At 50.3% G+C, this 115,343-nt stretch carries 82 protein-coding genes (2 of these 82 cut by a window edge); 17 read left to right on the top strand and 65 right to left on the bottom strand.

Annotation, left to right across the window (positions count from 1 at the left end):
• The 3 genes from VIS48_15620 to VIS48_15610 form a co-directional block, all read right to left on the bottom strand.
• On the bottom strand, positions 1-299 hold the 5' end (the start) of the coding sequence (locus VIS48_15620) for an alpha-L-fucosidase (GenBank protein ID HEY9167582.1). Its footprint begins 1,147 nt before the window's first position; only the first 299 of its 1,446 coding nucleotides appear in the window; it begins with the start codon at positions 297-299; its stop codon lies beyond the left edge, outside the window.
• 159 nt (positions 300-458) lie between these two features.
• Positions 459-2,705, bottom strand: a complete 2,247-nt coding sequence (locus tag VIS48_15615) for a family 20 glycosylhydrolase (GenBank protein HEY9167581.1) — start codon at positions 2,703-2,705, stop codon at positions 459-461.
• 61 nt (positions 2,706-2,766) lie between these two features.
• Positions 2,767-4,329 (bottom strand): alpha-L-fucosidase, encoded by a 1,563-nt coding sequence (locus VIS48_15610; protein ID HEY9167580.1) that lies wholly within the window; start codon positions 4,327-4,329, stop codon positions 2,767-2,769.
• A gap of 481 nt (positions 4,330-4,810) precedes the next feature.
• On the opposite strand from VIS48_15610, the gene VIS48_15605 reads away from it, so the two are divergent.
• From VIS48_15605 to uxuA, 10 genes are all read left to right on the top strand, one after another.
• Positions 4,811-5,848 carry a LacI family DNA-binding transcriptional regulator gene (locus VIS48_15605; protein HEY9167579.1) on the top strand — a complete coding sequence of 346 codons (1,038 nt, stop codon included), beginning with the start codon at positions 4,811-4,813 and terminating at the stop codon, positions 5,846-5,848.
• A 200-nt stretch (positions 5,849-6,048) separates the two neighbouring features.
• A complete protein-coding gene (locus VIS48_15600; protein HEY9167578.1) occupies positions 6,049-7,032 on the top strand; it encodes an AAA family ATPase in 984 nt (327 codons plus the stop codon).
• Positions 7,033-7,117: 85 nt separating this feature from the next.
• Positions 7,118-7,993, top strand: a complete 876-nt coding sequence (locus VIS48_15595; protein ID HEY9167577.1) for a DUF58 domain-containing protein — start codon at positions 7,118-7,120, stop codon at positions 7,991-7,993.
• Positions 7,987-8,940 (top strand): hypothetical protein, encoded by a 954-nt coding sequence (locus VIS48_15590; GenBank protein HEY9167576.1) that lies wholly within the window; start codon positions 7,987-7,989, stop codon positions 8,938-8,940. The genes VIS48_15595 and VIS48_15590 overlap by 7 nt, the downstream gene beginning before the upstream one ends.
• Position 8,941: 1 nt before the next feature.
• Positions 8,942-9,925 (top strand): VWA domain-containing protein, encoded by a 984-nt coding sequence (locus tag VIS48_15585; protein ID HEY9167575.1) that lies wholly within the window; start codon positions 8,942-8,944, stop codon positions 9,923-9,925.
• Positions 9,926-9,999: 74 nt separating this feature from the next.
• A complete protein-coding gene (locus tag VIS48_15580; GenBank protein HEY9167574.1) occupies positions 10,000-11,061 on the top strand; it encodes a VWA domain-containing protein in 1,062 nt (353 codons plus the stop codon).
• 3 nt (positions 11,062-11,064) lie between these two features.
• Positions 11,065-11,760 (top strand): tetratricopeptide repeat protein, encoded by a 696-nt coding sequence (locus tag VIS48_15575; GenBank protein HEY9167573.1) that lies wholly within the window; start codon positions 11,065-11,067, stop codon positions 11,758-11,760.
• Positions 11,761-11,867: 107 nt separating this feature from the next.
• Positions 11,868-13,715: a BatD family protein gene (locus tag VIS48_15570; GenBank protein ID HEY9167572.1), complete on the top strand. Its 1,848-nt coding sequence runs from the start codon at positions 11,868-11,870 to the stop codon at positions 13,713-13,715.
• Complete coding sequence (locus VIS48_15565) at positions 13,708-14,496, top strand: tetratricopeptide repeat protein (GenBank protein HEY9167571.1); 789 nt, start codon at positions 13,708-13,710, stop codon at positions 14,494-14,496. The genes VIS48_15570 and VIS48_15565 overlap by 8 nt, the downstream gene beginning before the upstream one ends.
• Before the next feature lie 35 nt (positions 14,497-14,531).
• A complete protein-coding gene (gene uxuA, locus VIS48_15560; GenBank protein HEY9167570.1) occupies positions 14,532-15,728 on the top strand; it encodes a mannonate dehydratase in 1,197 nt (398 codons plus the stop codon).
• 86 nt (positions 15,729-15,814) lie between these two features.
• Here the strand turns inward: uxuA and VIS48_15555 are convergent, their stop codons facing one another.
• The 34 genes from VIS48_15555 to VIS48_15390 form a co-directional block, all read right to left on the bottom strand.
• Entirely contained in the window at positions 15,815-17,098 is a 1,284-nt protein-coding gene (locus tag VIS48_15555; GenBank protein ID HEY9167569.1) for an MFS transporter, read from the bottom strand.
• Between the two features lie 64 nt (positions 17,099-17,162).
• Positions 17,163-18,437, bottom strand: coding sequence for a glycoside hydrolase family 88 protein (locus VIS48_15550; GenBank protein HEY9167568.1), 1,275 nt, complete (start codon positions 18,435-18,437; stop codon positions 17,163-17,165).
• Between the two features lie 133 nt (positions 18,438-18,570).
• Positions 18,571-19,692, bottom strand: a complete 1,122-nt coding sequence (locus tag VIS48_15545; protein HEY9167567.1) for an alpha/beta hydrolase-fold protein — start codon at positions 19,690-19,692, stop codon at positions 18,571-18,573.
• A gap of 117 nt (positions 19,693-19,809) precedes the next feature.
• Positions 19,810-20,679 carry an aldo/keto reductase gene (locus tag VIS48_15540; GenBank protein ID HEY9167566.1) on the bottom strand — a complete coding sequence of 290 codons (870 nt, stop codon included), beginning with the start codon at positions 20,677-20,679 and terminating at the stop codon, positions 19,810-19,812.
• A gap of 162 nt (positions 20,680-20,841) precedes the next feature.
• Positions 20,842-21,873: a uroporphyrinogen decarboxylase family protein gene (locus VIS48_15535; protein HEY9167565.1), complete on the bottom strand. Its 1,032-nt coding sequence runs from the start codon at positions 21,871-21,873 to the stop codon at positions 20,842-20,844.
• Positions 21,874-21,919: 46 nt separating this feature from the next.
• The gene (locus VIS48_15530; GenBank protein ID HEY9167564.1) at positions 21,920-23,779 is read right to left on the bottom strand and encodes a right-handed parallel beta-helix repeat-containing protein; all 1,860 of its coding nucleotides are present in this window, start codon (positions 23,777-23,779) and stop codon (positions 21,920-21,922) included.
• A 61-nt stretch (positions 23,780-23,840) separates the two neighbouring features.
• Positions 23,841-25,121 (bottom strand): endo-1,4-beta-xylanase, encoded by a 1,281-nt coding sequence (locus tag VIS48_15525; protein HEY9167563.1) that lies wholly within the window; start codon positions 25,119-25,121, stop codon positions 23,841-23,843.
• Positions 25,122-25,141: 20 nt separating this feature from the next.
• Positions 25,142-27,001 (bottom strand): FlgD immunoglobulin-like domain containing protein, encoded by a 1,860-nt coding sequence (locus VIS48_15520; protein ID HEY9167562.1) that lies wholly within the window; start codon positions 26,999-27,001, stop codon positions 25,142-25,144.
• A 23-nt stretch (positions 27,002-27,024) separates the two neighbouring features.
• Positions 27,025-28,632, bottom strand: coding sequence for an endo-1,4-beta-xylanase (locus VIS48_15515; protein ID HEY9167561.1), 1,608 nt, complete (start codon positions 28,630-28,632; stop codon positions 27,025-27,027).
• 36 nt (positions 28,633-28,668) lie between these two features.
• Entirely contained in the window at positions 28,669-29,448 is a 780-nt protein-coding gene (locus VIS48_15510) for an SDR family NAD(P)-dependent oxidoreductase (GenBank protein HEY9167560.1), read from the bottom strand.
• Complete coding sequence (locus VIS48_15505) at positions 29,438-31,240, bottom strand: glycoside hydrolase family 43 protein (protein HEY9167559.1); 1,803 nt, start codon at positions 31,238-31,240, stop codon at positions 29,438-29,440. The genes VIS48_15510 and VIS48_15505 overlap by 11 nt, the downstream gene beginning before the upstream one ends.
• A gap of 6 nt (positions 31,241-31,246) precedes the next feature.
• The gene (locus tag VIS48_15500) at positions 31,247-33,184 is read right to left on the bottom strand and encodes a sialate O-acetylesterase (GenBank protein ID HEY9167558.1); all 1,938 of its coding nucleotides are present in this window, start codon (positions 33,182-33,184) and stop codon (positions 31,247-31,249) included.
• Positions 33,185-33,242: 58 nt separating this feature from the next.
• A complete protein-coding gene (locus tag VIS48_15495) occupies positions 33,243-34,970 on the bottom strand; it encodes a DUF5597 domain-containing protein (GenBank protein HEY9167557.1) in 1,728 nt (575 codons plus the stop codon).
• A 72-nt stretch (positions 34,971-35,042) separates the two neighbouring features.
• The gene (locus VIS48_15490; protein HEY9167556.1) at positions 35,043-36,614 is read right to left on the bottom strand and encodes an acetylxylan esterase; all 1,572 of its coding nucleotides are present in this window, start codon (positions 36,612-36,614) and stop codon (positions 35,043-35,045) included.
• Positions 36,604-39,606 carry a glycosyl hydrolase 115 family protein gene (locus VIS48_15485; GenBank protein ID HEY9167555.1) on the bottom strand — a complete coding sequence of 1,001 codons (3,003 nt, stop codon included), beginning with the start codon at positions 39,604-39,606 and terminating at the stop codon, positions 36,604-36,606. Before VIS48_15485 ends, VIS48_15490 begins: the two co-directional genes overlap by 11 nt.
• 190 nt (positions 39,607-39,796) lie before the next feature.
• Positions 39,797-41,059 carry a glycosyl hydrolase family 8 gene (locus VIS48_15480; protein ID HEY9167554.1) on the bottom strand — a complete coding sequence of 421 codons (1,263 nt, stop codon included), beginning with the start codon at positions 41,057-41,059 and terminating at the stop codon, positions 39,797-39,799.
• A 362-nt stretch (positions 41,060-41,421) separates the two neighbouring features.
• A complete protein-coding gene (locus tag VIS48_15475) occupies positions 41,422-44,562 on the bottom strand; it encodes an FG-GAP-like repeat-containing protein (GenBank protein ID HEY9167553.1) in 3,141 nt (1,046 codons plus the stop codon).
• 239 nt (positions 44,563-44,801) lie between these two features.
• A complete protein-coding gene (locus tag VIS48_15470) occupies positions 44,802-46,655 on the bottom strand; it encodes a T9SS type A sorting domain-containing protein (GenBank protein HEY9167552.1) in 1,854 nt (617 codons plus the stop codon).
• 43 nt (positions 46,656-46,698) lie between these two features.
• Positions 46,699-49,764: a TonB-dependent receptor gene (locus VIS48_15465; protein ID HEY9167551.1), complete on the bottom strand. Its 3,066-nt coding sequence runs from the start codon at positions 49,762-49,764 to the stop codon at positions 46,699-46,701.
• Between the two features lie 95 nt (positions 49,765-49,859).
• Entirely contained in the window at positions 49,860-51,347 is a 1,488-nt protein-coding gene (locus tag VIS48_15460; GenBank protein ID HEY9167550.1) for an MFS transporter, read from the bottom strand.
• A gap of 117 nt (positions 51,348-51,464) precedes the next feature.
• Complete coding sequence (locus VIS48_15455; GenBank protein ID HEY9167549.1) at positions 51,465-53,999, bottom strand: GH116 family glycosyl hydrolase; 2,535 nt, start codon at positions 53,997-53,999, stop codon at positions 51,465-51,467.
• Between the two features lie 7 nt (positions 54,000-54,006).
• Complete coding sequence (locus VIS48_15450) at positions 54,007-55,824, bottom strand: glycoside hydrolase family 3 N-terminal domain-containing protein (protein ID HEY9167548.1); 1,818 nt, start codon at positions 55,822-55,824, stop codon at positions 54,007-54,009.
• Positions 55,825-55,848: 24 nt separating this feature from the next.
• Positions 55,849-57,105, bottom strand: a complete 1,257-nt coding sequence (locus VIS48_15445; protein HEY9167547.1) for a carbohydrate kinase family protein — start codon at positions 57,103-57,105, stop codon at positions 55,849-55,851.
• A gap of 17 nt (positions 57,106-57,122) precedes the next feature.
• A complete protein-coding gene (locus VIS48_15440; protein HEY9167546.1) occupies positions 57,123-58,217 on the bottom strand; it encodes an endo-1,4-beta-xylanase in 1,095 nt (364 codons plus the stop codon).
• A 47-nt stretch (positions 58,218-58,264) separates the two neighbouring features.
• Positions 58,265-59,584 (bottom strand): xylose isomerase, encoded by a 1,320-nt coding sequence (xylA, locus tag VIS48_15435; protein HEY9167545.1) that lies wholly within the window; start codon positions 59,582-59,584, stop codon positions 58,265-58,267.
• 1,024 nt (positions 59,585-60,608) lie between these two features.
• Positions 60,609-61,256 carry a hypothetical protein gene (locus VIS48_15430; protein ID HEY9167544.1) on the bottom strand — a complete coding sequence of 216 codons (648 nt, stop codon included), beginning with the start codon at positions 61,254-61,256 and terminating at the stop codon, positions 60,609-60,611.
• A 198-nt stretch (positions 61,257-61,454) separates the two neighbouring features.
• Positions 61,455-63,698 (bottom strand): glycoside hydrolase family 3 C-terminal domain-containing protein, encoded by a 2,244-nt coding sequence (locus tag VIS48_15425; GenBank protein HEY9167543.1) that lies wholly within the window; start codon positions 63,696-63,698, stop codon positions 61,455-61,457.
• A 213-nt stretch (positions 63,699-63,911) separates the two neighbouring features.
• On the bottom strand, positions 63,912-65,033 hold the full coding sequence (locus tag VIS48_15420) for a PP2C family protein-serine/threonine phosphatase (GenBank protein ID HEY9167542.1): 1,122 nt from the start codon (positions 65,031-65,033) through the stop codon (positions 63,912-63,914).
• A 142-nt stretch (positions 65,034-65,175) separates the two neighbouring features.
• Positions 65,176-65,844, bottom strand: coding sequence for a hypothetical protein (locus tag VIS48_15415; protein ID HEY9167541.1), 669 nt, complete (start codon positions 65,842-65,844; stop codon positions 65,176-65,178).
• 1 nt (position 65,845) lies between these two features.
• Positions 65,846-66,418 carry a hypothetical protein gene (locus VIS48_15410; GenBank protein ID HEY9167540.1) on the bottom strand — a complete coding sequence of 191 codons (573 nt, stop codon included), beginning with the start codon at positions 66,416-66,418 and terminating at the stop codon, positions 65,846-65,848.
• Between the two features lie 52 nt (positions 66,419-66,470).
• The gene (locus VIS48_15405) at positions 66,471-67,613 is read right to left on the bottom strand and encodes an MFS transporter (protein HEY9167539.1); all 1,143 of its coding nucleotides are present in this window, start codon (positions 67,611-67,613) and stop codon (positions 66,471-66,473) included.
• Positions 67,614-67,654: 41 nt separating this feature from the next.
• The gene (locus tag VIS48_15400; GenBank protein ID HEY9167538.1) at positions 67,655-68,083 is read right to left on the bottom strand and encodes a DUF3052 family protein; all 429 of its coding nucleotides are present in this window, start codon (positions 68,081-68,083) and stop codon (positions 67,655-67,657) included.
• A 23-nt stretch (positions 68,084-68,106) separates the two neighbouring features.
• Entirely contained in the window at positions 68,107-68,469 is a 363-nt protein-coding gene (locus tag VIS48_15395) for a cupin domain-containing protein (GenBank protein HEY9167537.1), read from the bottom strand.
• 231 nt (positions 68,470-68,700) lie between these two features.
• Positions 68,701-68,850 (bottom strand): hypothetical protein, encoded by a 150-nt coding sequence (locus VIS48_15390; protein ID HEY9167536.1) that lies wholly within the window; start codon positions 68,848-68,850, stop codon positions 68,701-68,703.
• A gap of 261 nt (positions 68,851-69,111) precedes the next feature.
• Between VIS48_15390 and VIS48_15385 the strand changes: the two genes are divergently transcribed.
• Positions 69,112-70,092: an acyl-ACP desaturase gene (locus VIS48_15385; protein HEY9167535.1), complete on the top strand. Its 981-nt coding sequence runs from the start codon at positions 69,112-69,114 to the stop codon at positions 70,090-70,092.
• Between the two features lie 2 nt (positions 70,093-70,094).
• On the opposite strand, the gene VIS48_15380 is transcribed toward VIS48_15385, so the two are convergent.
• From VIS48_15380 to VIS48_15365, 4 genes are all read right to left on the bottom strand, one after another.
• The gene (locus VIS48_15380) at positions 70,095-70,700 is read right to left on the bottom strand and encodes a DJ-1/PfpI family protein (GenBank protein ID HEY9167534.1); all 606 of its coding nucleotides are present in this window, start codon (positions 70,698-70,700) and stop codon (positions 70,095-70,097) included.
• Positions 70,701-70,865: 165 nt separating this feature from the next.
• Positions 70,866-71,597, bottom strand: coding sequence for an MBL fold metallo-hydrolase (locus VIS48_15375; protein HEY9167533.1), 732 nt, complete (start codon positions 71,595-71,597; stop codon positions 70,866-70,868).
• 73 nt (positions 71,598-71,670) lie between these two features.
• Positions 71,671-73,023 (bottom strand): aminotransferase class I/II-fold pyridoxal phosphate-dependent enzyme, encoded by a 1,353-nt coding sequence (locus VIS48_15370; protein ID HEY9167532.1) that lies wholly within the window; start codon positions 73,021-73,023, stop codon positions 71,671-71,673.
• A gap of 498 nt (positions 73,024-73,521) precedes the next feature.
• Positions 73,522-74,553, bottom strand: a complete 1,032-nt coding sequence (locus VIS48_15365; GenBank protein ID HEY9167531.1) for a CapA family protein — start codon at positions 74,551-74,553, stop codon at positions 73,522-73,524.
• Positions 74,554-74,859: 306 nt separating this feature from the next.
• Between VIS48_15365 and VIS48_15360 the strand changes: the two genes are divergently transcribed.
• Positions 74,860-75,195 carry a hypothetical protein gene (locus VIS48_15360; GenBank protein ID HEY9167530.1) on the top strand — a complete coding sequence of 112 codons (336 nt, stop codon included), beginning with the start codon at positions 74,860-74,862 and terminating at the stop codon, positions 75,193-75,195.
• 67 nt (positions 75,196-75,262) lie between these two features.
• On the opposite strand, the gene VIS48_15355 is transcribed toward VIS48_15360, so the two are convergent.
• The 10 genes from VIS48_15355 to VIS48_15310 form a co-directional block, all read right to left on the bottom strand.
• The gene (locus tag VIS48_15355; GenBank protein ID HEY9167529.1) at positions 75,263-77,470 is read right to left on the bottom strand and encodes a M3 family metallopeptidase; all 2,208 of its coding nucleotides are present in this window, start codon (positions 77,468-77,470) and stop codon (positions 75,263-75,265) included.
• 294 nt (positions 77,471-77,764) lie between these two features.
• Positions 77,765-79,570, bottom strand: coding sequence for a hypothetical protein (locus VIS48_15350; GenBank protein HEY9167528.1), 1,806 nt, complete (start codon positions 79,568-79,570; stop codon positions 77,765-77,767).
• A gap of 100 nt (positions 79,571-79,670) precedes the next feature.
• The gene (locus tag VIS48_15345; GenBank protein ID HEY9167527.1) at positions 79,671-79,922 is read right to left on the bottom strand and encodes a pyrimidine dimer DNA glycosylase/endonuclease V; all 252 of its coding nucleotides are present in this window, start codon (positions 79,920-79,922) and stop codon (positions 79,671-79,673) included.
• Between the two features lie 58 nt (positions 79,923-79,980).
• Positions 79,981-81,027 (bottom strand): hypothetical protein, encoded by a 1,047-nt coding sequence (locus VIS48_15340; protein ID HEY9167526.1) that lies wholly within the window; start codon positions 81,025-81,027, stop codon positions 79,981-79,983.
• Positions 81,028-81,060: 33 nt separating this feature from the next.
• Entirely contained in the window at positions 81,061-81,660 is a 600-nt protein-coding gene (locus VIS48_15335) for a porin family protein (protein ID HEY9167525.1), read from the bottom strand.
• Positions 81,661-81,842: 182 nt separating this feature from the next.
• Positions 81,843-83,477 (bottom strand): L-glutamate gamma-semialdehyde dehydrogenase, encoded by a 1,635-nt coding sequence (pruA, locus tag VIS48_15330; GenBank protein ID HEY9167524.1) that lies wholly within the window; start codon positions 83,475-83,477, stop codon positions 81,843-81,845.
• A 138-nt stretch (positions 83,478-83,615) separates the two neighbouring features.
• The gene (locus tag VIS48_15325) at positions 83,616-84,734 is read right to left on the bottom strand and encodes an alanine--glyoxylate aminotransferase family protein (GenBank protein ID HEY9167523.1); all 1,119 of its coding nucleotides are present in this window, start codon (positions 84,732-84,734) and stop codon (positions 83,616-83,618) included.
• A 175-nt stretch (positions 84,735-84,909) separates the two neighbouring features.
• The gene (locus tag VIS48_15320) at positions 84,910-85,791 is read right to left on the bottom strand and encodes a dihydrodipicolinate synthase family protein (GenBank protein ID HEY9167522.1); all 882 of its coding nucleotides are present in this window, start codon (positions 85,789-85,791) and stop codon (positions 84,910-84,912) included.
• Between the two features lie 80 nt (positions 85,792-85,871).
• The gene (locus VIS48_15315) at positions 85,872-86,699 is read right to left on the bottom strand and encodes a proline dehydrogenase family protein (GenBank protein HEY9167521.1); all 828 of its coding nucleotides are present in this window, start codon (positions 86,697-86,699) and stop codon (positions 85,872-85,874) included.
• A gap of 400 nt (positions 86,700-87,099) precedes the next feature.
• Positions 87,100-88,428: a radical SAM protein gene (locus VIS48_15310; GenBank protein HEY9167520.1), complete on the bottom strand. Its 1,329-nt coding sequence runs from the start codon at positions 88,426-88,428 to the stop codon at positions 87,100-87,102.
• A 212-nt stretch (positions 88,429-88,640) separates the two neighbouring features.
• On the opposite strand from VIS48_15310, the gene VIS48_15305 reads away from it, so the two are divergent.
• A complete protein-coding gene (locus VIS48_15305; GenBank protein ID HEY9167519.1) occupies positions 88,641-89,489 on the top strand; it encodes a methylated-DNA--[protein]-cysteine S-methyltransferase in 849 nt (282 codons plus the stop codon).
• A 129-nt stretch (positions 89,490-89,618) separates the two neighbouring features.
• The gene (locus VIS48_15300; protein ID HEY9167518.1) at positions 89,619-90,242 is read left to right on the top strand and encodes an FMN-binding negative transcriptional regulator; all 624 of its coding nucleotides are present in this window, start codon (positions 89,619-89,621) and stop codon (positions 90,240-90,242) included.
• A gap of 104 nt (positions 90,243-90,346) precedes the next feature.
• On the opposite strand, the gene VIS48_15295 is transcribed toward VIS48_15300, so the two are convergent.
• The 4 genes from VIS48_15295 to VIS48_15280 all read right to left on the bottom strand — a co-directional run bounded on the left by VIS48_15295 (position 90,347) and on the right by VIS48_15280 (position 98,178).
• Positions 90,347-91,816, bottom strand: coding sequence for a T9SS type A sorting domain-containing protein (locus VIS48_15295; GenBank protein ID HEY9167517.1), 1,470 nt, complete (start codon positions 91,814-91,816; stop codon positions 90,347-90,349).
• 81 nt (positions 91,817-91,897) lie between these two features.
• A complete protein-coding gene (locus VIS48_15290) occupies positions 91,898-93,463 on the bottom strand; it encodes a T9SS type A sorting domain-containing protein (protein HEY9167516.1) in 1,566 nt (521 codons plus the stop codon).
• A gap of 69 nt (positions 93,464-93,532) precedes the next feature.
• Complete coding sequence (locus VIS48_15285; GenBank protein ID HEY9167515.1) at positions 93,533-95,566, bottom strand: T9SS type A sorting domain-containing protein; 2,034 nt, start codon at positions 95,564-95,566, stop codon at positions 93,533-93,535.
• A 92-nt stretch (positions 95,567-95,658) separates the two neighbouring features.
• A complete protein-coding gene (locus VIS48_15280) occupies positions 95,659-98,178 on the bottom strand; it encodes a DUF3160 domain-containing protein (protein ID HEY9167514.1) in 2,520 nt (839 codons plus the stop codon).
• 494 nt (positions 98,179-98,672) lie between these two features.
• Here VIS48_15280 and VIS48_15275 point away from each other — a divergent pair, with 494 nt between their 5' ends.
• Positions 98,673-98,921, top strand: a complete 249-nt coding sequence (locus tag VIS48_15275) for a SemiSWEET transporter (GenBank protein ID HEY9167513.1) — start codon at positions 98,673-98,675, stop codon at positions 98,919-98,921.
• Positions 98,922-98,975: 54 nt separating this feature from the next.
• On the opposite strand, the gene VIS48_15270 is transcribed toward VIS48_15275, so the two are convergent.
• From VIS48_15270 to VIS48_15260, 3 genes are all read right to left on the bottom strand, one after another.
• Positions 98,976-101,339, bottom strand: coding sequence for a YCF48-related protein (locus VIS48_15270; protein ID HEY9167512.1), 2,364 nt, complete (start codon positions 101,337-101,339; stop codon positions 98,976-98,978).
• 289 nt (positions 101,340-101,628) lie between these two features.
• Positions 101,629-103,710: a T9SS type A sorting domain-containing protein gene (locus VIS48_15265; protein HEY9167511.1), complete on the bottom strand. Its 2,082-nt coding sequence runs from the start codon at positions 103,708-103,710 to the stop codon at positions 101,629-101,631.
• A 120-nt stretch (positions 103,711-103,830) separates the two neighbouring features.
• Positions 103,831-105,171: a T9SS type A sorting domain-containing protein gene (locus VIS48_15260; GenBank protein HEY9167510.1), complete on the bottom strand. Its 1,341-nt coding sequence runs from the start codon at positions 105,169-105,171 to the stop codon at positions 103,831-103,833.
• A gap of 155 nt (positions 105,172-105,326) precedes the next feature.
• On the opposite strand from VIS48_15260, the gene VIS48_15255 reads away from it, so the two are divergent.
• Positions 105,327-106,808 carry a pyridoxal-dependent decarboxylase gene (locus VIS48_15255; protein HEY9167509.1) on the top strand — a complete coding sequence of 494 codons (1,482 nt, stop codon included), beginning with the start codon at positions 105,327-105,329 and terminating at the stop codon, positions 106,806-106,808.
• Here VIS48_15255 and VIS48_15250 read toward each other — a convergent pair.
• The 3 genes from VIS48_15250 to VIS48_15240 form a co-directional block, all read right to left on the bottom strand.
• Positions 106,797-107,159: a DUF3795 domain-containing protein gene (locus tag VIS48_15250; protein HEY9167508.1), complete on the bottom strand. Its 363-nt coding sequence runs from the start codon at positions 107,157-107,159 to the stop codon at positions 106,797-106,799. The genes VIS48_15255 and VIS48_15250 overlap by 12 nt on opposite strands.
• Positions 107,160-107,360: 201 nt before the next feature.
• The gene (locus VIS48_15245) at positions 107,361-107,525 is read right to left on the bottom strand and encodes a hypothetical protein (protein HEY9167507.1); all 165 of its coding nucleotides are present in this window, start codon (positions 107,523-107,525) and stop codon (positions 107,361-107,363) included.
• A gap of 151 nt (positions 107,526-107,676) precedes the next feature.
• Positions 107,677-108,390, bottom strand: a complete 714-nt coding sequence (locus tag VIS48_15240; GenBank protein HEY9167506.1) for an HAD family hydrolase — start codon at positions 108,388-108,390, stop codon at positions 107,677-107,679.
• 225 nt (positions 108,391-108,615) lie between these two features.
• On the opposite strand from VIS48_15240, the gene VIS48_15235 reads away from it, so the two are divergent.
• A complete protein-coding gene (locus tag VIS48_15235) occupies positions 108,616-110,592 on the top strand; it encodes a mucoidy inhibitor MuiA family protein (protein HEY9167505.1) in 1,977 nt (658 codons plus the stop codon).
• Between the two features lie 71 nt (positions 110,593-110,663).
• On the opposite strand, the gene VIS48_15230 is transcribed toward VIS48_15235, so the two are convergent.
• The 4 genes from VIS48_15230 to VIS48_15215 all read right to left on the bottom strand — a co-directional run.
• On the bottom strand, positions 110,664-111,437 hold the full coding sequence (locus VIS48_15230) for a hypothetical protein (protein HEY9167504.1): 774 nt from the start codon (positions 111,435-111,437) through the stop codon (positions 110,664-110,666).
• Positions 111,438-111,523: 86 nt separating this feature from the next.
• Positions 111,524-112,216, bottom strand: a complete 693-nt coding sequence (locus tag VIS48_15225; protein HEY9167503.1) for an aspartate/glutamate racemase family protein — start codon at positions 112,214-112,216, stop codon at positions 111,524-111,526.
• Between the two features lie 137 nt (positions 112,217-112,353).
• Complete coding sequence (locus tag VIS48_15220) at positions 112,354-114,168, bottom strand: hypothetical protein (protein ID HEY9167502.1); 1,815 nt, start codon at positions 114,166-114,168, stop codon at positions 112,354-112,356.
• Positions 114,169-114,844: 676 nt separating this feature from the next.
• Positions 114,845-115,343, bottom strand: the 3' portion of a protein-coding gene (locus VIS48_15215; GenBank protein ID HEY9167501.1) for a hypothetical protein. 29 nt of this gene lie beyond the right edge of the window; the window shows 499 of its 528 coding nt (coding positions 30-528); its start codon lies off the right edge, out of view; its stop codon occupies positions 114,845-114,847.

Below are 115,343 nucleotides of genomic sequence, written 5' to 3'. Positions count from 1 at the left end.
TTCACCGGATTGAAAGTCTTTATCAGGTCCTGGTACCGTGTTTTGTATTCCGTATAATTCGAGTCTCGTCTCTTTTCCCATCCTTCGTCTTCCGAACAGATCGACCACGATTCAACAACGCCCCATTGACTGTACGTGCCCCAATGCATGAGGAGACCGAACTTGTTTCCTTGCCACTTATGGAGATTCCCCAGTACCAGCGTGTCGGTCTCAGGGTAATACTTTTGCAAATAGTCCTGGCCGAACGACAACCCGCTAGCCAGCATTAAGAACAAAACTACCAAGGCGGTCCTTTTCATCTGTACACTTCTCCCATTGGACATTTCACAACAGACAGCCCTTTAACTTCATACACACCACTTACACCAGCCGATGATCCGGTACATCCAGCAGGGCGTATGTCTTGCGAGATCGGTATTAAGTTATGCATCCTTGTTTGACTCACGGATCTGATCGTCTCAATTGGCATATACCTCATCGATGAAAAGCCAGGCCTTTCCTCCAGCTCCCTCGTGCCATGGAGGGCAGACGCCTATATTCTTCGCCTGAACTCTCAGGAATCGTATATTCTGTTTGCCGAATTCCAGAGTAAAATCTTTTTTCACAGGATCGGGGTCCTTCTGGGGGACATCATTCCTTGCAACTCCCAATTGATTGTACTTCACGCCGTCAGTCGAGACCGAGAACACCACGCTGTCGGGCATGAAGATCCACGAGCTTGTATTCTGATAGAAGCCGGCACCAATTTGGGAAATCTCGGTTTGTCTGCCGAGGTCAATCACTGCGTCAATATCCACTCCTTCGTAACCCTGCCACAGTCCGTCCCGGAAGTCCATCGTTCCCCGCACTCCGTCGACAAGAGAGCCGGCTCCACTTGCAGGATATTTTCGCCAGAACGGGATGTTTAATGAGACACTCGCATTTAGGGTTTTAGAAATCATGAATGCAAGATCGATTGGATTTCCAACGAGTTTTCCGTTCATCACCGATTGTGCAATGAGCTGGGAAGTCCCCTTAACGGTTAAAGGCGATTCGTACAGCGGCGAAGAGAGAGAAGGTATGCCTCCGTCGAGCGTGTAACGGATTTTCGTTCCCGCCTGCAGCGACTCAAGTTCAATCGTGAAGTCCTTTTTCACTTCATCGAAGTACGTCTTATATCCGATCGCTTTTCTTTCAAGGCCGTAATCGACGCCAAGGCACGAGAGGCGTTCGTACTGACCCTCCAGCCTGTTATGAAATTCTTTATAGTCTTTCTTACGGAGTTCAGTCCAGCCGACTTCCGAAAGTGCAAGAATGCGCGGGAAGAGTTTGCTGTCGACCGTTTCCTGCGGCGCCCTTTCGCTCCACATGTTTGCCTCCGTGCCCAGGACATACTTCGATTCGTCGGGAGAAAGACCGGCAGGGACCGGGTTGAATGAGTACACGGTATCCAGATCCAGCTCATCCACACTCCTATCGAAATACGCGTAGTCGCCGGGAGACACAATCGTGTTGTGTTTGCTCTGTGCCGCCTGAATCGCTCCATCGACACCCCGCCACGATTGCACCGTCGCGCCAGGAGCCAGACCGCCCTCAAGTATTTCGTCCCAGCCGATTATCTCTCCTCCCTTCGATTCGACATATTTCTCAATCCTCTTGATGAAGTAACTCTGCAATTCTTCTTCGTCCTTGAGATTGTTGTCCTTGATGCGCCTCTGGCAACGTGGGCACGCTTTCCAGCGGTCCTTCGGCACTTCGTCACCTCCGATGTGAATGTAGTGAGACGGGAAAAGCTGCATCACTTCATCGAGGATATTCTCAAGGAAAATGAATGTCGAATCCCTTCCTGCACAGTAAACATCTTTGTATACGCCCCACTGTATGCCCACATCGAACGGGCCTCCGGTACAGGAATTCTCGGGATATGCCGCGAGGGATGCCATACAATGTCCCGGCATCTCTATCTCGGGGACTACATTTATGTATCTGCTCTCGGCGTAAGCCACAATTTCTCTGATGTCCTCCTGAGTGTAGAATCCTCCATATACCGAACCGTCCGGTTCCTTTCGCCATGCGCCTACCTGAGTAAGTCTCGGATATTTCTTGATCTCGATCCGCCAGCCCTGATCATCAGTGAGATGCCAGTGAAGTATGTTGAACTTGTAATAAGCAAGGAGGTCGATATATCTCTTGATGAAGTCCTTCGTCATGAAGTGTCTGCAACAATCGAGGTTGAGTCCGCGCCAGGAGAACCTGGGATGATCGATGATCGTGCAGCATGGAATCAGATATACTTCTTGCGGTGCCAACGAGTCCGCCGGCGGAAATATCTGCAGGAGTGTCTGGATGCCCCTGAAGAGTCCTGCCTCAGTTCTCGCCGTCAACGCTATTTTCTCCCGTGATATGTCGAGCTTATAAGATTCAGGATTCGCGGGTGCTGAAGTGGAATCAATATCTAAAGTGATCAGCCCAGATCCGTCGGTGCTTTTTCCTCCGACCAGCGCGGGAGAGATTTTTGTAAACAGCGCCAATTGTTCCGACAGATACTCTGCAAGTTTCCCCAGGTTATCATCAGAAGAGATCACGGACGCGGCCGAATATCGGAACGCACCATTTATATACACGACTGAATCGGGTTTCGGGATGACGTTTATCGACGACTGCGCAACAGTTGTCGCAGAACCGAACACAACCATTAACAAGATCACGACGGCAATTTCTCTCATTTTATTTTTCCCGACAGATAGATTCTAATTCGGAAATGGACGGCAAGAAAGTTTCGGGACTTCATTCGGAGTGTGAGAACTGAACGTATCGTTCCGGAAGCATGTACAATCCGAAATTCGCGAGCGTCGGATTGAGTCTCGAACTCTCAATTACCAACCGTACGCGAGAAGTCTTGACGGGCTTAAATCGCAAGAGTCTTTTATACCCAACTGTTGTTCCCTCAGTAAGCTTCTTCCAACCGCCTTCGTCCCAATAATCGACGTGAAACTTCTCAATCCTCTGGCCTACGGTTATTTCTTCCTGAAGCATCGCGACATCGAATGTCTTTTCACCTTTGAGGTCGAATTCCAGAGAACTCGTATCGGTATTATCCGGACCCGACCAGAATCTATGATCACCGAACAGTTTAGCATACTTCAATCCCTTCTCCCCGCCATGCCTGACAATCGCATCGCTTGAGAGGTTGACGCTAAATGTCTTTTTGAGAACTCTGTGAAATCCGTCAAGCGCTTTTATGTCGTAATCCGAGATCAGTCCCCTTTTGTCTGCAGGAACGTTGAGAAGCAAAACGGAATTCTTCCCGACAGAGTTGAAGTAAATGTCGACAAGCTGATCGACGGACTTGACGGATGTGTCCTGCGACGAGTCGTAGAACCAGCCGGGCCGGATGGACACATCGGTCTCCGCGGGATACCAGAACAACGCGCTCGCGCTGTACAACGAATCTCTGCTGCCGAGATCATCTCCCATATAGTTGCGCGGGATAAAAATGCTGTCAAGCGGGTGATCGCCGTCTTCTTCCTTCGATATATTTTCACCGTTCACGTCGAGCGGAATTACATCCCACTCGGTCTCCCTGCCGTAACCTGATTCGGTTCCGACCCACCGAACGTCGGGACCCATTACGGCGATCAGAGCATCTGGTTGGAGCTGCCTGATCAGCCGGTAATGCCCGTGCCAGTGGTAAGACTCCGGCTTCGCACCAGGTCCACGGTAACCGTCGAACCAGACTTCACTTATCTTCCCGTAATTAGATAGAAGCTCGCGCAGCTGGTTCATGAGATAAGTGTTGTAAGCGGGAGTGCCGTACGCCGTATTGTTTCTGTCCCATGGAGAAAGATAAAGACCCACCTTGAGTCCGTGCTTCCTGCACGCGTCGACAAATTCTTTAACGACATCTCCCTTCCCGTTCTTCCATCGGCTGCTCTTGACCGAGTAGTCCGTAAATCTGCTTGGCCAGAGACAGAAACCGTCGTGGTGTTTCGCGGTGAGGATTGCCATTTTCATTCCGGCGTTTTTGAGGACGCGTGCCCATTGATCGCAGTCGAGCCCGGTTGGATCGAACAGATTCGGATCCGCATGTCCGCTCCCAATCTGTGTCTCAGTGAACGTGTTCATACCGAAGTGGACGAACGCGATACACTCCATCTTCTGCCACTCGTACTGCTCCGTTGTCGGAACAACATTCGCTGCCTTGGTGATGATTTCTGACTTAGTGTCGGTTCGACCGATCGCGACGAAGTTAAATTTCTTTTCCTGGGCGAATGCGCTCGAAAACGGATTCACTAGAGCGAAAGTGAAAAGACAGAATAGCAGGTGAGTCGTTGTGGTACTCCTCGTCATCGCTCTCTTTTGGCGGCTTGGTGCAGGTCTTTGAATGTGCGTTTCTTAACTCGAGTTTGTTCGCTGTCCCATTAAACCCATCGATTTTAGGCAAACACCCCTTTAATGTCAAGACTTACCTGGAAAGATTTGATTGATGTCCTTGTGAAGGAACGTCTTATTGCGCGACTCCGCACCCTCATCGATGCGGACTAGCGGTTGGCAAAATGAGAGACGCGAGATTTTTCCGACAGTATTTGAAGCGACCGGACTGACTCAGCGGGAAATTTTTCCCGAGACAAGCCGGCCGAGGAGCCGAAGGAGTGAGGACGAAAAGAGCTCCTGAGACAGTGCACCGGCGAAGAACTTAATTTCTTTCGTGCTTGGATTCATTTCAAGTTCAGAACGTTGATTCTGAGGGTTTATGAGAATAAATTAAAAAGTTCAGGATTTTTCATGCCGTTTCAATTACGAGGAATGACCCAAGGATAGGGAGGGCCAGATGAAGAAAATTACTATCGAAGACGTTGCAAAACGCGCCGGGGTCTCGAAGGGGACGGTTTCTGCGGTCATAAACGCGAAGAACACCGTCAAACCGGGCACGAGAGATCGGATACTCGAGATAATGAAGGAAGTGAATTTTCGACCAAGGGGGACGGCCAGAAACCTGAAGAACGGGGCTCAGGACAAGAGCATCGCGATCATCATAAAAGATTTGAACTATCCATTTTATACATCGATCGCCACAGGTGTAAAGGATTATGCCGCACAAAAAGGTTATTCGGTGATCATCACAAGTTCCGATGACAATCACGAACGCGAAAAGAAACTCTCACATCTCTTTTCGACGAAGGACATAAAGGGGACCATAATCGCACCGATCGTACAGGGCTCTGCTGAAATCGAGCACCTATTCAAGTTGAAGATGATAAATCATCCTTTCGTACTTCTCGAGGACGTCAAGGGCATACAAGCAAACGTGGTGGCAATCGACAACCTTAGAGCGATAAAAAAGGCGGTGAAATATCTTATCGAAGGCGGGCATACCAAGATCGTGCATTTCGCTGGTCCGCCGCAGTCATCCCACACGCAGGAACGCATCGAGGGATTCCGCGACGCGTTTAGCGAGAGCACTCTGGTGTTCAACGAAAACATGATCGTCTCGATCGGATCGCACTACGAAGAGAGCTACGGCAAGACAATCGAATATTTTAGGAAACTGGACAGGAATGATTTTCCGACTGCAATTGTTTGTTTCAATGATCAGCAAGCACTCGCGGTAATGACGGCTCTTAAACAACTGAAGATATCTGTACCGCAAGAGATATCGATTATCGGAAATGACGACATCTATTATGCCAAGATGTACCCGATACCGTTGACAACGATACAAGCGCCTCAGCAAGAGATCGGGAAAACTGCAGCCGAGATCCTGATAAGGAACATCGAATCTTCGACGCTCCTACCGATCGAGCGGGTCGTACTCGATACGGAGTTTGTGATCAGAGAATCCTCAAGAGTTTTGAACGGCACGAAATAGAGAAGTTCATCTGCATAATTATCTGCTACTGTTTGACCCCGAGATAGTCGCTGCACGGTTACGTCGGATCCGTTAGCGCCGCTGCAGCGGGCCGGAAACCGGTGCAAGTTAATCCCAGCAAGGAGATTTACTCCCGACGCCGGGTTTCTTTTCAACTTGAAAATATTGATCAAAGAACATAAAATTGAACGAGGCCGATATTGGATATTACAGCACTTAACGAAAAGATCAAGCAGGACAGCGCGTTCGTCGATCTTCTGATGAACGAAATCGGCAAAGTCATCGTGGGACAGAAGCCGATGGTAGAAAGACTTGTCATAGGACTCCTCAGCAATGGCCACATCCTACTCGAGGGTGTTCCCGGTCTTGCAAAAACACTCGCGATCAAAACGCTGTCGTCCGCAACGAAAGCGAAGTTCCAGAGGATCCAGTTCACGCCCGATCTCCTTCCGGCAGATTTGATTGGAACTCAGATCTACAACCAGAAGGACGGAAGCTTCATGATCAGGAAGGGCCCGATCTTTTCCAATTTTATTCTTGCAGATGAAATCAATCGGGCACCCGCAAAAGTCCAGAGCGCACTACTTGAAGCAATGCAGGAAAGACAGGTCACGATCGGGGATCAGACGTTTAAGCTTGAAGAACCTTTCCTCGTCCTCGCGACACAGAACCCGATAGAACAGGAGGGGACATATCCTCTTCCTGAAGCCCAGGTCGACAGGTTCATGCTGAAGGTAAAGATATCATATCCCACCCGTGATGAAGAATTGAAGATCATGCGCCAGAACGTCGGCATGACCGACGGCGTGGTGCAGCAGGTGGTAACCCCCAAGGACATCCTCAGAGCCCGCGGTCTTGTCCATGAGGTATACATCGATGAAAAGATCGAGAAGTATATACTCGACATAGTATTTGCCACGCGTTCTCCGAAGGAGTTCGGCCTGCCGAATCTTGCGGACTTCATCAGTTACGGAGCCTCACCGCGGGCGTCAATCAACCTGGCCCTCGGTGCAAAGGCGCTGGCGTTTATCCGGAGACGGGGCTATGTCATTCCGGAAGATGTCAGAGGAATTGCGCTTGATGTCCTTCGCCACCGCATCGCGATAACATACGAAGCCGAGGCCGAGGAGATAACGACCGAGGACGTTATTAGAGAAATCCTGAATAAGGTGGAAGTGCCGTAATAGCAGTTAGTAATCAGCCGTCAGCTATCAGCGCCTGCTCCAACGGCTAAGTGCTGATCACTGACAGCTGATCGCTGCTTCACCCATGCTTACCAAAGAACTTCTGAAACAGGTCAGACAGATTGAAATCCAGACGAAGGGTCTGGTTAACCAGGTCTTCTCCGGTGAATACCATTCCGTTTTCAAAGGAAGAGGTATGGAGTTTTCCGAAGTGCGGGAGTATCAGCTAGGGGACGATATCAGGAGCATCGACTGGAACGTGACAGCGCGTTTCGGCCATCCTTTCGTAAAGATCTTCGAAGAGGAGCGTGAGCTCACGATTATCTTGTTGGTCGACCTGAGCGGCTCACTAGTCTTCGGCTCGGTTGAGAAGACAAAGCAGCAGATCGCCGCCGAGATCAGCGCAATCCTCGCATTCTCCGCACTTAAGAACAACGATAAGGTCGGTCTTATTCTCTTCACCGACGGCATCGAGACGTTTGTTCCTCCAAGAAAAGGGAGAAAACATGTCCTGAGGATTATCCGTGAAGTCCTTTCGTTCGAAGCAAAGGGTAAATCCACGAATATCAAGTCCGCCCTGGAATTCATGAATTCTGCGATCAAGAAACGGAGCATAGTGTTTCTCATTTCAGACTTTATGGATTCGGGGCACGAAAAGATTCTGCGCGTGGTCGGAAAGAAGCACGACCTTATCGGGATCGTGCTCAACGACAGGAGGGAAGAAGAAATACCGAGGATGGGATTGGTGAAATTCCTCGACGCCGAAACCGGAAAGGAAAGATGGATCGATACCGAGGACAAGAGAACGAGAGACATGTTCAAAAAGTCGAGGGAGACTATTCGGGCGAACAGGAAATCGCTATTCTTGTCGAGTCATCTCGACAGTATCGAGATTCAAACCGGGGAGAACTACATAAAACCCCTTGTAAAGTTTTTCAAATTGAGACAAACACGGTGGTAAGGAAGTTCTTCGCGGTCGTATTACTCGGACTTCTGGTCCCATCCGGCGCGCGGTCACAATCAGTAAGCACGACTGCTTCATCCGACAAGTCCGATTATCAGGTGGGAGACTACATTCATTTTGTTTTGCGCGTGAAGTCCGACACCAGCGTAACGATCTACACTCCATCCTTCACCGACAGCCTGAGGAACGTCTCATTGCTGAAGACTTTCAGCCCAACCGAAGAAGACTCCGCTGGTAAAAAGACAATTACGTTCAACTATATACTATCCGGATATGATTCCGCGGGAGTGGTGGTCCCTCCCGTCTCCTTGATGTACAAGGCCCCGGGTGACTCGGTAATCAGAGTTGCGTATTCAAACCCGGTGAGCTTCACGATCCGGACATTGAAGGTCAACACGCAGCAGGACATCAAAGACGTCAAGCCGCCGCTCGCCATTCCGCTCGATTGGAAGCTGGTCCTTCTCTGGGTCGTAGTAATTCTGGCAGGAGCTGCGATCGTTTATTTCCTGTACCGGTTTTACAAGAAGCAACGCGCCGCGGCCAATCAGGCCGCGCCGGCTGTTGTACTCCCTCCACACGTTGTGGCGATGAACGCGCTGAAGGAACTCGCGGAACAGGAACTTTGGAGAAGAGGACAAATAAAAGAATATCACTCCAGGATCACCGAGATTGTGCGGCGATATTTTGAAGATCGTTTCGGGATGCCTGCGATGGAACTCCCTACGTCCGAATCCGTTGAGCTGTTGAGAACGAAGGACGGCACTGAGCCCGTATTGGAGATCACGTACGAGTTTCTATCCAACGCTGACATGGTGAAATTCGCGAAGTTCACTCCTCTCGACTCTGTAAACGAACAGATGATGCGGCAGGCGATGGATATCGTAAACAGGACCGCGCCTCGAGACAATGAGGACGGAACGCCGGAGAGCAAAGATGTTCGGTGACGTGAAGTTCGCTTATCCGTGGGTCCTCTACTTTCTCGCAATTATTCCCGCGATGATCTTCTGGTACTGGAGGATCGGCGCGAAAAGACAGACATCCCTGACTTATTCTTCGCTCAAGATATTCCAGTCTGTACCACCATCGTGGAAGGAGAGGGCGAGGCATCTGCCGGTCGCGCTTCGCTCAATCGCAACAGCCATCCTCATCATCGCACTCGCGAGGCCGCAGAGTTTCTCGACGGGTCAGAACGTTACCACTGAAGGAATCGATATCGTGCTCGCGGTGGACATTTCAGGAAGCATGAGGTCTGAAGACTTCAAACCGAACCGCGTGGATGCGGCAAAGAGCGTTGCCGATAAGTTCATAGACGGCAGGCCGAACGACAGGATAGGACTGGTCATCTTCGCGGGTGAGGCGTTCACTCAATGTCCGATCACTATCGATCACCGGGTTTTGAAAGATCTCCTGCAGAAAATCGATCCGAGCATGCTTCCCGACGGAACCGCCATAGGCAACGGCATCGCTGACGCGGTTGGCAGACTGAAAGATGGACAGGCTAAGAGCAAAATCATTATCCTCCTGACCGACGGCGCCAGTAATGCGGGCGAGATAGACCCTCGGACCGCTGCCGAAATCGCGAAGACGTATGGAATACGTGTATACACGATCTGTGTCGGCACCGGTGCCCCCGCACCATATCCCGTCCAGACACCGTATGGACTCCGTTACCAGATGGTCTCCTTTGCGATCGACGAAGGCTTGCTCAAAGACATCGCCGATATAACCGGCGGACAGGCGTATGTCGCTTCGAACAACAGAACGCTCGAAGAAATCTACAAGAAGATCGACCAGCTCGAAAAATCGAGGATCGAAGTCACTTCTTACCGTAACGCCGCCGAACTTTTCCCGGCGTGGCTGAATGCCGGCCTCCTCATACTTCTCCTTGAGCTGTCGCTCTCAAAAACAATACTGAGAAAGTCCCCGTAGAACGTATGAACAAAGAAAATTTCCGACCGTCAAATAATTTAGAACAACCATTCAAAAAGATCTGAACTGAACGCATGTTTCGATTCGCTCATCCCGAATATCTTAACGGCCTGTACGTCATCCCGCTGGTGATAATGAGTCTCTGGTACGCGGCAGTAAGGCGGAACCGGGCCGTGGGCAACTTTGCGGACAGGAAGCTGCACCATATACTTATTCCCGCTTATAGCGGCTGGAAAGCTTTCCTCAGATCGGGTACGATCGTAATTGTCATCGCTCTCCTTTTTCTCGCCGCGGCCGATCCGCAGGTCGGGACCAGGATCGAAAATGTCAAGCAGACAGGAATCGACATTTATATTCTTTTGGACGTCTCGCTAAGCATGCAGGCGCAGGACATAAAACCAAGCAGGCTTGAGAAGGCGAAATTTGAAATATCGAACCTCATTCAGAAACTCAGCGGCGACCGGATTGGCCTTATAGTTTTTGCGGGTGAACCGTTCGTGCAGTTTCCGCTGACGACGGACTATTCCGCGGCGAGTCTTTTTCTTTCAGCGGCAGACGTCTCCACGGTGCCAGACCAGGGAACGGCAATCGCATCGGCAATACAACTCGCGACGCGCTCATTCGACTACACGACACCGCGTGAACGGATGATTGTTATCTTTACGGACGGCGAAGATCACGAGGGAAATCTCGGTGAGGCGATAAGTGACGCGAAGAGCAAAAACGTTCTTATCTACACAGTCGGACTCGGCTCACCGGACGGAGTTCCAATACCGGTTTACAATGATCAAGGTCAGCAGACCGGTTTCAAGCAGGACAGATCGGGGAAAACTGTTTTGACAAAGCTCGATGAATCCGCATTGAGTGAGATTTCTTCCGGCACAGGAGGAGAATACTTCAGGGGTACTAACGACCGGGATGAGCTTGATATTATCTACAAGGATCTTTCCAAACTGAAGAAGGCGGAGCTCGGCGAGAAAAAAGTCACTGACTTCGAGGACAGATTTTACTATTTTCTGGCACCGGCAATATTTCTTCTTCTGGTCGAATTCCAGATGTCAGAGCGTAAATCGGCACTTTTCGGCAGATTGAATCGGAAACTTGGCCTCACAGCCGACTCAGACGAGAAAGAGTGATCCATGAGAAATAAATACTTGATTGCATATTCTACCCTATTCGTGATATTTGCATCGGCCGGGTTCGCACCGGCGCAAACCATAAGGTCACATGTCAACAAGGGCGTCAAACTTTACAAGGACGGAAGATACGTAGACTCTGAGGTGGAATTCAAGAAAGGTCTCGCTCAGGCGCCGGCAAATTTCCAGGCCCACTACAACCTCGGCGATTCTTACTACAAAGAAGGTAAATACGACGAGGCCATGAAATCGTACAACACAGCGCTGCCGAAAGCCGGCGGCGAGAACCGGAAGTCCGATATATTTTACAACATGGGAAACTCGCTTCTCAAAGATAAGAAGATCAAGGAAAGCATCGGCGCATACGTGGACGCGCTCAAACTTAATCCGAACGACCAGGACGCGAAATATAATTTATCTTACGCGATCGACCTGCTGAAAAACCAGAATCAGAATAAAGACAAGAATAAAAACAATCAGGATAAGAACGATCAAAAGCAGAATAAGCAGGACAACAATCAGAAGAACAAAGACCAGAATAAACAGCAGCAGAACCAGCAGGCCCAGATGAAACAGAGCAAAATCTCAAGGGACCAGGCCGAAGCGATACTCAGCGCGCTGAACAACGACGAGAAGGCGTTGCAGAAGAGGCTCAGGAAAATGAAGGCTGAACAGGCGAAGACAGATAAGGATTGGTAAAAGTACAAGAATGACGAAAAGGGCAAGCGGAAGAAAGGTATACGGATTAAGACATTAAAATGTGGAACTAACCTTTTGAGCAGATTTTTTTATTCATAGACACAAAGATGAAGACAATTTTGAAATTAATTTTCGCGCTTGCAATCACGATACTCGCTGAAACCACGGGTGCGCAGACTTTTACGGCATCAGTAGACAACACCACGGTATCAACCTCAGATCAGTTCCAGATTACATTTACATTTGCGGGAAAAGACATTAACGGGATGAAGAATTTCAATCCTCCCGACTTCAAGGGATTCATGATAATATCGGGCCCGAACCAATCCACGAGTATGCAGTTCATAAACGGATCGGTCTCTGCGTCGGCGTCTTACTCATATTATCTTCAAGCTCGGGAGGCAGGAAAGTTCACGATCGGGAGCGCTAGGATCGATTACGAAGGGAAACCTCTTACCACGCAGCCGATTGAGATTACGGTTACAAAAGGCACTCCTCCGCAGGCGAGCACGCGACAGAGTAACCAGAGCATCTCTTCGAAAGATATAGGCGACAACCTCTTCATTCTGGCCACAGCCGACAAGCAGAACATCTACCTGGGAGAGCAGGTGACAGTCACGTACAAAATTTACACGCGGCTCGACATTGCGTCCTTCCAGCCTTCCAAACTTCCCTCCTACGAGGGATTATGGTCGGAACAATTAAACGTTCCGAGTCCGATCCCATCCTCCCTGGAAATGTACAACAAGAAACAATACCGGGTGTATACGATAGATAGAGTTGCCCTTTTTCCTTCACAGCTTGGTGAGTTATCAGTCACGCCGCTCGTCCTCGACATACCGATCCAGGTGCAGCAAAAACAAAAAACCGGCGACAGTTTTTTCGACAGGTTCTTCAACGATCCGTTCTTCAATACAGCTCAGGTCGTCAACTATACTGCCACCTCCAACACGATCCGCCTTCATGTGATCCCGCTTCCCACGAAAGGAGTTCCGAAATCTTTCAACGGAGCCGTGGGCGACTACTCGCTCTCGTCATCCATCAGCTCGACAAACGCCAAGACGAACGAACCGCTGTCGCTGAAGTTTAACCTGAGCGGCCGCGGCAACATACAGCTGCTGAACCTTCCCGATATTGATCTCCCGCCCGGATTCGATAAGTATCAGCCGAAGATTTCCCAGCAGATAGACAGAAACGGAACGATTTCAGGGACAAAAACTTTCGAATATCTCATCGTGCCGAGAGACCCGGGGACAAAAGCAATTCCACCCGAACAGTTTTCATACTTCAGTCCGGCTAAGAAGTCATACATAGCACTCGCATCCCCGTCGTACGAATTGCATGTAGTACAGGGGACGGGCTCGGAGAACGAAGCCGCGGGAGGATTCTCGAAGGAGGAGATAACCCTGCTCGGACAGGACATCAGGTACATAAAGACGACCGACAGCGACATCAGAAGGAGCGAGGGAATAGAAGTATTCGGTTTCGGATTCTGGGCCGGGGCAATCGTCCCTCTGGTAGCTTTCGGCGGACTAGTCACATGGCGGAGGAAGCAGGACAGGCTGGCGGGCAATCTCCAGCTTCTCCGGTACCAAAGGGCGGAGAAGATCGCCCGGAAGAGATTCAAGAACGCCAAAGCGTTGATGGACTCCGGAAATCAGACGGGATTTTACGCGGAGATTTCGCAGGCTGTCTTCGGATACCTGGAAGACAAGCTTCACATTCCAAAATCGGATGTGTCGTCCGAATTTGCGGCTTCCGAACTCAGGAAGAGAAACGTGAAGGAAGAAGTGATTGCTCAACTTAAGGACTGCGTCGACAGGTGTGAGTTCATGAGATTCGCTCCCGCCGGCGAGGGCGCACCCGCCATGAAGGAGATGTATGCGGGGCTGACTCATGTCGTCGTGGAACTCGAGAAGCATCTCGCCGGAGGAACGGTAAAGAAGAATGTTTAAGGGAGAAGACATCTTTAGAAAATTGCCGCTTGCACGGCTGGTCGCTGTCGCGCTTCTCATTCTTTCCGGCAGTGCGCTGGCATCCACGACCGACAGCCTGATGAGCACCGGAAATGCCGCGTACCAGAGCAAAGACTTTCCGAGGGCGATCGCAGCGTACCAGGAATTAACTAGTCTCGGGTACGAAGGGACATCTCTCTATTACAACCTCGGAAATTCATATTACCGGGCGGGAAAGATCGGTCTCGCGATACTTTATTACGAAAAGGCCTCGAGACTGTCGCCAGGCGATGAGGACGTCGCGCACAATCTCGCGATCGCCAACGCCAGGACCGTCGACAAGTTGGATGCACTGCCGAGGTTCTTTGTCTTCCAATGGTGGGAAAGTCTCCTCGCGTTATTTTCGCTATCCGGATGGACTCACGTCGTATTTACCCTATACATCATTTCCCTTTTCGCATTCGGTCTGTACTTCCTTGCGAGGCAGAGATTTATACAGCGAAATTCGTTTTTCGTAGGACTCGTTGCAACTTTATTGCTTATTCTCTCGATCTCTATAGGGGCCGTAAAACTTAACAGAGAACTTACAGTCCGGGACGCAATAGTAATTGAGCCGACAGCCGTCGTGAAGCTCGCCCCCGACCCCACCAGCAACGATGCGTTTGTCGTACACGAGGGCTTAAAAGTGAGAGAGCTAGACGAAGTCGAAAACTGGGTGAAGATAAGGCTGCAGGATGGAAAACTCGGATGGATCCAAAAAGACGAGATCGCGACAATCTGACGGGATATTCGGATACACAATGACCATGGGAATCTATGCCTGCAGGATTTGAACAAACCTGGAGATGGTTCGGACCCAACGATCCATTCAGTCTCAAGGAAATAAGGCAGACCGGTGCGACAGGAATCGTCACCGCCCTGCACCACATTCCCGTCGGTGACGTGTGGACACCCGACGAGATAAACAAAAGAAAAGCCGTTGTAGAATCGGAAGGGCTAAGGTGGTCAGTAGCGGAGAGCATTCCGGTCCACGAAAATATCAAAAAGCAAAAAGACAATTACAGAAAGCTAATTGAAAATTACAAGCAATCGATCAGAAACCTTGGGGAATGCGGAGTCGATACCGTCTGCTATAACTTCATGCCTGTCCTCGATTGGCTCCGCACGGATTTACAGGTGATTTATCGCGATGGCTCCATCACCACGCGGTTCGAACCGAAAGCGCTTGCCGCGTTCGACATTTTCATTCTGAAGCGTAACGACGCTGAGAGAGATTACACTCCCGACCAAATCCGCCTCGCGAAAAAATATTTTGGAAGATTGGACGACGATAAGAAAAAGAAATTGGTGGACACCATTCTTCTCGGTCTTCCCGGCTCGCTTGAAGCATATACTCTCGACGGTTTCAGGTCGGCTCTCGCAGAGTACAGGGAGATAGGTGACGGCGAACTTCGACAAAACCTTCATGGGTTCGTGAAAGAGATCATTCCTGTCGCCGACGAATCGGGGGTCATGATGGCAATCCATCCTGACGATCCGCCCTGGCCTCTTCTGGGATTGCCGCGGGTCGTATGCGACAAGAAAGACATTGAACAGATCTTACGAGTTAACGATTCGCCTTCGAATGGAATAACTCTTTGCACCGGGTCGTTTGGTGCCTCATTCAAGAACGATCTCGTCGATATGGCACAGACATTTGCGCGGAGGGTAAACTTCATTCATTTGCGAAACGTGACAAGGAACGCTGACGGCGACTTCCTTGAAGAAAATCATCTCGAGGGTGATATAGATATTTACGGCGTTATGAGGCCGTTGATAGTGGAACAGAACAACCGGTTGAAAGAAGGAAGGCGAGGCGCGAAGATGCCGATGCGCCCCGATCACGGGCATCTCATGATACCCGATCAAAACAGGAAAGGAATTTATCCGGGCTACTCTCTCTTCGGAAGAATGAGAGGGCTTGCCGAATTACGCGGCCTGGAAATGGGTATCAGACGTTCTCTCGGTTACTAGTCGCGTCCTCCCATCACCATACTCACCACTCAGGCGATTTCTGATTTCAAGAGCGAATGTCGTCTTCCGCTGTTAAATTGATTCTCTCAGGCAAGTTGAATTTGCTTGAGTCTGGGGACGAGCCAGTTGAAGATCAATAACGCGAGCAGGTATACCGTTCCCGCGAGAATGAAGAGCGACAGATAATTCCCCGTCAATTGCAGGATAAGTCCGGCGGCAGTCGCCACGAGCATTCCTCCGACCGCGCCTGCCGTTCCTCCCAACCCGACAACAGAACCGACGGCTTCTTTCGGAAACATGTCGGAGACAGTCGTGAATAGGTTTGCAGACCAACTCTGGTGAGACGCGGCGGCGAGCCCAATCAGGAGAACGGCCCACCACTCGGGGACAGTCGAAGCGAACACGATGGGAACTATCAATATCGCGCTGACCAGCATTACCGATTTCCTGCTTCGGTTGAGTGTCCACCCTCTCTTTAGAAACGCTCCCGATAACCAGCCCCCTCCGATGCTCCCGATGCTCGTCATTGTATAAATGACGATGAGGGGTAATCCGAGCTGAGCGAGATCCAGATTATATCTTTCATTCAGAAACTTCGGAAGCCAGTAAAGATAGAACCACCATATCGGATCGGTTAAGAATTTTCCGGCGACGAACGCCCATGTCTCCTTGTACTTTAGAAGCTTCAGCCAGGGGACTTTCACCGAGACGAGTTCTTCGGGATCGCTCCGGATGTACGCGAGCTCCGCTTGAGAGACTCTTTTATGTCTTTCCGGGGTTTCATAAAGCCAGACCCACAATGCGAACCAGATAAATCCGAGAAGTCCGGTGAAAATAAAAGCTTCCCGCCAGCCCCAGGTGAGCGTGATCCACGGTACGACGAGCGGCGCGACGACCGCACCTATATTGGCGCCGGAGTTGAATAACCCGGTCGCGAATGCTCTTTCCTTTTTAGGGAACCATTCAGCCGTTGCCTTTATTGCCGCAGGAAAATTTCCCGATTCGCCGAGCCCGAGTGCCGCCCTCGCCGCTCCAAATCCTAAAGCGTTTCTCGCGAGCGCGTGTGCCATGGCCGCGATACTCCATATAAATATCGAAATGGAATAGCCGATCTTTGTTCCCACTCGATCGATGAATCTTCCCACAAACAAAAGCCCGACAGCATACGCGCCTGTGAACGCGGCGACGATGTAGCCGTATTCGATCTCGTTCCAGCCTATGTCCTTCTGAAGAACGGGCGCAAGGATCCCGAGGACCTGTCTGTCAATATAATTTATCGTCGTCGCAAAGAAGAGGAGCGCGCAGACCGTCCATCGATATGAGCTCATAGGAGAAGCAGAGTTTCCGGATCTCTCTTGTTCGGTTACCATTGGATTGTCCCGTTATTAATAGAGGATTTATTCCACTTCAAGTCCCTTTTTCCCATCGCAACAATTATTTTGCGAGTCGCAGGATTTCGGCTCCTGCCAGGAGGACCGGACCGATACCGTGCGGATCATTTAAAGGTGTCGGCCTTGCGTAGTAGAATGCGAGATCATCCCCGACGCCGGTTCCCTCGCATACCCCTTCAATCTCGCCGTCAGGCCTGATCCTTGACATGACGCCGTTCCACCCCCGGCGTGCAACGGATTCATACTGGCGCTCAAGATACCCTTTTCTCACGCCGCGCGCGATTACGTAAGTAAACATGGCCGAGCAAGATGTCTCGAGATATGAATCGGGTTTGTCGAGGAGCTGGTGCCATAAACCATTATCGCTCTGGTACCTTGCAATCCCTGCGATCTCTTCTCTAAAGATCGAGAGGAGTGTGTCGCGCTTTGAATAATTTGCCGGCAGCCGATCCAGCAGGTCGATCTGGCCGAGCATGATCCAACCGTTCGCACGTCCCCAGCAGGCCACACCGTTTTTCATGGAGTCGGAGAACCAGCAGTGATAATTTAAACCCGTCAGGGAATCGAAGAGACACTTGTGAAAGTTTATAACCTGATTCGCCGCGTCATCGAGATAGCGGTCATCATGAGTCAGCTCGCCCATGCGACTCAGGAACGATACACTCATATAGAGGTCATCTGCCCAGAGGGTCCACTTTCTCGGAAGCGGACGGACCAGCGTGCCATAGGCGAGACGATCCTGTTTGGTCTCAAGAAAATCGATTGCCTGGTCGATGTATTCCCGATAGCGCTTCTGCCTATCCTGTTCATACACCTCTATCAGGCTTGCCCCCATTGCGCCGTAGTCGTCGAGAACTTCGATGACGATTTTCTGGCCGAATGGGTACGACCATTTGTCCTGATTAACGTACCGATCCCGGAAATATCCGTAATTGTCGAAATCGAATGAAATTGATTTTTCCGAAAAAGTCACGCAGGAAGGATCGTTCATGACCTTGCCCAAGTTAATCATCGCGATATTCAGGACTCCGTTCCAGTATCTCCAATCGTTGTATGGGCTTTCCGGACGGATCCGCGCGATGTCGGGCGCGTCTGAAGTCGATCCGTACTTCTTGCCTGTGCTGTCATCGACAAACTCAAACGTGCTGCTTTTGATGACCATACTTGCGACAGCTTTTATCTTCTGTATAGTTAGAGAACTGTCGTCGCCCGGGAGTTGTCCTGCCGCCGAATGTTCGTATGGAAAAGCTATTAAGATAAATAGAAGGATCAATTCACGATTGAATTTCCACGAGAGAGAAACCGTCGAACGTACCATAGACTATTCACTTTCCATAAGATGCTTCATTCGTGCCCGGCTGCGGAACGGAAATATAAATTTTAAGATCCTCAGGTATACGGATCGTTCGGTGAACGCCAAAGAATAATCTAACGCTTAGACGGCGCTGATGCTAATTCTCCACTCGTGTCGCCGAACTGTTTCCGTTGAACCGCCGGATGAGAAATCCAGTTGTCTTCCCGGTCGAGTCTTTGTTGAAGTGGACGAATTCGAAAGTCCCCCTGACGTAAAAGTCAGAATCGGTTTCAGCTGATAACACATGCCTGGTCGATTCGGATTCCTGAATCATGAGGTGTCCATCTTCAACAGAAATTATCGTTGACGCGCCCGCGAAGGTTCGGTAAGTTCCGGAGTATCTCTCGAGCGTTTTACTATCGATCATCAGATCCGGGCGTGCATAAACAAATTGCAGCCCTCTCGCAAATCCTTCTGCCTTCGTGCCGGAGTGACCGGTGGCGGCGAGGACCATCGTCTGCATGCTCAACCCGCCGTATTCTCGCGACTTAAGGACATCTACAAAGCGCTGGAACGGCGTGACATCTTCGTATTCACCTATCGCCATGAATAACTTTACAGGAAGCTGTGAATTCTTCTTGTGGTATTCGCTCTCGAAATTGTAAATGACCCCGTTGTCCCACTGCACCGCGGGACTTGTCAGGACGTATCGTTCGAAAAGATTTGTCTCTTTGAAAAGAGTATATAATGTAAAGAGTCCTCCGAGTGAACTTCCAATCAGAGTCCTGTCGTCCTTTCTGACCCGGAATCTTGATTCGATAAATGGGATGAGTTCACTCTTGATGAATTGAAGGAACTTCGGTCCTTTACCCGATAGCGGCATTTCGTCGCTTGTTGTTGGGGTGAGATCCATTGCACGCAGATAATCGTAATTTGGGTTCGGACCGTTCCAGGTTATTCCCACGACTACAAGTTGGGGGAGAAACCCATCGTAATATTGCTGTCCGAAAATGCTTTCGATGAGCGTGAAGTCCCATTGCCCGTCGAGCGAATATATCACGGGAAAAACTCTTGTCGTGTCTCCATAACTACGAGGGACGTAAACATAGATGTCGTACTTCTCCTTCGTGATGGAAGATGCGATCGTGAAAGACTGTGAGCCGGCGATCTGGACTGCAGGCGGTGATAATACGCCGGTATCAGTCAATGACTGCGCGTTTAGACGCGATACGCTCACGACAATGAGGAACAGACACGATTTCAGGATCATTCGACTCATTGATCTTCTTCCTCCAAGGTTTGTGAATGTGCAAACCACCTCGCAAACGGTCCGGACGAACAAGAATGAATTCCGAATCGCGAACAGACACGACGATTCCGGACGATTGCTCTTCGTTTAACCTGCGATGCTTGCGGCAGGGATGCTTTCTATCAGATCGAGCATTTGTTCCTTGCTTTCCTGGCCGATTGTAAACGCGTCGACAAAATCGAGACCGAGCACATACCTGAGGCACTCGTCTTTTCTCGCGACAAGCCGACCTGCGCCAAATATTTTCATTCCCACAACGCCTTTTCCGCCGGAGTGCATTTTCTTCAGGACATCCGCGACTGTCGGCACGTCAGCGTCCATCATTGTGCCAGCTGGGTTGATGCGTGCGAAGTCCACCTGTACCCAATCCGAATCCGCCGCCGACCGCAGAGCTTCGAGGGTGTGGCATGATACTCCATGCGCACGGATGACACCGTCCTCGCGCGCCTTCGACAATACTTCCATTGCACCGCGCTTCGATGTGGGCCAATCGCGATCCGTCATCATATGAAGAAGAATTATGTCTATATAATCCGTTCCGATTTCTCTCCTGAACCTGTCGAGGTCCGACCGCATTTCGTCCGCCGTGGTCGCCTCAGTCTTCGTAAGAATCACCACTTTTTCACGCGGTATTTTCTTCAGTGCCTCCTTCAAATCTGGATGTGTACCGTATTGGTCTGCTGAATCCCAGAAGTTTATGCCTCTGTCATACGCGGCGTGGAGCAGGTCGGCGAGTCCGCTCAAGCCGAGGTTTTCCGACTGGTCAGATCGGTGATTGAATCCGTGCGTGCCTGTTCCAACCGCAAGACGTGACACTTTAATTCCTGATTTTCCCAGCGTCACGACATCGCTTGCGAACTTCTTCACTGGAGCCGCGGCTAATTTCCGGGCGTATGACGGCAGTGAGAGCACCCCAGCAGCCACCGTCGCGTACCTGATGAAATCTCTTCGTCTCATGTTCGATTCTCCCGAAAAATTGAATTCAACAAGCCGCCCGTCGGTGAGACCATGTGATTTTTCCGGAGCGGCCCGTTAAATATTCAACGCCGCAATTGATCAGGAGGTTCTCGGTCTGGTAATGACGCCCATATCCGCACGATAAAGCGTCCCGTCGGGAGGTCATCGCGCATTTCGGATTCCACGGATGAAAGCCTGAATATTCTCCGTCTTCACTCCCGGAGGCATACCGCCCCCACACGACATGATCACTCTCGCCTTTTCCTTCAGAGCGGCCGCCATTTCACCTGCGGTTTTTTCGACAACGGCGGGAGTACCCGCAGCGAGCACGTCTCGCGGAGGTAGATTCCCGAGCATCGTGACGCGGTTTTTCGACATTTCTTTAAGCTCGTTCAATGTCACATCGAAACCCATGTTGAAAAGGTTGACTCCCATCTCCGGAAGGAACGGTGCCGACACTCTGCACGGTGCATCGTTGTGGAGAAACTTGATCGAGACATTTACGTCGAACAGTTCCTTGAAGAACGGCATGCCGAACGAAAGGAATTCCGTCTCGCCCATGAATCCGATTATGTCATCAAGCAGGAAAATTCCGTCGATGGTGGGAAAAGTTTCCATCTGGAAGTTGAGCCAGTTCTTAAGGAACGCGGTTATCTTTTTGACGAGCGTCTCGGCTTTCTCAGGTTCCATCATCATGGTCGTAAGGAATTCAGTCGAACCCATGAGATAGCTTGCGATATTGAGAGGCCCTCTGGCAACGGCAAATCTGATCTTATGTCCGGCCGCTTCGATCTTCGGGCGGGCAAGTTTCAAGCGGTTAACAACATAAGGGAGGAGGCCGTCTGTTTTTGGATTGGGCTCCGGCAGGTAATCGATATCATCCGTCGACCTGATGATCTTATGGGCAAACGGAAATTCATCCGGCGGGAATGTGCAGCGTGCGCCAAACGCCGAAGGCTCTGTGCACATTCCAAACTCCGACCAGAATCCTGGAAGAAACATCACATCCTGAAAATCATTTAGTGCCTTCAAGTTGGCATTCAACCACAATTCATCGTTGGAGAAATAATCAATGATCTTTATTCCGTACCAGTTCGGAAGCCATGGGCTATCGATCACGAAACCGATCGGAAGCGGGTTGACCTGCCGGCCGCTGACGATTTCTTTCAGAGTTTCCCATTGTTGATCTGTCATCTAATTCCCTCATTTCATAATATCGACATGCAATTGAAAAAAGAAACTATTTCGGTCCCGGCGGATAGGCTCCGACGTATGTTTCTTCCGCTCCGGATTTTTCCAGGAATGCGGCAACATCTTTCGGAAGTTTCGTTCCGAGTTTTACGCCGGGAAACTCCGGCAGCAAACGGTAATTATGAAGCACAGCGCTCTTGAATACCGAGTTGCTGTATCCGGTGTAAGCGCGGCTGTCAGACTCGAACTCAGGATACAACTTGGTTACACTTTCAGGGGAATCAAATCCGACCTGACATGTATCATTTTGTGCGGGACTCCATAAGATGAGTGAATACTCTGTCCTGTTTGCATTGCGCACATATACATTGTGGTCGAACTTGCTCAGTTCCGGTTTCGTAAGCTGACCGCACACAGATGCCGGCTGCCAGACGAAAAGGAGCGGTCTGAGAAAATTCTCGTCTCCCGTGAGAAGGTTATTTACAAAAATGTGCCCCTCACGTTTGTCGACATCGGGACCGGTGCTCGAATGCCAACCGAACCTGTCTCCCGCGGGAGTCCTGCCGTTCCTTCCGAAGCATGCCATGCTGTTGACGAAAGTGTTCTGGTAGACGCCGACGTTCGAGCTATTGAGTATCATCATGCCGTGGTCGCAATTCACAAAAACATTTCCGGCGCACACTGCGCCTTTTGAAATCTCGAAGAAAAACCCATTGCTGCTTGGCCAGACCTGGTTTGTCGGGATTGTCTTCTCGACATGGCCGACATTCTCAACCCAGTTGTTCACGAAAACGCCGTCTACTTCGCCCACATCGTACCACACGCCGTTCGAGTTCGGAAGGTCAGTGACGAGATTATCGCGGAACGTCGCGCGGTGGCATTGGTTAAAGATTTTCACGGCGGCAGGATAGTAGCCGGTGATATTCTCAATATTATTCCGCTCGAAAATGTTTCCTTCAAGAAGAATATCATTTGATGCAATGACATAAACGCCTTCGGTGCTTGTATTGCTAATCATGCAATGTCGAATCGTCAGGCGGTCTCCACGGAAAAATCCCGCGACCCGCGAACAGTATGAGATCGTGCAATTCTCGAGTGTCGTGCCGACGACGTCCTTTCCGAATTGCGATTCGTCCTCAGCCTTGCCCGGCTCAGCGCCTTCGATCTCGAGCGCTCGGTATGCGTACTGCGTGAACGTAATGCCGCGGATGGCAAACCCTTCATGGTCAGCTTGTTTCCCGTGACACTCACCAGTGGTTCTGATGAGCGCCGAGTTGAAGGCGGTGATCTCCACCAGACGGTTGGTCGGATCTATGCCGATGTACACCAGGCTGTCGTCATAATCGATGTAGTATGAATTCTCATCGACTCCGCCCTCCCATCCCACTGACTGAAGGAACTTCCCGTCGACAAACACCATATCATCGTTGAACTTGCACAGCGGAGTCTTCTTCCCTTCGGTACTGCGCTGCCACCAGTCGGCGGGCTTGTCAGGGAAAAGACGAGTCCACTTTGTGACCCACAGGCCGTTACCGAGGTTTTTCCAGTTCGCGGCGACATAGGTTCCCTTCAGTACCGGTTGCTCATCTTCGTACGGCTGTATGGCAATTCCCTGGTTGACCTCCAGGTTTCCCGTCCGGTATACTCCTCCGCGGATTACGATGGCGTCACCCGACACGACTCGCGCAATTGCCGAATCCAGTGATGTCGGATTCGTCAGGGATTGACCGGGCTGCGCGCCGTTTCCGTCAGGTGCGACATAATATACTTTTCCAGAGACGATCGGCAACTCATAAGTTTGTCGAGCGGGACCGTAAGGTCCACCGGAAGGCTGAGCCGAAACCGGTATCAAGTCACAACACAAAAGGAAAAGCGCCGGGATGAAAGTGTATCTCAGAAATCGATTCATTGGAATGCCTTCGATTTTTTGCGGGTTTGTGTCTGCATTATGTTTCCTGTCATTCCGTTTATCATTTAATCAGGACAAGTTTCTTTACTTCATTGAAATTCCCCGTCACGAGCCGGTAGAAGTAGACGCCGCTCGGGAATTTTGCTGCATCAAATGAAACACTGTGCGTTCCGGGTGTTTCTCTTTCGTCCACAAGCGTTTCAATTTCCCTTCCTATTACATCGTACACCTTCAGACTCACGCGGCTGGTGGCTGATAGCTGATACCTAATAACTGTTGTCGGATTGAATGGATCGGGGAAGTTCTGGTCGAGCGTCGGCGATGAAGGGAGAATCGTCTTCTTTATTCCTGTAGGGTTCTCTGCCACGTAATTCATCAGCCAAGTCAATGCCGGCCGCACGGATCCGTTCGAATAAATCAGGAAACAATTTGGAGTCCGGTTCCACACCTGCCCCTGTATGTAACCAAAGAAGGTAATTCCTTTCACGGCGGGGTGCTTCCAGAATACGGGGAACTGATTTTCGATGATGGAAAGCTGTGCTGCATCACTCGACTCGTTGATCGTGTATTCCGTGATATAGATCGGCACGCCTGTCGCTGCGAGGATATCAAGATTCGCTCTTAAGACTGATGAATCCTGCTGTTCCAGAAAATGCATCTCGCAACCGATCCCGTCAATGAGATTCCGCTGTTTCAAAAGATTAATTATGTTCACGTACTTATAGACTGACGCATAGGGATCGGACGGGTCGGAATTAAGAATGTAGTATTCATTGATAAGCAGCTTCGCATTCGGGAAATATTTCCTCGCCAGTGTAAAAGCGGTAATAACCCAATCCCAGCCCGTCGAGCCTGCGCCTCCCAGCGCGTTGTAATATGGTACAGGGCTTTGGGAGGCCTGCGGCGTGTCATGGAGAGGCTCATTTACAACGTCGACCATTGCCGTTTTGGGATATCTCTCTCCACAAAGCCTTATCCAGTTGACCACATCCTGGTACTGATCGGATGAATCGAGTGAACCGATCCACGACGGCTGTTCCTGCCCCCAGACGAGATTATGTTCTTTGAAAGGGATACTGTCAATCAACGCAAAATCATAAATCTGGTCAAGAGAACTCCAGATCCACAATGATGTATCAGCAGATAAGCTGGCGACCCGTCCAAATTTGCCTTCATCCGCGGGCGTGACTTGATTCCAGTAGGTCAGAAAGCTCTGCGGAATCGGTAAGCTCACAGCGCAGCCGACGAACTTGCCCTGACCTTCCGCAATTTGAGACAGACACTTCTCACCCGATAAGAAGACTGACGCGAATATCAGCCCGAGAGTAGCAATAAGTCTCATCCGGTGCTTCACCTGGTTCTTCAATTCGATACGAAAGTGGTCACGCTTGATGCATCAAGCGAAGCGGCGAAACCTCCCCCGGTAACAGGTATGCTGATCCCTTGCGCGCAATTTTTCGTAGTCGACGTAACATATGGAGTGAATGAAGACGCGGACCCGCCCTCAACATCAAATGTCAAACGGGATGAAGACGAGTTAGTGCTGATGACCACGACAACCACTTTAGAGCCGTTCTTGTAAGCCGTCAGGTAGACCCCTGGCAAAGGATTCGCTGTCGCAGCGACACGGTATGATCCGGGACGGACGAATTTTGAGTACTGGGACATTACATAGCCTCTCTTCATGACCACGCCGCTTTCGTTAATCGGTCCGTAAAATCTTATGATGTACCACCATATGTACGCGCTCATCTGGTCGGCCATGCAATCATTGATGCTCTGGGCGGTTCCCATGACCGCGTTCCATGTCGTATCGGTCACAAGATATTCTGTCATCCATAATTCTTTCCCCTTACTTAGTGCAAGCGGATAAGGCGAGGGGCTCGTACCGTACAGGTGTCCGCCGACAATGGTAAGATGGGACGCCGCGAGGGAATCGTTGAGCGTCGGATCGGAGAACGAGTGTGTGAAGCTTTCGGATTCCGGCATTATAATCGGTGTGCCCACTGCGGGCGCGTTGTTCCTCATGAAATTTAGAAATTGCGCTCCCGTCCAGTAGCACGACTCGTAAGTGACGTTTGCGTCGGGTTCATTCTGGACTGAGATAGCGTACATCGGTGCGCCGTTATTCGCCATGGTATCCGCGAACGAATTGAGGAATGCAGCGAACGCGGCGTAGTTATTTGTATCCAGGCTTCCGCCGACAATGTTGTCGTTAGTCTTCATCCAAGCCGGCGGCGTCCATGGCGATGCAATGACCGTCACACCGAGAGTTTCCGCCGCCTTTGCCGAGGGGATGTTGATGCCAAACTGTGTGGAGTCGGGCGGGATCCGGAGGCGCATTATAGAAAGCCCGAGTTGGCCGGGGCCTGTTCCGAAAGCGGTCTGGATTTCTGCCGGCGTCATGTCTGGCCGCCAGGTGACTATATTAGCCGCACCAAATCCCCTAATTATCTGCTGGGTGCTGTCGAAGTAAACCATCACAGGGGCCGGCGCGGTTACACTGTAATCGAGTGTGGTATCGCTTTGAACCGTTACGTTGTTGAATTGCTGCGGGGTGATCGCAGGGAATGTGCTGTCTGTATTCTGAATCTGCACGGTAAAAGTTTCACCTGCTGGAGTCGCGGGCTTCTCATATTGTATTTCTGAAGATCTCGAAGGGATCAGACCCGAAAATGAAATGGGCGCGTTTTCACCTCCCAATCCAAAGACAAGCTTCCTGGCCTGGGCTTCACCTCCCGCCTGAAGGCGATAGATGTAGACACCTGCTGCGACTCTCTTTCCGAAATTGTCTCTCCCGTTCCATACTATTCCGTGTGCCCCGGCCGACTGAAAGCCGACCGAAAATTCCTGGACCTTTCTTCCAAGAATATCGTAAATCGTAACCTTCACATCCGATTGCTTGTCGAGCTCGTAAGGGATAGACGTCGCACTCGAAAATGGGTTGGGATAGTTCTGTTGCAGCTTGAAACTGGACGGTACGTTGGTCCCATTGTTAACTGACGTAATCGAGCCAATCAAGAAATTGCCCATACTGTCAGTTACAGCTGTGTATTTTAGAGTGGGATTACCATTATCAGTGAAAATGATCGAGGCATTTCGGACGGCATTCGATGACGCCGACACGTTGCCACTGACGGTGTACGACTGCGCGTAGGCGCTCGATGAAAATGCCGCGGCCACTACAATAATTGCAAAAAGACGTTTATGAAAATTGTTCATGCTGTTGTTCCCGCTTTCTTATATCATTTGAGAAGCAGAAGTTTCTTAACCGCAATAAAGTTCTGAGTGCTCAACCGATAAAAATAGACTCCGCTCGGAAGATTGCTCGCGTCGAATATGACATTGTAATATCCGGCGTTCTGTCTCCCATTCACTAGAGTCGCGACTGTTCTTCCAAGAACGTCATAGATCTTCAGGCTTACATTGCTGACTGCCGACAACTGATAGCTGATCACAGTCGTCGGGTTGAATGGGTTCGGATAGTTCTGAGAAAGTTTAAACTCGGTCGGAACCTCTTCAAATTCTTTTATACCGGTAGCTATCGAGTCTCCTGTCGTGAAACTCAGCGGCGCGGAGAAATCGCCGGTGTCGCTCGCATTCATTGCGCTGACATGCCAGTAGTATTTCACATGAGCGGTAAGGGCCGGCAGCTGCAGGAGCGTGTCGGATACCGTCGTGTCCGCAACTACACTCGTGAATATGTCGTTCGTCGATACCTGCACCCGGTATAACGATGCCGCTATCGATGTATGCCACGACATTACGGGATTTCGCAGTGCGCCTGTCGTGTTGTCTGCCGGTGATATCACCGCCGGCTGCAGCAGATACTTCGCCAGGTACGTCGTCAGCCACTGTAACGCCGGTCGTTCCACTCCTACAGAATCTAGATATGCGTAGGGTTTCCACGTGTCTCCGTAATTATATCCCCACAATGTCATCCCCTTTACGCCGGGATCTTCGTAGAAGAGAGGGAAATACGTTTTATAATTTTGAAGTTGGGTATTGCCGTCTTTCTCGTCAACATCGAACTCTGTAATGTAAATAGGCAAACCGGTGGCGGAAGCCAGTCTGTCAAGATTGGATTTCAACGTACTAACGGGATAAGAATACCTGGATCCAAGGTATGCCGCGTCCTTGAATTCAAAGTAGTGTCCCTGGATTCCGATCCCGTCGATGAGTCCTCTTGACTTCAGCGTGTCAATGAGGGCGATGTAGTTACTCGTGACCGAGTTGCTTTGCAGAATGTTGTATTCATTCACCAGGAGCTTCACGCCCGGCGCAAAGGACTTCCTTGCCCATGTGAACGCCGTGACGACCCAATCCCAGCCCGTAGCCCCCGCCCCGCCAATCGCATTGATGTAGTTGGGCCTGCCGTTATTCCCGTCGGGTGGAGTATTGAAGGGTTCGTTGACGACATCGACAAACGTCGCTTGCGGATATCTGTGCCCGACGCTGTCGATCCAGGCTTGTATCGCGGCTCTTTGATCGGCGGAATCGAGTGAACCGATCCACGAAGGCTGCTGCGATCCACAGATGAGGTTGTGCTCTTTGAAGGGAATCCCGTTTATCAGGGCAAAATTATAGATGGCGTCGAGGCCCGACCAACTAAACACGCCCTGAGTGTTCTCTACACTTCCCCACTTGCCGTCATTGCCTGGAGTGACCTGATCCCAATACTGCATGAAGTTCAATGGAATATTACTGCCAAATGTTACGGCATTGCCCACGAACTTATTCCTGCCGAGAGCCAATTGCGAGATCGACTGAGCGGGTAACGAGACGACAATAAGAAGGGATAATGCAACGGAGAGTTCCCTTCGTTTGCAGCGACGCATTACTTCAAACAACATGTTCGGCTCCTTTTCACTCTGGTACTTGAGTACTGACTAGAATCCTATTGAGTTTCCGCCGTCGACCGGAAGCACGATCCCGGTAATATATTTCGACTGGGACGAAGCGAGAAAGAGCGCGGCGCTTGCAACGTCTGAAGGCTCACCAAGTTTCCCAAGCGGAGTTCGTTCGAGGACTTTATTTTTTCTTTCAGGATCGGTATCCAGCGCTCTCTTAGACATCGCGGTCTCGATGAAACCGGGCGCGATGCAATTCACGCGAATGCCGTGTGGCGACCACTCGACTGCAAGGGCGCGCGTCATTCCTTCGATGGCAGATTTGGATGCCGTATAGGCGACCACTTTGGGGATCCCGTACAGGGACGCCATCGAGCTTATCATTATAATATTGCCGCTCCGACGCGCCAGCATTGGCTTTGCGACTTCCCTGCTCAGCGCGAAGACAGCAGTTTGATTCGCGAGTATTATTTCTTTGTATTCCTGGTTTGAGAGGGCGAGCGCGTCCTTCTTCAGGTTGACACCCGCGTTGTTGACGAGAATATCGATCTCGCCGACAGTTGAGGTGATTTTCTTTATAAGCGATGGAATCTTGTCGATCTCATTCAGGTCAAATGCGAATGACTTCACGTCACCGTTCAGTTTTTTTTCTGCCGCGCGAAGCTTATCTCTGTCCCTTCCCACGATGACGACTCGGGAACCGATTGCCAGGAACGCTTCGGTTATCGCGTACCCGATTCCGCCGGATCCTCCCGTCACGAGAACAATTTTATTTTTCAAGTCCTCATATAGAGGAGTCTTGTCTAGTTTACTTTTCATCCGTCCCTTTCGAATAAACGCTATCATTACCAATGTATCTAAACCAATCAAACTCCGCCTTGTTGCCGCTCAATTTGCCCATTGATGTCGCGTATAAACCGAACATACAGCCGACAAAGCCTCCAGCGGTCTTCGTACTCAAGAACGCAGCGTCAACACTGTCACCCAAAGAAATCCATCTGTCATTTTTGAAGCCGTATGAGAACGAGTAGTAAGCGCCCTTCGCCACGATCTCAAGATTCAATTCGGAATTTCTTCTGTCCGGGCTGAGCTCGCGCGAGGCGATGAGTTCCATCTCAGTCTTCGAGCTGTCGCTGTCGATAGACCTGTAAAGCTGGACCGCAGGTTTGCCCTCTTCAAGAGATTTGCAAAGGAAATAGAAGTGCGACTCGTTCTGGAAAATTATCAGACCGGCTTTCTCGTTTTCAGCTTTAGGAAGAAACTGGAATGCTGTGCTCGCTGTGCTAGCCATATGTTCCTGGCGATGAGCTATAAAGCTTGGATTATTCTTTCCGGAGCATGTCTCCGGTCTAAGTTGCAGAGTCAAATATCCTTTCCTGTCGCGCAGGTTGTACCAGTTTTCAATAGGAGCCCTCAGGAATTCCCAAACGAGGTTCAAGCTATCTGAATCAAAGTCGTCCCGGAATTTGAAATTGCCGCTATAAGATGATTGCTCGTCTGAGCTAACCGGGGGAAGTGGTCGTTGATAGAAGTACTTCACTGCATCGCCGTGTGGAAGAATTATCGGCCAGTCGTTCTTCCAAGTCACAGGTGCGAGGAATGTTTCTCTGCCGGTGTTGTAGGAATCGTCCGCGTATGGCCGGCAACCGAGAAAGACTGCCCACCAGGTACTCGCTTGAGTCTCGACGAGATCCGCATGTCCCGTGCATGTCACCGGATTCTTCCGGTCAGGATTCAAATCCCTCTGCGTGAGGATCGGGTTATCTTCGTAGGGAACATAAGGGCCGTCAATGTTTTCGCTTCTGAACACGACTTCGGAATGATTTTCGGCCGTACCTCCTTCTGCAGCGATGAGGTAATACCTGTCGCGCACTTTGAAAACATGAGGTCCTTCAATCCAAACTGGTTTGTTTTTGATATTTGTTCCGCCATTCACAATAATTTTTTCTTCATCGAGAACATGCAGCCCCACGTAGTCAAATTCCCGGATCCTGATCGTCCTGTGCCCCTGGTAGAGCGGCTTATTATCGGGCGCGATGCTGTTAAAAACCAAATACGCCTTTCCGTTGTCGTCGAAAAACAAAGATGGATCTATTCCACTAACCTGCGGTAACCAAACCGGCTTTGACCAAGGGCCAGCAGGATTCTTTGCTGTACAAACGAAGTTTCCACCTCCATCCACAAATGTGCAGGTGACATAAAAGAGTCCATCGTGGTACCTTATCGCCGGTGCGAATATCCCTCGCGAAACCCCGAGGCTGTCATAATTCAATTCGTCCGGCCTGTCTATAACATACCCGCTCAATTTCCAGTTGACAAGATCCTTACTGTGGAACACCGGGATGCCCGGATAATAAGCAAAAGTGGAGTTGACAAGATAATAGTCATCGTCCACGCGACAGATGCTGGGATCAGGATAGAAGCCAGCGAGGATTGGATTTGTGTATTCCGATTTCATTTGTGCATGCAGGTTAAAGGTGGCTCCTGTAATCATGATAAAGGCAAAAAGGTAAAGAGGCATAGAGGCACAAAGCAATTTCTTTCTCTCGGTGTCTACGCATCTCCGTGCCTTTGTCCCTCTTCCGGTTGTGATCACCAAACTTCGATTCATCTTGAATCACTTTCCCGTCTCAAATGGCGAGGCAGGTAAACCCTCCCTGTTGTACAGGTTCGCACCGGTGGGTGTATCGGCCCAGGCATACCGGACGGCGACGGGAACCGATACCGAATCACTCCATACAACTACCTCGTTATCTCTGATCGTCGCATTTGCCCAGACGTATTTGCCATCGGCACCGCAAATCTCAAAAGTTCTGAGGTGTCCGCCCTTCGAGACCAACCCGGTTCCGACATTTGTGAACGAGACCACGGCTCTGGCTCCTTCAATCTTCACGCTTTTATAAATCGGACCGGAATAGACAATCTTGTTGTTGCCGTAAGCCACTTTTTCAGCCGCGAGCGCCAGCCGCTTGCCGACATCGCCTTTATCAAGGGGATGAATGTCGTTCCACTCGCCGATGTCAATTGTTACCGCCATGCCAGTGTTGGGAACCGAGAGTGTTTGAAGCTGTGCCTCCCTGAGACCCGCCATGCCGCTCTCGGTGGGATGGTCGAACGGTTCACCGTAGTTGGGAAGCTGGACGTAGATGAATGGAAATTCTCCCTCACGCCATTTCTCCCTCCAATCGGCAATCATAGCCGAAAATTTCTTCGCGTACCCAATGGGATAACCCGCGTTCGATTCGCCCTGGTACCAGATCACGCCTTTGATGGTATAGTTCAAAAGTGGAGCGATCATCGCGTTGAAACACCCGAACGGCTGATAAATTATTGTTGGTCCTCCAAACGGCATTGGCGATGCCGCAACACCTACTTTGTATTTCCAATTCCCGGCAAGATTGATAATACGGTTCCCTATTACCAAAGCATACTGTTTATCCTTAATGAATCCTCCGAGGCCGCCTGAATTAAGAACGCGTACCACGACAGTGTTCTTACCCGCATTGAGCAAGCCCGGAGCAACGTCATATCTTCTGGGAGGATACTGGTAAGAAACCGACCCGACGAACACTCCATTGATGTAATCAAAATCGGCATCAACGATTCTCCCCATGATGAGCTTTGCCTGCTTGCCTGCCAGAGACGGCGGCACAACAAACTCCCTCCTGAACCAGACTATTCCATTGGTGTTTTTCAAACCTTCATCCGCCCAATATGCAGGGAGTTTCATCGTTTGCCATCCAGAGTCGTTATAAGTTGGATCGTACCACGGTTTGTCGCCGTGGAGACCTTCATCTCGCTGCCACACACTGCTATTCCAGCCACCATATACCGAGTCGCTCCGTTTTGTGATGCTGTCTCTGTAGGCACTCTCGCGGAACTTTTCGCCTCTTGCCAGAATGTCGGGAAATTCCTTCAACGCATCCTTGCTCATCCAGGCTTCAATCGGTGTTCCGCCGACACTTGCGTTTATCAAGCCGATCGGAACATGGTATTTCTCGTAGAGGCTTCTCGCAAAAAAGTATCCTGCGGCGGTAAATTGGAGCACCGTCCAGGGATTTGCCGGCTCCCATGTGGTCCACTGTATGTCATCCTGGGGCGCGCTGAAATCATATTTATCGGGAACGAGAATCTGTCTTATGAAGGAGTTGTCAGAATGAGCGATCACATCTTCGTATTTCCATTTGACTCTCGCCATAGGCAGCTCCATGTTGGATTGCCCGGAACAAACCCACACGTCGCCGATCAGGATATTGTTTAGAACGATATGATTGTTGCCGTCAATCTCCATGCTGCACGGTCCGCCCGCTTTCATTGGAGGAAGCATGATCGCCCACTTTCCTTCTGAGCCAGTCGTTGTGCTGACGATTCGCCCTAAGAATCTGACTGCTACTTTCTCGCCCGGTGAAGCCCAACCCCAGACGCGCAGGGTGTCCCCTCTTTGCAAAACCATTCCGTCACTGACGAGACGCGGAAGTTTAACGTTACAGACACCGGCTTGTAAAGCGACAAACAAAATGGAACAGAGCAAATAACAAAAGATATTTCTCTTCATTCGTTTTGAACTCCTTCGACGTACCATGACTAATCTTCTACTGATTGACGCTTGTCATTTATTCGTAGCTGTAAAGTCTCACTCTCTGGATTGTGAATTTTCCACCGCGCAGGAAGACCTGTCTTCCCTGGTTTGTCTGGTCACCATTCAGACTAAGACCTGGAACCCATTTCCCATCCACGAATCTTCCTTCATAGTCGGTGCCAATTCCGGCAATGGAATTTCCTCCGGCGCGCGTCTCGAATGTAATGAGCATGCCTGTGCCGGCAATTATAAATTCATCCGGAGACAGCATAATGATCATGCCTCCCACTCTCGGCGTCGGCCCGCTTTCCCTCTCTGCAAATCTCCATGCGTATTCGTGCTTTACGGTGAACAGATAATTTCCAAGAGTAATCTTATCTTCCTGACCCGCACTGTCGAGCAGGACACCTGCCATTGTGCCTTTACCCTGGTTTTCAAGTATCAACGGAGTGAGCTCGTGAAGCACTTTGTATCCCTGCGAGACCTGATTATGATCAGGGTCTTCGAGAGACTCGATTGAAAACGGGCTGAAGCCGATGGCATTGTGCTCGGCGAATGCAAAATAGGCGTTTGCGACACTTTGACTGTTCGCGCATTCGGGAATGAAAAGAGGATTCCCTCGATGGTCGTATTTGCCGATCCACTCCGAAAAGTTAGCGAAGTAGACATCGGGGGCCAGAAAATCCAGATGAGGAGCCGCCGCTCTCCATATGTCAAAAAGGTGAGGCAGCGGTCCCGCACTCGGGTATTGGCCCGGCTTGTATCCGGGCCGGATCAATGCCGCGTTCACGTACATAGGCAGAGGATATTCACGTTTTCCTGCCTCGGCAACATAGTCTGTGTACTTTCCAAAATACCATGCCATGAATAACTCGTCCGTGCTCAATCCTTGTCCGAATATTTCTTCCCACGTTCCGGTCGTCTTGAACCCGTTTTCCTCCCAACTATTTCTCATGCCGGCTTCAAGCGAATCTTTATGTGTCTCCAGGCAGTTGATCAGCTCCTGTGGCACGGCCGCCTTAAAAGCCTTATTTGCTTCGGGAGAATAATCTCTTGCGTCCGGTATCATTCCAATTTCATTTTCAACCTGTACCATGATGACAGTATAGCTCTTCTCCCGAAGGGATCCATTCGGACCGTCTATCGTCCGGATGTGTTTCATCAGCGCGGCGAAGGCTCCCGCATCGGCATCACGGGACTCGTCGCTGAAGGGCGTCAGTATTTCAAGCGCCGCTCCGCTCTTCGCGCGCGCTCTTGGAAACCTCTTCTCATCGGTCTTCACCCACAGGGGAGTATAGCAGGACATGCTGTTCTTCCACGAACCGAACCAGAGGAAAACGATTTTTAGTTTATGTTGTCGCGCCGCGGTAATGATGCTATCGACTAACGTGAAATTGAAATGTCCTTCTTCGGGCTCTATCAGCTCCCAGTAAACGGGAACTATTAGAGCGTTCAGGTGCATCTGCTCAAAGTTCTTCCAAAATGGATTCAGGTAATTCATATCTGACGCGGATGAATTGCCAAGCTCGCCACCCAGGACAAGAAATGGTTTACCATCAACGACCAGTTGGGTGGCGGTTCCATGCTTGACCAGATGTGGGATACCGGTGTCCGACCTCTGCGCATCGAGGACCGGTGCCGACAAGAGGGCAACAGAAAATACCGCGATGGACATGATTGTCTTATGTCTGCCCACGCTCAGATGACGAAGCCGGCGGGGCAGCTCCAGTGTCATTTTGCATGATGACTCAGGGTTCTTCATTTCTACATTCCTTTTGTCCTTGAGTATCGGCGAATCTCAAGACCGGTTGCACGAGGTCATTTTCATCTAAATTCATTTAGCTGATGAATTTGCGATTGTATCAAAATACCGTTGCGCAAACTCGAGGAAGTACGGCCAGTTGGGTCCGACCGTATGTCCGTCCTCATGCTGGCGAAATCCGAGAGCACCGTCGACGATCTGTGTGCCCATCACCGGCATTTGGGTGACCTCCATAGATTTCTCTCCCAGAAGTCTGTAGACCGGTCCCGCAGCAACCTCTGCCATGAATTGCCCCCTGTCATCAACCCAGCTTCCTTCCTCCTGCGGCGAGCCGCAGCTAATGAAAACCGGTCGCGGTGCGCAAAGGTCAATCAGCTCGTGCGAATCGACGGATAGACTATCCGGATTCAAAACATATTTCAGGAAATTTCCGGCAAACCAATGGTACTCTCCTGACGAACAAATATTCCCCATGTCCTCACCGAAGTCGCGCCGGTAAAGTGCTGCTCCACCTTTGCCGGAAGATCCGACAAGTACTATCGCAAATCTCCGGTCATATGCCATGGTTACAAGAACAGCCTTGCCATAACGAGAGACGCCTTCGATGCCGACTTTCTTTGCGTCAACCGACTTGTCCGTCTCAAAATAATCCAAGACTCTGCTTGCTCCCCAAGCCCAGGCACGCAATGCCCCCCATTGACCTGGAGTTCGCGGCTGACCTTTATTCACCAGTCCGACGATTCCTTCCGTCAATCCGGCGCCATTGTCCGGCTGGACGCTCGTCGGAACATAAATGGCATATCCCCAACCCTTGTCGAGAACTTGTTCCTGCCACGTCGGTCCTTTTGGTTCAGGCATTCCGGGAAATTTAAAACCCGGTGGAAATACGAATCCGAATTCCATGATCACAGGAACCGGGTGTACCACTTTGGCAGGGAGTGTGAGAGCAAGTTGAATATTCACCTGAATATCAGGATCGAGCGAATTGTCCGCATGTCCGACGAGATGTTTTATGACAACAGCGACACTTCCGATCGTGCTGTCCGTGGTTTCCACAATTCTCCAATTTACTGCCGGCACATTCTCCGGAACGTGACCGAAGATCTCCTCGTCGAACTGTCTCTCCACTTCGGGACGGCGGACTTTCCACCAAGCATTGGCATCCGCGATGGTCAGGCCGTCATCCATTATCAATGGATCCGGCAGATTCCGATATGGGTTTGCTTTCATCTCATCATAATTGTTCCATGTTCCCCAGGCGGAGCGCGTGTAGGTATTGCCGGTGCTGTCGTACCAGCTTGTTGATCCTTTTTTCTGGAACGTGTCCGCGGGGCGGTTGGGATCTTCTGCCGGAGAGGGAAGTGAGTCCGGCAACCCTATGTGAAGAATGTCGATCATCCTCTGCCAATCTTTCTGGGATTCGGCACCAATCTTGGCGAAGTACGCCGCGCGTTCTTGAGGGGTCATCTTCGTGAATTCAGGTGTCTGAGCGCTTGCATGAGAACCGATGAACAGAGCCGCAAGGAAAATATTACGCAGAGAGACGCGGAGGAGCCGTGAGCTCGATTGAACTAAGAAGTCGCCAAGTATCGCTTGAATCTCTTTGCGCGACTCAGCGCAATCCTTCTTCGTTTCAATCGTCATTCTTGACTTCCCTGTGAAAACTTTCGGGCGGACCGAGGTAGCTGGGTTTGGCACCTCCGAAATTGACAACGATCTTCTCCAACGCGATTCCCGGATCGATCATCCAGATTTTCAGCGTGTGATAACCAACCCGTGAAATTTCATGTGCAGTATGACAGCGACGTGCGTTATCGGCTACCGACTTCTCCCAATCCCGGTTACCGTTCTGAGCGTTATATTTATCGGGAACGAGAGCGACAACCTGCGGGGCCTCATCATCGAAGGACACCGCGTACCTCACAGCGCGACCGGGCATGAAATTCAAGGAGGGCCCAAATATTCCTTCGACATCGATCTTACCCGAATCAGTTAAGAACATTTTGTATTCCAGAAGAGGAGAGTCCTTTCCGGGGTCGGCTGGTGGGTCGTCAGGACCGGAACATGCCCGCATCGCGGACAATGTGTTCCCGTAATTTTCGATCTGAACCCACTTTCTTGTGCCTGCATCTGACTTGCTTGAATAGTGCGTAGCTTCGATCGACACGCAGCCGTCTTCTTCGACAAACCCGTCAAGGTTGTCGCGCGTAACATCAGCGGGATTCCATAACCGAACACCAACTGGCACTTTTTTGTCTGTTCCGGAGATTGTCAAAGTTGCGGATGAGAAACCTTGCGGAGCTTTGCTCCAGTCTATGTCGACCCAGATCCTCGACTGATCGCGAACCTCGCTGGACGGAGAACTCACTTTGATCCAGGGATCGCTCGCATGAACGGCGTACTCAAATGGCGTTTTGCCTTTATTAAAAAGATCGATGTGGTGTCGCTGCTCATTAAAGGGATCGAACCGCGGCAGCTCGGGAGCATCATTGGGTCCCGGCCATGCCTCGTCCGAATTTTCTACTGCCACACCCATCGCAGCATCGGCAGGCAGATTCAACTCTTTCAGATCGACGGCCCCCAGATTATTTTCAGACGGCTGATTCCAGCCGGTGTACCCGATTACAGGTTGATCCATGAAATGGTCCCACTTTCCGCCGGCAAAAGTGCGGTTGAAGTAACCGAAGAGACTAGTGTCCTTGCTGAAGAGCGATCTCGTTTCATCCGCCATACTGTCTGTAAGTGAGCGGCCCTGCTTCGCATAAAGCTCATTCCGCCCGGCTGCATAATACATCTCGTTCAGGATCGCGCTCACCTGAGTCGGGAAAAGGACAAGTTCATAGAACGCATCGCGTTCATCTTCGGGGAGTTCTTTAAAGATTTTCTCCGCGTCATCTTTTAACGAGTCGAACGCCGCGATCACATTTTCTGCTTCGTCATAATCGACGAGGCTATAGGTCTTCGGTGCGAGCAGCTCCGGCTTATGCCTGCCGTTAAACTTTGTATACTCGGAAAGAATCCGCGCGATCTGATCGGAGTATTTCTCGCCAAACTGTTCCTTTGCCCATAGTTCCGAGTACTCATTCAGATTCGAGTTCGTCCATCGATCTGCGTTCCACGCCAGGTCCATGAAGAACTCTATAGGGAATTCATAACCTTTTAGATGGCCTACGTTAACGATCCAGATCCTGTCCGCGCCGTATTCTTTTGCAAGCGACAACTGGTCCCAAATTTTTGAAATTGGACTCGTGTTTATCCACTGGTAGTTCCGAGGTCCGCCGTGATAGTCGAAGTGATAATAAATTCCTGCGCCGCCAGGTCGATTTCGTTCCCCGGATGTCGGGAGTCTCCGTACATTCCCCCAATTATCATCGGGCCACAGTAGAGTCACGTCGTCCGGAACGCGCATTCCCGCGCTATAGAAGTCCAGCACCTCTTTGTAAAGACACCAGAGCTGCGGAACTTTTGTGGCGTCCGGATTCATTTCCTCTGCGAGAATATTCCGTTGAACTCCGACAATTTTCTCCAGGAGTGTCATGTTTGCTTCGGGGCCGCCCGGAGCCATGGGTGTGTCATTTGCACCGCGGAGTCCGATCGTGACAATGCTCTCATAATTCTTGTTGCGTCTTATTCCTTCTTGCCAGAAGCTCTCCAGAGTTTCGGGAAACTTCGCGAAGTTCCAGCTCCCCAGCGTGCTCTGATACCGCCTGTCCCATTCCTTTTGCGCGCGCATCATCGGCTCCTGGTGAGACGTACCCATGACTATTCCGTATTCATCGGCAAGCTTCTGGTTTTCAGGGTCGTCCTCGTTGAACGCGTTGTTCCACATTGCAGGCCAGAGGTAGTTGCCCTTTAGTCTGAGTACAAGTTCGAAGATTTTCTCGTAGAACAAGTGACCGTAGTTCGCGATGCCGGGCGGGACGGGCGGGTTTTGACTCACGGCCGCCGTTCCGAACTTGGCGACGATCCAGTTTGTCAGGTCCGGCCATTCATCGTTCAAAAAAATTCCGCGATACTTTACCGACGGGGGACCGTCTGTGTGACGACCGGAAGTCACGTAAATATTTTCATGTTGCTTTATAGGAACATCTGCCCACCAGTACCACGGAGATACACCGATCTGTCTTGAAATCTCGAACATTCCGAAAATTGTTCCGCGTTTATCGCTTCCGGCAACAACAAGTGCCCGATCAACTCCCGGAAGAGGATTATCGACGGACTGGATCAAATACGCCTCCCATTTACCGGAGATTCCGGTCACGTCTATCTTTTTTTGCTGTACCAGCTTATCGACCAAGGCACTCCGTCCAATTGTACCGACAATTACTATCTCCCCATTTGAGGGGACGGTGTCGGTGTAGATTTCAGGTTTTGCACCGGTCGCCGCCTCGACATCTTCTTGAAAATCTTTCAGGATGAGAAGGACTCCTGGATAGTCGTTCGAGCTGACCAAAAGCGGCGCAGGTCTTCCTGAAGAAGAGAGCGGGAAGCCCGCGCCAACTTTTTCAAATCGAACAAAAGAGTCGCCACCGACTGCAAATGCTTGTTGCGGACCGGAAAGGAGAAAAGCAAAGAATATTGAAATTATACCACAAGAGACACGCCTGCGTGCCTGCGCGTTGGAGCGAACTAACATGGACTTGCATGCACGTGCTGATGATACGGCGCGTAAACGTGCCGAAACGCACTTCGGTCGCTTACGCTCCAAAGCTTCAGCGACGGAGCGCGTGCAGGCACAGAGCCACAGAGGGAACGAGCGCCTCTCTCTGCCTCCGCGACTCTGTGGTCGGATTATGTGAATAGTAAGTTTCACTCTCTGCCTAAAGTCATTTCGTACAAGCTTCAACCGGTTTCCCTGTTGGATCATATATTCTGAAGTTGCCGCTTACCTGAAGCATTGCGAGCATGTACAACATCCCGTCATAATATCTGTAGAAACCGCTGGGGACAGGACTATTCCAGAGCTTCTCGACAAATTCTTGCCTGTTCCGGTTCGTCGACGCAACTGCCGCAACCGCGTTCATCGCTACAAGGCCCAGGCTGCGATCGTGAGACAGAGGCTTTCCGTTGAGCGAGTATTGGTTCACATACGCGTCTATCCCCTGTGAATAAAAAAAGTTCAGAAGCCGGTTTGCTTCTTCGACTTCCCGCGGATCTTTGTCAAACCACTCGTGATCCATCGCGATATTCATAGCGACGCGCCACGCGTCAAAGCGGAAATCATCGTGTCCGCGTCCCCATCTGTCGAGAGGGCCACCATCGAAGTTTGAGTAATCGGGGGAGAGACCCGTCTTCGGATCCGCTGCCTGTTGAAGAAGATCCCGACTAGCTTTCGCCGCGTCGCACCAGAACTGGTTGTTCGTCCATCTCGCCCACAATTCGTAGAAGTGAGGGAGTTGGTACGATGGGTCGGTGAACCATGATGCCTGGGCCGCCGGCACGAAAGAGACGAGCTTAGACTTTGCGTCGAACATGTCGGTTACGTTCCCGTGGTCCGGTTCATCTTCTTTATGGAGCATCGTATTCAGAATCTCTTGCGCTTCGGTCCGGTAATCATAAATTCCGTTCCCATTTCCCCATCTCGCCGAAGCGAAAAGCAAAGACATAACGAACCACTGTTCACCGTCAGAAGCCGCAGTTGAATCGAGAACTGTCCCGTCGGTTTTGCAGTGCCACGCAAAGTAACCGGAATGCGGTCCGGCTTGAACTTGCATATTCGATTTCGCCCACTTCCAGATTCGGTCGAAGACATCTTTTCTGTCCATTTGGACAGCTATCATCATTCCGTAAGACATTCCCTCGGTTCTGACGTCGCCGTTCGCAATATCTTCCACATAGCCCATGTCATCTCCGGCGGGGTAGCAAACTCGCTGGGATTCGTCGCCGCCGAAGAACAACCGGTTGAATGCGGTATCGATCTTCCCGCGTGTTTCACTTTCGTTCTTACCAAGCAGCTGGACGAAGAGGTTTACATATCTGCCTGAATAATATGAGCCCGACCGTTGGGATCCGGTCTGGGTGCGACACGGAGAGGCGTTAAAGAGTAAAACGGTTAGAGATGCCGCAGCGAGACTTCCATTTATTTTCATCGCGTTGGGGCTCCTGTCTCCTAGGATCGTTTTACAGATGAAGGTTTCACGATACGGCTTTTAGTTATGAATGGCGACTGCACTGTTAATTGGTACTATGACCTTTTTCCCCGTCGGTCATACTGCGCGGAAAAAGATTTCCGTCCCGGCGGAGATCGCCGGGACGGAATCTAACTGAAGGAGAAGTCAACCTTAGAAAAACTTCCGACCTCCTGCGGTTCGGGCGGAGGTTATCGCTCGCAGCTGTTACAATCTTTCGGTCGAAAGCGATGACCCATTACCCGGACCGAGAGCCGGTCAGGAACCGCCCTCTCCTTCCCCTCCCTTATTCAGGGAGGGGAAAGGAAAAGAGCTGGTTGGTTTTACTTCATGAAGATCAGTTTCTTGACGGAAGCGAAACTATTCTTCCCGTCCTGGCTGTTGGCCTGGATGCGGCAGAAGTACACGCCGCTGCTCAGGCCTGCCGGTGACCACTGCATGATGTAGTGGTTCGCCTGTTGCAAGCCATCCGCGAGCGTTGCGACCTGCCGACCGAGTATGTCGTAAATTACAACCTTCACGTACGAACTCTTCGGTATGTCATAACTGATCGTGGTCGACGGGTTGAACGGATTCGGGTAGTTCTGCAAGAGCGCGAACTCTTTCGGAATGTTGCCGCCTTGTTCATCAACCGCGTCTATTAATCCTGTGACGAAGGTCCTCGTAGATGAGAATACACCTTCCCCCTTGGTATCGATTGCGCTTACATGCCAATAGTATCTCGTGCTGGCATCCAAATGAATCGACAAAGTTACCGTGGTATCACTGGATGTCGTGTCGCGCACTATAGTAGAAAAGTCATTAGCCGTTGCGACTTGCAGGTGGTAGAGTGTCGCATACGTCATGGTGCGCCACACAAAGGTTGTCAACCGACCGACACCCGTCGCGCTGCTAGCAGGTGAAGAGAGCGTCGGAGCGGCGGGGAGCGGGACAATCGTCTCGAATGAATCTATCGCGCTATATGCGCTTGCGCCGCCAGCGTTGTATGACGCTACACGCCAGTAGTACCAGCTGAGATTGTGCAATGAAGTGGCCTTGAACGTCGTGTCTCTCGTCGTATCCGAAGTAAATACTAACGAAGAGAACGATTTGCTTGTGGAGATCTGACAAATATACCCAGTGTCAGCCGCCACAGCGTGCCACTTCAAAATCAGGGTATCTGCACGCACAGACATTTGACCTTGTGCAGGGAATGCAAGCACCGGTACTGCCGGAACAGTCATGACCGTAAACGTATCGGCAGACGAAAAGGCAGCCGCGCCACCGGGGTTGACTCCGCGTACACGCCAATAATACTTCGTGCCGCCGGCGAGCATCACGGTATTCGTCGTGTCGATAGTTGAATCATTGACGGCAAAGCTTGAACCAAATGTACCGTCAGTCGACACCTGCCAATTATATTGTGCAGCATCCGATGTTTTGCTTATCGCCAGTTTAAGCTTGTAAGGCTGGTTCGTTGCTTTGTTTGCAGGCAAGAGCAACGTGGGCACTTCTACCGGAGCCTGTACGATGGTCTGGAAGGAATCAGCTATGGAGAAGCCGCTCGTGTAATCGGTGTCATACGCGGCAACGCGCCAGTAATACCATGAACTATAGCCGAGTCCAGTAACTGCGCTGCTAGTTGTGGCCGTCGAATCGTTCACGAGAACGTTCGTCTGAAATGTGGGATCAAGCGAGAGTTGCACATGATAACCAGTAGCGTTGGCGGCACTGTTCCAATTTAGTGTCAGCGAGGTTGCCACTCCCGTCGAGTCATTCTTCGGGCTGACAAGGGCAGGAACAGCGGGCACCAGCTCGCCTTCCTTGACAGTATAATACCGATTGACCCCATCTTTGAGAACAAGGGTCTGGCTGGTTCCATCGGGCCACTGAACGTGCACGCTGTCAACCGTGGTCGCTGTGCCAAGGCCGAAGTTTGCTCTCAATGTTCCGCCCATACCTGCGGAGCCGCCTTCTGCACGGATGACGCGAACTTGTTGATGTCCTCCGGTCCACACGGTGAACTTTGCTCCGATTGCCGACTTGTTATGACCAGTGCCAATCGGCTTGAACGCAATCCAATGGTTGGAATTGCCGCCGTTCAGCTGCAGTGCAGGAGTACCACCGGTATACTGGAATATGTCAAGGAATCCGTCGTTATTATAGTCGACTAACTGTCCAGCGCGCGCACCACTTGTCGCCAGTCCATCTGTGGTCGCTTCGTCAGTGAACGTACCATCACCGTTGTTCCTGTAAAGGTGTTGGGGTCCGTAGGTTTGGATTGTATATATATCCTGCAACCCATCATTATTGTAGTCGCCTATGCTCATTGCCCGTTGGGATGTGACCTGGGTCAATCCGTTATTGGCAACGACTTGCACTCCATTCCACTTGTACGTAAACGTGCCGTCTCCCTTTCCGTACAGGATAATATCGGACCTTAAGGTATCATTACCGTCCCTGTTATCGGTTAAATTAAGACCGTTTAATACGAGATCGGGGATACCATCGTTATTGAGGTCACCCCATTGCTCACCAATGGCAGAGAAGTGGCGGACGGTATCATCGACAATGATTCCTGTATCCGGATGAATGCTGGCATATTCAATACTGTCAGCAGCCCCATTATAGGTAAGTGTTACAGAATCGAGAGCATAGATTGAGCGTCCAAGAGTCGTTGCAGTCGGCACATAAAACTTGACTGTACCATCATTCAAGAACAGGACGCAACCATTTACACCGCCCGATGATTTGGTGTTTATTCGGGAAAATCCGTTTCGGAAACTCGGCATCAACAAATCTTGGTAGCCGTCATTATTTGCGTCGAAGAAGCGTACATCCCAGGATTCGAATGAATGGGCGGTGTCTATGGCAAGATTTCCAGCTGTTGCTCCTTTTCCTATATCAGTAAAGCCGGTCGGACCTCCTTTAAGGAGCCAGATACCTCCGCCGTATGGCACTGACGAGCCCGTAATACCTGTGAAGGTACCAGGATACGCGATGCTGAGGTAATTGCTGTGATCGATAGGTGCCGCCGAAGCCCCCTGGAAGACTTCGCCAGTAACTCCCGCCGTCGCAAGATCGCCAGTGCCGGTCGCCGGTATGAACACCCCGGCGCTGTCATAAAATAGACCGGTATTGGGATTGCCGCCATTGGTTGAAAACAGGTCGGGAACGCCGTCGCCATTAAAATCGGCGAGTAGCAAACCGGTCGAGTTAGTATTAGGCGTAATATTCGCCGTGGCAGTCGCATCCTGGGTGAACGCTGTGATGCTGTTATGAAGAAGGATATTGGATGGAATGAAGACATCCAAATTCCCACTCCCTTTCAGGTCTGCCCATGCAAAGCCGCCGTTTGCGCCGGCACCCGTTAGCGTGGGAAACGTCGGACCTGCGGAGAATGTCACCTCCTGCGCATTCACTGTGCTGATGCCCAGCAACAGCAAGAACAATCCCGCTGTTGCTGAACGTATAAATGTTTTCATATTTCCTCCTACGGTTTTTTGTTATCGGGGTAATTGTTAGCTGAACCAGGTCGGATCATTAACAACTCCCGATAATTTTTAAGCGTTCCAAAAAGAAAAGCTGATCCACAAACATTTCATCTAAAACCTCACCACCTCCTCCGTCGGCAAACGAAATTCGTTGAGAAGTCCACCCCGCCCGGAAATCGGAGTCCCGATGTGGAGACTCCGACCGGGTCAGAGAGAACTTCAGCAAGAAACTATTTCATGAGAACTAATTTCCTTGTAATAGACACACTGCCGGCATTCAGCCTGTAGAAATAGACCCCGCTGGCGAACTTTGCGCCCTCAAACGTCGCCTGATAATTCCCTGCTTGCCGGACACCAGAGAAGAGCGTGGTTACTTCCTGTCCAAGAATATTATAAACCTTCAGAGTAACAAATCCGTTATTCGGTACCGAGTATTCGATGGTTGTCGTCGGGTTGAACGGATTAGGATAGTTCTGAAGAAGCACATAAGTCTCAGGTGTACCAGGACGCGGCTTCACGGCGGTTATAATTCCCGTAAGATCTCCCGTAGCAAGTGCATGATGGATCAAAGTATCTTCCTGCGCTTGCTGTGCCTTCCACGGTGTGTATTTATCAGACAAAGAATTTGGACCCCACCAATGAAATAAATCTCCAAGTGGAAAACCGCTTATTCCCGCAGCGTATAATGGAGAGCCCGCATCATAAGACAGGTCTTCGCCCATTGGCCATCCACCGTTTATATCATCCTTGCCCTGGTTATACGCCCAGTTGATCTGTTCGCTGGTAAAGTATCTTCCGTTCAAGAAGCGCTTGATGCTGTCAGCTTGGGTCGGAGGCAGAACGAAGCCGGGGTTCGCAATCGAAGCATTGTAAGAGGTATCATCAGACGGGTAAAGATTTGCCAGGTTCATCAGAGGAAAACGTTTCTGACCCAAAGAATCATTCCCAAACATCAGAAGAGTTGGGTGATTTATCATCGGCTCAGGACGCGGCTGAGACGTGTCGCTAGCGGGATAAATAGTAATTGGATTGCTGAACCAGTAGTCCGTCAACCATTTCTCTTCATAAAAGCTGTTGTTGGCAAAAAGTATGTGCCTGTCGGCATCGGTGTATGGAAATGTTACTGCGTCAGTGCCCTGAGAGTAGTTGCTGGCGGCTAAACTGTCGACTGAAAATATGGCGCCGCCTGGATTGGTGCCTGCCCCTCTTGGGAATCTACTATAGAGACTGCTTTGATTGTCACCATACATCCATGTATTCACGAAAATACAATTGCTGACGTTAAGCCAATGCCACACGTCTCCTTCCAAAGGATAACAGCAAATATTCAGGAATGTGCAATGATTGAACCACACATAGTCCGAGTAGCAAGGCTTCTCATTCATTAGAACATACCCCAGGTTAGCAAAGGTACAATTCTCGAACGAGAGACTGTCGGTGTGCCACTTTGTATCACTATACTGCCAGGAGATTGCTCGACCATAATAGATGAAGTAATTATCAACGTCGTTCCGGAAATAGCAGTTCTTGAAAGTTCCTCTGAAATGCAGGCATTCCGGATTTATGCAACCATTCGCACTCGTTTTCTGCATATCGAAAATACAGTTTTCGAAATAGCCGTATTCTCCTTCACCGCTTTGATTTGCGATACTGTCGTCTTCTATGAATAAACCGGCACCATTTTGCGTGCCACTGGTGTTTACATACATTATCCACAGATTTTTCATGTAGAGATCACCGAAGCAGTCGAAGTTCTCCGTCCATGTCACACCTCCCTGTGCGTTCATCACTATCTGCGGAGGCGGCGAAGAGGGCGTCGGATCCGGAGCGATTATGGTGAGCTTCTGATGAACTGGAGTGGTGACTATACCGTTCAAGATATAATCCTGACCGTATCCAGATCCGGCGGCCAACCTGAAAACAGTGTTGGACAGCGTCCCTTGACTTATGGCCGTGTTGATGGCGCCATCAAGATTTCCTCCGCTCGCACCGTCAGCAGGAACATCTACCGTATCAGTTTGTGCGTACAATGACAGCGGTATCATGGCCGCCAAGAGAAACAGCGCACGTATAAAATGTTTCATTTTTATTCTCCTTCTCGTGAGTGTTTAGAATTTCCTATTTGCTTCACAGCGTGATCCGAATTCCTAAGTCCGCGGTAAGGCCGTAATATTGCTCGGATGTGAAACCGCCAATGGTCTGCTGAGCGGAAATATTGGACTCGCTGTTTAGGTTATTGGCATCCAGGTAGATTTGAGCTCCCATCCAGGGAAGCATCTGCCTTGCCGAGGCATCAATTCGAAAATAATTCCTGGTATATCCGTCCTGTTGAGGATACTGCCCAACATAGTTGACAGAATTCCCCTGGAAAACAAAAGACACCCTGGCAGAGAACCCTTCATAGTCATAACCTATGTAAGTGTTCAGTATGTCGTTTGGCTGGTCAAGCAATCTTCCGCTGCGTGAACTATCGACCAAAATGGTCTTGAATCTCGGCGGCGGAGTAGGATTGTTGATAGTACGAACGAACAGAAACGGATATGTCGCTGACGACGAAATATGAGTGTAGTTGATACCGAAAACGACCCCATCTAACGGAGACGGCAAATACCAGAATCTCGTTTCGAAATCTGCTTCGACGCCTTTCAGTAAAGCCTTGTAAGGGCTGTTTATGTAAGTATACACCGCTCCGACCTGCTGATTTGGCTTAACTCCATTTGGAAAACGGAATGAACCGGTAGAGTCAAATCCGGCCGGGACACTACTCGGATCATCAAGCATTGGGTATGACGTGGGGTACGTGAAGTGCGATATGGTTTTGTAAAATGCCCCTATGGTAATGAGTCCTATGCCATTGCTGTGAAGCGTAAGCTCAATATCATGATTGTACGCCTGTGCAGGCTTGAGATTAGGGTTCCCCGCCCAAACATTATTATGGCTGTAGTCCAGGTAGAAGTGTGGATCAAGTTGCGAATAACCGGGCCGTGCAAGTGTCTGCGTATATGAATATCGCAGATCAGCCCAATCGGCAATATCATATTTCGCCTGTACCATTGGGAGCCAGTAATGACTTTCCGGATAACTGGTCACGGGGTAAGCCCGTTGATTTGAAGGACTAGGATCATCGAGTACGTCCCACGCAAAGAACAGCGATTTATCCTCTTCGTATCTCGCACCTCCGACCACCATAAGGTCAGGTCCGAAATCTAATTCTGACATCAAGTATGCTGCGTAATACCTCTCTATGTATTTATAGTCGTTAGGATAATTTTGATATATGCCATCATACCACCCACCCGCACCACTTTTCGCACGGAAAATGGTGTCGGTGGAGAGATAATTAACGGCATAATTCAAAATAGTTGGGTCGACAATCCAGTATATCTTTCCAAAGTTGTCGTTGAGGAAACTGTTGTAAAGATTCGAACCGAGAGGCGTCGTGAAATAAGTACCGGTGAAATTGCCACTGGCCCCTTTGAGTTGAGGGAAATGCGCTATGAGAGAATCACCCATTATCGTATTAGGATCAGTGGTAGTCCCTCCTCCAGCAACCGGTCCGCTTATATTTCCGTAAGGTGTACTTTGATCATTAGTGTGATAGTTGTAACGATACTCGCCGCCGAATTTGAAGAAGCCCGAAACTGAATTCCCGAAATTCAATGGCACTTTGAAATCGCCTTTGTAAACCTGGTCGTTCTCGTGATAGTCGGAACTAAACAAACCCATATCGTCGAGTATCGTGGCATCAGTGCCTTGATACTTTGTCTCAGTCGATAAATCCTCCGGAATGGTGTTGAGAGGAGTTGGAGGATACGATTGCTGTTGGTGAAATTGAAAATCAGGGAAGGCTGGAAGATGGTTACGGGAATAAGTATTGCCAGCTAACAAATCTACAGACACGAACCCGAAATCATTCACGATATTTAATGTGTTGACGGCAAGATCAGTATTTTGATTTCCCGCCCCATACGTGAAACTGAGCGCTCTACCCGAATAATTCAGGTTCTCCGTATAATCTTGAGAATTGGAATTCAGACGGCTAATCATATTTATCGATTTAATCGAGCCCGAGGGGAACTTGTAATCAAGAATTAGATTTCCACCGTACCGTTTCCTGGTTTCTATATGACGCTGAAGTCCAACATTCGTCACCTTCACCGAATCAGCAACCGGGATAGTGTATGAGGCAGTCATGTTATCTGAATTTCTGTCGTACTGCTCTGCATTTCCGAGCACATACACTCCGAGCATATCATTAAAAAAGCGATCGCTGGCCGATGCCACAGCTCTGTAATTTCCGTACGTGTTGCTCTTCTGCGTGTAGCCCGATTGCCACAAAGCGTCGCCATGGATTCCGGACGGCGCCTCTCTTAGAGACATGTTGACAAAACCCCCGATGGCATTCGCGTTCATATCCGGAGTAAGCGTTTTGTAAACTTCAATTGACTTAATCATGTATGGAGTAACCATGGTAAGGTCAACGCTTCTATCGTTGTTGATTGATCCGCCGCCGGGCGAGGCAATGTGTGAAGTCGCACCGATCTGAGCGCTTCCAGTTGATGCAACTGTCACTCCGCTTACTGCCACTTCATTGTATTCAGGAGCCAGACCTCTGATCACGACCTTGTTAGCCTCGCCAGAGCTATTTGTGACTGAGACGCCCGGCAAACGGCTTATGGCCTGTGCCGCGTTGAAGTCGGGGAGCTGCTGAATCTTCGCATCCGACACGACGTTCACAATTTTGTTCGAAGTCAGCTGCTGGTTGATCGCCTGGATCTGCCCCTGTGCCTGGGCAGTGACAATGACTTCCTTGCCCTGGACCGCAACCGGCTCAAGATAAAAATCCTGCGTTGTGGTACCGCCATCGACAATAGTTACATCTACACTCGACGAGCGATAACCCACATAGGAAACTACAATCGTCTGGGCACCTGCTGGAGCATTCGGAATACTGTAAGCTCCGTTGATATCGGTAGCCGCCCCGATACTTGTTCCCTTCACCAGAATGTTGGCACCGGGAAGCTCTGTCTTCGTATCCTTATCGTAGACTTTTCCCTTTACTGTCCCGGTGGCCATCAAGGTCTGCGCTGACGCCAGAAAGAGGATTCCCACCAGAATAAATGTGCTCCTGATAGAAGGACTCCGACCGTTTGCCCCGACCGACCGGACGAAAATTCGTAACGCGTGTTTCACAAGAGTGCCTCCTTATTTTGTCTTATATCTCCACGGCACCAGCGCACCGCGGATGCAATCTTGGACAAACATCGATTTGAAAGACTCTGACCCGTTCAGGTGAAATCAAAACTTTTTCTCCGCTCCGCAAGTTCATCTTGAATCTGCAAATTGAGCTTCTTGCTGATTCCATAGAATAGTATGGCAATCACACCCGCAAAGAAAGTCAATGCCGGATATATGCTGGCAGCCATTCGGATGCCGAATAGGGCATGAGCAGTTTGTGCGACATTGGGAACGTAGTCATAAGCCGCCAGAATCCAACCGCATATCGCGCCGCCCAATCCGAGACCCGCCTTCAGGCCAAAAACTATTCCCGCAAACACGAGCCCCGTAGCGCGACGCTTTGTCTTCCATTCCGAATAATCCGCTACATCCGCCATCATGGCCCACAAGAGAGGAATTGTCGGACCGTAAGCGAGCGACTTAAGAATATTCAGAAGAAATGCCAGCCCGACTGCCTGTGCAGGCAGGACTATAAACAATGAAGTAAATACTGCCGTGAAGAACAGTCCGATAGTGAAAACAGCCTTCTTCCCGAACCGTATCGCCAGGGCGGTAGAAACCATGACTCCGAGAATATTCATGACCATGCCGGCCATATTGAAGAGACTGAATCCTACCCCGGAGACATTGCTCGCATCCTTGCCGACAATGAGTCCGAAGGTATTCAAGATTCCATACCAAAAACCGCCTGTTCCCGAAGGAACTTGGGCCAAACCCATCGACTGGAGGAAGTTAAACAGTGCGTCTTTGTCCACATAATAGGTGAAGTAGTAAAACATGCCGCTACCCCACATCGCGAGCGTTATGAAGACGAAAAGAGTCGTGACGAACATTGTGATCCATGGTCCGGTTTTCAAAAGACCGACCAGGTCCTTCTTCGGGGAAGATTTCTGCTTCGGATCGGGTTTGATACGCTCTCTGACGCTGAAAAAAGTTATGAGGAAAAAGACGATACAAACTATAGCAAACATTCCGATCGTCATCGAATAACCTTTCTGAGCGTCGCCCTGACCGAACTTATAAACCAGCGGCAGTGTGAAACCTTGCACTATAAGCGCCGCCGCCATCGAGAAGAAGAATCTGTAAGACGAAAGGGAAGTTCTTTCATTTACATCGCCGGTAATAACGCCGTTCAGAGCAGAATAAGGAGTGTTGTTGACGGAATAAAGTGTCATCAAAAGGATGTACGTTATGTATGCGTATAGCATTTTTCCTGTCGCGCCAAAATGGGGCGTGGTGAACACCAGGACAAATGCAACTGCGAAGGGAACCGCCGACCATAGAACCCATGGCCGAAACTTACCCCACCGTGTGTTTGTGCGATCTGCCAGGGTGCCCATAAACGGATCGAATGCCGCGTCCCAGAAGCGTCCGACAAGAAGAAGAGTGCCAGCCGCAGCGGCAGTAATGCCGAAAACGTTCGTGTAGAAAGGAAGTTGAAATATCAGCATCGTCTGGAACACGAAGTTCGCCGCTCCGTCTCCGAAGCCGTAACCGATTTTTTCCCGTACAGAAAGTTTTCCTATGGGTGTCTGCAATTTCACCTCAAAGATCAACTTGATTTTTCTGTAACATTAAGAGCAAATCCTGGCTCCCTCACCTGCTAATCTCGATCCCCTTTTCGCACTGTCAATCTTTCAAGATGCGCAGGCATTTTACTTCACCAGCTCAGCCGCAAAAGAACTTAACTGCTCAGGAGGAATTCTGCTAGAATTCGTTCGCTCTTGGAGCTCTTTAATATAATTTACGACTAACTGAGTCAATATTGCACCAGGTCTGGGATAAGCGGCGACTATATAATGAGCCCCTTTAGCCTGCTCTCCATCTTCTTTCTCGAGTTCAGCCCTGAGGTTGTCCGGGGTTATCAAGGAATTGGCGTGCTGGAAAACAACTTTATCCATTGCTTTGTAGACTTCCTTGCTCTCCTTAACCAGGCCATAATAATCAAGGAGTTGTGCAAAAACATAGTTGGACGTGGTGTATACATCCTTTCCCTGATCGGATTCTACCGGCTTGCCATCTTGTGTTCGAGCCATCGACCAACCCATGGGGGTCCGGTTGTTCCTATATATTGTCTTCAGGATTTTCCTGGCCCTCTCGTCAGGAACAAACGGCTCTTCTCCCATTGCAATCAATGACCACAAGGCATCCAGTTGGTTGGTCCAGACGTCTGTATTTGTCTTTCGTGTAACGGGATCATAGCAGGTGACATAGTACTGCAGCCTGCGACCATTGCCGTCTTTCCGGTCTCTCCAAAGTTTCTCGAACATCCTGGAGGCTTTTTCAAAGCTCTCTTCATATGATTTTCTGGCAGGTTCATCATTCATAAGCTCGGCCATTCTAATCATGGCTTGACAAGCAGCCATAAAAATAGTCACATCATACGCATCTATGCCGAATAAAGTGATATTGTCAAATGTATTCTTCACTTCGTGAGAATTGCCTTCGGGTACACCGTCTCCATCGTTATCAAGCTCTTTCAAATGCTCAAATCCGAATTTCAGTGTCTCCCAATTCTTCCTTAGGAAATCGACATCGCCCAAGAATTTAACGTTGCGCAGCACCCTTATCGCCAGCTTGGGGAAAAGGTCCACCCAATAGTTATTATTGTACCAAGCATAATCACTAACATTGCGCAAGGCATGACCTTTAGGCAAAGCGCCCAAGTCATGCGCCACACTCCCCTTGACCTTGAAGGCGTCTCTTATCTGAGTCAGCGACATGCCTTTGTATTCTTCCGGATGCTCTTCGAAATGCTTTCTAGCTTCAACAAAAGATGCATGGTGATGATAATAACGCTTTGTGAGATCCTCTGCTTGAATCGAGTCAATGAACCGCTGGCAGAGCTCCCGCTCCACAGAAGGAAAAAGTATCAGCAGAACCATGGAATACCACTCAACATCCGAGGGATCTAAATAAGCGTAATCAAAACACTCCAGGAACCTGGCAATATCATTGCCGTTGTTGTCTTCAATCCATACAGCAGCATTCGATAATGGAAAACTAAACTCGTTGAAGATCAACCTTGTTAGTCTTAATGCACCGCTCTTATCATTCTTATAGGAAGGGCTTCTCCGAATGAGATCATATATCCTGTTTTGAATTGTCAATGTACGCTTCAACCATTCAGAATAATTGTCCAGGGCAATCTTCGCCATATCCATCGCTCTGGTCTCTTTATTCTCAAAGCTCTTGACATATTTCCGCTCAAAGGTCTTGCCGTCGATATACCGCTGCTGCGGAAAATCCAAGATGATGGCGACCGGTACTTTTGTCGTTGCTTTTGGTCTCAACTCGAAACTCAGGCTTATAGCCGCTCCATAATCTTGATTGACCAGCGGCTCTCTCTTCTCGTAGAAACTTCCATCGCTATTTAACAATAAATCCTGCTTAAGCCTGTTCAAGCAAAAGTAAGGTTGTGTATCTATCTTCATGCCTTCCATTTCCGGTACGGCAATGACCATCCTATCCGTGCATTCACTGCTTCCCATAACCACTCCCCTTGTGGCGGCATGCCTGAAGTCTTCATGCACCTGGCCTTTCACTGGCGCAGAGCATACGTAAACAGTATCCTGATCTGTTGGCTTTAATTCTTTTTCCTGAAGATTTACCAGTGACGGTCTGGGGATTACTAAAGTAATTTGTTGAACTTTGTTTGAACGATTCGTTACCTCATATTCCTCTACCCCGACGGGCATGAGTGCCTGGGCATTTCTGGATAAGAGAGGAGAAATCATCCTTCTAATCACTTTAAGCTCGCCAAGGTCATACGACATCTCCGCCAAAGGGGTGGAAAGAGAAATTGATGCCTGCTTCTCAGATACCGGAGGGTGGTAGTAATTTTTCAGGGCGGGTATATCGTCAGGCCCTTCAGCCGCTCTGGGATTTTTTGTAGTGAGCATAACACACTTAACGCCAAAACGGATAAATGGCGCAGAGGCAAGTTGAATCGCATTCTGGTTCAACAAGATCACCCTGCCGGCATTATTAAGTCTGTTGTATAAACCTTCGGGAGATATGCCGATCGAACAGGTCGGAGCACCTTGAAGAGCAATAGTGAGAGGGAATTGAAGGGTTTTTGACATTCCTTGAAAATGAACCAACATCTTGTTGTTAACATAGATCTCAGATATTTGTGATCCTGAGATTGTGAAAACGTCGCTTATCTTTAGACTATAAGTTCTCGACATGGCATTCCTAACAATATGATAGCCCCCAGGGGTTTTGCTTTGCCGGCGGTTTTTTTAGAGGAGCTTCTTTCTGAACGCCGAGGGATATGGGCAACTTAGTCTTAGCCGAGGGCTTGATTTTTCCAAAAAGGAGGTCTGCCGAAGCTCTTATGGAATCAGGTGTCCCGCTGAAATTACAGACAACGACGTCAGCTTCATTTGTAGTCCCCTCAACGTAGGGATAATTGGTCACGAGAATAATTTTATGACCCGCGTCTTTGAGCTGCTTAGCAAGAAGTCGGTTGTTTCCCGCTTTGACGATTCGGGCGTAATAATTCGTCATGACGACTATGTCAGCTTGTTTCGCTAGCTCCAAGCATTCGGAAATTTCCTCTTCGTTCGCTGAGAAATCGGTATCGGTCAGAATCAAATTCGTTGAATGGTTTACCATTGCCTCACAGAACATATGCGTGTGCATATAAGGATCTTTCCCGACAAACTCATAGGGAATACGTTGTTCAATGACGAGCAATTTCTGCTTTGGATTCAATGGCAGCATTCCATTATCGTCGCGCATTACTATCAGAGCTTTCTTCGCAACGTCCCACGAGAAATCTATAACTTGTTTGCTGCTGGCATAAGTCTGGGCTTTTTTGGGGTCCATCTTCCCAGCCTTCTCAAATAAGCCCTGGTCGTATTTCATGTTCAGAAGGTGTCTGACAGCATCGTTTACCCTGTCTTCGGAGAGTTCGCCTGTTTCAACGGCTTGCTTGATTCCAAAGAAGCACTGCGACCTCGATTCGTCATCTGCCTTCAGGAGTATCGTATCGCATCCGGCCTGTATCGCTAATGCACAAGCTCTCGGAAGAGGCCATTGCTTGAGAATGGCAGCCATGCCGATTGCGTCAGAGACAATCACACCATCGAAACCCAGCTCTTCTCTCAAGAGTCCCGTAAGGATCTTCTCCGACAACGTGGTCGGGTATTTGTCGTCATACGCCGGATAGACCGAATGCCCCGTCATAATTGCTTTTACCCCCGCGGCGATCGCAGCTTTGAAAGGGACCAGCTCAACCTCCTGCATCCTTTTCTTGTCGGCCCTTATCACATCCAGAACATCGTGGGCATCAGTTGCAGAATCACCTCTCCCGGGAAAATGTTTCGCCGTCGCTGCTATGCCGCCGTCCTGCAAACCCTTGATCAAGGCAACGGCCTGTTTTGCGCACACTTCGGGATCGTCACCAAATGATCTGACCCCGATTTCCGGGTTCTTGGGATTGATATTCACATCGCAGACAGGCGAATACATTTGGGTAACACCTATGGCGCTCAACTGTTTCGCGATGGTGAAACCAATTTTGTAAGTCAGCTTAACGTCGCCCATCGCTGTCATACCCATCGGAGGCGGAAACTGTCTTATTCCGCCGGACATATAATCGTTTTTGAAGTCGCCCTCGAAATCAATAGTCATGTGGAGAGGAATACCAGAGCGCCTTTTCATTGCAATCTTCTGCAGCCTGTTTAAGTCTTTTGTGTAATCTTCCGGTGTTATGCTGATACCAAAAGTCTTACCTGCAAAGTAAGTGTTCGATATGGTAAAATAGTCCGCGGGCTTTTTGAAATTCTGATCAATCTGTGAATTGCCCCAGTAAAGATTCTTGCAGGTCTCAAGTGCATAAGGCTCAAGACAAAGCCCGCCGCATTGCAGTCTTGTGATCTGTTCTATTGCGCTCGGCGTTAACATTGCGCCGCGTCTGGTAAATGTCAATAGCTGGCCGACCTTTTCTTCCAAACTCATTCCTGCAATTGTCTTGCTGACAAATGATTCTCTTTCTTTTTTTGACATTCTTGTCTCTCGCTTTGGAGTCATTTAAGATTCCCATTTTCCACTGTTGGCAGGCCCCACCCAGAATCCGCGCTCATATTTCCAGCCCGGCTCCTCGATCTTCAATTCTTTTGTCTTCCACCCTGTTTCCAGGCGTCTTGTCAGATCATCGAACCCCTTGTTCCATGTAAGTCCGTCGGGAACGGTAACGTTCATGCTTCCCGCAGCGTTCGCATATCTCAAGCAGGATTCGATAGTATGGTTCCCAATAAATGCAGAGAGAAATCCCGCAATTGCCGAATCACCTGAGCCCAGTGCCCCCACGAATTTCTCCTCCTGATAAACTGGGAACCAAAGCTCACGATTCGCCCAGTTTTCAAGGTCGCAACACCGTGCTGCCCCCATCTCATTAAGCCGGCTCCTGTCTGCGGTCCTTATGTACAAGCCCCTGTGGCCGCACTTGACCATCGCTATCGCTGCGCCCATCTTCACTAAATCATTTCCTACGGTGGAAATCTCTTTCACGGTCATATGATCAAGTACGCTCTCTTTGGGTCCGAGCTTCGCCTTTTTCTCGAGGAACGTTTCTCTGTAAAGGAAAAAGAATATCTCTTCAGCACTCGGTGCCATAATATCTGACAGCGGAACCCAGTCTCTGAGGATGGCGAACCAGTCGACTTGCCCTGCATAACTATCTACGTCGGGAAGCGAGAGATCAAGCGCAGTTGTAGTTCCTAATTCTTTGGTTTTCCTGAGGATTCTTGTCAATTCACATCCCCTGCCATCATAAAGCTTTTTCATCCAGGGAGGATAACCGAAAAGCATCAGTTTCGAACGCAGCACAAGGTCAAAATCCATATCATCATAACCGAACGTATCGTTCGCACCGCAATGATGCAGATAGAAACGATCTATCCCAGGGATACAGATAGCAATTGTATATGATGTTGATTCCCCATCGACCATTTTAATCCCCGTAAAATGACCCTCGTGCTCTTCATACCAGTTAAGTACCTGTTTGCCAAAATCATCATTGCCGACTTTGCCGATTAATTCGGTTTTTACTCCAAGCCGCCGAATGGACACACCCGCGTTTGTTACAGGACCTCCTGCCACAACAACGCAGTCCCCCATGTCTATCATCTTACCGGGCACGAGAACATCCGTAAGCTTATCCACTTCACCATCAATTCTGAACGCTGGTATCAAGTCAAGGCAGGTATGTCCTGCTGCCACGATTTCAAGATCTTTGGTGTTCGATGGTTTAAGATTCGTACCTCGTCCTCTCAGATCTTTATTCAATCGATCTGTCAATGGCTCTACTTTCTGTTGTGAACTGTATTGACAACGGCATCGAAAGCCGGCTTCGGTTTACAGTTACGGTCGAACAGCATTGGATAATCGGTCCTTCCCCCTATCGGCAGGTAGCTGCGCCACGATTGGCGGTCATCGACTGCCCAAAATGTAACCCGGCTGAACTTGTCGTGGTGCTTATGAAGCAATGCAAACAACTCGGCGTATCGAGATGCCAGATTTTGCTGAACAGAGTCCGGCAAGGCATTGGGATATGGATTGTGCTTCTTCTGCCCCTCAGTGTCGAAGGAGGAGATGTCAACGACCTTGGAGTCGATAGCATAAAAAGGTAGCACGCTTACGTCCATCTCTGTAATCATCAGTTTGACACCCAATTTGGAAAGGGCCAAAATAGATGACTCAATCTCCTCGATGCGCGGACGGTCGAGGAACCAGTGCCCCTGTATGCCAATGCCATCCAGGTGGACGCCCTTCGATTGCAGGTTCTCAATGAGTCGGATGATACCTTCACATTTGGGTCGGATCTCGGAATCGTAGTCGTTGTAATAGAGTTGCGCGTCTGGATCGGCTTGGTGGGCGTATTCGAAAGCTTTCAGTAGGTAGTCTTCGCCGATGATTTCCAGCCACTTGCTCTTTCTGAGCTGACCGTCAGCGGCAACCGCCTCATTAGCAACGTCCCACCCGTGGATTCGGCCCTTGTAACGACCCACCACCGTGAAAATATGTTCTTTCATTCGGCCAAGCAACGCCTCGCGGTCCAGGGGTCTGCCTGACTTATCCTGGAACACCCAGTCCGGCGTTTGCAGATGCCAGACTAGGGTGTGCCCCACAATGTGCATTTTGTGCTTCTCGCCAAAATCCACATAACGATCTACCGCTCCGAAGTTATATTTATTCGGCTCCGGGTGGACCTCTTCCCATTTCAGGATATTCTCCGGCGTGATGCTATTGAAGTGTTTTTCAACAAGAGCAATAGCGTCCGGCTCATTGCCTAGAATCTGATTTACACTGAGGGCAACACCCATATAGAAGTCGTCCTTAAACGCATCCTTCAGACTAGACAGGTCAGCGTATTTCGCAGTCATCGCGGCGTTGGTCATGAATAACCTTAAAACAAGGAAGAAGCAAATTCACCTGTCTGATTTTATTACTGAATATATGAATTCAAAATGTTCTCAAGCATTTCCTGCCGGCCGCTTTGCAGCACGGGTGTACCACTATTGCGCACATGTTTGTCAATTTCCGCGAGACCTACTTTTCCCGACATTATATCGGCACCGATTCCGGTCTTGAAGCTGCTGTACCTTTCTTCAATAAACTTACTCAGCGCCTTGTCTTTGATTATGCGGTCTGCGATCAGAAGTCCTCGTGCAAACGCATCCATACCGCCGATATGTGCATGGAAAAGATCTATTGGATCGTTAGAGCTACGCCTCACCTTCGCATCGAAGTTCAATCCACCCTTGCCCAAGCCGCCTTGGTTCAATATTATCACCATTGCCATCGTGGTGCTGTAAATGTCCGTTGGGAATTGGTCTGTATCCCACCCGAGTAGGAGGTCGCCGCGATTGGCATCCACGCTGCCAAGTCTCCCGGCGGCAGAAGCAACTGCCAATTCATGTTCGAACGTATTTCCAGCTAACGTGGCATGATTGGCTTCGATATTCAGTTTGAAATCGTCTATTAGATCATGCTCTTTCAAAAAGTACAAGGTCGTAGCCGCGTCAGAATCATATTGATGCTTCGTAGGCTCACAGGGCTTCGGCTCGATAAGGAATTGTCCGTCGAATCCGATTTTGCGTTTATAGTCGACAGCCATGTGCAGGAAACGGGCCATCTGCTCCTGTTCTCTCTTTAAGTTAGTGTTCAGCAGAGTCTCATACCCTTCACGGCCGCCCCAGAAGACATAGTTTTCGCCGCCAAGTTCCTTGGCTGCATCGATCGCATTCTTCAACTGCGCGGCAGCGTGTGCCATGACTTCGGCATTCGGGCTTGTCCCTGCACCCTGCGAGTAAATAGGATTGCTAAATAGATTTGCCGTGCCCCATAAAAGCTTTACGCCGGTTTCCTTCTGAAGCTTTTTCGCAAACTGTACCATGGTTTCTAAATTCGTGCATGTCTGGGAGAAAGTCTCACCTTCGGGCGCAATGTCGCGGTCGTGAAAGCAATAATACTCGATACCTAGCTTCGTGAAGAGTTCAAACGCCGCTTCCATCGTGTCCTTGGCGCGGGATATCGGGTCACTTGCCTTGTACCATTCTCTCTTGAATGCAGGACCGCCAAACATATCCTGGCCGTTACCCATCATCGTGTGCCAGTATGCGACGGAAAAGCGCAGGTGTTCAGCCATCGTCTTGCCGCCGACTTTTTGATCCTTCTTGTAGTACTTGAATGCCAGGGGATTCTTAGAATCCCTACCTTCGTAGGGAATTTGCTTGTCCATCATCGGAAAAAATTTAGTTAGCATATCTGATCTAGCAACCTTTCTAATTCTTTAGTGAAGTCATTCTACGGTTGATTGTGCAATTCCTATCGGGTTGATTCTGTGTCACAGCCATCCCTGGGATTGCCACACAAAACATAAAAAGGAGGGTATCTGCAAGTCTCTGGTTCTTTGTCAATGTCACCTTCGTTTGACCTGTTACTTGCCAGTACGGTTCAACGCCGTTTTCCGTCGGTCGGATCCCCCGGAGGGATCCCTTCTAAAAGAGAATAGGACTCAATCACGAAATCAGTTTCCGTTTTGTCCTCTTATAGCCATGGACATTCGGCACTCGGTCCGAAAACAACAATGCAGCCGCATAGACCCGCGTGCCTGAGCTAGCTTCCAACCATACCAACACTTTCCAAACGGACCGTAACTGTTCTCGCCGCTCTGAACCGGTTTTAAAACATTTGAACCGTTTCAATAATACAGAAGTAATTTTCAAAAGGCAAGGGAAAGGTCTGTCTGTCCCAAAACCAAGCGATGCTTTAGCCCAGCCCAGAGTCAGCTCCGTGAATCTCCTTTTCGCGGATTTTTGTAAAATCAAAACGGTTTTGCCGGGTTCGCCAAACCCGGGTATAAGTCAGGTGGGTACAGTGTCTCTGGAAATCTCCCCTCCCGAAAGACCCTTACCATTGCGACCAAGGTCAAAGCATCCACAACCTTGGTGGAAAAGAACATGTTGCTTCCGACTTTCCCTTCTGCACACCGCCCGTTAGAGAAACAAGTGCTTGTGCTAGCGTTAACCGGGACAGCCTATAGCCGCGATCCTCCCCAGAAATGTCGGCAAGCCAAGATCTTCAGGCATCTGTCTTGATTAACCTGCGAGATGGTTTAAGGGCGATCTAGAAACTTACTCCCGCAGTGATCTGGAGGGAAGCCGTCTACTGCTCGTGTGAGCTAGCGACAGCTGAGACTGGATCGGTGGTTGTAATTTGATATGTCGGCTTTCCGCCCAGGCGCTTCTCGACATCATCTCAAAGGAAATTCTCTCGGCTGTGAAAAACTAGAAACCCACTCCGGCAGCGATCTCGATGCAGGACGTCTGCTGCTCAAATGCCCCGCTTACCTTTCCGCCTGAGCCTGTCGCGGTAAAATTATACGAAGGGTTTCCGCCTACATACCGCACACAAACGGAAAAATTTTCAATGGCGAGTCCGGCTCCTATCGAATATCCAAGAGCCTGAGAACTGGACGATCCCTGGTCGGAATATCCGGATCCCCAATCCAGGTTCACCGCAGGACTTGTCCCAAATAAAAATCCTACTTGTCCCTGTGCGAACAATTTTAGTGGTGAGCCAGGTACTACGGGACCGTTCACCCTGAGGCCGGTAAGAAGCCAGACATTGCTCCATGACGTCGACGACACATGAATATTAGGCGCAGTGACCAGCGAACCCATATCGGTCCTGTTCACCGAAAGATTGAGGCTCGAAATCCAATCCACGTGCGGGTCGAGCTCAACCAGACCGTCGACTCCTACCGCCCATCCGGTAATCGAAAAACCTGAAGCCTTGTCGCTCACTTCCGCAAACTTCCCCATCGGCAGCGACACCCCGCCGAAAAATCCGATGTGAAATCCTGAGCCCGGTTCGATCGATTCCTCCGCATTCTGATCGAGACGAACTTCAGCCGGGCTTTTCCTAACACCCATGTCAATCTGTCCCGACAGAGTCTGCGCTGAGCAAGTTGAAATCAGGCAGAAACAGATAAGAAAACACGAGGAGTTCTTGTGTCGTCTTAGCATCATCAATTCAAGCAAATTTTCCTCCTCCGAACTCTGAGATCAATTCTCCCGATCTCCATTTCCGCAATCGGAAATCGCAGATTGAACTCAAGATACAAATTTCCCTTACTGTACATTCAGGACGGCTCTCAGTCTAATGTCGCTCGACGACGACCCGACCTGAATTTCATATTTACCCGGTTCAACCACATAATCTTCTTTTTGATCATCAAAGTATTCGAGCGAGCTCACTGGAAGATTGAGGTTGACTACCTTTGACTGGCCTTTCGCCAGCTCAACTCGTTTGAATCCTTCAAGCGACTTGATCGGTTGGGGTTTCGAATGAGTCAGGCTGCGTACGTACAATTCCACGACTTCATCCCCATCATACTGACCAGTGTTTTGAAGCGTGAGTGAAACCGCGAGTGTGTCGGAAGGCGACGCGCTATTGCTGCTCAACCTGAAATTCGAATAATCGAATTTCGTATAACTCAGACCAAATCCGAACGGATAGAGAGGCGTTCCAGTATAGTACCTGTAAGTTCTTCCCGGCTCGGTCAGTGTATCACGACCCGGAGACATATTGTAGTCTTCGAACGGGGGGATGTCCTTCACTGACTTATAGAAGGTGATGGGAAGTCTTCCCGCTGGATTATAGTCGCCGAAAAGGACGTCGGCAACGGCATTTCCACCTTCTTCACCCGGGTACCACGCGTCCACGATCGCAGGAAGATTCTTATCTTCCCAATTTACTGCGAGCGCGCTTCCACCGACAAGAACAAGGACTACCGGTTTCCCCGTGGCGTACACCGCTTTTATCAAATCTTCTTCGACTGGAGGAATATTCAAACTCGTCCGGTCTCCTCCTTTGAAGCCGGGAATATCTATGTTCATCTCTTCGCCCTCGAGGTATGGCGATATACCGGCGACGATAATCGCGACATCAGATTTCCGGGAAACATCGACTGCGCTCTTGATCAGCTCCTCGTTTGTCGGTCCAACACTCACGGTATCCTCAAGTGCACGATAGCCTGCCGCGAACTCCACGTCCGAAGTCGATCCGATCTTGTTCTTGATTCCCCGGAGAAGCGTCACAGGTCTTGAGGGAGTCCCTTCGTAATTGCCGAGGAGAATAGCGATATCATCGGCATAAGCTCCAATCACCGCGACGGATTTCAAATTCTTCTTGAGCGGGAGAAAGTTGCCGGCATTCTTCAGGAGTACGATGCTCTCATCCGCAACTTTCCTCGCGAGCTGGCGGTGCGGCTCGGTGTCGTTGTCGGAAATTGTAATCTTATTATATGGGACCGCGTCGGGCGGATCGAACATCCCGAGTTTAAACCGAGCGAGCATCAATCGTTCTACACTTCGGTCGATTTCCTTTTCCGAGACGAGCCCTCTTGCTGCCGCGTCTTTCAACGTAACGAATTCTCCTCCGCAGGTTAGATCGCATCCCGCTTTTACCGCGAGTGCGGATGCAGATGCAAGGTCAGGGGCATATTTGTGGCCGCCGTAAATATTTTCAATCGCACCGCAGTCTGAAACGACGTAGCCCTTGAATCCCCATTTGTCACGGAGCACCTTCGTCAGGAGGAACTTGCTTGCGCAGCATGGAGTTCCGTCCAAAGCACTGTAAGCACCCATTACAGAAAACGCGCCGCCCTCGGTAACGCATGCGCGGAATGCGGGAAGGTAGGTCTCGAAAAGATCTCGGTTGCTGACGACTGCATCGAATTCATGTCTTAGCGGCTCCGGACCGCTGTGCACCGCATAATGCTTTGGTGTCGAGATGACTTTGAAATATTTCGGATCGTCTCCCTGGAGCCCCTTCACGAACGCGACACCAGTTCTCGACGTCAGGTAAGGATCTTCGCCGTAGGTTTCCTGTCCTCTTCCCCATCTCGGATCCCTGAATATGTTTACGTTCGGAGACCAGAACGTCAGTCCCTGGTAAATATTCCGTTCTCCTTTAAGGACATCGTCATTATGCTTGGCACGCGCTTCAGTTGATATGACATCCGCTTCGGAATGGATGAGAGCGTCATCCCAGGTCGCCGCCATTCCAATTGCTTGCGGGAACACCGTGGCAATTCCGTTCCGCGCGACCCCGTGTAGGCATTCGCTCCACCAGTTGTACTTGTCGACTCCGAGCCGCGGTATAGCCGGCGCGCCGTTCTGCATTTGAGATATTTTTTCATCCAGCGTCATCTGCGAAACGAGGTCCGCCGCACGCGCTTCAAATGTCAGGCTTGTGTCGAGATATGCGGGCTTATCATTCGTTTTCCGACCGGGTGCGTCCTGAGCTCTCGCGCCTCCAGCTGTGGACAAAATAAAGAGGGCGATAAATAGGCAATCCGAAATATTCTTCATTCATCTCTCCTGAGAATTTTGCGATCCTGTGGCTTAAGTCGATACGGGACTCCAGCGACTTTCGGACCCGGTTAAAACTGATGAACGAATTATACTTCACTTGGAATGGAAATTCAACAAAAGTTCTGTAAGAAGGGAGGGATATCGCTTAAGCCGCGACGAAGGTGAAATCCATATTTCGTTACTGAAATAATTCCGTTGACCTCGTATTCCTTAGCTCCATCTCTTCACAATTACAAGGGAAAGATCGTCGCTTCGTGGCGCTTCGCCGACAAAATTGTCCACTGCATTTAGAATCTTCTCTCCGACTCTATCCGGCGATATTCCTGCCGATCCCTTTACAATATCGCTCAGTCTTTCTTCGCCAAAGAAATCGTTACGCTGGTTTCGCGCCTCAGTAACACCATCGGAATACGTCACCAGCAGATCACCCGGATTAAGTTCAAGTCCTGCTTCCTCGAACTTCGACGACTTCATCAGCCCGAGTGCGGGCGCACCGTGTGAGAGCTGCTCGATTTCATTTCCGCGAAGCACATAGGGCGGAAGATGACCGGCGTTCAATAGTCTGACCTTCCCTGAATTCTGAACGATCTCGAAATAAACCAGCGTCGCGAACTTATTCGGCAAACTGTCACGGCAGAATATCAGATTGATCCGCTGGCCCAGCTCAGATAACGAGCTGTAGTCTGGCGCGATTGCCCGGAGAGTGGATTGGAGTTTCGACATCAAAAGTGCGGCGCCAAGGCCTTTTCCCGCGACGTCGCCGAGTGCGAGGCCGAGCCTCCCCTCGTCGAGATTGATATAGTCTACAAGATCGCCGCCAACATCGTTAGCGGGACGCGTGAAAAGCCAGATCGACCATCCCGCGAGTGTCGGATTATCTTCGGGGAGAAGCGCCTTCTGCACAGTACGGCCGATCTGCAGCTCGTCATGAGCGAGAAGTTTATCCTTCAGCTCGAGCATAAGTACGAGGAGTAGCAGTAGGTAGCTTATGAAAACACCGTTGATTGAAAACTGAAATTGACCGTCGCCTACTCTGATATCTCCGGACATGTAAAAGACGATGCTGACCAGAAGAAGGATCCGCCGGGCTGAATTCAGTTTCAGAAGGAGATTTTTCAGGAGATACCACGATATAACAATGAATCGTTTGACCTTCGGAAACTTCTTCAGGCGTTCCTGCGTCTCGCCGTCTATATAAAATGCATAAAGGTCCTTAAAATCCCGTCGAAGCGATTCCCCGATGTCACCGCTCCGAAAATCGTTCACTATTGTCTTGCGTAAGATGTGGTCTCTTTTTGCCCTGCGATCTTTCTTCGACTCATTTGCATCCATCTGATAACAGCCTCACATTTCCTTTGGTCTCAAAACCACAGTAGATACAACGGTTTACCTCGCGAGTTGTTTCAACAGCCGCGGCTCTGCCATCAATTTCCATTTGACCGATACAATATTCATTCGCGAATGAACCCGGTTTTCAATTTTGGTAATCCGCGACGACTTTCTTCATTCCGGCCCGGATGAGTCGCCACGCAGTAATGTAATTCCCGCGCTGTACATTTCCCCCGCTAACTGAGCGTGCCTCCTCAATCTTGTATGTGCCCGCTTCGATCAGAAAGTCCTGAGTTGATTCCCGGATTAACGCCTGACGCACCGAAATGCGGTTCCCGCTCGTGTCGAAGACCGCCTGTTGAGGACTTCCCATATCTGCGATTGCCCGGAGCGAGCCGTCCGCCTGCTTCTTCCATACCGTCATATATTTTCCGGTCCGGGTCGTGTAAACTCCCAAAGAGTCTTTTGAAATATATCTGTAATTTCCAATCGTATATCCGACGGAACCGTCATTTGAGCAGCGCGCTTCAATGGGAGTCCAGACAAGCGAGTCTGCCGCAGGGAAATCTCCGTAGAATTTCTGCACGGCTGGCCGGCCATATTCGGGCGCGCGATGTGTCGACAGAATGTACGCGTCTTCGGTCGTGAATCTTATAAATGCTCTGTACGGTCCCTCTGCAACCGACGAATCGGAAAACTCCTTGTCGACAGCCGCGAACTTCGATTCGGTTGAGTCGAAGTCCTGAATTTTGTCCTGCGCCCACAGCATCAATGGCAGAGCAACGACCCAGACCGCTATTCCGAATGGTTTCATTTTAATTTTCCCCCCGTTTTGATTTCACAACCAAAATTTGTGAGAGTTCACTACCGAGTCCCAATCCTATTCCCAGGAAGAAACCATCGGCCAGATTGTAGTAGACGTCTCCATGGACAGTCAACCCGACCCCTTTCGATGACGCAAGGAGCGTGGCATCGAGGACGAGCGCGACTACGATGTACGCGACAGCGATGAGCGAAGCGAAGACCATGATACGGGCAATCCGCATTTGTTGAAGCCTCTCGAAATATTTCTTCTCGAATACGTAAATCGCTCCCGCGATCGCTGCGACAAATAACACTTTGATATATATCTGCATCCAATCTGTCAATTGCGATATCGCAGCGTTCAGGCCCGCGGCCATGACAATGACAACCGGAGGAGCGGGTGACGGCATATACCTGAACGACGAAAAGATAATTCCACCGATCGCTCCATAGACGATGAATCCGAATGCGGGATGCTGCGAATCGAAAACCCGACCTCCGTACACTGCGAATCCAATGAATGTGGAACATACCGTGGTCATGAACACGGTAGCAACGAATGAGATCCATTTTCGTTTATTCATACAACTCTCTTATCGAGCAGCACGCGAGCCCGACGCAATGAGATCACAATCATCACAGGACCGCAAGCAGTCCTGCTGCCGCGACCAAACCCATCCCGCCTCCAAAATAGAAAGCCGCGGCCGGTCCAATGTGCTGCCAAAGTTCGCCGGCGATAAATGAAGCCGGGAAGAGTCCGATTCCGAGGATCGTGGCATGAAGTCCGATCGCAGTCGCTCGCACGTCGGCAGGTGCGAGGTCAGCAATGAGCGCCTTCTCGATCCCGTCCGTGAAGCCGCTGTAAAGTCCGTACAGACCGAAGAGCGCCCAGAGCATCCATGCCTCACCGGGTGCCGACACAAGCGCGAAACCGAGATAAACAAGTCCGTAGAATGTATAACCCGCGACGAGAAGCCGCTTCCTTCCGACTCGATCGGAGAGTTTTCCTGCCGGATAGGAAACCAGTCCGTAGACAAGATTGTAAACCAAATAAAGGAGCACGGCTGAAGCCGGTGTAAATCCCAAATTTGTCGCGCGAAGGAGGAGGAATGTGTTCGATGAATTGCCGAGTGTGAAAACAAATGCGACGACGAGGAACAACTGCAGTTTCCCCGGGAGCACTTTCCAGTGAAGGGATGGCGGCTTCGGTCTGTCAGTTGAAACGATTTTCTTTTCGCGCGCGAAGAAGAGAAGAATGACGCCAATAATCGCTGGTACTATTGACCAGAGAAATACTCTCGTGAAGCTCCCCGAATATTGCGTAAGAAAGTAGTAAGCGAGGACGACACCAATCGCGGCGCCGGTCGTATCGAATGCTCTGTGGAGACCGAATGCCATTCCTCTTTTTGACGGGTCGGTGCTGTCCGCGATTAGGGCGTCGCGCGGAGCCGTGCGGATACCTTTGCCGAGTCGGTCGACGACTCTTCCCAGGAATACGATTCCCCACGAGTTCGCGGCATAAAGAAGAAATTTCCCGAATGTCGACGATGAATATCCGGCAATCGCGAGTATTCTTCTTCTTTTAAACTTATCAGAGATATATCCGGACACTACTTTCAGGAGACTCGCGGTACTTTCGGCAACACCTTCTATCAGTCCCAACACAGCGGGACTCGCGCCGAGTGTCGTGGTGAGGAAGAACGGGATTAGCGGATAGACCATCTCAGTCGAGATGTCTGTAAAGAACGACGTCAGTCCTAATACGATTACGTTAAACATATTCTCCACTCGAGAGAGTTGTGAAGCTCAATTCCCAAATCTTATTTACGATTCTTAACCGGGATAACCAGTTTAAGTCCGGACCACATTTCGTCTATCGCACAGACTTTGACATCGACGAGTCCGTTCGAGAGAGCTGACTTTCTCACAACGTCCTCAGTAACATCGGTTTCAACCCCTGAGGATTTCTTCGGCCATGAAATCCAGATTGTGCCGTTCTGTTCGATTTCGTCCTTGAGCGCAGGAATCGCCCGCATCAACTCCTTCGATTCTTTAACAAAGTAGTGAACCTGATCTTTTTTGGTCTTTCGGTCGGTGAGGATTCTTATTCCCTTAGGCAATCGGGGAAGGAGATCGAAATAATATCCGGGCCGGTTAACGATTCTGATCTTGAAATTTTCTTTTAGCCCGAGCTTATCCACGAGGGGAGTACCCGAGTAGCCCGCCGGTTGGACTTCAGGCTTAGCCATTCACCGTTCATCTTTTGTAATGGTCAAATCCATCCCGCCTCCACCGTCCGCTCGTTGCGGACATTGCCCGTGTTCAGCGTCGTCTTGGGCTCAAGCAGGAGGACATGAACTTCTTCCGCCGCGACCGGCATGTGCTCGACGCCTTTGGGGACAATGAAGAATTCTCCTTCGTCTAAATGTATGTCGCGGTCTTTCAGCTTTATGACGAATTTCCCTTTTACGACGAGAAATAATTCGTCTTCGTTTTCGTGATGGTGCCAGACGAAGTCACCTTTGAATTTCACGAGCTTGACATACGAATCGTTGAGCTCGCCGACGATCTTCGGCTGCCAGTAGTCCCGGAAGAGGCTCAGTTTCTGCGCAATGTTTATCTTCTCGACTCTCATTTCTTGTCTCATCGCTGAATTGTTGGGATTATCTCTCAAAGTGAAACTAAAATTCCACGCCGAATAAAACAACCGGTCTTTCCACAGGAGCCAATCGTATGCACGCTCCCACAGCGGGAATCTATCTCCCTCATTCCCTCCACATTCTCGGTAAGATTATTCGGGAATGACAATTGCGCGATTGTCAAAATAGATGAAGTTCTCAAAAATGGTGCGTCCATTAGCGTCAAATTAACCCGGCGTCGGATTTCCCTCATTCTGGTAGTGTCTCAGCTTGAAATCCTGGATTGCGCGCTGCCGTGTCAGGAGTACCGACGATCCAACAGTCATGTCATTCCCGTCACCGCCTTGCGGGATCTCCCGCTCTAACATCATAGCCATTCAAATGATGCGGGATCCCGCTTCGCGGTGACCGATATATAGAATATTTCGATCGGGACATGCTTATAGCGGGAATCCAGTTAGGCTCTGTCCTGGATTCCCGATAGGAACATTCGGGAATGACACGTGAGGGTAAACTGAGGCACTACTCTCATTCTTGTTTGTCGGCTTCAGCTATGGTAACTTCATTCGCGTTGAGCCCGCTTGATGGCATTGAACGCGTCAACGGCTTGGTTTTCCCCACCAAAACAGAGAAGAGAGATGCAGAGTTTTCACCATTCACCCGAGGGATGCCTCCGGGACAAGTACGAGGTGTTGCGCGACCTCGAAGAACCCGTACGCGAGTTGATTTCCAAACATGAATCGAAGCGCGAACTGTGGTTCCCGTCAGAATTTCTTCCCGCCGATCAGGACACTGAAAACGAAAAGGAGATTTGCGAGCTCCGCAGACGCGCGGAAGGAATAAGCGACAACGTGCGTGTCGCGATCACTCTGAACATTCTCACCGAAGAGGGTCTTCCGCATTTCCATAGACTGATCGCGCAAAATCTCGGAGATGCAGCCCATTGGAAGGAGTGGAACGGGCTCTGGACCGCCGAAGAAGATCGTCACGGAAATCTCCTGAGGGATTATATCCGGGATTCACGACTCCTGAATTTTGCAGTCCTCGAAAGACTTCAGTTCGATTACATACGGGCAGGCTTCCACCCCGCATGGAGCGGAGATCCGTACAAAGTTTTCGTGTACACAAGCTGCCAGGAAAAAGCGACGGCGATCTCACACCTGAACACGGGAAAGCTCGTAGGTGATAAAGAGCCTTTACTCTTCAACATCACGCAAAAGATTGCGCAGGATGAATCGCGACATTATGCGTTTTACCTGAACGTGTTCAAGGAGATTATCGCGCGAGATCCGAATGCGGCGCTCGACAGCGCGGCCGGAGTCATGCCAAGCATAGACATGCCGGGAATTTCTATGCTGAACTTCAACGAATATGCGGACGTGGTTCGGCGCTCCGGAATTTACGGACCGCGCGATTACCAGAGAATCGTAGAGGCGCTCATAAGTTCGTGGAACATCTCGCTGATGACACAGCTAAACGAGATCGGGAGAAAGGCTCAGGAAAAAATCATGTCCATTCCGGCCCGGCTCCAGAAAGTCGCAGACTTCATTGAGTCGCGTGTGAACTCGAAGAGTTTCAGCTTCGACGTGATCTTCGGGCGCATGCTGGAGATGGCGTAGAGTCAATCGTAGAGCGCCGCGAAATTATCGCGGGTGCTGTCTGCATTCCTTTCGTATTCTATTCTCGTACCTATCGTGTCGGCCGTATCCTTCCCCAGCAAATCTTCGACAAACGCCAGCGCCATGTCCATCCCAGCCGTCACGCCGGATGAAGTATAAACGTTGCCGTCCCTCACCCATCTCGCTTTCTTCACCCAAACCACATCCGGGTCCTGCCGGGCGACGAGGGAAAACGCACGTTTGTTGCTTGTCGCCTTCTTCCCCTTCAAGAGTCCGGCTTTCGACAGAAGAAGAGAGCCTGTACAAACCGACAAAATATATTCCGATTGCGACGCGAGCCGCCTGATGTGTTCCAAGAGAATCTCGTTGCTTGCCTCGTTTCTGGTTCCCATCCCTCCGGGAACGAATAAGATGTCAGTATTCTGGTAAGCTTTGTCCATCGAGAGTGTCTGCACCCTGGCATTATCCGAATTACAAACGATTCCCCCCGCGATAGAATAGAACTCGACGCTGAAATCCGGGGACAGCTTTCCGAATATCTCGACCGCACCGAACACGTCGAGCGACTCAAACTCTTCAAAAAGGATAATTGAAATTTTCACGTTCATCCCCTCCAACGATTACAAAATGTCTTTGATTCCTCGAATTATCAAATTCCGAATTTTTGAGATAATAGTGTCACCCTTTCGGGATTTCATTTGCAATTACCGCACGATACTGTGACAATCTTACCGCTTCTCGATTCACTCCGGGATCAAAAACCATTTGATGTGCTACGTGCCTTGACGGGTCAGTACTTCCTTCATAGTTGCCGCCAGATCCCGAAGCGCTTCCGCGCAATCTCCGTTAAAACTTGAGCCGTGCATGATTGCAAGTGTCTTCGGTTTCAAGTCGGCGAGGTCTCCGAGCTGTCGCTCAGTATTTGTTGTGTACGGCATGTAATCCCTGAACGATCCCGCCTGGAAGTCGACGAAGTTCTTCTTTGCCGCGCTGATGATATCCGAAGCGGTAAGCGGCTCCGCATCGCCGTTTTGATGGAGAAGATCGGAGCAGAAGAGCGTGCCGTTTACTTCCTCGAAAAGATGTCCCGCGTCCCAGCCGTGCGGAAGATGAGGCGTCGAGATAAACCGGAATTTATATTTGCCTGTCGTAAACGTTTCAAGATGATTCAGACCTTCGGCTGGTTTAGAAGTGTAATCCCGCATATTTATCCGGGCGCCGACAATACTACAGAAGTGCTGTGCAGCCGGCGCGACTTGGAGCCACTCATTAATAGAACCGCATTCATCCGGTTCGAAATGACTGAATCCGATCCGGCGGATCAACGACGGATCGATTAATCTCGCCACCGCATCCCGGACATAGGTGAACAAATATTTTTGTCCCGTGTGCCACAGGAGAGGTTCATCATCCTTCACGAGAAATTGATTCATTTGAATATCCCCGTCGGTGAGAAATGTCGAGATGCGATACACGTCTGGCGCGATTTCTGTCACTTTCGTCATTCAAGAACTCCTGATAACAAATTGTGAACCTGGAAAGAGCCGGAGCGGGTGCTGGAGCGCGCACTAATCCCGGCTAAGCCTCGACAGGATGTTTATATCCGCGCGCCGACAATTCGTGTTCAATCGCCGTGAGCTCGATGCAGAGCGCAAGTACGATCATCGCCGGCTTGAGCTCGGAGAGAGGCGGGTATGTAGCGGCGATCCTGATGTTCCGGTCCGCTGGATCTTTGCCGTGAGGGAACGTGGCTCCGGCTTCGGTGAGCGTTACTCCTGCCGCAGCAGCCATACCGACAACCCTCCTGGCGAATCCGGGCTGCGTGTTAAGACTGATAAAGTAACCGCCGCGCGGCCTGCTCCATGATGCAATTCCTTTTCCGCCAAGATGTGAATCCAGGATGTCGAGGACGAGATCGAATTTCGGTTTCACGATAGCCGCGTGACGCTTCATGTGCGCTTCGATTCCGGCCATGTCTTTAAAAAAGCGAACGTGACGCAGCTGGTTAAGCTTGTCCGGACCGATCGTTTGTATGATCGTCTGTTTCTTCAGCCAGTTGATGTTGGTTTCGCTGCTTGCCATCATCGCTACGCCGCCTCCGGCAAATGTAATCTTCGAAGTCGAGCTGAACACGAATGCCCTGTCGGGATTTCCCGATCTCCTGCACGCCTCGAGAATGTTCATCAGTCTGTCGGGAGTTTCGGAAAGGTGGTGCACAGCGTAAGCGTTGTCCCAGAAAATCCGGAAATCGGAAGCCTTCGCGGGCATTGCCGCGAGTCGCTCGACAACTTCGTCCGAATATGTGATACCGGTCGGATTGCTGTACTTGGGTACGCACCAGATACCTTTTATGCTCGAATCGGAAGCGACCAGGTTTTCAACATGCGACATGTCGGGACCGTCTTCATGGTAGTCGACGGTGATCATTTCTATTCCGAAGTAATCGCATATCGAGTAGTGCCTGTCGTAGCCCGGGCTGGGACAAATAAATTTCACGGCGGGAAGTTTTTGCCATGGTAACTCGCTTCCCGGGAGCCCTCGTAGCATACCTCTCGCGACCAGGTCGTGCATCATCGCGAGGCTGGAATTTCCGCCGATCATTATTTCATTCGGGCGCGCCTCAAGAATACCGGCAAATAATTCCTTGGCTTCTGGAATCCCGTCGACTCCACCGTAGTTTCTGCAATCGATCCCGTCACGGGATTTGTAGTCGTTCCTTGAAAGACAATCCATCATTTCCGACGAGAGGTCGAGCTGCTCAGCGCCGGGCTTGCCGCGAGACAGGTCGAGTGCGAGATTCTGAGACGCGAATTCTTTGTAAGCCGCGCTAAGCCTGGTGTGTCGTTCCCTCAATCGGGAATCGTCCAATCGCTTTAGCTCATCGTGAATATTTTGGTTCTTTGTTTTCGATTCTACGGTGAAGGATTCCATAACTCTCAGTGCCAACTTTACTGATTTGTTCTCGAAGCATCACACATTCGACGGGTTGATCGGCAAAACAATTTGATGCCGCTCATATCGATAACAACATTGAAGCCGGACAGGTTCAAATTTCAATTAGATCGGGATGCCGCCGACAGCTTCAGCTTGAGACAACGATCCCGCGGTATATCGGCAGAGTCAAGTAAATCTCCTTTGGCAGTCTTTGTTCACACGAAGGATATTTCATCAGAGAGGCTCCCCGCGCTGATAAGCGATCGTCACACGATGCGGGGCGATGTGAAGTTCAAACGACCGAAGACCGATCCGGAGACTACGAAGGAGGAGAGATCCGGCGGATCATAAACCGGTTAGGAAACTCCCTTCGAGTTCAGGAACGGACCATGGTTTTTATCCGTACTCACGATATGTTCACTGAGCCAGTTCTTCGGGAATTTCACATCGGAATATTAGTCCGTTGCGGACACAGGCCGCAAGCATTCGGGCAAGTCAGTTCTTAGCGCTAATCAGTGATGGCCTTTTTCCCACACTCCACCCGTCTATCTTTTCGTCCAAAGAAATATTCCTTGAGATCGATAGAAGCGCTTCTTTGAACGGAGCCCGCTCTCCCGCGGTTATAGGAACGGGACGAAAGTCTTTTATGCCGTACGGAATTATTTCCGCTTCGACAGTTGTGTCACGAAAAGAGAGGCCCGCCATGATCCCCTTCATGGTCTCCGCGTCATGCTGATCGAAAATCAGGTTACCAAGACTGTACAAAATCAGTTTCCCTTTATAACAATCTATCGACTCGATCACGTGCGGGTGGTGTCCGATGATGATGTCGGCACCCGCGTCGATCAATGTCCTGGCCGATTGCACCTGATCGTGGGATGGGAATTTGAGATACTCCGTCCCCCAGTGCACATAACAGACTATGAACGCCGAAGGATTTTTCTCTCTGTACTGTTTGATACCGTTTACGAATACCGAGTCGCCCGAATACCAGATGTTCGACGATTTCATGTCTATTCCGAGTGCCGCAAAAATCGCGAGCATCCTTCTGCCGACGTTGATCTCCGCCGGATTGCAGTAGGTCGCATCCTTTCTCTTGAGCCCGATCGGAACGATACCGTTTTCCTGAAGAATATCGTGGGTGTCTTGAGCACCTTCAGTAGTCTGATCGTTGATGTGGTTGTTCGCCAGCGTCGCGTGAGTTATGCGCGCCGTGCAGAGGATGCCGACGAAATTGCTGTCGGCCCTGAACGAGTAAGGCTTATCAGGCAGATGGGCGAGAGGCGTTATCGGGCACTCCAGATTTATGAACCTATAGTTGAACCTATCCAGGACCGGTTGGATTTTTTCGAAAAGAAATTCCTTTCCGTTCTTCCTGACTCTGTTCTTTACGCCCCGTGCCAGCATCACGTCACCCGTGAAGCAGACGCTTATTTCGGATTTCAGCGGGACATTCTCGGTTTTATGGCACGAAAATAGAAAAACGGATGAGAAGACAATTGTAAAGAGGATAGTCTTTGAAGTCAAACTAATCTCGCATTTGTTCAATCGAAAACTAATAGATGGACCGTCACGCGAAGAATTCCGAATATGATATGATTCATCCCGTAAATATCAGCCCGTTGGTCCGGAAAGTGTAATTACCAGCAGGTTTAAAATCAAATATGAGCGCAGCAATATCACATCGATATGATAAGCTGCCGCAGGACTTCCGGGAAAAAGTCCATGACGTCTTTCGAAAAATGTTGTCTCGGAATTTTAGTTGTATATTTCAAACGTCACGGTTCAAAATCGCACTAGTGCGAAAACTTAAACAACACGGGGAATCAGGACATGGTTGAAATCACCGACGAGTACATGAAGAAGAGGTTGTCGCTTACCCGGACATACTGCCTGTGTATCCTCAAATCGACTCCTAAAAGGAACGAGGCGGGGGTGGATAAGATCGTTTGGGAACACGGGCGGAGGAATTTTTCCCTTCTTGCGGAAGGGATACTCCCGATTGTCTGCCCCGTTGCGGACGGGAGCGACGTAAGTGGAATTGGAATATTTGACAGACCGGTCGAGGAAGTAAGGCGAATCATGGACGGCGATCCGGCAGTCAAGGCAGGACTTTTCACATACGAACTTTACACATGCCGGGGTTTTCCAGGAAGCGCCCTGCCCTAATGTAACGTGTTCCGGATTAAGAACTTATTTGATTCATCCCGAAACGAGGTTTCCTCTCGTGCGGAAATCATTTTTCAGTCAATCCCCGATCCTCGAGGAGCGCTTTTACATTCGGGTCGCGCCCGCGAAAAGCTCGATAGAGCGCGCCGACGTCTTCAGATCCTCCGCGCGACAAAATCATTTTTCTGAAACGTTCGCCGTTCGCCCGGGTCAGGCCTCCATGTTCAGTGAACCATGCGAAGGCGTCATCGTCGAGTACTTCGCTCCACAGGTACGAGTAATAACCTGCTGCATATCCGTTGCTCCAAATATGGGCGAAATATGTTGAGCGGTACCGCGGTGGCACGAGTGGCATGTAAACGCCGTACTGTTCAAGGGCATGAGTCTCAAACGAGTCTACGTTTGCAACCTGCGCCCCCTGTGGAATTGTGTGCCACGCCATATCGAGTAGAGACGCTTCAAGATATTCGGTGGTGGCGAAGCCCTGGTTAAACGTTCGCGCCTTCCTGATCTTACCGACAAGTTCTTTCGGCATCGGCTCTCCCGTTTTGTATTGCTTCGCGTAGTGTGCGAGGACCGCCGGGTAAAGCGCCCAGTGCTCGTTGAACTGCGACGGAAATTCTACAAAATCCCGCGGAACGTTGGTACCGGCTAGTCGCGGGTACTCGACATTTGTGAGCATTGCATGAAGCGCGTGTCCGAATTCGTGGAACATCGTGGTAACATCATCGAAAGTGAGAAGCGCCGGCTGACCCTGGGCGGGTTTCGTGAAGTTTGCCACGTTGAAGACCACAGGTTTCGCGTGAAGAAGTCCTGACCCGTCAACGAACGTATCTTCCCACGCGCCTCCGCTCTTGTTATCGCGCTTGAAGTAGTCGCAGTACCAGAGCGCTATCGATTTCCCGTTGGCGTCGAACACTTCGAACACTTTGACGTCAGGCTGATATACAGGAATGTCCTTCCTCTCCCTGAACGTCAGTCCGTACAATTTGTTCGCGGCATAGAAAACTCCGTCCTGAAGGACACGGTTCAGCTCGAAGTACGGCTTGATCTGTGACTCATCCAGGTCGTAGTCGGCCTTTCTGACTTTCTCGGCATAATACTGCCAGTCCCAGGGCTGGAGTTTGAACCCGCCACTCTCGCGATCTACCAGCGCTTGCATCTTCGCAGCTTCGTTTCGTGCTTTCGCCATCGAAGCGGGCACGAGGTCTGTAAGAAGCCTGATGGCCGCAGCGGGAGTCTTCGCCATCTGATCTTCGAGCGAATATGCGGCGAAGTTCGGATAACCTAAAAGTTTTGCCCGTTCGGCACGAATTTCTGTGAGGCGGGTTATAATCGTGCGCGTGTCATTGCTATCGCCGCGCTCCGTGCGCATCGTCGACGATTCGAACAATCTCTCGCGCACATTCCGGTCGCTGAGCGAAACCTGGGCAGGCTGCTGCGTGGTATTTTGAAGAGGGACAACCCACTTTCCGTCGAGACCCCGGTCGTGCGCAGCTTGCGCCGCTGCAGCAATTTCGGCATCGCTCATACCATCGAGCTCCTTCTTATCATCGATGACGAGGCCGCCGGCTTTCGTCCCGGCCAGAAGCTTATTCTGGAAATCGGTGACGAGTTTCGATTCTTCCTGGTTCAACGCGCGGAGTTTTTGTTTATCGGGTTCCGAAAGAAGCGCGCCCGACCGCACAAAGTCCAGGTAGTAGCGCCTTACCAGGAATTTTTGGACAGCGTCGAGACCGAGCTTCTCCCTACTGTCGTATATCAATTTTACGCGCCGGAACAAATTGTCATTGAGATATATTGCATCTGAATGAGCGGCGAGTTTCGGGGCTTCCTCGGACTCGATGCTCTGCAGTGCGTCGTCGGTATTCGCCTGAGTCATCGCGAAGAATACTTTCGTAACACGCGTGAGAAGATCGCCTGATTTCTCCATGGCGACGATCGTATTGTCAACTGTCGCGGGTGACGGATCGGTGGCAATCTTGTCGATCTCTGAAAGCTGCCTCCGCATCCCTTCCTCGATCGCAGGCTTGTAATCGGAGTCGTGGACCCGGTCAAAAGGCGGCGCCTGGTATTGAAGTGGACTCGGTCCGGCGAATGGATTGCTGCTCGCAAATACCGCGGCTGAGGTATCGTCAATCGTTAGTGTAGTCTGAGGTTTCACGGATATCCCAGTTTGTTGATGTGAAACGGAATCAATGTTGATAGCCCCTGACAGAATTGAGACCGCAGCCGAAGCGGACAGAAGTATAAGTACAAAGGAAATTTTCCTCATGTTAATTCCTCCGATGAAGTTCGGGCACAAGAGCAATGCGCCCGCTCCGAAAAATATTATCAGGTCACATCAGCTTGGACGCAACCGAGAATCAAACTACTCTTCGGAAGCTTGAGTTTCAACGAGAAAAGTCGAATCGATGTACGCCGGATCTCTCTTGAGCGGATGCAACCCAAGAAGCGGCAAGATTCCGGCAGCGCGGTTACCTTGCGAAGGTATCCTCGCGCAAGTCAGTCAAAACCACCTAACCCTTTATCGCTACATAGGACGTTTCGCAAGGCACGCACCAAGCTTTCACGGATAAAGGTTCACGCCGAGCCACCACTGGAAGTTGGTGACGGACACGCCGTTGATTGACGCCCGAACGTTGGGCGACAGGAGAAGCCGCACATCGAATTCTTTCGCCGGCGACACGGTGAGCCCCGCGAGAAATGTCGTGGTCACATCGCTTATGTCCTGCTCGGGAGAAATGTAAAGCTCGCCGTAGTTCGACTTGTTGGTCACTCCGCTGTAGCTGTTGTTATCATAATTCTGATTGTAGATGACGAGCGTCTGGTCGGTTATTTTCCATTCGGATATTTGTTTGTCGAGTCCAAGGAGCAGTGACACTTTGTCCGAGAACCGGTAATTGAATATCACCGGGATGTCGATCGACCACCGGTCGACGGTAAAAGTCCATTGGGTATTTTTGTTTTGGGATGTGGAATCGAAATAAAGATAATTGTAAACATTCCCGGTAGTGTTGTAATAAGAATGCCCGTTCGCCACAGTTGGTTCGTTCGTGTTGATCGACTGGCTCATTATATAGAGTATCCCGCCGATCGTCAGTTCCGAAGCGTCGCTGAGGTTCCATTTCAGAGAAGCGAGAAATCTGTGGCTCGTTTGAATGTTCGTCCCGCCGCCGCCGCTGTGCTCAAGAAAGTAGGAATGCGACAGGCTGGAAGTGTAGTTCGTATCGTAGGAGTACGAATAAGTGTAGTAAGAAGTATCGACTACTGTAGAGCGTAACGTGAGATCGACGTTTTCCCTGTTATACTGGTACAGCAGTGTTATAAGCTGGTGGACGTTAAGCCGTGATGTCAGGTCGATTCCACCATAGATCGTTTTGCCGTCGTGGTTCCAGTTCTCGGCGGTTGTTCCCGAAGAAAGAGAAAGATTATTGTTCGGGCTGAACGTATAGTAAGACGAATCGCGGCTCGAGTAGTTCTGTGTCGCGGTTCCCCATAGGTATCCGCCCGTGACTCCCAGAGTAGATTGGGATGTGAGGGCATACCGGATACCGCCTGAAAGGTCCCAGTGATTGTAATCCTGGTTTCTCCCCTCCATGTTGTAGTAAAGAGAAGATCCCGAACCAGAAGTGTAGTTGTCCCAGTAGTTATTATCGCCGTAAGAGCCGTCCTCAGAAAAAAGTACTCTCCCGAGTTTCAGTCCGAGCTTGAGATCTGGAGTAACCTGGTAGCCGCCATAAACCGTGAACAGATTTCCGCTGTGGTGCATGTTGTCCTGGCCCGATGAGATGGTTGTGATGGGCACGTTCGCGCTGTTCGCTATCATTCTGCCGTTGTAGTCATACCCAAGGTCGGGCTGGTAGATGTCGAACGGAACCGAATAGTATTTCGAATCCTGCATTATCGCCTGGTATGTAACTCCGAAAAAAAGTCCGGGCACACTCGATGGAAGCGGTTTTGTCATGAACGCTGCCGAAAGAATCGGGGCGATTATGGGACGGGAGTTGACGAAATAAAAAGGAAACACGATTGCCTGAGACATCGCGATCGGTCCATTGTACACAGGGTACACCGGCTGGTAGAGATTTGCTGTTTGCTGGTACGACCGGAAATCCAGATAAAGATGGTTGGTTCCCGAGGTGTCTGAGTTGAACCACGCCGGGTTCACCTGCAGATTCAGAATTGGGTCGTCGATGAGGCCTGGCGTTGCGAGTTCAAACGATCCGATTCCGTACGGGCTGATGTAACTCGGCTGGAAGAACATGTCGTTCTGTTCGAACGATTTCTCGAGCGATCTCTCGGCGTAATACTGGGCGGAAACGGTACCGGTGAGGAACAAAGTGATGCCGAGAAAGAAGACTACTCTTTTCATAACATCCTCCTCGAATTGAATCAAAATATTTCGCTATCCTGATAAAGAAAACAGGCGAAGAGTTGGCCCCTGAGTTCAATCCAAATATATGAAGAATCTTTTACAGGAAAAGTCCAGAGGATGATCTGTGGGGCGCGCGAAGGAAATAATCTATTGATGCCGCAGGAGAAGCCTGAGATCGGAATCGAGAAAGTTGCGGATGATGTTTGTAGCCCTTTGTCCGCCGCTCCAGGAGTTTCCTGTCGGGCAATGCCTCTCTCCAGAGTGCCACGAGACCCATCGCATCAAGGCATTCAAGAAGTATGTTCCATAGACTCAAATGAATCCCCAGCAAGAATTTCTTTTGATCCACTATGGATTATCATTTCAGAATCGGCGAACCGACCTTCAACTCCAGAGAACATTTGGCGTCAATAGATGGTCCATCTCAGAATTTCTCCGATTCCGCCGACAGCCCAACCTACATCCGGGGAGCCGAATGAAATCGAACGGATCCTCTTCGTGCCCGGCGGAAGCGGTACAGAATGCCACGCCGTATCTCCCGACGAACTTTCGAAGACGTATCCTGAATCCGCCTCACCGCCGGCGATCATCAGAGTTGAAGATCCGGGAACACGCCTGATATCTCGGAGCCACAATAATCTGCCGATGTCGTGCACTGACCAAGACTTACCACCGTCCGTAGTGGAGGCCCACCTGCCTCCCAGGTTGTCGACTACAACACCGTGAAGAGCATCGGTGAATTCAAGCGACACGGCTATCCCGTTAAGTCCTTTGATTGGATCCGAAGCGCGCCAGCTTTTGCCGAAGTCTGTGGAGTGAAAAACCCGCGGACAAAAATCTTTCGACTGGGATGCTGTTGCGAACCAGGCATCTGTGCCGAAAACGGACATGCATGCAGTAACTCCGAATTCGCCCTGCGCGGTGTCGGCCGCGACGATATTTTCCCGTCTGACACGATGCCAGGAGTCACCGCCGTCGGACGTTGTGTAAACACTAAAATAGTTTGCGGGAGAAGGATCGCCGAGCGCGATTCCATGACTCTTGTCGAAAAACCTGACCGCGTCGCCGAATGTGTGATCGGTTTTGAAAACCTGTTTCCAACTATTGCTGCCGTCATCAGTTTTGAAAATCCTGAAATCCGTTCCTGAGGCGGCATCAATCGAGACAACCCATGCTACAGTCGAGTCAAGCGGTTCGATGCAGACGTTGTCGAAGTCCGCGAGCGGCGTGCCGCACTTTCTCCAGTTGATCCCTCCGTCGACGGTACGAAGCACACATCCGCCTGATCCTGCCGCCCATGCCACCGCAGCGTTCACAGCTTTGACGTTCAGGAGCGTGTCAGAAGAGGCGCTTGTCTGAGATCGCCATTGTCCCTGCGCGTGCGAAATGTTGACAGCAATGGTTGCGCAGAAAGCCGCTAAGAAAAAGGGCGACAACCATGCCGCCCTTTTCATGACGAAATATTTCAACGGCATTGCGCGGACATATCAGAAATAGACCGCCATCGTGAGACCCGCCGTCTGGAAGCCGACAGTGAGCTGGCTTTGATCCGCCGCACCAGTCGCTGTTGCGCTTCCGGTTGTCAGACCGAATTGGTACTCTGCACCGAGGCTGATACTCTGGTTAAAAAAGTACTCCACTCCCATCAGCGCTCCGACACCAAACATGCTCTGTGTCGTCTTAAAGGAGGCGGGGTTGGTTGTCTCTGTACTAGTCATAAACTGCAATCCGCCTCCGACATACGGACTCACGCTTGATGAAATCGGAAGGTGGTACTCCAGCGCTCCACCGATTCCAAATGAAAATTTATTGTCGGAAACTTCTGGTGTCGTGCTCGTAGTGTGATTGTTGATTCCGAAGAGGAGCAATCCGCGGACTGCGACTCCATCAGAAAGAAAGTACTTCGCCCCGATGCCGGCAGATTGGTTCACGTAAGTCGAGTAGGCTCCGAGGTTAAGTGCATTCAGGCCGACAAAGTTGAAGAGGAGCGCTTTCTGTCCCTGCGCGCCAACCCGCAGCGTCTGGGATTGAACGCTCGAGGCTCCCACAAGGAAAATGACGGCGAGTAGAATCATGGATCTACGCATAACGGTACCTCCTGTCTTGTTTTTGTTAATGCGTTTCGAGTCCATCGATAGGCTTGATCCCCAACCCGCACTCCGATGCAAGAGGATGAAGGATCGCAAGCCACAGTTCAGCGTAAGTTATCTCGGCTTGAACTAAAACGCCAGAGCGGAGGCCCTTGTCTGTCTAACTGAAGAAATTCCCCCTATTTTTCACCCATGAACGGATAGCGATAATTCTTCGGGGGAACAAGATTCTCTTTCGTGCTCCGCGGCGAAAGCCAGCGGACCATGTTCAGGAAACTTCCTGCCTTGTCGTTCGTCCCGCTTGCTCTCGCGCCTCCGAACGGCTGTTGTCCTACGACAGCGCCCGTCGGCTTGTCATTTATATAGAAGTTTCCGGAGGCATTCACCAGTATCCGGTTCGCGGTAGCAACCGCATACCTGTCATGCGCAAATATCGCTCCCGTCAAAGCATATGGAGACGTCTCGTCGCAAAGATGAAGCGTCTCTTCGTACTTGTCATCATCATAGACACAAACCGTCATGACGGGTCCAAAGATTTCCTCTTCCATAGTTTTGAAGTGCGGGTTCCTGGCAAGGATAATCGTCGGCTCGATGAAAAATCCCTTAGAGTCGTCGTAATTCCCGCCGCATACTATTTCAGCCTCGGAGGATTTCTTCGCGAAATCGATATAGCCGGTGATTGTCGAGAACGCCCCTTTATCGATGACCGCGTTCATGAAGTTCGAGAAATCACGTACGTCACCCATCTTCACCGTCTTCAATTCGCTGATCATATAATCTTTTAGATTTGCCCAGAGCGATCGAGGGATGTATGACCTCGACGCGGCCGAACATTTCTGCCCCTGGTATTCGAACGCGCCGCGGATTATCCCGACTCCGAGCTCCTGAATGTCGGCACTCTTGTGGGCGAAAATAAAGTCCTTGCCGCCGGTCTCGCCAACAATTCTCGGGTACCATTTGTATTTCGAAATATTTTCGCCGACCGTCTTCCACATATCCTGGAACACCGAAGTGCTACCGGTAAAATGAATTCCGGCCAGATACGGAGACAGCATCGCAGGTTTTCCGACAGATCCACCCGATCCTGGCACAAAATTGATGACTCCCGGCGGCACGCCCGCTTCCTGGAGGAGTTTCGTTATATAGTACGCCGAATAGACCGCGCTGGAGGCGGGTTTCGCGAGAACGACATTGCCAACCATCGCGGGTGCGGTCGGGAGGTTACCCGCTATCGACGTGAAGTTAAAAGGAGAAACGGCAAAGACAAATCCCTCGAGCGGGCGGTATTCCATTTTGTTCCTGACATCCACCGGCGAATGCGGCGGCTGCTGCTCAAAGATCTGCATCGCGTAGTATGCATTGAACCTGAAGAAATCCGTCAGCTCCGCCGCCGAATCGATCTCGGCCTGGAAAACGTTTTTGCTCTGTCCCAGCATCGTCGCGGCATTCAGTGTATCGCGCCATGGACCCGACAGCAGAGCTGCAGCTTTCATGAAAATGGACAGTCTCTCTTCCCAATCGAGGCCAGCCCATGCTTTCCGCGCCGCAAGGGCCGCATCGATCGCCATGTTTACTTCCTTTTCACCGGCCTGGTGGTAGGTAGCAATTACAGTTTTATGGTCGTGCGGAAGTACGCACTTTCCGATTTTGCCTGTCTTTATCTCTTCTCCTCCTATGATCAGCGGTATCTCGATCTGCTTATTTTGCATCTCCTCGAGTTTTGCTTTCAGAGACGCTCGCTCCTGTGAACCCGGAAGATAATTTTTCACGGGTTCGTTCGGCGGCAACGGTATTTCAAATTTTGCGTTTGACAATGTGATTCGTCTCCTTGCTAGATTATGGGTAAGAACTTCAGATCGAAGTCAGATATGAAAACACAAAAGTCAAAAATTAGACGGCCTGCATTGGGGGTTTTCGAATTCAGTTTTGAATTTTGACATCTGACTTTTGAATTACTTTCCAATCTCCTCTTTCAGAGCTTCCAGACTTAATTTAACGTTCTTCTCATTCGAAGTGTATCCCATCAGTCCAATCCTCCAGATCTTTCCGGCAAGCTGGCCGAGTCCGGCACCGATCTCAATGTTATGGCGGTTCAGTAGGCGTTCCCTGACCGCTGCTTCGTCGACTCCATCGGGGACGCAGACGGTAACGAGCTCGGGCAAGCTGGCTTCACCGTTCACGAATGTCTTCAATGCGATCTGTTCAAGTCCCGCCCGGAACAAATCGGAATTTTTCCTGTGTCTTGCCCAGGCATTTTCAAGTCCCTCTTCGTGAACGATAAGAAGCGCTTCATGGAGACCGTAGAGCGCATTGATTGGTGCCGTATGATGGTACGTCCGCTTCGCCCCGCTCCAGTAACTAAGGACGAGGCTTACGTCCATGAACCAGCTCCTCACTTTCGTTTTTCGATTCTTTATCGCGTTCACCGCCCGCTCACTGAACGTCACAGGCGAAAGTCCGGGAGGACACGAAAGACATTTCTGGCTCCCGGAATAAACAGCGTCGAGCTTCCATTCGTCGACTTTCACGGGAATTCCACCGAGCGACGTCACTGTGTCGGCGATCGTGAGGCAGCCGTGTTCGTGCGCGATCTCCGAGAGTTTTTGAATGTCCGACCGGGCGCCGGTCGAAGTCTCTGCGTGAACGAACGCGACCACCTTTACGTCCCTGTCAGCGCGGAGAGCGTCTTCCAGTTTATTGGGATCGACCGGTTCACCCCAGGGAGCATCGACTACGACGGGTAATCCCCCGCTGCGCTCGATCATCTCTCTGAGTCGTCCCCCGAACGCACCGTTCACGCAAACTGCGACCTTCATTCCGGGTTCGACCATGTTGACCACACACGCTTCCATCCCGACGGATCCCGGTCCGGACACGGGGAATGTCACCTCGTTCTTTGTAATGAACGTGTCTCTCAAAAGGGATTTGATTTCATCCATCAACCCGATGAATGCCGGATCGAGATGGCCGATCGTGGGACGGGACATAGCTTCGAGAACTCTGGGGTGGACGTTCGACGGTCCCGGCCCCATTAAGATTCTATCGGGAGGATGAAAGGTTTTCATGATTATCGCTTCTCCTCAGTGTCAAAATACGAAGGTCCAATTTCTAAATTCTAGACAAATCATAAACTCGAAATACAAAACGCTTGCCCGCAGTCCACAGTCTCCAGACTCGAGATGGGTAGAGGTTTTGGAATTCGAAATTCCGGAAAATGTTCCGTACGATCCCGGTTCAACCGCCGCATCAATCCAGTAATCCTGCGCCTTTTAGAATCAGCTTTAGTTCTGCACGTTCCTTCTCGCCGAGCGGGGCGAGCGGGCTGCGGGGATCGCCGCCGAAGTAGCCGAGCATGTCCATCGCCGCCTTAAGTCCCGGAACACCGTACTTAGATGTTACCGCCCTGTTGACCGGGATGAGTTTCGCTTGGAGCGCTGCGGCCGCCGAGTGTTTGCCCGAGTCAAAAAGACTCTTCAGCTCGACACACTCCGCGGGCACAATATTCGCGAGCGCGAGGATACCGCCTGTCGCACCTGCGATGAGGCCGGGATACAGAACCGAAGCCGTTCCCACAAGAACCGAAAAGTCCCCGGGCGCACACGCGACCAACTCGGCCGTGTGAGCGGTATTCTCGGAGCTGTTCTTCAGTCCGGCAATATTTCCATGCCGCGAAAGTTTCGACACCGCATCTGCCTCAATGCTAACTCCCGTAAATTTCGGAACATTGTAAATAATCAGAGGTATCTTTATCGAGTCCGCAACTTCCGAGAAATATCTCACAAACGCCGCACCGTTCATCTCTCCTTTATAGAATGACGGAGTCAGCACGAGCGCATAATCGGCTCCGAGACCGGCAGCATCATTAGACAGCGAAATTGTCTCCCTTATAGAGTCCGATCCGGTTCCCGCGATAAGCAATTTTCCGGAAGGAAGATTTTGTTTCACCGCATCGACAAGCTTCAATTTCTCCTCACGCGTGAGGAACGCGCTCTCGCCATTGGAGCCCATCACGACGTATCCGGCCAGACCCGTCGTGTTCCACCGATTCATATTTTGAGCTAATCTGTCGAATGCCACTTCTCCACGTTCAAACGGAGTCGCGATCGGCGGAAATATTCCATTAATCATCTAGCTCACCCTCACCTTAATACTATTTGCCTGTCCACTTTTCACTTTTCATTTCTCATTTCTCGTTTCTCATCTGCACTTCATCCCCCGAACAGATTCCTCAGGACGAAACCGATGTTTGCCGGCCGTTCTGCGAGACGCCGCACGTACCATTTGTACCACGCCTTACCGTAACTGATGAGCACGCGTATATGATAACCTTCTCTCGCGAGCCTCTTCTGGTCGTTGGTCTTGATCCCATAGAGCATCTGGAATTCAAGTTTCTCGTTTGGAATTCCGAACTCCGCTGACGACTTGATGATCCTCTCGTGCAATTGTATGTCGTGTGTTCCGAAAGCCGCTCTCGCCCCGTTCTCTCTTATTCCGCGGAGAAGCATTTTAGACAGCTCGAAATAATTCTCATCCACATCGTGCTTACTGGGAAACACTATTTCCTTCGGCTCATTATACGCGCCCTTGACCAGACGTATCGACGGAGAAATCTGGAGTAATTTTTCAACATCGCTCCGGGTACGTCTGAGGTATGCTTGTAGACAAACACCCGTATTCGCGAAATCCTTTCTCGCTTTCCGGTAAAGATCGAGCGTCGCATCGACGTAATTGCTCCGCTCCATATCGATCCACACCACATTTCCGAGCCGGCGGGCCCGTTCCGCAATTAACTTGAAGTTTTCCAGAGCGGTCTCGCCCGACAAATCCAATCCGAGCTGGGTCAACTTGACGGAGATTTCTATCTCGAGCTTTTCCGACGAGATCCTCTCGAGAACGCTTATATAATGATCCCTCACCGTTGCTGCCTCGCCCAGATCTTTAATACTCTCGCCCAAATAGGTAAAGACCGTAGGAATTCCTTCCTTCTGAAATTCCTTCGATGCTCCGATCGCGTCATCGAGTTCCTCTCCAGGCATGAATCTCCTCAGCGCCTTCCGCACGAATCGGAACCTGGGAACGTGATCGACGAGAAACGGATTCTCGGACGCCCAAAGGAGAATATTACGAGAAATCCCCAACCTGCTTTATCCCTTCACTCCCGGGATCGGCGGGGGTAAATGCGAGCAATAGTAAGCTGACATCATTCCAATCATGAAAAGTTTTCTTAGTTGGACAATGGAAAAAGTTTAACGTAGAAACCTGTATCAATCTAATGAAGGGACTTGAAATTTTCGAGTGGAACTGGAGTCCACGATTTATTTAGTTCGGATCTCTTCTGCTGTTTAGATGGTTTTTTCAACCAACTAAATGGACTGTGGAAATACTAATGGGAGTCGGATATGGCGATATGCCGCTGAATAATTTTCGGCTGATTATTCAGTCATTGAGTACCCCAACTTTCCGGAGCCGTGTCCTGTATCCAAGATTTAGAGGTATCGTGCCGTGTGCCATGACAGGAATGTTCAAGTAGGCGAATTCCCGAGACAGCCGGGCGGTGATCGCGCGCCTGGAGTAAAATTGAGACAGCACCCAATCATGGCCCCGCTTTAGCGTATCCGCGCTCATGTTCTTCGGCTCGAACACAACGTTATTGAAATCGTACATGCTCCAATCCGTACATGTGATTCTCCCTTCCCTGTTCAGCTGATCGTAAACGGGTGTACCAGGAAAAGGAGTCAGAATAGTAGCCTGGAGCGCATCGACATTCGTCTCGAGGAGGAATTCAATAGTATATCTGAAGACGTCCGGCCTATCGGAGTCGTTTCCGAGGACAATTCCCGTGTATACTGCGATTCCCGCATCGTGAAGTAAGGATATCGAGCGCCGGTAGTCTGATGCCCGGTTGAAATTCTTTCCGAGTTTCTTTAGACCATCCTGCGATAAAGACTCGAGGCCGACGAAGAGACCTTTGCATCCGCTCTCACTTGCAAGTCGGAGGAGTTCTTCGTCGTCTGCGATGCCGATCGTACACTGGCTGAACCAGCGCTTTCGAAGAGGTATCATTTTGCTGAAGAGTTTGCCCGCGTAGTCCCGGTCGGCCGCGATGCTGTCGTCCATGAACATGATGTAGCGTCCAAGTCCGCGCAGTTCCTCTATCACTTCATCGACGGGTCTCACCCGGAGCTGATGTTTGAAAAAAGAAGTGATCGAACAAAACGTGCACATGTTGGGACACCCGCGCGTTGCCTGGACTGTGTCCGCCGGTATATAGAAGTTCTTGCGCGTGAGAGTCCTGTCGGGAATCGGAAGTCCTTTCAGGTCGACAGGTCCGTTTCTGTAAATACCTTTAAGCTCCCCGTGGACGAAATCCTGGATCATACGCGGGACGTTCGCTTCCGCCTCGCCCACACACACTGCATCAGAATGCCTTATCGCTTCTTCAGGCAAGAAAGTGGGATGGTACCCTCCGAAAATTACCTTCTTCCCAATCGCTCGAAACCTGTCGCCAATCTCGTAAGCCCTTGGCGCGTTGAAAGTCATGAACGAAACTCCGATGAGATCGGCGTCGGTATTGAAGTCGATTGGCTCGGTATCTTCATCGACGATTCTGGATTCCACATAAGAGGGCATAGCCGCTGCCACGTACAGACTGGACAGCATCGAAAACCTGAATGACCTTGTGGAGTGCCGTGGACCTTTCCCGTCGCCGACGCGCCACTCCGGAGCAGTGGGGTTAATCAATAGAAACCTGATCTTCTGTTCCATCCCGTTCTCCTCGCTCGTCCTACTCACAAGACTTTGCGCTTGAATATCAGCGTGTGCTTTGAGAGTGTTGTCAATAAAGAGTCAGGATGATGTAAAACCTTTGCGGTTGGCGGCGCCTCCAATTATCCGCGCGTCCTTGTTCTCGCCGGATTTCAGCAAGAATCGGGTTTAACTCAATTCGTCTCCTCGATAAATTGTGTCAGGAGAAACCAATGACAACGGCAACTAACAAAACAGACTATCAACGAATCGCGGAAGCGATTTCATTTATATACAGTCATTTCCGGGAACAACCCGACCTGGATCGTGTGGCGAGTGAAATTCACCTGAGCCCCTACCATTTTCAAAGGCTTTTCAAGAAATGGGCGGGCGTGAGTCCGAAGAAATTTCTCGAATACATAAGCGTGGAACACGCCAAGGATCTCTTGAAGTTGAACGCATCTCTGGCGGAAGCGAGCTTCGATGTCGGTCTGTCGGGAACCGGACGACTTCACGATCTCTTCGTAAATATCGAGAGGATGACTCCTGGTGAATTCAAAAACAAGGGGGCGAATCTTGATATCCAATATGGATTCTACGAGACGCAGTTCGGCGAAATCCTAATCGCTTCAACCGGCAAGGGTGTGTGTCATATCGCGTTCGCCAACAATAGAGCCCGATCTATCAGGTCGCTCCGGGAAAAATATGCGAACGCGAGGCTGGAACAGAAGGAGAATCCGTTTCATCACGACGCGCTTCGAATCTTCCAGTCGGATTGGTCGGATATCCGTGGGATAAAGCTTCACCTGAAGGCTACGCCCTTCCAGTTGAAGGTTTGGGAGGCACTTCTGAAGATCCCGTTCGGCCAGCTGAGTTCGTACTCCCAGGTAGCAGAATCGATCGGGTACCCGGACGCTTCGCGGGCAGTCGGCACCGCGATCGGGAGCAATCCCGTCGCATATTTGATCCCATGTCATCGCGTGATCAGGTCGACCGGAGTGATCGGCAACTACCACTGGGGAGACGAGCGGAAACTCGCCATAGTCGGATGGGAAGCAGCGAGAACGTACGGAGAAAATTAATTTGGTATTTCCCGCAGACTTCTCCGAAGGATTTCGTCTGGATAATAGTCTCTCACAATTGTAATCCCGATAACTTCTTCTTATTCTCTAGTTGATGCGTCGAAAAATTAATTAGAGAAAGACTGTACAATGTACATTCCTACAATGTTCGAGATGAAAGACTGGCCCGAAATTGAGCGGCATATACGCAACAATCCACTCGCAACGGTGGTGAGTCGGGGAAACGACTTTCCAATCGCGACCCACGTGCCCCTTGAATTGGATTCGGACGAGTCAGGGAGGACAACCCTGACCGGACACGTCGCAAAGGAAAATCCGCAATGGAAATTGTTTGAGACGCAACCGGATGTGTTGGCAGTTTTCCTTTCGCCGATTCAGCACTATATCTCGTCGTCATGGTACAGCAAGCCAAACGTACCGACATGGAACTACATGAGCGTGCATGTATTCGGAAAAGCGAGGATTGTCGGCGAGGAAAGATTGAAGGAGCTATTAAGGAAGATGACCAACTACCATGAGCACATTTCTTCGCACCCGATCACTCCTGAAGTTCTCGAGAAGGAAATAGAAAAGCAGATCGGGGGGATAGTAGGAATAGAAATTAAGATTGATAAAGTAGAAGCGAGTTTCAAGATGAGTCAGAACCGGGACGATACGGATTACGCGAACATCATCCGGGAGCTGGAGCGGCTTGATGAATACAACGCCAAGATGATTGCGAAAAAAATGTCAGCGATGAGGAGAATCGATTAAAAAAGGCCGGCTCGTTCCCCCGTCGAAGTACTCGCATGCCTCATCGGGCCGGCCCGCTCCTCCTGGATGCAGCTTAGCTCACCCCATAACCACACAACCGATTTTCATTTCATCAGCATTATTTTTCTAGTCGCCGAGAATGATCCGGCGGTCAATCTCACGAAGTACACTCCGCTTGGGAGTCTGCTCCCGTCGAATTTCACTTCATGATAACCGGCACTTTCACGACCATCCACCAGTGTCGCGATTTCCCTGCCGCGTATGTCGAACACCTTCAGCGTTACACGACTGACTACTGGAAGCTGATAGCTGATGACTGTCGCCGGGTTAAACGGGTTGGGATAATTCTGAGATAAACTGAAAACAACTGGGGGAGGACGACGGTCCGCGATGCCAAGCAGAATCTTTGTACCGTATTCGATACCGTTTATCTTCGCATAGACCAATCTTGTATTGCTATAACCGTCGAACCAGGAGTCGTAGAAGTAATAGAGTCCGAATCCCCCGGCGAGAGTGTATAGGTACTCCCCTTCCGCATCAATGACGGGAGGATACTCTTCGAAATATTCAGCCTGCGTTTGTGTGCCAAGGATTGTTGCCTCAGCTATATAGCTGCAAGCTCCTTTGAACGGGCGTGGCCCGTAGCTCAAAGCCTTTGGAACGGTGAGAAACGTATCACCGGGGGCGGCAAACAGACTGTCGACCTGGTACTCCTTACTTGTTGAGCCGGTGTCATATTGAAACACGCATCCACTCGATGAATCGACTCTCTCGAATAAATATGAGGTGTCTTTTATAGGATAGAATGATCTAAATAACAGGACCTCATAATGAATTCGATTGGGAAGAACCGTGTCACCGAGTGCCTCGACTGAATAAGCGGATGTATCTTCACACAGCACCGGAAATCCACACTCATCATGAGAGTCCACTTTATATTCCCAGTAATCGCCTGTCTGCAAAGGGTAGTACTGCAGAAGATCCTGTGAGGATGGCGGTGTAGCTATCCCGATTGAATCCAGACTGAAGGTTTGTAGACCGACAAAGCTCTCTTGTTTGAATTTTACCGTACCAATCCCTTCTGCAAGCCAGGAATCCAGCATTCCGGCATCGGCGCAAAACGACACATACTTGTAGTGGTAGCAATGGAAATATGTCCCGGACGGAGTGGAGACCGTATCATCTTTACCGGCAAGAATAACCATTTCGCCATAAGTGCAGTCATAAGCAGATGGCAACCAGATCGTGTCCCCCACCTCGGCGCCAAAGCGGTACAGCAAAACCTCATTTGTATCGTTCAGCGATCGGATCACGAACAAACTGTCATTTGAGATCCTGAACCACTCCGATGGTGGGTACCCTTTTAAAGCTCTCCCGTAAAAGAGATAGCCATTCACTCTTGCCGTATCGCTAATCAATTGTATCAAACCGGACGTGCCGGAATATGACCATTGCTCACCTATGCTCAACGGGAAGTAGGACGAATCAGCGATCTCGGGGTGTGAAACCGCCGTTTGCGTTGAAAGCAACAGAACGACCACGGCGATTCCAGTAGAACTCCAGAGGATTCTCATGATTCGTCTTCCTCTTTAAGGCAAACACCTGGCGAAAGTCCTATCACAATGAAATGATCTCTCAGCAATATCTGCATGGCATTATTTCATCAAGAGAACTTTTCTCGTCGCCGAGAATGTTCCGGCGGTTAATCTCACGAAGTACACTCCGCTTGCGAGTCTGCTCCCGTCGAATTTCACTTCATGGTACCCGGCGTTTTCGCGCGCGTCAACAAGTGTTGCGATTTCCCTGCCGAGTATGTCGAACACCTTCAGCGCTACACGACTGACTGCTGGTAGCTGATAACTGATGACTGTCGCCGGATTGAAAGGATTGGGATAGCTCTGGTACAACATGAAACTGGTTGGAGGTGACGCGCCGATGTCCGTGACTCTCACTAGATCATCGTTCACCTTTTTGCTCCACTTAAGTGCGAGAGCCTGATAAGCGTTCAAATATATGTCACTGTCTTTGACGGCCGGGATCAAAAGAAGCGAGTCTGGAGTCGCAAACAAAGATTTCTGTTGTCGGAAATTGATGGTCGTATCCTCCAACATCACTCCGATCTGGTCACCCTTTCCATCGAAGTTTAGAACCGAATTGTAGTTCCGTGGAGAATCGATGCTGGGGTCGTAGGAGGTTATCACCGCGGAAAATCTGCCTTTTAGAATCGGTGTCAATGCAAAGTTCCCGGCACGCCGATCAAATCCGTTGGTGGCGCTCGTGTCATGATAAGCCTCCACTTCATTCATCCCTCCGACGAGATGCCCAAAGTGATCAACCTTCCAATAGGTAAGAACAAACGAGTCGGCATCATAATCAAATATTTCGTAGAGGGAATCCATGAGAGGGATGTTCCGGATTTTCTCTCTTCTCCAATACTCCGGATCAAGGCTTGTCCCGGTTTCCGGACTTAACACGACGTTTGTCGCAAGGGTGTCACCGTTCTTGTCGAAGAAGGATCCCATGACATTGTACTTCAGAGTGTCAGAAGGACCATGAAGTTCGGCGTTGAGCCAGGCGGCCGCGAAACCACCTTCCGAACCAAATGTGGCGGAATAGTTGGTGACGTAAACATCCGGGTACTGTCCCGGATTCCAACCCCAGAGGACATTACCACTCCAATCGCTTGCGGAAAATGAAAGTCGTCCTCCATCACCCGATAAGTTGATGTAGCCATCTGCTGAGCCGAGCAAGTCGTATCCACCTTCCGCACAATAGATCCCAACACAGTCTGAGCCCGTCATCGGGCCACCGCGGTCAAAGAAAGACAGCGACCATGTCCCATCAAGCTTGCACAGATAACCAATAAAATCGATCTCGAAATATGGGCCCCCGATGTCGACGGATTTATATTGTTCAACGAAAAAAGAACTATCCGGGGCAAACGCGATCAGTGTACTTGAGAAGATCGGGAAGTTCTGCCCAATGGGATTGCCAAGTGAATCAAACAGCTGGGCATGATATGTCAGGCTATCATTTTGATACTCGTCCCAGACTAGAAGAAATTCCTTGTCGGAATTTGGATAAAGAAGTGGATTCAAGTGTTGAATACGAGACGTTTCACTTTTTCTGCCGCCGGACAGAAAATTTTCCGGGACATCTTGTGAATAGCATACCGCGGCAGTCAGTAGAAATATTACCATCAAACGTATCGACTTTTTCAAGACTTCCTCCTAACCGTGTCAGTTAATCCGAAGCAAGCCTCATCCCGTCACCCTGAACAAGAATCCAATTCATTTTATGAGCAACAACTTTCTCGTCGAAACATAGTTCCCTGCTGTCATCCGATAGAAATACACTCCGCTCGACAACCTGCTCCCGTCGAATCTCACTTCATGGTACCCGGCGTTTTCGCGCGCGTCAACAAGTGTTGCGATTTCCCTGCCAAGTATGTCGAACACCTTCAGCGTTACACGGCTGACTGCTGGTAGCTGATAGCTGATAACTGTCGACGGATTAAACGGGTTCGGATAGTTCTGAAGAAGTCTGAACTCCACAGGCAAATGAGCAGGCGGAGGAACTACGTATGTAATTCCGGACACAGGTCTATAGATCACGCCGACGCTCGAGCCGGCGTAGAGATTCGACCGATCAGCAGCGAGGGAGATGATGCTTTCGCTTGTTGAGCTTGAATCAAATTCCGTCCAGTTCGCTCCGAAGTCTGTGGAGACGAAGAGGCCCGCATCATACGTCCTCGCATAGAGCCATGTTCCATTCAAAGCCAGCGCGGCAACATAATGGTCCGTCAATCCTGCGCCGGTCCAATTATCGCCGTCATTCGTGGACCTGAAGACTCCGCCGCCGTACGTCCCGGCAAATAGATTTGAGTCCGAAGCTACGAGCGCGCTTACTCCGGTATTGGAGAGTCCCGTGTTGGAAAGATTCCATGTTGTGCCACCATCGGTGGATCTGAAGATTCCCGGACCCAATGTGCCGGCAAAGAGTATTGTATCCTTTGCCGTCAATGCGAATGTACCGAAGAGACCTGGCACCTGGATTCCAACTTGTGACCAGCTATCGCCGTCGTCGGTCGATTTGAAGACGCCTCCCGGCTCGACGCCCGCGAAAAGACTCGAGTCATTAACCGCCAGACCAACAACGTTCAGTCCGGCAAGCCCCGGATAATTTGTCAATCCTGTATTTACCTGGATCCAGGTATTGCCCCCGTCAGTCGAACGGAAAATTCCGACCGCCATCGTGCCTGCATAGATGTTAGAGTCCTTTACCGCAACAGCATTCACTTTGGAATTCTTCATTCCGACGCTCATGCTCGTCCAGCTTGTTCCATGATCCGTCGATACAAAGACACCGCCTCCATATGTTCCCGCATAAAGTTTTGTACCCACCGAGGCCATTGTCTGGACCGACAAATTCATTCCTGGCAAGCTGGATTCACTCCACGTAGCTCCGTTGTCCGCGGAATGGTAAACGACTCCAAGGGTTGTCCCGGCAAAAAGTTCCGTATCCGTTACTGCCATCGGACCTATGTAGCCCAATATAGCGGGGGCGAAAACGTGCGTCCAACTTGTGCCATTATCGGTTGACCGGAATATTCCATGACCATCGACACCTGCAGTAGAGCCGGACACGAAGAGACTGGAATCGCAAATGACAATAGATGCAACATCAATGTAGTATATGTCGGCTGGTGCGAGCCACTTCCATGATGTGCCATTGATTGTGGATCCACAGACACCCGCATTTGTCCCCGCGTAAAGACTTGTATCGTTGACCAATATCTCGTGGACATACGGATTGAGAAGACCCACGGTGTCTGGAGTCCAGTTTGCACCATTATCATTCGAGACATAAATACCGTAGCCTGCAGTACCGAGATAAAGATTAGTACCTCCCGTTCCATTCGGAGCAACTGCGAAACAATCGATTGCAAAAAAGACACCGGAATCATTCGGCAAACCGTTGTCGATCGCAGGAGTCCAGCTTGTCCCTTCGTCGGTGGAAACATACACGTTGCTCCCGCCCCGCGTTGTTTGAACTGCTGCAAACAGTCTTGCGCCATTGACCGCCAATGCGGTAATTGCGAGATCTTTCAGACCTGCGTTGGATTGAGTCCAGCTCTCGCCGGCGTTTGTAGAAACATAAACACCGCCTCCGTCAGTGCCGGCATAAACGTTCGAACCCATTTGAGCAAAACACAAAACGTAGCTGCCTTCCGGTCCTCTTGTCTCTGTCCACTGACCGAACAAGAGACCCGGCGCAACGAGAAGGAAAAAGAGAACCAGCTTGAAACGAATTGACCTGACCATGATACAACCCTCACGCAAGATTTAGCTGTGAATGATTCAGACGATCCCGGGTATGCAGCGAACATGAAGTGTCCACTCCCGGGATCCCAACTCTATTTCACCAACACGATCTTCTGTGTAGCAGAGAACGGTCCCGCATTTATTCTCACAAAATATACACCGCTCGAAAACCGACTCCCGTCGAACTGTGTCTCGTAGTATCCTGCGTTCTTGTAACCGTCAACGAGTGTTGCGACTTCTCTGCCCAATATGTCGTACACTTTCAGGCTCACATGACCGGCACCTGACAACTGGTAACGGATTACCGTTGTCGGATTAAATGGGTTCGGATAATTCTGACTTAGCGCAAAACGTGACGGGATCAGTCCGCTCTGTGGACCTTCATTGACAGCCGTTATCAGCGACGGCCCCGCGCCGCGCGAGGAGCCGGTCGAGTCCGCCAGGTAAATGTTCACAAATGACGGCCTCATCGCCGGCGAAACATCATATGCCGATTGCCACTCCTCATCCGTCAGTCTCTTGAAATCAGTTTCGAGATCTTCATAATAGCTCATCACGGGTCCCACGAATGCAGTCGGATTGCCTTCTTCACCTGTAGCAACAACGACAGCCATGTTTACCGGACCGGTACCGACATGGAGCACCCAGCCGATCGGATTGCCTGCTGAGTCGGTGGGTGCGGTATGAACATCTGCAACGACGAGGTTACGCTCCACAGGAGAATTCCTGTCGATGCCGGAAGTCCAGCTGTAGAACAGCCGCGGGTACCAGCCATCAAACGGAGAAGCTCCGCATTCACCCGAATGAACAGTGAACATCATGTTCTTCAGAAAATCCGTTTCGGCTGCTGTGAGCGGAATGTCAGCAAGCTCTTTTCTCGAAATATCGCCGAGCGTATCGGCAATCGCCTTCAGGTTGGTGAAATAGGATGCAGTCCAAGCATCCTCGAGAGGCGGCTTTTCAAATTCCTTCTCGGCGATGTCCGCATACTCCGCGACGGCATCGTAGAATTCAGGAAACGGCTCTACATAGCTCTGCGGGTAGGAACACGTGACCCCAGGTGTATAAGACTGCTTTGCGTAAAGGAGATTGTCATGTCTCAACTGCGCCCATGAAGCCAGTTGTGTATTCAGCTTCTCCTGCCACCATGCTGCGGTCCGCATGAAACCGGGAAGTGAATCTCTACTCGCCGGAGGATTAAGAGCGCGGATGGTTTCCGACCAGGCGTTGTACATTGACAGCGACCAGAAATCAGGTCCATACGAATCGATGAGATACCTGAGCGCGGCGAGATTCGAAGAATATCCGTACAAATCGAGCTCGGGCTGGAGAAGCTGTGCAGCTGCATCATTCCCTTCGGCGAACATAACGTCGAGCGAAGATGGAAGCATTCTCATTGATGCGACTTTGTCCCACACGACATTCCCCATCACGTAAGAGTCGATCACGAATCGTTGCCCCAGCAAAAGAAAAGCGGACGCCGGTCTCACTTTGTTGGGATCCATCGGACTCGACATGAGTATCTGCGACAAAATTCTCTGGAATGCAAACGGTTGGGCCAGCAGCGTGTCCTGAAATTCTTTAACGCGAAGCGTGTCGAGCAGATCATATGCGTCGTCGAGACCTATATCCCCGCAGAGCGATGAGACGTTTGACAAAGTCACATTATCTGATTCGCCGACGAAAAATTTTATGATGCTGTCGATCTCGTTCAGCAATGGAATCGAATTGCTCGTATCGGCGAGCTCCTTTATGAGTACCGCGTCGATTATCTGACGTTGCATGTCGGCCATAGTCGGCGTGAGATCCTCCGATACGGGTGGGATCAGGTATATTTCAATTCTCCCAAGCCACATCATCGCCTGGAAGTACTGCGTCAGTTGCGGCGTCCTTGTGTAATGACCTCGGGGAGTGAATTGGCTGAAGTCTATGTTTCGCGCTGTCGAAGAGAAAATTGGATACGATACGGGCAGTTCGGCCTGGATGAAGCCGAGAAGCGTGTCGACAACTCCCGAGTTCTCGCTGAATTGCGGCCCCGTGGTGCTTCCCAGGAGCACGCGTGGGACCGTAAGATAGACATCGACGTCGTTAAGCTCTTGATTCATCCCGGGATAAGCCGAGTATTTTGACGCGAGCGCAGGGAGCGCGCTTTGAAGTTGAGCGAGAAGCGTGTCCAGTTTGTAAATCAGCGTCGATTGTTCGGTCCTCATCAGGATCGCGTCGTACGACATGTGAATCGTATGAAGGATCGCGTCTGTCGACACAAATACCGGCAGATCTTTGGTATAGACATCGAGAAATGCGTCACCAAATGAATTGGGTGCTAAACGCTCGGTGACAATGAAGCCGTTTTTCTGCAGCAGCGATTTCTCAAAGTCCGTGAGTGAGTACTTCAGGTAAATGCTGTCGAGGTAAGCCGCAGAGGACACATCGAGTGCGGTTTTCGACCTGAACGCTCCCGCTGAGTACATCGAGCCAAGTTGAGAAGAAGTGAGATTCTGGTGAGAGCTGAGGAACGATTCATATGCACTGAGATTGAAGTCCTGAGCATATCCAACCTCGACGAACAGCCCGACGAGAATAATCACAAATCCCGTAAGTATCAATTTCATCACACACCCTCCCGACTAGATTTCAGTAAAAATTAAATCATATAACCCATATATCTAAAAATCCCAACCGAAACACGATGAGTCATTTCGTCAAGATTTGGAACTGCTGCCTCGTAAACGGGAGGTGAGGTTATGGTAAGTCCGGTAATCAGAATATTTTCCTCCAGCTCTCAACTCGCAACGAACCCGGGACGAATCAAAATGTAAGACGTGACATGATAGCTGATCGCACACGTCACACTCAAAAGTGCACAAATTGTGCCGTTAGCTTATATAATGATTTGGGCTGTTTTCCCCTCTAGCAGTGCAGGATTTGCATTTAGTCATGAAGAGATTGCGCGCCGCGTCGAAAGAGAAGGCAACTCCGAGAGGACTTTTAAAGCAGGATGAGCAGCTCATTTGACTTCAGTCGAGTCCTAAATCTGAACTTTCGCAAGTTTACAACTCCAAGTTTGTAAAGGTGATCCGAACTTCATATTCTTAAAGGGAGCGATTTGACTGAGACGATAGGATTTCTCGCGGCAATTCTAACAACGACTGCGTTCATTCCGCAGTTTTTAAAAGTATGGAAGACACGTTCGACCAAAGACATAAGTCTGAGAATGTATCTCATGTTATGTGCAGGAGTTTTCCTCTGGCTCATTTACGGAGTTCTCCTTAATTCACTTCCGATTATTCTAGCAAACGGCGTAACGCTCGTGCTTACACTCGCGATATTGGGTTTGAAACTACGGCACAAGTAGCATCCGATCCCCGATCGTACCGGACTTTCCACAAAGAGTCGATAATCTTTCCGCTTATTTCACAAGCAGCATCTTCATCATCGCCGAATATGTTCCTGCCGTCAGCCGGCAAAAATAGACTCCACTTGTAAACTGCGTCGCGTCGAAATTGACGTGATAAGAACCGGGATTCTGTTTTCTGTTTACAAGTGTCGTGACTTCCCTTCCCAAGACATCATAAACCTTCAATGTGACCTGACTGACAGCTGAAAGCTGATAGCTGATCACTGTCGTCGGATTAAATGGATTGGGAAAATTCTGTTGAAGTTGAAATTGATCGGGTAGCTTTCCCTTCTCGGCTACACCTGTGGCCAGAACGTCGGTGTCACCAAGCACAACTCCACCCAAAAGGACACCAATTAATCGTACAGAGTCTCTCCGAGCCCCTGCTTCCGAGTCGTAATAGTAGGACGATTCTGAGTATACACCAAACCCTTCTGCGATTGAATAGCCCATACTGAACGACGAATGTGACACTATGCCGCTTGAAGAGAAATCCTGAGCGCGGTAGGCTTGGTCGAAAAGATAGATCTGGTTGAGGTGGTACGCATAGTAAGACAAATTGAGTGAAATCGTCGTATCGTTCTTGATGCTTCCGTCATAAACCGGAAAATCCATATACGAAGTATCGGTAGATTCAAACAGCTGACCGTCACGGTTCAGCCAGTACTCTGCAGTGACGTTTCTAGACTCGCGAAAGATAGTTGTCTTCCTGACGACTCGCCAACCTGTCAATGTTGTGTCTAGGATCTCTCTTATGGCACCCATTCTTACCGTGGTCGGTGGGGCGGTAAATGTCTCTTTATACTCGGTACCTGAATAGAACCAGCGGTTACCAATTGAAAAAGGAAATGACACCGACTCCGGATTCCTTGTAGAGAAATGCCAAGCTGGTGACCAGTATGTATTCCCATCGAACTTCACGGATCCTGCCCGCCAAAAATATGATGAACTGTCGGAAAGCGGTCCCGTTCGATAGGAGGTGCCATATACAATTTGGTCGAGGACTGAAGTAGTGAATGTGGAGTCAGACGAGACCTGGAGCCGATATGATCCCGAGCTGTCTGCTTCCGACCAACTAAAACTGACATTTAGAAGCAAACCCGCTGAAGCGTTAGGAGGGTAAATCAGCCGCGGGATACGCGGAACGGTCGTGAAATTCCAAACAGAGGACCATTCACTCGTCGTCGGGCCATTTCTGGCTTGAACTCTCCAGAAATATTTTGTACTCGCTCCAAGCGGTCCAACTGTCCGATACGTAACCGTGAGGCTAGTATCGACAAGAACGAGATTTACAAACGCCGAATCGGTTGCGACTTGTAACGTGTAAACGGCGGCCCAGTCTGCGGATCCCCAGGAGAGAAATGGGGTACATGATTGATCGACACTTGAATTTGTGGGGTAACTCAGCACTGGTCCGGACATCTTATGAACACCACCGCCGCCATCGTTGGTCCTGAGCAAGACCTGGTCACCGACGACCCACGCGTGAAATCGATCGACGCAATCGGCTTGGAAAACGAGTCTTTGCGGAGTCGGCCAGTCCTGAATGCCCCAGTGGGCACCACCATCTGTTGTCCGCAAAATATCATAGCCACCAACAGCCCATCCGTTCGCCGAATCAGCGAACGAAACGGAAGTGTAGCTATACGCCCCGTTGTAGACGGCGGTCCATGATGTTCCCGCGTCGGTAGACAGACTAATGCCAGCGCCACCTGTAACAACTATTCGACTGGCCGTCAGGTAACGTACCGCGAACAAGGAGACGTTTGAAATTGGTGGAGTTGTTTCGGTCCATGTAGTTCCACCATCAGTAGTTTCTATACATGTCCCATAGAGGCCCACTGCCAATCCTTTTTGAGATGAACCGAAAGATATGTCCCAGAGATCATAAGCAGGAGTTTCCTGCGCGGTCCACGACTCTCCGCCATCTGTGGTCTTCGCAACGACGGACCCCCCGCAGGCATAGCCGACCAGGCTGTTGATGAACAAAAATGTTCTCAGATTCCCATTGGCCATGTTTATTGCTGTTGACTTCAATGACCAACTGGTGCCACCGTTAGTGGATTTGTAAATCGTATTGCTGTCACTGAACGCAAAACCGACATTCCTGTTGAGAAAGTGCGGGCCAAACCCTGACCGTCCTCCAGGCAGGTTCTGCGCGGCCCACGTATATCCACCGTCAGTGGTTTTCTCCACGGAGTTGCTTCCGCTTGTTAGATTGTAAAGAGTTACCCATCCTACCAACGTATCGACGAAGCACACCGAATTGAACTCGTTTGTAGTTTGCGTGGCGTCGAACCAGCCTGATTGGGCGAAGGCTCCCTCCGCCAGGCACAAAACGAGGAGCACGACCTTCTTCAAATGATGTACACTCATTCGCTGCCTCCCTTCCCGTATCCGTCCGCCAATATGGAACGGCTCCAATTAGAACCCGCATTCGGTTTCATCCGGCTTTCCTTTAAACGTCGGCATGATTGTTATGGTATTGTCCGGTAGTCAGGTCGCTGCCGACAGTAGCATACCTCTCGAGCCCTTCACCTGAATGAAATTATGTCCGGTGAGTGCAAATGTCAAGAATCGTACTTTGAAACATGGCACAGATCAATTTTATTGATTTTGCGATATACTAGTTACTTAGCGTTCCAACGCTTCGTCGCCGACGAGATCATTTCAGAACAACCATCTTCATTGTCCTGGAATATGAGCCCGTGCTCAGCCTGTAAAAATACAGACCGCTCGGAAGTTTGCTTCCATCGAATTTCACTTCGTAACTACCCGCGGCTTTCTGGCCATCGACTAATCTTGCCACCTCTCTCCCGAGGACGTCATAGATTATCAAAGAGACCCGACCGGCCGCCGGGAGTTGATAGGCGATAACAGTTGTGGGATTGAACGGATTCGGATAATTTTGCGACAGCGCCATTGTATTCGGCAACATCTTTTCACGATCTTTCACGCCGACCACCATTTCGGAAAGCAGCCGTCGCCATACTCGCCCGTTGCTCGCACCGGCAAAAAGATAGCCGTTGCTGACACACAAGCAATTCACATCGTCAGTAAGACCGGAATCAACTCTTGTCCACCTGGCACCGAGATCGTCACTTAGGAAAACGCCCAAGCGTCCGCCGCTTCCGGCGTTCGAGACAAGTTTTGCATAAATCTTTGTTTCGTTAACCGCCATGGCAGTCACCCCACCGTCGCCGCTGTATCCACTCAGAATAGAGGACCAGGTTGAACCATTGTCTGTGGAGACTTGAAGCCCGAACGTCCAGCTTCCGAGAAACACTCTGGCCCCGCTAACCACGAGAAAATCTCCCATAACTCCCTCGTGATATGCCCAGGTCACTCCGTCATCCCCAGAAATATAAATTCCCCGACTCCCGTCGCTGGCAAAGAAATCCGTATCACCCGCCGCGATTGCCTGGACTTCAATTGAATAATATCCCCCCAATATCGTATTCCAGTAATCTCCGTTATTCGTCGACAGATATGCACCCGTATATGTGCCGGCAAGAAGATTCTGGCCACGCAGTGCCAAAGCGAAGATTGATTGATCACTTAAACCGGTTAATGACCAGCTGCTTCCGAAGTCTGTTGAACGAAAGACTCCTCCTCCATCCGCATTCTGTGTACCTGAGAAGAGCGTGGAGTCGTCGGCAACAAGACAGGAAATATAAGAAGAGGTCAATCCTGAACTGGCACCGTTCCACGTATTCCCGTTGTCGGTGGAGCGGAATATCCCTCCTCCGTCGCTTCCTTCAAAAATGTCGCTGCCACTCGAAACCAATGACGTCACTCCAAAATCCGCTAAACCTACAGGTGTCCAGGATTCACCGTTGTCAAAAGAGCGAAGAACCCCGGCTTGCCTTGTTCCGGCAAATACCCCTGAATCAAGAACCGCAAGGCACTCAACATCAGGAGGGTTGGAACTTCCCAGCCCCTCCGCGGAATTCCACACCGCACCATCATCTGTTGAATACAAGATGGGCTCTCCGAACAAACTACCAACCACGATATTTCCGTTGCTTATCGCAAGGGAGGAAACCAACTGAGTTTCCCTTGGGCTTCCCAGATCTAACACAGATTTCCAGAGTGCGCCGCCGTTTGTGGAGCGGAAAACTCCGCGATACGCACTGACATACAAATCCATCCCGCTAACGAGTATCTGATTCACGTTCGCAGTCGTTAAACCATTATTCGCGGTAACCCACGTTTCGCCGCTATCATTGGAAACAAAAACGCCGCCATACGCAACAGTCGCAAAAACCTCCGACCCGCCCGATGCCAACGAGTAGACCGTACATTTCCCTAGAGCAGTAGAATTCCACGTCGATCCCGCGTCGGTTGAAACAAAAATGCCCAGCCCTCTCGTACCCGCAATCAGTCTTCTGCCTATGGTACAGAAGGCGTCGACAGAAACACTGTCAAGACCCACTCCCGACCAGCTGACACTGTTATTCGTCGACACAAACACGCCGCTGTCTGTGCCTGCAAATATTCTTCCGCCCGTAACAAGTAATGCTCGAACCGTAGATCCTGTCAAGCCCGAAGCTCTCCAACTTGAGCCGTTGTTCGTGGACAAATAGACGCCGTCGTCCATCCCCGCAAAGATAGTGGTGCCAATAGAAGTTAATGCCCACACGTCATCGCTGTATTGTGGCGTCACAGGAACCCACTGACCTGCCGCCGGACGGGTCAAAAGGTGAGTAGAAACTATCGCAATTAAGACAACGACCCATTTATTCATTTCCAAATACCTCCTGAGCAATGAATACTAAAACAAGTACGAGCTCGATTCAATGGCTGGACGTGACCCCATCCGCCTCTCTGTGAGTTATCCGTCTGGAAAGACGTTTGATCAGCAAAGTTATTTCATCAGCAACATTTTTCTTGTCGACGCATACGATCCCGCACTGATCCGACAGAAGTAGACCCCACTCGGAAGTCTTGCACCATTGAAGGCCGCCACATGCGCGCCCGCATTCTCTCTTTCATTTACAAGTGTCGCAACTTCCCTCCCGAGTACATCATAAACTTTCAGTGAGACGTAACTGGCCGCTGACAACTGATAGTTGATTACTGTCGTCGGATTAAATGGATTGGGAAAATTCTGGGACAGATTGAATGACCCCGGAACCGGCTCGTGCGTCACAGGTGCACCGGTGATCATTTCAGAAAGTGGCCGTCTGTAAATTCCGTTCTGTGTCCCGGCGATGACATATCCGTTGCTTATTGCCAGTGAGCTGATAAAGAGCGAATCGATTAGACCTTCGCTTACCGATGTAACTGTTTTCCCGCTGTCGCTCGAGACGAAGACGCCAAATAACGTATGATGGAAGGAATATTCCTGAGCGGCGGCAATAAATAGTGTATTCTCCGACGACACAATCGACCGAACACTGAATCCCCCTCTCTCAACGCTTCCCCAGCCGTAGGCGGAGATCCATGTCAGCCCGTGATCTGTTGAGAAGTAAAGACCCTCACTGGATTCTGATGTGCTTGTGTAGTGCCAATTGATTCCCGCATAAAAATTGTTTCCAGATGCATGCAGTGCCCACACATCAATAAGCGTCGTGGCACAGCTCGAACTATCCACATGCTTCCAGCTGGTACCCGAATCGGTGGATATATATATCCCATTTGTCGTTCCAGCCACAAGCGTGTTCCCTGCAAGTGCCAAGGACTGCACGCTCGTCTCGCCCCAGATTGTGTCGGCGGTTGACCAGTGAACTCCGTTGTCCGTAGAGCGGAAGACTCCGCCCAGATCACCGGCATACAGCGGAGACATGCCGGCATAGATATTCCATCCGTCCGCCAGGAGACACAACACACTAGAATTAATGGGAATGCCGTTGTGCGCCTCCCACCAGCTCGAACCGGAATCTGTGGAGCGGAATATTCCATCCTTCCATGTTCCGGCATAGATGCTATTCCCGTTGGTTGCGAGCGATGCCACGTAAACATTTCCGAGCCCACGGCTGCTCTGAGTCCACGAAGCGCCGTCGTCACTCGAAATATAAACTCCCGCGCTGTCGGTACCGGCAAAGACCAACGAATCCGATACGAGCAGGCGTATTGCTGAATGTCCGTTGAGAGTGTTCGTGTGAATCCAGCCCGGATGCGTCAGCGGAACCCGTTGACCGTGAATTTCCCCGAGCATCAACTGAGAGAGAGACAGAGCAATGAACACGACCCGATTCATTTTCATAACCCTTTTCGTCCTCTACGCTCTAATTATACCGATGCTATCTGGTGGAATCAATATCCGAGGCCTCCAAGCGAAATATTCCAGCAACTTTCGGGTTTTCGTTATGATCAATTTTGGATAATTTGGTTCAGTCGTAAATTCACGAGAAGAATTGAATGAATGACATTATGAACAACTTAACCAACATTCTGTCCGACGAACCGTCCCTCGATCCTGAAAATTGGGACGAGATGAAGCAACTAGGTCATCAAATGCTCGATGACATGTTCAATTGTCTTCGCGAGATTAGAAGCGAACCGTCATGGCGAGAAATCCCGGAGAAAACAAAACGGTTCTTGAGGTCGGAGATTCCGATTAAGCCCCAAAAATCTTCGGATGTGTATCGCGAATTCAAAGAGCACATACTTCCATATCCCAGCGGGAACATTCATCCGCGCTTCTGGGCATGGGTGCAGGGAACCGGAACGCCGTTCGGAGTTCTTGCGGAAATGCTTGCGGCAACCATGGATTCGAATACAGCCATCGGCGAACATTCTGCGATGTACGTCGAAGCGCAGGTGATCAACTGGTGCAAGCAAATGCTGAATTATCCTGCGAACTCATCCGGTATTCTTGTGAGCGGAGGATCGATGGCGAATATCACCGCACTGATAGTCGCAAGAAATCATCAAACGGGAAAAGACATCCGGCAACATGGAGTCAAAGCTGCGGGCGGACTGATGACCATATACTATTCGACTGAAACCCACAGCTGCGTGGACAAGGCGGTCGAAGTTATGGGAATCGGGAGGGACGCAATCAGGAAAATTGATGTCGACAAAAATTTTCAGATAAGGACGGACAAACTCGTCGAGACAATCGAATCGGATATCGCCAAAGGGAATACACCGTTTTGTGTAGTCGGAAATGCGGGCACAGTGAACACCGGCGCGATCGATGCACTGGGCGATCTCCTTGACATTTCAAGAAAATTTGGACTCTGGTTCCATGTCGACGGCGCGTTCGGCGCGCTCGCGAAACTCGTCCCCGAATACGCCGGTCAGCTGAAGCCTATTGAAGAAGCCGACAGTGTTGCCTTCGATCTTCATAAATGGATGTATATGCCCTACGAGGTAGGATGCGTATTGGTGAAAGATGCAAAGGCCCATAGGAATGCATTCGCCGTCGACGCTAACTATCTTTTGAATCATGAACGAGGGCTCGCGGCAGGTCCGGACCCGATGGGAAATTACGGGCTCGAGCTGTCGAGAGGATTCAAGGCACTAAAAGTTTGGATGTCGCTCAAGGAGCATGGACTTGAGAGGTACGCAGCCGCGATCCGGAAAAATATCGCTCAGGCTTTTTATCTCGGCGAACTGATAGCGAAGGAAAAAACACTTGAGCTTCTGGCACCGGTAAGCATGAACATAGTCTGTTATAGATACACAGGAGGAGAATCAGCACACACGGATCTCAACGAGCTCAACAAGAATATCGTCATGGAGCTCCAGGAACGTGGGATCGCGTCACCGTCATCGACAATGATCGGGACAAAGTACGCGATACGTGTTGCAATAACGAATCACCGGAGCCGCAAAGAAGACTTTGAGCTGCTTGTCAAAGAGACGATCAAGATTGGAAACGAACTATCGTCCTGATTTCTTCACCGCGACGAGCCGGTTCGCTGCCATGTACTTCGAGAATTCGGCCCCTCCCTTTTCCTTGAGGAGTTTAACACTTTCTCTCCTACTTCCTTTCGACAACGCTTCGAAGATCCGCACGAATATTGGATTATATTTTTTGCATTCCGACACATCGGATATGATCGCGCATTCGGCGCAGCTCGATGTACCATGTTTGATGTTACAGGGTTTTACCTTGCACCATGATGCTTTGTTCTCCTTGCAGCCTCCGCATTTCCCGCTCTGATAGCGAGTGCACGAGCCGCAATAAAGTCCGCAATACGCTATAAGGTTTTCATCGACAACAATTTCCGGTTCAGACTGCACTTCTAAGACCTCCTTAAAAATTGTGATTGCTCATCGTGCCCTTGTGTAATCCTGACGCGTTCCGGTCCGAGAACTTTGCGTGAAGGTAAACCAATTGTGAATTGGAGATCGGAAGTAGTCATCCGATACACGTTGCCCCCGACTAAATTTCGCGGACCACAGCCGCTTCACTGCCGCCTGTAGCAGGAAGAGACCGAACGATTACTTAAGAGGCCAACTCAATGTGACCCCGATATAATACGGCCACAGGATTATAGCGAGAACTGCTTTCCAGAAAGTAAGTTTTAGAAATCCGATGGTGAACAACCATCCTATCACCCAGATCATACCTGAGAATCCCGAGTTCTCAATCTTGATTCGTTCCATGATTCGCGTCCCTTCTGGTTTCTGTTTTATCGAGACTCGCACATTACGCTTTCCGACGCGATGCGCGCCGGCCCGGAATAATCATGCCCGCTGACACATCCAAAATATTCGCCGGCTTGATGAAAGTCAACCGGGGCACGGGCCGCAGGTTCTAGTCTAAGAATCCGCGCAGCTGGTCGAGACTCGTGATAATCGCAGTCGGAACGACATGAGTATCGGGAGGAAGACCAGACCGTCTCACATCGAACCATATCCCCTTTATTCCAACCGCCTGTGGCCCGCCGACGTCCCACTCCAAATTATCTCCGACCATCACTGCACGTTCGGGAGCGACGCCCAATCGCAAGATCGCGGTCTCGAAGATGCGCTTATCCGGCTTTCCATAACCAACTTCTCCCTCTATCATTATATACCCGAAAAATTTCTCGAGCCCAAATCTGTCGATCTTGTACCTCTGTATTTCCGAATCGCCATTGGTGATCATCGCGAGCTTGATTTGACGTCGACGAAGAACCGATAATGTCTCTTCGGCACCAGGCATCAGGTACATGTTGTTCAACCTTTGCGCTGAATACCTGTCTGCCAGGGCGAGGGCATCGCCATCCGGGAGGCCGAGTTTCGAGAACGCCGACGAGACGACAGCCCTTCTTGCAGAAAGGATGTCGAGTCTCCCTGTCTTATGTCTCTCTTCATCGCTCCAGAACTCTCTGCTTTCAGCGGTTACCATGTTGAATACCGCATCCAAAGAGACCGACGGATTTCCCGAGACATATTCGCGGCAAACCTGTCGCCAGGTGGATTCGGTAACGAGATCGAATGCGACAAGCGTGTCGTCGAGATCGAATATGACTGCGTCGGTTTTCAACGCGATCTTACGGTAATATGATCTGAAGGATAGGGTACCAAGTCAGTTTGGAGAATTATCTGAAGATTTTAATAGGAAGTCTACGAATAACGGATGTTCGATGCAATATTCGCCTGATCAGAAAGAGAACGCTCGTCAGTTCAAATAGTCGCTCCCCTTTTCTTGAGAATCGGCATTCTTTATATTCGACAAAGGGATAATCGATAAAAATCATCGGAGGCTGAAATGGGAACCAAGAAGCTGTTCCAATTTTGGACAGGTATTCCAGTCGCATTCCTAATGCTCTTCAATCTGTCCTTAGCAAACCAGACTGCAAAGTCAAAAGTAACAGCGGTTACCGTTTACGCGGACCGCGCGTCGATAACTCGCACCGCCGAAGTAAAGCTGTCAGCAGGTGTAAACACTGTTGAGTTCGCAGATCTTCCGGTAGTTTTCGCGGATCAATCTCTTCGTGTATCCGGCGTGTCGGAATCTGACGTGAAAATACTCGACGTTCAAATCAAGACCGTATTCGTGGATACGGTGTCGAGCGACAGGGTCGGCGAGCTGCAGAGCAAGTTGTCCGTCTTGATGAAAGAGGAGGCCGTTCTCACTAAGAAGATGGGTGTTCTCGAATCTCAGATGAACTTCATCGATTCATTAAGGATTTACTTTGCACGAAGCGCGGCGAGCGGTGCAACGAAGAGCTCGTTCGATGACTGGGGAAAGATGGTCGGATTCCTTGAAAAGAACATGAACGAAATTAATGACGCAACTCTCGAAACGGACTCCAAGCTCAGGGACACCAGGAGCAGGATCGGATCGATACAATCAGAAATCAGGCAGACACAGGGATATCCCCGCAGATCTGAGAAGCATGTGATCGTAACTCTTTCGTCGGACAAAGCGGGGACTTCGACGCTGGAGCTTTCATATCTCCTCGGCGGCGCTAGCTGGACGCCGATCTACGAGGTGCGCGCTGCAACAGGAGAAAAGGAAATCTCGGTCACTTATTCCGGAATGGTCCGGCAGGTGACGGGTGAAGACTGGCTCGGAGTTGCCGTGACTCTTTCGACAGCTCAGCCATCCGTGATCGGAGCACCTCCCGACTTGGCGCCGTGGCAGATCGGTGCGTACCAGAAGTTGACACCTGCGCCCGCTCTCGGGATGCAGCAGGGTCTTGTGGAAGATTATAAGAAAACCGAAATGTCGATTGCGGTCCCCATCCACTGGGAGCAGGGTCTTGGAAATTCCGTTCGGGGGCGTGTCTTCGACAGAGAAACCGGAGAACCTCTGGTTGGAGCTACGGTCTCGCTTCTCGGCACATATCTCGGCGCATCGACCGATCTCAACGGCGAGTATTTGATCTCCCGGGTGCCAAGCGGGACATATGAAGCAAGGGTGACTTACGTCGGTTACAACCAGATCACATCGCCAAGTTTTGAAGTGAACTCATCTTCAGGCGTCAGATCCGACTACATGCTCGGTCAGTCCACCGTTCAAGCAAGCGCAGTGTATATCACATCTGAGCGACCAACGATTGAGAAAGCTTGGACTTCTGCGGTGTCAGCCGTCGCCGTCCCCGCTTCGGTTGTTGAGAGCCGGATCAGTTCCGCAACGTTCACGATCGCTGCACCGGCAGACATTCCGAGCGATAACAATCCGCACAAGGTTACAATCGCTATGGCAAATATAGCCGTGAAGTTATCGTACACTTCCGTTCCGAAACTCTCAGGCGACACATATCTTACGGCGAGCGCCGAGAACACGACGGAATATCCGTTCCTCGTCGGGACTGCAAGCGTGTTTCTCGATAATTCCTTCGTAGCGACGACGACGATGAAAGCGGTTTTTCCGAACGAGGAATTCAGCTCATACCTCGGGACCGACGCCGGTGTGAAAGTCGACAGAAAGTTGGTGCGAGACTTCACCGAGTCCACCGGACTTCTTACCAAAAAGACAAAAAGATCTTTCGAGTATCTCATCACGGTGGAGAATGAGAAGAAAGTCCCGATCGATCTCGCTGTGAAGGACCAGATCCCGGTACCGAATGACGAAAAGGTTGTGGTCGAAGTGGAGTCTCCAGATCCTTCGCAGATCAAACCGGACGAACAGGGCGTCGTCACGTGGAATTTGAATCTCAAGCCGCAGGAAAAAAGAGAATTGAGACTCGCTTTCTCAATCGAGTATCCCGTCGACTTTCCAGTGACGGGAATAAGATAAACTTTAGGTGAGCCGGATTCTATTCGGAGCGAGATAACAGTTCGTCCCTTGACTGCCGAACTTGTTTCAGACTAACTTCCGAACCGTCGCCCGAGGATCATTTTTATCACGAGTCCATCGGTTGATTTCGTGAGACCCCATCCAGGCCCGAAGTTGAATTCCCAGTCGGGGGAAAAATTGAGATCGATCACCGCGAATATCGCGTGAGACTGTTCGTTCCCCGGATCGGGCGAGAAAACCGGACCGGTAACCCCGTAATATTCTCCCCCGAGATCGATTAACGGGCTGATGTGAAGGGCGATTTTCACGTTCGGCTCAAAATCGAAACCGCGATTCTGATTTTCACCCTTGAATGAAAGCCCGAAAGTGGGATTGAACGAGAGATACGCGAACGTAAAGTCTTTGTCGATGATCGGCCGGAGCTCGAGTGTCCACGTGTCAGACGAATACTCGGGACGCTGATAGCCGACCTCGGCGGATAGGCTGGCACCGACTGGCCAGCACCAATCATCAGGCACACGCACGCGCGGTCGGATGTGATCGCCGACCCACTGCCAGCCATAGCCCGAGTGAATGTTGGTGAAGATGTAGAACCCGACTTCAAACCACGGATTGAACCCGTGCGTGATTTCGACCGTCTCGTGGTCCGCGTTCTGAGTCGGCCGCACGCCGTCGGTAAACGTCTGGCCGTCCGGTGTATAATTACTGTGGAGCTCAAGCATCGTTATCCCTTCCGAAACGGTCTCTGACGGATAAACCTGGATTTCATAGTTGTCCTGACCGAAGGCGGTTGCTTCAAACGAGATCATCGCTAGTGCCGACACGAAAATTGTTTTCGTACTCAACAGACATCGCCTCATAGGCACAAGCATTCGTCGTGGCATAGTTGCATCTCTGTCGTTTCGGGTTCTTGAGCGGTTCAATTTTCTTTCTAATCGCCGAGAGCAAACTCGGCCGCAGCGAGCGCGTGGATCGTGGTGGTATCGAAAGCGGGAATGGTGCAGTCGGATTGCTTGATGAGAAGAGGGATCTCCGTGCATCCGAATATGACTCCTTCCGCCCCGTCACCTTTCAGGCGCTCGATGATCGCCAGGTATTTCTTCCTCGTTTCATCCTTGAAGATTTCTTTGTCGAGCTCAGAAAATATCGTGGTATCTATGAAATCTCGTTCGCCCTGATCCGGCGTGAGAGCAGCTATCCCGAACTTCGCGAGTCGGTCCCTGTAAAATGACTGTTCCATGGTGACTTTCGTCCCGAGAAGCGCGACTCTTTTCAAACCAAATTTCAGAATTTCCCTGGCGGTCGCGTCTGCAATATGTATGAGAGGAACATGGATGCCAAGTTGAAGTTTGTCGGCAATCATGTGCGGCGTGTTTGCACAGAGAAGTATACATTCCGCCCCGGCATCCTCGAGCTGCCTCGATATGCCGATAAGGAATCCAGCCTGTTCTATCCAGCCAGCTTCATCCGAAGGCGGTTTGTGTTCTTCCTGGTTCTGCGAGTAAAGAAGAATTTTTGCGGAGTTGAGTCCGCCCAGACGCTTGTTGATTTGCTTATTTATTACCCTGTAATATTCGACAGTCGAGACCCAACTCGTCCCGCCTATCAAACCTATGGTCTTCATTCCTCTCCTCCTCCCGATTCTCTTCCCGTGTCTATCCCTGCATGGACCGGTCGCCTCTCAACCGATGGATTTACCCGAACAATGAAATGTTGACGAGGAAAAGGGGGCGAAAGAATTTTCGCCCCTGTTTAAATTATTTATGGTGCCTGTATGATTGCAATCTCGAACGGTTTCACGGTCAACGAAACCTCAGTTATCGACGGTCCGCCGAATCTTACGAATTCATTATCCTGTTTGACGTCAAGACTTTTGTCGCTCACCATCTCCTTCCAGCCGCTTGTTTCTTTCTTCATGAACCTCAATGTCATGGGAGCGTCCTTGTCGCCCATATTGTAAAGCACATACTGGTTGTCGCCGAAGAGGTACATTCCGACTTTTCCCTGTCCCTCCAGCTCGAATCCGAGATCCTGGTCGAACGACCTCCTGATGGAGTTAAGAACATCGGGCGGAAGTTCGAGTAGATCGTAACTGTTCTCAGGCATGTTGAGAATGTAAATCGTTCCTTTGAGGTATGGGACTCTCATCAGCACAGAGAAATCGTAATCCTCTCTTGAGATGGTTACGTCACGGGATTCCGGCCAGGTTGATGCTTCGACACCGGGGAATGTGAATGGCCTGTCCGCCTTCACAGTTCTTTCTCGGAATCCATATTCGAGGAGACCGAAATCGGAAGAGGTCACCGAGCCGCGATAGTCCAGGAGATTGATGGCGTTCCTGAATTCTGTTCTACCAAGTCTCCTCCATAGTGAGAAAGTCATAAACACATCCTTGCCGTCACGCAGCCGATCGAGCATCTCCGTCGCCAGACTTGTGTCCTTTAGCGAGTTGAGACAGAATATCGCACTTTGACTTTCGGAAGGAAATTTTCCTACCGGTTCGAGCGGGATTCCCGCCATGCCGAGACATCCAAAAATATTATACTCACCGACTGAACCTTGCGGCAGGTAGATCGGCACCCCGCGTGAATCACCTTTTATTAATCCTGCCACCCTGTCGAATTCGGGAAGCATATCGGTAAAATGCGGATATACGTCGCTCGAAGGATTCGTCGGCCAGAGTTGACCCGCGCACCAGAGAATTATTTCGGGAGTCCTGGCGAGCACGGCCTGCCACACCTGGGCATTGTAATCGTTGTATGCTCCTTTCATGTCGTAATTGTCGAGCCAGGAGCCTACCCACTTCGTAAGGTCGACGCTTGATTCCCATTTCTGTAAAATGTAGCCGCTGTACACCGGAATGTGTTGATGCTGGGTCTCTGGGATACGAGTCTCAATTCCGGTCGCCATTTTGTCGAACTGGTGGACTTCGTTGTAGACGTCGTAGCCGTTTTCGCCGAACCCTTCATACCAGTTTGGAAATTTTATGATTACCTGGACATTAGGGTTCACTTCTTTCGCCGGGTCGATGATATATTTCTTCGACTGCTCGAGGAGAAGTTTAGTGCGGTACTCGGCCCAAGTCATCGCACCACGATCTGCAACACTTTGCGGATCGGTAGCATTCGTAAAGAGCCAGTCATCGAGAATGATCTTGTCGAACACTTTCGCGAGTCCCTGCATGCGCTGTTTGAGGGATGCGAGATCTTCGGGATTGTTGTATGTGGACGGCCCGAAGCGCGCTGTTGGGACCATCGCACCGTCCGCTTCTATTCCCATGTCGCGGAATCTCGAGGCGATGTCCTGGAGGAGCGGCACATCGACTTTTCCTCCGCGCTCGACGGCGTCAAGATAAACCCTTACGGGCTTTACCGGTCCGAAATACTCCATCGTCTTCTTGAATTGCGCGGGATCCGCAAGAAGTGAGTCCACATCACGGGAGGTGAAGAAGATTGAATATTTCAGATGCGCCCAACCGCCCTCCTTTGTTTGGCTGACCACTGGCATCGCGGTTGAGAGCAGCCCGAGCAGAATTAATCCGATTAAATTAAAAGACCTGGGAATAATATTCCTCATTTTCCCCTCCCGGTTGGTTTTATTTTGAGAGATAGAGTCCATCTGGATTGTGGCACCAATCTTCCGCCGCGAATTAAGAAAGATGAGACTCGTTAACCGGAGAAATTTATCCGTTCAACATCTGAAGTGCAACCTGAGCGCACGAATTTCATCGATCGACCTGCGCGTTAGCGGCTCCATCTCGGGAAGCCGCGCATCCACCATGTCCTATCGTGATCTCCTGATTAATTCCAGTCTGGTCCGTGCGCCTTCATCGGCCGCAAAGAATTTACTGAGTTTCGTACACGCGTACTCCGAACAAAAAGCGCAGCTCTCCAGATTTTTCCCCGTCGCGCATTTCCTGATCTCACACGTTGAACACCGAGAGAATATCCTGCCGCTTTCTGACCGGCAGCCGTCGCAGTCGGTGATGTCTGCCGGAGAAACATTAAGCCCGTAATGCTCGAGAATTGCACGAGCCATGTCGATTCTCACCAGCTGCTTTTTATCCTCGTTCTTCTCGAATGCGGCCAGATGAATCGGACATGCACTGCAGTCCAGTCCGCAAAATCCGATCATCTCATTCAAATTCACATGCCTTCTCCTCATTTGCGTGAGGTTTATGATCAGATTCAAAAACTGAATACCCAATCAACTCTGTGCGTTCCTCATGATGCGTTTTCCCATATTCATGCGATCACGATATCCACGTCATGCATCTCGCTTTTATTTGCCACCTGCCGTCTACTTTTTCAAGGAGGATGAGACTTCCGCTCCCTGCCAACGGCCCAACCGACTCACCCACCTCAAGAAGAGCCTGAGTCCTCGAATTGTCATAACCGACCCTCGATAGAGTGATAAAGACGGTATCTCTCCCGGAGAGTTTCTGGCCGTCGCCCGCTATTTCCAGGTTGTTCACGCCGGGTATATGTTTCATTCCGACATTATTCCGGTTGACGGCAACGAAATTGGTGAGCGCCCCTTCGAGCATTGACGGGATACAATTCTTGATATAAGCCATCCTGACACTGTCGATGTTTACGAGAGAGGTATAAGTGGAATCGCGGAGGATCAACAAATAACTCGAAGAAGCAGAGTCGCCCTGTAGAACCGCCGCGTAAATCCCGTACTCATCGCCTGAGCCGTACTCAATCCTCTGCACAGGATTGCTGCACGAGCCGACGACGAGAATCGCA

Source organism: Candidatus Kryptoniota bacterium (assembly GCA_036567965.1).
GTDB lineage: Bacteria > Bacteroidota > Ignavibacteria > Kryptoniales > JAKASW01 > JAKASW01.
Note: the sequence above shows the minus strand (reverse complement) of the source record. Positions and strands in the feature narration are given on the sequence as shown.

Bases quoted from the DNA above. Each gene is read 5' to 3' on its own strand.
- VIS48_15615 (HEY9167581.1), bottom strand. From the start codon at position 2,705: ATGAGAGAAATTGCCGTCGTGATCTTGTTAATGGTTGTGTTCGGTTCT.
- VIS48_15610 (HEY9167580.1), bottom strand. From the start codon at position 4,329: ATGACGAGGAGTACCACAACGACTCACCTGCTATTCTGTCTTTTCACT.
- VIS48_15605 (HEY9167579.1), top strand. From the start codon at position 4,811: ATGAAGAAAATTACTATCGAAGACGTTGCAAAACGCGCCGGGGTCTCG.
- VIS48_15595 (HEY9167577.1), top strand. From the start codon at position 7,118: ATGCTTACCAAAGAACTTCTGAAACAGGTCAGACAGATTGAAATCCAG.
- VIS48_15580 (HEY9167574.1), top strand. From the start codon at position 10,000: ATGTTTCGATTCGCTCATCCCGAATATCTTAACGGCCTGTACGTCATC.
- VIS48_15575 (HEY9167573.1), top strand. From the start codon at position 11,065: ATGAGAAATAAATACTTGATTGCATATTCTACCCTATTCGTGATATTT.
- VIS48_15570 (HEY9167572.1), top strand. From the start codon at position 11,868: ATGAAGACAATTTTGAAATTAATTTTCGCGCTTGCAATCACGATACTC.
- VIS48_15565 (HEY9167571.1), top strand. From the start codon at position 13,708: ATGTTTAAGGGAGAAGACATCTTTAGAAAATTGCCGCTTGCACGGCTG.
- uxuA (HEY9167570.1), top strand. From the start codon at position 14,532: ATGCCTGCAGGATTTGAACAAACCTGGAGATGGTTCGGACCCAACGAT.
- VIS48_15555 (HEY9167569.1), bottom strand. From the start codon at position 17,098: ATGGTAACCGAACAAGAGAGATCCGGAAACTCTGCTTCTCCTATGAGC.
- VIS48_15550 (HEY9167568.1), bottom strand. From the start codon at position 18,437: ATGGTACGTTCGACGGTTTCTCTCTCGTGGAAATTCAATCGTGAATTG.
- VIS48_15545 (HEY9167567.1), bottom strand. From the start codon at position 19,692: ATGAGTCGAATGATCCTGAAATCGTGTCTGTTCCTCATTGTCGTGAGC.
- VIS48_15540 (HEY9167566.1), bottom strand. From the start codon at position 20,679: ATGAGACGAAGAGATTTCATCAGGTACGCGACGGTGGCTGCTGGGGTG.
- VIS48_15535 (HEY9167565.1), bottom strand. From the start codon at position 21,873: ATGACAGATCAACAATGGGAAACTCTGAAAGAAATCGTCAGCGGCCGG.
- VIS48_15530 (HEY9167564.1), bottom strand. From the start codon at position 23,779: ATGAATCGATTTCTGAGATACACTTTCATCCCGGCGCTTTTCCTTTTG.
- VIS48_15525 (HEY9167563.1), bottom strand. From the start codon at position 25,121: ATGAGACTTATTGCTACTCTCGGGCTGATATTCGCGTCAGTCTTCTTA.
- VIS48_15520 (HEY9167562.1), bottom strand. From the start codon at position 27,001: ATGAACAATTTTCATAAACGTCTTTTTGCAATTATTGTAGTGGCCGCG.
- VIS48_15515 (HEY9167561.1), bottom strand. From the start codon at position 28,632: ATGTTGTTTGAAGTAATGCGTCGCTGCAAACGAAGGGAACTCTCCGTT.
- VIS48_15510 (HEY9167560.1), bottom strand. From the start codon at position 29,448: ATGAAAAGTAAACTAGACAAGACTCCTCTATATGAGGACTTGAAAAAT.
- VIS48_15505 (HEY9167559.1), bottom strand. From the start codon at position 31,240: ATGAATCGAAGTTTGGTGATCACAACCGGAAGAGGGACAAAGGCACGG.
- VIS48_15500 (HEY9167558.1), bottom strand. From the start codon at position 33,184: ATGAAGAGAAATATCTTTTGTTATTTGCTCTGTTCCATTTTGTTTGTC.
- VIS48_15495 (HEY9167557.1), bottom strand. From the start codon at position 34,970: ATGAAGAACCCTGAGTCATCATGCAAAATGACACTGGAGCTGCCCCGC.
- VIS48_15490 (HEY9167556.1), bottom strand. From the start codon at position 36,614: ATGACGATTGAAACGAAGAAGGATTGCGCTGAGTCGCGCAAAGAGATT.
- VIS48_15485 (HEY9167555.1), bottom strand. From the start codon at position 39,606: ATGTTAGTTCGCTCCAACGCGCAGGCACGCAGGCGTGTCTCTTGTGGT.
- VIS48_15480 (HEY9167554.1), bottom strand. From the start codon at position 41,059: ATGAAAATAAATGGAAGTCTCGCTGCGGCATCTCTAACCGTTTTACTC.
- VIS48_15475 (HEY9167553.1), bottom strand. From the start codon at position 44,562: ATGAAAACATTTATACGTTCAGCAACAGCGGGATTGTTCTTGCTGTTG.
- VIS48_15470 (HEY9167552.1), bottom strand. From the start codon at position 46,655: ATGAAACATTTTATACGTGCGCTGTTTCTCTTGGCGGCCATGATACCG.
- VIS48_15455 (HEY9167549.1), bottom strand. From the start codon at position 53,999: ATGTCGAGAACTTATAGTCTAAAGATAAGCGACGTTTTCACAATCTCA.
- VIS48_15450 (HEY9167548.1), bottom strand. From the start codon at position 55,824: ATGTCAAAAAAAGAAAGAGAATCATTTGTCAGCAAGACAATTGCAGGA.
- VIS48_15440 (HEY9167546.1), bottom strand. From the start codon at position 58,217: ATGACCAACGCCGCGATGACTGCGAAATACGCTGACCTGTCTAGTCTG.
- xylA (HEY9167545.1), bottom strand. From the start codon at position 59,584: ATGCTAACTAAATTTTTTCCGATGATGGACAAGCAAATTCCCTACGAA.
- VIS48_15430 (HEY9167544.1), bottom strand. From the start codon at position 61,256: ATGGGTGTTAGGAAAAGCCCGGCTGAAGTTCGTCTCGATCAGAATGCG.
- VIS48_15425 (HEY9167543.1), bottom strand. From the start codon at position 63,698: ATGAAGAATATTTCGGATTGCCTATTTATCGCCCTCTTTATTTTGTCC.
- VIS48_15420 (HEY9167542.1), bottom strand. From the start codon at position 65,033: ATGGATGCAAATGAGTCGAAGAAAGATCGCAGGGCAAAAAGAGACCAC.
- VIS48_15415 (HEY9167541.1), bottom strand. From the start codon at position 65,844: ATGAAACCATTCGGAATAGCGGTCTGGGTCGTTGCTCTGCCATTGATG.
- VIS48_15410 (HEY9167540.1), bottom strand. From the start codon at position 66,418: ATGAATAAACGAAAATGGATCTCATTCGTTGCTACCGTGTTCATGACC.
- VIS48_15405 (HEY9167539.1), bottom strand. From the start codon at position 67,613: ATGTTTAACGTAATCGTATTAGGACTGACGTCGTTCTTTACAGACATC.
- VIS48_15400 (HEY9167538.1), bottom strand. From the start codon at position 68,083: ATGGCTAAGCCTGAAGTCCAACCGGCGGGCTACTCGGGTACTCCCCTC.
- VIS48_15395 (HEY9167537.1), bottom strand. From the start codon at position 68,469: ATGAGAGTCGAGAAGATAAACATTGCGCAGAAACTGAGCCTCTTCCGG.
- VIS48_15390 (HEY9167536.1), bottom strand. From the start codon at position 68,850: ATGGCTATGATGTTAGAGCGGGAGATCCCGCAAGGCGGTGACGGGAAT.
- VIS48_15385 (HEY9167535.1), top strand. From the start codon at position 69,112: ATGCAGAGTTTTCACCATTCACCCGAGGGATGCCTCCGGGACAAGTAC.
- VIS48_15380 (HEY9167534.1), bottom strand. From the start codon at position 70,700: ATGAACGTGAAAATTTCAATTATCCTTTTTGAAGAGTTTGAGTCGCTC.
- VIS48_15375 (HEY9167533.1), bottom strand. From the start codon at position 71,597: ATGACGAAAGTGACAGAAATCGCGCCAGACGTGTATCGCATCTCGACA.
- VIS48_15370 (HEY9167532.1), bottom strand. From the start codon at position 73,023: ATGGAATCCTTCACCGTAGAATCGAAAACAAAGAACCAAAATATTCAC.
- VIS48_15360 (HEY9167530.1), top strand. From the start codon at position 74,860: ATGGTTGAAATCACCGACGAGTACATGAAGAAGAGGTTGTCGCTTACC.
- VIS48_15355 (HEY9167529.1), bottom strand. From the start codon at position 77,470: ATGAGGAAAATTTCCTTTGTACTTATACTTCTGTCCGCTTCGGCTGCG.
- VIS48_15350 (HEY9167528.1), bottom strand. From the start codon at position 79,570: ATGAAAAGAGTAGTCTTCTTTCTCGGCATCACTTTGTTCCTCACCGGT.
- VIS48_15340 (HEY9167526.1), bottom strand. From the start codon at position 81,027: ATGAAAAGGGCGGCATGGTTGTCGCCCTTTTTCTTAGCGGCTTTCTGC.
- VIS48_15335 (HEY9167525.1), bottom strand. From the start codon at position 81,660: ATGCGTAGATCCATGATTCTACTCGCCGTCATTTTCCTTGTGGGAGCC.
- VIS48_15320 (HEY9167522.1), bottom strand. From the start codon at position 85,791: ATGATTAATGGAATATTTCCGCCGATCGCGACTCCGTTTGAACGTGGA.
- VIS48_15315 (HEY9167521.1), bottom strand. From the start codon at position 86,699: ATGCCTGGAGAGGAACTCGATGACGCGATCGGAGCATCGAAGGAATTT.
- VIS48_15310 (HEY9167520.1), bottom strand. From the start codon at position 88,428: ATGGAACAGAAGATCAGGTTTCTATTGATTAACCCCACTGCTCCGGAG.
- VIS48_15305 (HEY9167519.1), top strand. From the start codon at position 88,641: ATGACAACGGCAACTAACAAAACAGACTATCAACGAATCGCGGAAGCG.
- VIS48_15300 (HEY9167518.1), top strand. From the start codon at position 89,619: ATGTACATTCCTACAATGTTCGAGATGAAAGACTGGCCCGAAATTGAG.
- VIS48_15295 (HEY9167517.1), bottom strand. From the start codon at position 91,816: ATGAGAATCCTCTGGAGTTCTACTGGAATCGCCGTGGTCGTTCTGTTG.
- VIS48_15285 (HEY9167515.1), bottom strand. From the start codon at position 95,566: ATGGTCAGGTCAATTCGTTTCAAGCTGGTTCTCTTTTTCCTTCTCGTT.
- VIS48_15280 (HEY9167514.1), bottom strand. From the start codon at position 98,178: ATGAAATTGATACTTACGGGATTTGTGATTATTCTCGTCGGGCTGTTC.
- VIS48_15270 (HEY9167512.1), bottom strand. From the start codon at position 101,339: ATGAGTGTACATCATTTGAAGAAGGTCGTGCTCCTCGTTTTGTGCCTG.
- VIS48_15265 (HEY9167511.1), bottom strand. From the start codon at position 103,710: ATGAATAAATGGGTCGTTGTCTTAATTGCGATAGTTTCTACTCACCTT.
- VIS48_15260 (HEY9167510.1), bottom strand. From the start codon at position 105,171: ATGAAAATGAATCGGGTCGTGTTCATTGCTCTGTCTCTCTCTCAGTTG.
- VIS48_15255 (HEY9167509.1), top strand. From the start codon at position 105,327: ATGAATGACATTATGAACAACTTAACCAACATTCTGTCCGACGAACCG.
- VIS48_15245 (HEY9167507.1), bottom strand. From the start codon at position 107,525: ATGGAACGAATCAAGATTGAGAACTCGGGATTCTCAGGTATGATCTGG.
- VIS48_15235 (HEY9167505.1), top strand. From the start codon at position 108,616: ATGGGAACCAAGAAGCTGTTCCAATTTTGGACAGGTATTCCAGTCGCA.
- VIS48_15225 (HEY9167503.1), bottom strand. From the start codon at position 112,216: ATGAAGACCATAGGTTTGATAGGCGGGACGAGTTGGGTCTCGACTGTC.
- VIS48_15220 (HEY9167502.1), bottom strand. From the start codon at position 114,168: ATGAGGAATATTATTCCCAGGTCTTTTAATTTAATCGGATTAATTCTG.